Origin of the sequence: Arthrobacter echini (assembly GCF_004803505.1) — a bacterium.
GTDB classification, from domain to species: Bacteria; Actinomycetota; Actinomycetes; order Actinomycetales; family Micrococcaceae; genus Arthrobacter_D; species Arthrobacter_D echini.
The window spans coordinates 57672-170967 of the sequence record NZ_SSWH01000008.1; the positions used below are offsets into that span (position 1 = coordinate 57672).

At 67.6% G+C, this 113296-nt stretch carries 108 protein-coding genes, 1 tRNA gene and 2 pseudogenes (2 of these 111 only partly in view); 42 read left to right on the forward strand and 69 right to left on the reverse strand.

What is annotated here, in order from left to right:
* The 6 genes from E8P82_RS15035 to E8P82_RS10165 all read left to right on the forward strand — a co-directional run.
* Positions 1-189 carry the final stretch of a pyrimidine reductase family protein gene (locus tag E8P82_RS15035; protein ID WP_168796547.1) on the forward strand. It extends 555 nt beyond the left edge of the window, so 189 of the gene's 744 nt are visible here — the last part of the coding sequence; the start codon falls outside the window, past its left edge; it ends in the stop codon at positions 187-189.
* Between the two features lie 136 nt (positions 190-325).
* Entirely contained in the window at positions 326-1312 is a 987-nt protein-coding gene (locus E8P82_RS10145) for a J domain-containing protein (protein WP_136454609.1), read from the forward strand.
* Between the two features lie 9 nt (positions 1313-1321).
* A complete protein-coding gene (locus tag E8P82_RS10150) occupies positions 1322-1786 on the forward strand; it encodes a tRNA (cytidine(34)-2'-O)-methyltransferase (RefSeq protein ID WP_136454611.1) in 465 nt (154 codons plus the stop codon).
* Positions 1787-1806: 20 nt separating this feature from the next.
* Positions 1807-2625 (forward strand): class I SAM-dependent methyltransferase, encoded by an 819-nt coding sequence (locus tag E8P82_RS10155; protein ID WP_168796548.1) that lies wholly within the window; start codon positions 1807-1809, stop codon positions 2623-2625.
* Positions 2626-2806: 181 nt separating this feature from the next.
* Positions 2807-3424, forward strand: coding sequence for an ECF RNA polymerase sigma factor SigK (gene sigK, locus E8P82_RS10160; RefSeq protein ID WP_136454614.1), 618 nt, complete (start codon positions 2807-2809; stop codon positions 3422-3424).
* Between the two features lie 16 nt (positions 3425-3440).
* Positions 3441-4280, forward strand: coding sequence for an anti-sigma factor (locus E8P82_RS10165; RefSeq protein ID WP_168796549.1), 840 nt, complete (start codon positions 3441-3443; stop codon positions 4278-4280).
* A gap of 67 nt (positions 4281-4347) precedes the next feature.
* Here the strand turns inward: E8P82_RS10165 and E8P82_RS10170 are convergent, their stop codons facing one another.
* From E8P82_RS10170 to E8P82_RS10185, 4 genes are all read right to left on the reverse strand, one after another.
* A complete protein-coding gene (locus tag E8P82_RS10170) occupies positions 4348-5100 on the reverse strand; it encodes a PIG-L deacetylase family protein (RefSeq protein ID WP_136454617.1) in 753 nt (250 codons plus the stop codon).
* A gap of 3 nt (positions 5101-5103) precedes the next feature.
* Positions 5104-6048, reverse strand: a complete 945-nt coding sequence (locus E8P82_RS10175) for an electron transfer flavoprotein subunit alpha/FixB family protein (RefSeq protein ID WP_136454619.1) — start codon at positions 6046-6048, stop codon at positions 5104-5106.
* A 32-nt stretch (positions 6049-6080) separates the two neighbouring features.
* Positions 6081-6908 (reverse strand): electron transfer flavoprotein subunit beta/FixA family protein, encoded by an 828-nt coding sequence (locus E8P82_RS10180; protein WP_211096852.1) that lies wholly within the window; start codon positions 6906-6908, stop codon positions 6081-6083.
* Positions 6909-7078: 170 nt separating this feature from the next.
* The gene (locus E8P82_RS10185; protein WP_136454620.1) at positions 7079-8467 is read right to left on the reverse strand and encodes a S1C family serine protease; all 1389 of its coding nucleotides are present in this window, start codon (positions 8465-8467) and stop codon (positions 7079-7081) included.
* 279 nt (positions 8468-8746) lie between these two features.
* Between E8P82_RS10185 and E8P82_RS10190 the strand changes: the two genes are divergently transcribed.
* The 3 genes from E8P82_RS10190 (at position 8747) to E8P82_RS10200 (ending at position 13276) form a co-directional block, all read left to right on the forward strand.
* Complete coding sequence (locus E8P82_RS10190; RefSeq protein WP_136454622.1) at positions 8747-10879, forward strand: TPM domain-containing protein; 2133 nt, start codon at positions 8747-8749, stop codon at positions 10877-10879.
* A gap of 62 nt (positions 10880-10941) precedes the next feature.
* Entirely contained in the window at positions 10942-11739 is a 798-nt protein-coding gene (locus E8P82_RS10195) for a PspA/IM30 family protein (protein WP_136454624.1), read from the forward strand.
* Between the two features lie 145 nt (positions 11740-11884).
* A complete protein-coding gene (locus tag E8P82_RS10200; protein ID WP_136454625.1) occupies positions 11885-13276 on the forward strand; it encodes a cryptochrome/photolyase family protein in 1392 nt (463 codons plus the stop codon).
* A 112-nt stretch (positions 13277-13388) separates the two neighbouring features.
* On the opposite strand, the gene E8P82_RS10205 is transcribed toward E8P82_RS10200, so the two are convergent.
* The 3 genes from E8P82_RS10205 to E8P82_RS10215 form a co-directional block, all read right to left on the reverse strand.
* Positions 13389-13462 (reverse strand) — tRNA-Met (locus E8P82_RS10205).
* An 84-nt stretch (positions 13463-13546) separates the two neighbouring features.
* The gene (locus E8P82_RS10210) at positions 13547-16612 is read right to left on the reverse strand and encodes a UPF0182 family membrane protein (protein ID WP_211096853.1); all 3066 of its coding nucleotides are present in this window, start codon (positions 16610-16612) and stop codon (positions 13547-13549) included.
* Between the two features lie 245 nt (positions 16613-16857).
* Positions 16858-17952: a YlbL family protein gene (locus E8P82_RS10215; protein ID WP_246021228.1), complete on the reverse strand. Its 1095-nt coding sequence runs from the start codon at positions 17950-17952 to the stop codon at positions 16858-16860.
* 366 nt (positions 17953-18318) lie between these two features.
* Between E8P82_RS10215 and E8P82_RS10220 the strand changes: the two genes are divergently transcribed.
* Positions 18319-19770, forward strand: a complete 1452-nt coding sequence (locus E8P82_RS10220) for a zinc-dependent metalloprotease (RefSeq protein ID WP_136454772.1) — start codon at positions 18319-18321, stop codon at positions 19768-19770.
* A 73-nt stretch (positions 19771-19843) separates the two neighbouring features.
* On the opposite strand, the gene E8P82_RS10225 is transcribed toward E8P82_RS10220, so the two are convergent.
* From E8P82_RS10225 to nudC, 3 genes are read right to left on the reverse strand one after another with little or no spacing between them, the layout of a single operon-like run.
* Positions 19844-20485 (reverse strand): M48 metallopeptidase family protein, encoded by a 642-nt coding sequence (locus E8P82_RS10225; protein WP_246021230.1) that lies wholly within the window; start codon positions 20483-20485, stop codon positions 19844-19846.
* A complete protein-coding gene (locus tag E8P82_RS10230) occupies positions 20472-22577 on the reverse strand; it encodes an ATP-dependent DNA helicase UvrD2 (RefSeq protein WP_136454631.1) in 2106 nt (701 codons plus the stop codon). The genes E8P82_RS10225 and E8P82_RS10230 overlap by 14 nt, the downstream gene beginning before the upstream one ends.
* Complete coding sequence (gene nudC, locus E8P82_RS10235) at positions 22574-23530, reverse strand: NAD(+) diphosphatase (protein ID WP_136454633.1); 957 nt, start codon at positions 23528-23530, stop codon at positions 22574-22576. Before nudC ends, E8P82_RS10230 begins: the two co-directional genes overlap by 4 nt.
* Positions 23531-23679: 149 nt before the next feature.
* Between nudC and E8P82_RS10240 the strand changes: the two genes are divergently transcribed.
* A complete protein-coding gene (locus E8P82_RS10240) occupies positions 23680-24990 on the forward strand; it encodes a phosphotransferase (protein ID WP_136454634.1) in 1311 nt (436 codons plus the stop codon).
* A 40-nt stretch (positions 24991-25030) separates the two neighbouring features.
* Here the strand turns inward: E8P82_RS10240 and E8P82_RS10245 are convergent, their stop codons facing one another.
* From E8P82_RS10245 to E8P82_RS10255, 3 genes are read right to left on the reverse strand one after another with little or no spacing between them, the layout of a single operon-like run.
* On the reverse strand, positions 25031-28456 hold the full coding sequence (locus tag E8P82_RS10245) for an ATP-dependent helicase (RefSeq protein ID WP_136454636.1): 3426 nt from the start codon (positions 28454-28456) through the stop codon (positions 25031-25033).
* Entirely contained in the window at positions 28456-31803 is a 3348-nt protein-coding gene (locus E8P82_RS10250) for an ATP-dependent helicase (protein WP_136454637.1), read from the reverse strand. Before E8P82_RS10250 ends, E8P82_RS10245 begins: the two co-directional genes overlap by 1 nt.
* Before the next feature lie 29 nt (positions 31804-31832).
* On the reverse strand, positions 31833-32318 hold the full coding sequence (locus tag E8P82_RS10255) for an MGMT family protein (protein WP_136454639.1): 486 nt from the start codon (positions 32316-32318) through the stop codon (positions 31833-31835).
* A gap of 80 nt (positions 32319-32398) precedes the next feature.
* Between E8P82_RS10255 and E8P82_RS10260 the strand changes: the two genes are divergently transcribed.
* The 3 genes from E8P82_RS10260 (at position 32399) to E8P82_RS10270 (ending at position 35275) form a co-directional block, all read left to right on the forward strand.
* The gene (locus E8P82_RS10260) at positions 32399-33160 is read left to right on the forward strand and encodes a 3'-5' exonuclease (RefSeq protein WP_136454640.1); all 762 of its coding nucleotides are present in this window, start codon (positions 32399-32401) and stop codon (positions 33158-33160) included.
* Positions 33161-33413: 253 nt separating this feature from the next.
* Entirely contained in the window at positions 33414-34622 is a 1209-nt protein-coding gene (locus tag E8P82_RS10265; RefSeq protein WP_136454642.1) for a zinc-dependent alcohol dehydrogenase, read from the forward strand.
* 131 nt (positions 34623-34753) lie between these two features.
* Positions 34754-35275 carry a DUF1697 domain-containing protein gene (locus E8P82_RS10270; protein ID WP_136454644.1) on the forward strand — a complete coding sequence of 174 codons (522 nt, stop codon included), beginning with the start codon at positions 34754-34756 and terminating at the stop codon, positions 35273-35275.
* Between the two features lie 79 nt (positions 35276-35354).
* On the opposite strand, the gene E8P82_RS10275 is transcribed toward E8P82_RS10270, so the two are convergent.
* On the reverse strand, positions 35355-36695 hold the full coding sequence (locus tag E8P82_RS10275) for an alpha-hydroxy-acid oxidizing protein (protein ID WP_246021233.1): 1341 nt from the start codon (positions 36693-36695) through the stop codon (positions 35355-35357).
* A 152-nt stretch (positions 36696-36847) separates the two neighbouring features.
* Here E8P82_RS10275 and E8P82_RS10280 point away from each other — a divergent pair, with 152 nt between their 5' ends.
* Positions 36848-37075, forward strand: coding sequence for a FitA-like ribbon-helix-helix domain-containing protein (locus E8P82_RS10280; protein WP_136454646.1), 228 nt, complete (start codon positions 36848-36850; stop codon positions 37073-37075).
* A complete protein-coding gene (locus E8P82_RS10285; protein ID WP_136454648.1) occupies positions 37072-37497 on the forward strand; it encodes a type II toxin-antitoxin system VapC family toxin in 426 nt (141 codons plus the stop codon). Before E8P82_RS10280 ends, E8P82_RS10285 begins: the two co-directional genes overlap by 4 nt.
* Positions 37498-37545: 48 nt before the next feature.
* Here E8P82_RS10285 and hemL read toward each other — a convergent pair whose 3' ends face one another.
* The 8 genes from hemL to hemE form a co-directional block, all read right to left on the reverse strand.
* A complete protein-coding gene (gene hemL, locus E8P82_RS10290) occupies positions 37546-38883 on the reverse strand; it encodes a glutamate-1-semialdehyde 2,1-aminomutase (protein ID WP_136454649.1) in 1338 nt (445 codons plus the stop codon).
* 10 nt (positions 38884-38893) lie between these two features.
* Positions 38894-39880 (reverse strand): porphobilinogen synthase, encoded by a 987-nt coding sequence (gene hemB / locus E8P82_RS10295; protein WP_136454651.1) that lies wholly within the window; start codon positions 39878-39880, stop codon positions 38894-38896.
* Between the two features lie 18 nt (positions 39881-39898).
* Positions 39899-40798: a uroporphyrinogen-III synthase gene (locus E8P82_RS10300; RefSeq protein ID WP_136454653.1), complete on the reverse strand. Its 900-nt coding sequence runs from the start codon at positions 40796-40798 to the stop codon at positions 39899-39901.
* Between the two features lie 6 nt (positions 40799-40804).
* Positions 40805-41749 carry a hydroxymethylbilane synthase gene (gene hemC / locus E8P82_RS10305; RefSeq protein WP_211096854.1) on the reverse strand — a complete coding sequence of 315 codons (945 nt, stop codon included), beginning with the start codon at positions 41747-41749 and terminating at the stop codon, positions 40805-40807.
* On the reverse strand, positions 41749-42903 hold the full coding sequence (locus tag E8P82_RS10310) for a ferrochelatase (protein ID WP_136454775.1): 1155 nt from the start codon (positions 42901-42903) through the stop codon (positions 41749-41751). The genes hemC and E8P82_RS10310 overlap by 1 nt, the downstream gene beginning before the upstream one ends.
* A gap of 47 nt (positions 42904-42950) precedes the next feature.
* Positions 42951-43670, reverse strand: coding sequence for a hydrogen peroxide-dependent heme synthase (gene hemQ / locus E8P82_RS10315; RefSeq protein WP_136454656.1), 720 nt, complete (start codon positions 43668-43670; stop codon positions 42951-42953).
* 71 nt (positions 43671-43741) lie between these two features.
* A complete protein-coding gene (gene hemG, locus E8P82_RS10320; RefSeq protein ID WP_342773234.1) occupies positions 43742-45250 on the reverse strand; it encodes a protoporphyrinogen oxidase in 1509 nt (502 codons plus the stop codon).
* Complete coding sequence (gene hemE, locus E8P82_RS10325; protein WP_136454658.1) at positions 45247-46314, reverse strand: uroporphyrinogen decarboxylase; 1068 nt, start codon at positions 46312-46314, stop codon at positions 45247-45249. The genes hemG and hemE overlap by 4 nt, the downstream gene beginning before the upstream one ends.
* A gap of 193 nt (positions 46315-46507) precedes the next feature.
* On the opposite strand from hemE, the gene E8P82_RS10330 reads away from it, so the two are divergent.
* The gene (locus tag E8P82_RS10330) at positions 46508-47875 is read left to right on the forward strand and encodes a glutamyl-tRNA reductase (RefSeq protein WP_136454660.1); all 1368 of its coding nucleotides are present in this window, start codon (positions 46508-46510) and stop codon (positions 47873-47875) included.
* A gap of 101 nt (positions 47876-47976) precedes the next feature.
* Here the strand turns inward: E8P82_RS10330 and moeB are convergent, their stop codons facing one another.
* Complete coding sequence (gene moeB / locus E8P82_RS10335; RefSeq protein WP_136454661.1) at positions 47977-49233, reverse strand: molybdopterin-synthase adenylyltransferase MoeB; 1257 nt, start codon at positions 49231-49233, stop codon at positions 47977-47979.
* Between the two features lie 94 nt (positions 49234-49327).
* Between moeB and E8P82_RS10340 the strand changes: the two genes are divergently transcribed.
* On the forward strand, positions 49328-49945 hold the full coding sequence (locus tag E8P82_RS10340; RefSeq protein ID WP_246021235.1) for a TetR/AcrR family transcriptional regulator: 618 nt from the start codon (positions 49328-49330) through the stop codon (positions 49943-49945).
* Positions 49946-49992: 47 nt separating this feature from the next.
* Positions 49993-50217, forward strand: a complete 225-nt coding sequence (locus E8P82_RS10345; RefSeq protein ID WP_136454664.1) for a DUF3107 domain-containing protein — start codon at positions 49993-49995, stop codon at positions 50215-50217.
* 96 nt (positions 50218-50313) lie between these two features.
* Here E8P82_RS10345 and E8P82_RS10350 read toward each other — a convergent pair whose 3' ends face one another.
* Entirely contained in the window at positions 50314-51084 is a 771-nt protein-coding gene (locus tag E8P82_RS10350; RefSeq protein ID WP_136454666.1) for a ferritin-like fold-containing protein, read from the reverse strand.
* A 526-nt stretch (positions 51085-51610) separates the two neighbouring features.
* Between E8P82_RS10350 and E8P82_RS10355 the strand changes: the two genes are divergently transcribed.
* Entirely contained in the window at positions 51611-53359 is a 1749-nt protein-coding gene (locus E8P82_RS10355; protein ID WP_246021258.1) for a DEAD/DEAH box helicase, read from the forward strand.
* 6 nt (positions 53360-53365) lie between these two features.
* A complete protein-coding gene (locus E8P82_RS10360) occupies positions 53366-54235 on the forward strand; it encodes a DNA-methyltransferase (protein WP_136454670.1) in 870 nt (289 codons plus the stop codon).
* A 24-nt stretch (positions 54236-54259) separates the two neighbouring features.
* On the opposite strand, the gene E8P82_RS10365 is transcribed toward E8P82_RS10360, so the two are convergent.
* The gene (locus tag E8P82_RS10365; RefSeq protein ID WP_136454671.1) at positions 54260-55102 is read right to left on the reverse strand and encodes a PHP domain-containing protein; all 843 of its coding nucleotides are present in this window, start codon (positions 55100-55102) and stop codon (positions 54260-54262) included.
* Between the two features lie 101 nt (positions 55103-55203).
* On the opposite strand from E8P82_RS10365, the gene E8P82_RS10370 reads away from it, so the two are divergent.
* A complete protein-coding gene (locus E8P82_RS10370) occupies positions 55204-56784 on the forward strand; it encodes an aminopeptidase P family protein (RefSeq protein ID WP_136454673.1) in 1581 nt (526 codons plus the stop codon).
* Between the two features lie 101 nt (positions 56785-56885).
* Here E8P82_RS10370 and E8P82_RS15170 read toward each other — a convergent pair whose 3' ends face one another.
* A complete protein-coding gene (locus tag E8P82_RS15170; protein ID WP_211096855.1) occupies positions 56886-57755 on the reverse strand; it encodes a YflT domain-containing protein in 870 nt (289 codons plus the stop codon).
* Between the two features lie 130 nt (positions 57756-57885).
* Between E8P82_RS15170 and E8P82_RS10380 the strand changes: the two genes are divergently transcribed.
* From E8P82_RS10380 to E8P82_RS10390, 3 genes are read left to right on the forward strand one after another with little or no spacing between them, the layout of a single operon-like run.
* Positions 57886-59169 (forward strand): magnesium transporter MgtE N-terminal domain-containing protein, encoded by a 1284-nt coding sequence (locus tag E8P82_RS10380; RefSeq protein WP_136454675.1) that lies wholly within the window; start codon positions 57886-57888, stop codon positions 59167-59169.
* Positions 59170-59218: 49 nt separating this feature from the next.
* The gene (locus tag E8P82_RS10385; RefSeq protein ID WP_136454785.1) at positions 59219-59758 is read left to right on the forward strand and encodes a DUF1003 domain-containing protein; all 540 of its coding nucleotides are present in this window, start codon (positions 59219-59221) and stop codon (positions 59756-59758) included.
* Positions 59755-60885, forward strand: a complete 1131-nt coding sequence (locus tag E8P82_RS10390; protein ID WP_136454676.1) for an Mrp/NBP35 family ATP-binding protein — start codon at positions 59755-59757, stop codon at positions 60883-60885. The genes E8P82_RS10385 and E8P82_RS10390 overlap by 4 nt, the downstream gene beginning before the upstream one ends.
* 44 nt (positions 60886-60929) lie before the next feature.
* On the opposite strand, the gene E8P82_RS10395 is transcribed toward E8P82_RS10390, so the two are convergent.
* The 3 genes from E8P82_RS10395 to sigE form a co-directional block, all read right to left on the reverse strand.
* A complete protein-coding gene (locus E8P82_RS10395) occupies positions 60930-61346 on the reverse strand; it encodes a twin-arginine translocase TatA/TatE family subunit (RefSeq protein WP_136454677.1) in 417 nt (138 codons plus the stop codon).
* A gap of 79 nt (positions 61347-61425) precedes the next feature.
* Positions 61426-62379, reverse strand: a complete 954-nt coding sequence (locus E8P82_RS10400) for an anti-sigma factor family protein (protein ID WP_136454678.1) — start codon at positions 62377-62379, stop codon at positions 61426-61428.
* A 5-nt stretch (positions 62380-62384) separates the two neighbouring features.
* Positions 62385-63029 carry an RNA polymerase sigma factor SigE gene (gene sigE, locus E8P82_RS10405; RefSeq protein WP_136454680.1) on the reverse strand — a complete coding sequence of 215 codons (645 nt, stop codon included), beginning with the start codon at positions 63027-63029 and terminating at the stop codon, positions 62385-62387.
* 377 nt (positions 63030-63406) lie between these two features.
* Here sigE and E8P82_RS10410 point away from each other — a divergent pair, with 377 nt between their 5' ends.
* On the forward strand, positions 63407-64045 hold the full coding sequence (locus E8P82_RS10410; protein WP_136454682.1) for an O-methyltransferase: 639 nt from the start codon (positions 63407-63409) through the stop codon (positions 64043-64045).
* Positions 64046-64116: 71 nt separating this feature from the next.
* Here E8P82_RS10410 and E8P82_RS10415 read toward each other — a convergent pair whose 3' ends face one another.
* The 4 genes from E8P82_RS10415 to E8P82_RS10430 all read right to left on the reverse strand — a co-directional run bounded on the left by E8P82_RS10415 (position 64117) and on the right by E8P82_RS10430 (position 66416).
* The gene (locus tag E8P82_RS10415) at positions 64117-64284 is read right to left on the reverse strand and encodes a DUF3117 domain-containing protein (RefSeq protein ID WP_087076540.1); all 168 of its coding nucleotides are present in this window, start codon (positions 64282-64284) and stop codon (positions 64117-64119) included.
* A gap of 231 nt (positions 64285-64515) precedes the next feature.
* Positions 64516-65154, reverse strand: coding sequence for a DNA-3-methyladenine glycosylase I (locus E8P82_RS10420; RefSeq protein ID WP_136454683.1), 639 nt, complete (start codon positions 65152-65154; stop codon positions 64516-64518).
* A complete protein-coding gene (locus E8P82_RS10425; protein WP_136454685.1) occupies positions 65151-65537 on the reverse strand; it encodes a DivIVA domain-containing protein in 387 nt (128 codons plus the stop codon). Before E8P82_RS10425 ends, E8P82_RS10420 begins: the two co-directional genes overlap by 4 nt.
* A gap of 33 nt (positions 65538-65570) precedes the next feature.
* Positions 65571-66416, reverse strand: a complete 846-nt coding sequence (locus E8P82_RS10430) for an LOG family protein (protein ID WP_136454687.1) — start codon at positions 66414-66416, stop codon at positions 65571-65573.
* Between the two features lie 130 nt (positions 66417-66546).
* On the opposite strand from E8P82_RS10430, the gene E8P82_RS10435 reads away from it, so the two are divergent.
* From E8P82_RS10435 to E8P82_RS10450, 4 genes are all read left to right on the forward strand, one after another.
* On the forward strand, positions 66547-67323 hold the full coding sequence (locus tag E8P82_RS10435) for an amino acid ABC transporter ATP-binding protein (RefSeq protein ID WP_425456023.1): 777 nt from the start codon (positions 66547-66549) through the stop codon (positions 67321-67323).
* Positions 67324-67378: 55 nt separating this feature from the next.
* The gene (locus E8P82_RS10440; RefSeq protein ID WP_136454688.1) at positions 67379-68227 is read left to right on the forward strand and encodes a glutamate ABC transporter substrate-binding protein; all 849 of its coding nucleotides are present in this window, start codon (positions 67379-67381) and stop codon (positions 68225-68227) included.
* A gap of 94 nt (positions 68228-68321) precedes the next feature.
* Positions 68322-68999 (forward strand): amino acid ABC transporter permease, encoded by a 678-nt coding sequence (locus tag E8P82_RS10445; RefSeq protein WP_136454690.1) that lies wholly within the window; start codon positions 68322-68324, stop codon positions 68997-68999.
* Positions 68996-69865, forward strand: coding sequence for an amino acid ABC transporter permease (locus E8P82_RS10450; RefSeq protein WP_136454692.1), 870 nt, complete (start codon positions 68996-68998; stop codon positions 69863-69865). Before E8P82_RS10445 ends, E8P82_RS10450 begins: the two co-directional genes overlap by 4 nt.
* 61 nt (positions 69866-69926) lie before the next feature.
* Here the strand turns inward: E8P82_RS10450 and dapE are convergent, their stop codons facing one another.
* Positions 69927-71018 carry a succinyl-diaminopimelate desuccinylase gene (gene dapE / locus E8P82_RS10455; protein ID WP_136454693.1) on the reverse strand — a complete coding sequence of 364 codons (1092 nt, stop codon included), beginning with the start codon at positions 71016-71018 and terminating at the stop codon, positions 69927-69929.
* A 33-nt stretch (positions 71019-71051) separates the two neighbouring features.
* Between dapE and dapD the strand changes: the two genes are divergently transcribed.
* From dapD to galE, 3 genes are all read left to right on the forward strand, one after another.
* Positions 71052-72074, forward strand: coding sequence for a 2,3,4,5-tetrahydropyridine-2,6-dicarboxylate N-succinyltransferase (gene dapD / locus E8P82_RS10460; protein ID WP_136454695.1), 1023 nt, complete (start codon positions 71052-71054; stop codon positions 72072-72074).
* Between the two features lie 6 nt (positions 72075-72080).
* Positions 72081-72935, forward strand: a complete 855-nt coding sequence (locus tag E8P82_RS10465) for a hypothetical protein (RefSeq protein ID WP_246021236.1) — start codon at positions 72081-72083, stop codon at positions 72933-72935.
* 267 nt (positions 72936-73202) lie between these two features.
* On the forward strand, positions 73203-74219 hold the full coding sequence (galE, locus tag E8P82_RS10470; RefSeq protein ID WP_136454697.1) for a UDP-glucose 4-epimerase GalE: 1017 nt from the start codon (positions 73203-73205) through the stop codon (positions 74217-74219).
* 64 nt (positions 74220-74283) lie between these two features.
* Here the strand turns inward: galE and E8P82_RS10475 are convergent, their stop codons facing one another.
* Positions 74284-75123: an NmrA family NAD(P)-binding protein gene (locus tag E8P82_RS10475; protein ID WP_168796550.1), complete on the reverse strand. Its 840-nt coding sequence runs from the start codon at positions 75121-75123 to the stop codon at positions 74284-74286.
* Between the two features lie 17 nt (positions 75124-75140).
* Here E8P82_RS10475 and E8P82_RS10480 point away from each other — a divergent pair, with 17 nt between their 5' ends.
* Positions 75141-75626, forward strand: a complete 486-nt coding sequence (locus E8P82_RS10480; protein ID WP_168796551.1) for a MarR family winged helix-turn-helix transcriptional regulator — start codon at positions 75141-75143, stop codon at positions 75624-75626.
* Positions 75627-75878: 252 nt separating this feature from the next.
* Here the strand turns inward: E8P82_RS10480 and E8P82_RS15275 are convergent, their stop codons facing one another.
* The 3 genes from E8P82_RS15275 to E8P82_RS10490 all read right to left on the reverse strand — a co-directional run bounded on the left by E8P82_RS15275 (position 75879) and on the right by E8P82_RS10490 (position 76969).
* On the reverse strand, positions 75879-76136 hold the full coding sequence (locus tag E8P82_RS15275; protein ID WP_246021237.1) for a hypothetical protein: 258 nt from the start codon (positions 76134-76136) through the stop codon (positions 75879-75881).
* The gene (locus tag E8P82_RS15280) at positions 76111-76317 is read right to left on the reverse strand and encodes a hypothetical protein (RefSeq protein WP_246021238.1); all 207 of its coding nucleotides are present in this window, start codon (positions 76315-76317) and stop codon (positions 76111-76113) included. The genes E8P82_RS15275 and E8P82_RS15280 overlap by 26 nt, the downstream gene beginning before the upstream one ends.
* 142 nt (positions 76318-76459) lie before the next feature.
* The gene (locus tag E8P82_RS10490) at positions 76460-76969 is read right to left on the reverse strand and encodes a hypothetical protein (RefSeq protein WP_136454702.1); all 510 of its coding nucleotides are present in this window, start codon (positions 76967-76969) and stop codon (positions 76460-76462) included.
* Positions 76970-77133: 164 nt separating this feature from the next.
* On the opposite strand from E8P82_RS10490, the gene E8P82_RS10495 reads away from it, so the two are divergent.
* The gene (locus tag E8P82_RS10495) at positions 77134-77706 is read left to right on the forward strand and encodes a hypothetical protein (protein ID WP_136454704.1); all 573 of its coding nucleotides are present in this window, start codon (positions 77134-77136) and stop codon (positions 77704-77706) included.
* A 95-nt stretch (positions 77707-77801) separates the two neighbouring features.
* Positions 77802-78374: a hypothetical protein gene (locus E8P82_RS10500; protein WP_136454706.1), complete on the forward strand. Its 573-nt coding sequence runs from the start codon at positions 77802-77804 to the stop codon at positions 78372-78374.
* Between the two features lie 207 nt (positions 78375-78581).
* Here E8P82_RS10500 and E8P82_RS10505 read toward each other — a convergent pair whose 3' ends face one another.
* The 3 genes from E8P82_RS10505 to fdxA form a co-directional block, all read right to left on the reverse strand.
* Positions 78582-79865, reverse strand: coding sequence for a citrate synthase (locus tag E8P82_RS10505; protein ID WP_136454707.1), 1284 nt, complete (start codon positions 79863-79865; stop codon positions 78582-78584).
* 160 nt (positions 79866-80025) lie between these two features.
* Positions 80026-81180: a succinyldiaminopimelate transaminase gene (dapC, locus tag E8P82_RS10510; protein ID WP_281275792.1), complete on the reverse strand. Its 1155-nt coding sequence runs from the start codon at positions 81178-81180 to the stop codon at positions 80026-80028.
* The gene (gene fdxA, locus E8P82_RS10515; protein ID WP_136454709.1) at positions 81181-81507 is read right to left on the reverse strand and encodes a ferredoxin; all 327 of its coding nucleotides are present in this window, start codon (positions 81505-81507) and stop codon (positions 81181-81183) included. It abuts the gene before it with no gap.
* 135 nt (positions 81508-81642) lie between these two features.
* Here fdxA and E8P82_RS10520 point away from each other — a divergent pair, with 135 nt between their 5' ends.
* Positions 81643-81903 carry a hypothetical protein gene (locus tag E8P82_RS10520; protein WP_136454710.1) on the forward strand — a complete coding sequence of 87 codons (261 nt, stop codon included), beginning with the start codon at positions 81643-81645 and terminating at the stop codon, positions 81901-81903.
* An 87-nt stretch (positions 81904-81990) separates the two neighbouring features.
* Here E8P82_RS10520 and E8P82_RS10525 read toward each other — a convergent pair whose 3' ends face one another.
* From E8P82_RS10525 to E8P82_RS10560, 8 genes are all read right to left on the reverse strand, one after another.
* Positions 81991-82449, reverse strand: a complete 459-nt coding sequence (locus E8P82_RS10525; RefSeq protein ID WP_136454712.1) for a hypothetical protein — start codon at positions 82447-82449, stop codon at positions 81991-81993.
* 19 nt (positions 82450-82468) lie between these two features.
* Complete coding sequence (gene typA, locus E8P82_RS10530) at positions 82469-84385, reverse strand: translational GTPase TypA (RefSeq protein WP_136454713.1); 1917 nt, start codon at positions 84383-84385, stop codon at positions 82469-82471.
* A gap of 217 nt (positions 84386-84602) precedes the next feature.
* Positions 84603-86381: a BCCT family transporter gene (locus tag E8P82_RS10535; protein ID WP_136454715.1), complete on the reverse strand. Its 1779-nt coding sequence runs from the start codon at positions 86379-86381 to the stop codon at positions 84603-84605.
* A gap of 284 nt (positions 86382-86665) precedes the next feature.
* Positions 86666-88426, reverse strand: a complete 1761-nt coding sequence (locus tag E8P82_RS10540; RefSeq protein WP_136454716.1) for an ABC transporter ATP-binding protein — start codon at positions 88424-88426, stop codon at positions 86666-86668.
* Complete coding sequence (locus E8P82_RS10545) at positions 88423-89433, reverse strand: ABC transporter permease (RefSeq protein WP_136454718.1); 1011 nt, start codon at positions 89431-89433, stop codon at positions 88423-88425. Before E8P82_RS10545 ends, E8P82_RS10540 begins: the two co-directional genes overlap by 4 nt.
* Positions 89426-90352: an ABC transporter permease gene (locus E8P82_RS10550; protein WP_136454719.1), complete on the reverse strand. Its 927-nt coding sequence runs from the start codon at positions 90350-90352 to the stop codon at positions 89426-89428. Before E8P82_RS10550 ends, E8P82_RS10545 begins: the two co-directional genes overlap by 8 nt.
* 135 nt (positions 90353-90487) lie before the next feature.
* On the reverse strand, positions 90488-92131 hold the full coding sequence (locus E8P82_RS10555) for a peptide ABC transporter substrate-binding protein (RefSeq protein WP_136454720.1): 1644 nt from the start codon (positions 92129-92131) through the stop codon (positions 90488-90490).
* 342 nt (positions 92132-92473) lie between these two features.
* Entirely contained in the window at positions 92474-94333 is a 1860-nt protein-coding gene (locus E8P82_RS10560; protein ID WP_136454722.1) for an ABC transporter ATP-binding protein, read from the reverse strand.
* 89 nt (positions 94334-94422) lie between these two features.
* On the opposite strand from E8P82_RS10560, the gene E8P82_RS10565 reads away from it, so the two are divergent.
* On the forward strand, positions 94423-95049 hold the full coding sequence (locus E8P82_RS10565) for a PH domain-containing protein (RefSeq protein WP_136454723.1): 627 nt from the start codon (positions 94423-94425) through the stop codon (positions 95047-95049).
* 8 nt (positions 95050-95057) lie between these two features.
* On the opposite strand, the gene E8P82_RS10570 is transcribed toward E8P82_RS10565, so the two are convergent.
* The 3 genes from E8P82_RS10570 to E8P82_RS10580 form a co-directional block, all read right to left on the reverse strand.
* Positions 95058-96122 (reverse strand): ABC transporter permease, encoded by a 1065-nt coding sequence (locus tag E8P82_RS10570; protein ID WP_136454725.1) that lies wholly within the window; start codon positions 96120-96122, stop codon positions 95058-95060.
* Positions 96119-97660 (reverse strand): ABC transporter permease, encoded by a 1542-nt coding sequence (locus E8P82_RS10575; RefSeq protein ID WP_136454727.1) that lies wholly within the window; start codon positions 97658-97660, stop codon positions 96119-96121. The genes E8P82_RS10570 and E8P82_RS10575 overlap by 4 nt, the downstream gene beginning before the upstream one ends.
* Before the next feature lie 240 nt (positions 97661-97900).
* Complete coding sequence (locus E8P82_RS10580; RefSeq protein ID WP_136454728.1) at positions 97901-99706, reverse strand: ABC transporter family substrate-binding protein; 1806 nt, start codon at positions 99704-99706, stop codon at positions 97901-97903.
* A 337-nt stretch (positions 99707-100043) separates the two neighbouring features.
* Between E8P82_RS10580 and E8P82_RS10585 the strand changes: the two genes are divergently transcribed.
* The gene (locus E8P82_RS10585; RefSeq protein ID WP_136454730.1) at positions 100044-100358 is read left to right on the forward strand and encodes a hypothetical protein; all 315 of its coding nucleotides are present in this window, start codon (positions 100044-100046) and stop codon (positions 100356-100358) included.
* Between the two features lie 77 nt (positions 100359-100435).
* On the opposite strand, the gene E8P82_RS10590 is transcribed toward E8P82_RS10585, so the two are convergent.
* Both E8P82_RS10590 and E8P82_RS10595 read right to left on the reverse strand, forming a co-directional pair.
* A complete protein-coding gene (locus tag E8P82_RS10590; RefSeq protein ID WP_136454732.1) occupies positions 100436-101176 on the reverse strand; it encodes a cation efflux transmembrane domain-containing protein in 741 nt (246 codons plus the stop codon).
* Positions 101176-101517, reverse strand: coding sequence for an ArsR/SmtB family transcription factor (locus tag E8P82_RS10595; protein ID WP_246021243.1), 342 nt, complete (start codon positions 101515-101517; stop codon positions 101176-101178). The genes E8P82_RS10590 and E8P82_RS10595 overlap by 1 nt, the downstream gene beginning before the upstream one ends.
* 282 nt (positions 101518-101799) lie before the next feature.
* Between E8P82_RS10595 and E8P82_RS10600 the strand changes: the two genes are divergently transcribed.
* Positions 101800-102513 (forward strand): superoxide dismutase family protein, encoded by a 714-nt coding sequence (locus E8P82_RS10600; RefSeq protein ID WP_136454735.1) that lies wholly within the window; start codon positions 101800-101802, stop codon positions 102511-102513.
* Here E8P82_RS10600 and E8P82_RS10605 read toward each other — a convergent pair.
* The 15 genes and pseudogenes from E8P82_RS10605 to E8P82_RS10675 form a co-directional block, all read right to left on the reverse strand.
* Entirely contained in the window at positions 102510-103841 is a 1332-nt protein-coding gene (locus E8P82_RS10605; RefSeq protein ID WP_136454737.1) for a hypothetical protein, read from the reverse strand. The genes E8P82_RS10600 and E8P82_RS10605 overlap by 4 nt on opposite strands.
* A 79-nt stretch (positions 103842-103920) precedes the next feature.
* Entirely contained in the window at positions 103921-104322 is a 402-nt protein-coding gene (locus tag E8P82_RS10610; protein ID WP_136454738.1) for a type II toxin-antitoxin system VapC family toxin, read from the reverse strand.
* A gap of 3 nt (positions 104323-104325) precedes the next feature.
* Positions 104326-104604 carry a type II toxin-antitoxin system Phd/YefM family antitoxin gene (locus E8P82_RS10615; protein WP_136454740.1) on the reverse strand — a complete coding sequence of 93 codons (279 nt, stop codon included), beginning with the start codon at positions 104602-104604 and terminating at the stop codon, positions 104326-104328.
* Positions 104605-104644: 40 nt separating this feature from the next.
* Positions 104645-105190, reverse strand: coding sequence for an NUDIX hydrolase (locus tag E8P82_RS10620; protein WP_342773236.1), 546 nt, complete (start codon positions 105188-105190; stop codon positions 104645-104647).
* A 128-nt stretch (positions 105191-105318) separates the two neighbouring features.
* On the reverse strand, positions 105319-105675 hold the full coding sequence (locus tag E8P82_RS10625) for a GNAT family N-acetyltransferase (RefSeq protein WP_246021245.1): 357 nt from the start codon (positions 105673-105675) through the stop codon (positions 105319-105321).
* Between the two features lie 79 nt (positions 105676-105754).
* The gene (locus E8P82_RS10630; protein ID WP_136454743.1) at positions 105755-106165 is read right to left on the reverse strand and encodes a type II toxin-antitoxin system VapC family toxin; all 411 of its coding nucleotides are present in this window, start codon (positions 106163-106165) and stop codon (positions 105755-105757) included.
* Complete coding sequence (locus tag E8P82_RS10635; RefSeq protein WP_136454745.1) at positions 106162-106440, reverse strand: type II toxin-antitoxin system Phd/YefM family antitoxin; 279 nt, start codon at positions 106438-106440, stop codon at positions 106162-106164. The genes E8P82_RS10630 and E8P82_RS10635 overlap by 4 nt, the downstream gene beginning before the upstream one ends.
* Before the next feature lie 112 nt (positions 106441-106552).
* Positions 106553-107365: an aldo/keto reductase gene (locus tag E8P82_RS10640; RefSeq protein ID WP_136454746.1), complete on the reverse strand. Its 813-nt coding sequence runs from the start codon at positions 107363-107365 to the stop codon at positions 106553-106555.
* A 150-nt stretch (positions 107366-107515) separates the two neighbouring features.
* On the reverse strand, positions 107516-108406 hold the full coding sequence (locus E8P82_RS10645; RefSeq protein ID WP_136454748.1) for an alpha/beta fold hydrolase: 891 nt from the start codon (positions 108404-108406) through the stop codon (positions 107516-107518).
* Between the two features lie 105 nt (positions 108407-108511).
* Positions 108512-108831, reverse strand: a pseudogene (locus tag E8P82_RS10650) (HigA family addiction module antitoxin).
* Positions 108791-108928: a type II toxin-antitoxin system RelE/ParE family toxin gene (locus E8P82_RS15285; protein WP_342773237.1), complete on the reverse strand. Its 138-nt coding sequence runs from the start codon at positions 108926-108928 to the stop codon at positions 108791-108793. Before E8P82_RS15285 ends, E8P82_RS10650 begins: the two are co-directional and overlap by 41 nt.
* Positions 108929-109119: 191 nt before the next feature.
* Entirely contained in the window at positions 109120-109374 is a 255-nt protein-coding gene (locus E8P82_RS10660) for a Txe/YoeB family addiction module toxin (protein ID WP_136454749.1), read from the reverse strand.
* Positions 109375-109626 (reverse strand): type II toxin-antitoxin system Phd/YefM family antitoxin, encoded by a 252-nt coding sequence (locus E8P82_RS10665; RefSeq protein ID WP_136454751.1) that lies wholly within the window; start codon positions 109624-109626, stop codon positions 109375-109377. It abuts the gene before it with no gap.
* Between the two features lie 115 nt (positions 109627-109741).
* On the reverse strand, positions 109742-110131 hold the full coding sequence (locus E8P82_RS10670) for a HepT-like ribonuclease domain-containing protein (protein WP_211096856.1): 390 nt from the start codon (positions 110129-110131) through the stop codon (positions 109742-109744).
* Entirely contained in the window at positions 110128-110454 is a 327-nt protein-coding gene (locus E8P82_RS10675) for a nucleotidyltransferase family protein (RefSeq protein ID WP_136454752.1), read from the reverse strand. Before E8P82_RS10675 ends, E8P82_RS10670 begins: the two co-directional genes overlap by 4 nt.
* 448 nt (positions 110455-110902) lie before the next feature.
* Here E8P82_RS10675 and E8P82_RS10680 point away from each other — a divergent pair, with 448 nt between their 5' ends.
* Entirely contained in the window at positions 110903-112861 is a 1959-nt protein-coding gene (locus tag E8P82_RS10680; protein ID WP_136454754.1) for a hypothetical protein, read from the forward strand.
* 118 nt (positions 112862-112979) lie between these two features.
* Positions 112980-113296: pseudogene (locus tag E8P82_RS10685) on the forward strand (transposase); its annotated part runs 202 nt beyond the window's last position; the annotation flags it as partial.

A 113296-nucleotide genomic window follows, 5' to 3' on the forward strand; every position in this document is an offset into this window, starting at 1 on the left:
GTCCTGGGCGCCTTTCAACGCTCGGGAGCCGTGGACGAGCTGTGCCTGTCGCTCAGCCCCCTGCTGGCAGGCGGTGACGGACCACGGATCGCCATGGGCGACGGTCCGGGGCAGCCGATCCCGCTGAGGCTCGCGTCGCTGCTCACGGAGGACTCCGCGCTCTACACGCTGTACCGCGTCCGGCGCTGAACATCTTCAACTGAACTCGGCAGCAGATACCCCGCCGGGAGACGGCTGCACATGTTCACCCAGCTCTTCACCCAACGCACGACAGCCACCGCACGACAGCCAATACAGGACACCCGATGCAGGAAAGGCCCGATTGATGGCAGATGCACCCCGGAGGTCGTACTACGACATCCTCGGCGTGTCCCCCTCGGCAGATGCCCGGACGATCAAGAGCGCGTACCGCCGGGCCGCGCGTGCCGCTCATCCCGATCTCGGGGGCAACGCCACTGCCTTCCATGACGTGGCCGTGGCCTACGAGACCCTCGGCGACCCTCAGCTCCGCGAGCGCTACGACGCCGAAGCCGGTCGTCCCTCCGGTGCTCGCCCGTCGGGCGCCGACGCCACGACCAGCTCGTCAGGACCGCGCGCATCACGCCCACCTGGATCCGGTGCGCGGCGAACACCGGGTGCGAGGCGAACCGGGAGCGACGAGGAGGACGCCTCGAGTGCCCCTGCCAGCTATCTCCCGCCCTTCTCCCCGACGAATCCGCCCGAGGTGCCGCTGATCCTCGCCGGACGGCAACTGCATGGTTCGGTCCGCCAACCAGGGGTGCTCGCCCGCTTGTCGTCGGGTGCGCGCAGCCGGGCCGACGGTGAAGCGCGGACCACCGCACTGCTCGAGCGTGCGCTGCTGCCCGGCTATCCCGCGGCACGCCTGATCACCGGCGTCGAGTTCGACGACCGGGACAAGACCGCGGCCGGTCACCTTCTGCTGGCCGGATACCGGCTCGCGGTCATCGATTCCTTCACGGCGGCGCCGGGCAACTTCTCCTGGGACGGGCGGGTCCTGCGGCACCAGGGGCGCGCCGTCGACCTGCGGCTGCCCGAAACGGTTCGCGTCGTCCAGGACCTGTTCCCGGACCTCAACGTGGCCGGGTGGGTGGTGGTCCACGGAGCGCCGGACAACCCGTTCGCCCCCGTGATCGATGTCCCACCGGGCTTCGACCGCTCGCCCGCAGCGGTGCAGGTCGTCAATGCAGGAACGGCCGTTCGCACCATCCGCGCCTTCCTGGCAGCCGGCCCCAGTCCCAACGCGGTGCAGCTTCCCGTCCTCGCGCGTCTGTTGGCACTGACCGAAAGCTAGGATGATCCGGTGTTCCGTATCCTCTTCCACACTCCCGAGATCCCGGGCAACACCGGTGCAGCCATTCGCCTCGCGGCTGTCGCGGGCGCGGAGCTGCACCTCGTCGAACCGCTGGGCTTCAGCCTCGAGGACGCCAAGCTCAAGCGCGCAGGGCTCGACTACCACGATCTCACCGTCCTGCACGTCCACCGCACTCTCGAAGCCGCCTGGGCCGCTCTGGGTTCCGGGCGTGTCTTCGCCTTCACCGCCGAAGGCGACACGCCCTACACCGGCATCGCCTACGAGCCGACCGATGTCCTCCTGTTCGGCCGGGAATCGGTCGGACTGCCCGAGGACGTCAAATACGACCCGCGGATCACCGCACGCGTCCGCGTACCGATGCTGCCTTCACGCCGGTCCCTCAATCTCGCCAATACAGCATCGATCGTCCTCTACGAAGCCTGGCGTCAGCAGGGCTTCGCGGGCGCCCGATGACCGCCAGCCAAGGAGTACCCATGCCCGCTCGCCACGCCGCGACCCTGCCCGACAGCGAGGTCGAGGACTACGACCGCCTTGCCCCCGCGGTCTGGAACCCCGTCAGCAATGCCGTGGTGGCCGCCGCCGACATCCTCCTCGGAGAACGGGTGCTCGACATCCATGCGGGAACCGGGACCGGGACCGTCCCCGCCGCGCAGCTGGCCGGGCCGAACGGTCACGTGGATGCCGTGGAGCGGTCGTCGGCGATGCTGACCCTGGCGAAGGCGAAGACCGAGGCGCTCGGCCTCGGGAATGTCTCGTTCTTCCACTCCGATCCTGCCGTGTGGAGTTCGGACGAGGAGTACGACGCCGTCATCAGCTCCTACGGCGTCTTCCTCCTGGACGAGATGGATTCCGACATGGACCGCATCCTCACCCTGCTGCGGCCAGGTGGACGGGTCGCGCTCAGTGCCTGGGATTCCGGGGCCCTGCTGCCCTTCGGCGATCTGCTCCTCGAGACCATCAGGGAGACCGGCGGTCACCCGCCCGTGGAGACCTCCCGCACCGCGGTCTTCGTGGAGAACTGCAGCAGGCTCGCATCGGAGCAGCGGCTGCAGGACTGGCTTCACAGCCGCGGCCTGAAGGATGTGCGGGTGGATCCGCTCTCCCTGAGCGTGCCGCTCGAGCCCGACCACGCATGGTCCCTCGCCCTCGCCAGCGGCTACCGCGGGCTACTGCCCGAGGAACCGGACGCCCTTGCGCGCGTGCGCACGGCTCTGCTGACGAATCTCGGTGACCACTTCGTGCTCAATGCCGACTCCCTGATAGCTGTCGGATCCCTGGAATCCGAGGCGTAGCCGATCCTGCCCGCCCATCCACGCGCGCGGCGGTGTCGAATCCCTGGTGTCCGCGTGGTCAGCAGGGAGAGGCGGGAACAGGAGGATGCCCCAGCTTGAGCACGGTCCCGCGAGCGCGCTTCTGACCGGCCGGACAACATCTGTTCGATGCCGGGCGACCAGCGCTTTATGCTGGAACCCTATGGATACGCCACGAGCAGGCCGGAGTTCTCCGACCACCGCAGCTGAGGACGGCGCAGGCGGTGACAGGAGCGCAGCTCCCACCCTGACCGACCTCCTGATCCGGGTAGGGCAGCAGGATCGCACCGCGTTCGAGCTGTTCTACGCCCAGACCAGCAGGCGTGTCTACGGGCTCGCACGCCGTGTACTCATCGATCCCGACCTCAGCGAGGACGCGACGCAGGAGGTCTATCTTCAGGTCTGGAACACGGCGGAACGCTTCAACCCCTCACTGGGAAGCCCCATGACCTGGCTGATGACCCTGACACATCGACGGGCCGTGGACAAGGTCAGATCCGAGCAGAGCTCGACGGACCGGGAGGCACGGTACGGCGCAGCCACCCAGAGCATCGATCATGACGACGTGGTGGACACCGTCACCCAGCGCCTCGAGGCCCAGAGCGTGGTCGACTGTCTCGGTACCCTCACGGGTACCCAGCAGGAATCGGTGAGACTGGCCTACTACGGTGGTCTCACGTACCGTGAGGTGGCCGAAAAGCTCGGCGTGGCCGTGCCCACCATCAAGTCGAGGATCCGCGACGGGTTACTCCGGCTCAAGACGTGCCTGGGGGTCTCCTGACATGCAGGACAAGGATATGAACAGGCGGTTCGCGGACGATCTCGAGACCGACCTGGCGCGTGGTCATGTGCTCGAGTGGGCGGAACTCTATGCCCTCGATGCGATCAGCGCCGAGGAGCGCACGACCATCAGGGAGTTCCTGCGGACCAGTGATGCAACGCTGGTCTCCGAGTTCTCCCGGCGGGTACGGACCTGCCGTGAAACCGTAGTAGCGGCCTACGCGCCCACGCCGCTGGATCCGCCGGGCGATCTCCTCGACCGTATTCTCGCGCAGCTTCCCGCAGACGACGCCGGCTCCGGCAGTCCTCCGGACACGCCCGATGCTGCCGAGGCACCGGAGAACTCAGCAGCGCGGGTTCCCGCCGCGCGGGACGAACTGTCCGAGCGCCGAACCGCACGGACGACGCTGTCCACGCGCGCTGCACGGTGGGGCGTTGCCGCCGTGGCCGCGGCGGTGCTGGTGATCGGAGGGGTGACCATCGCACAGACCGTGCAGCAGACCTCCCTCGAGGAGCAGGTCCTCGAAGCGCAGGACGTCAGGACGGAGCAACTGCCCCTCGACGCAGGCGGAACCGCTGAAGTCGCCATCTCGGGAGCAGAGGATGCCGCACTCGTCTCGCTCAGTGGGGTCCCCGCGCCCGCGGAGGGTTTCGTCTACCAGATGTGGCGGATCCCCGCCGACGGTACGGCGCCGGTGTCGGTGGGCACGATGACGGGCGACGACGTCGCCGGCGGCACGGTGACCGAACTGCCCGGTATCAGCGGGCTCAGCGCCATCGCCATCACGGTCGAGCCCGAGGGTGGCTCCAGCACACCGACCATGCCGATCGTGGCGCAGATCCCGCTCGGAGCCTGACCACCGCCACTGAGCAGTAACGCTCGACGTCGATGATCGGCGTTCGACCCGGGCATCGGGGCGCGGACTAGAACCCGGCGATCGTCTCGTCGGTGTTGATCCCCACCACATGGAACACCTCGGCGCTGCGCCCCTCGCCCAGCCCGCCTCGTCGGGCGTTGTCCTGCAGGATCGCCCGGACGCGGGCCTGCATGCGCTCCACATCCGGATGCTGGCTCTCATGGGCCATGATTGCGGCGATCTTGAGCTCCTCGGCACCGGTCACATCGACGAAGCGATTCTCGAGGTGCGCGGGCGAGCCGTAGAACCACAGCCAGGGCACCTTGAAACTGGCGATCCCCGCGGCTTCGAGCTCGGGATAGGCGTAGGGATTCTCCACAGCCGGATAGACGGCCCTCGTTACCGCCTCGCCACTGGCCATGTGGTCTGGATGGCTCTTCTGGATCATGTCCCAACTGCGCTCCGGGTGCATGGAGAGCACGATGTCCGGTCGGACCTCCCTCATCCGCCGGACGATCTCGCGGATCACGGCGTCGGACGGCTGCAGGTATCCGTCCGGCTCCCCCAGGAAGGTCACATCGGTCACGCCCACGCGAGCGGCTGCGGTACGCTGCTCGGTCCTGCGCAGCTCCGCCAGGCCCGGCCTGTCCTCGTCGGAGAATCCCCCGGCGTCGCCGTCGGTCAGGATGCAGTAACTCACCGAAGCCCCGGCGGCGGTCCAGCCCGCAATCGTCGCCGAAGCGCCGAAATCGATGTCGTCCGGGTGCGCCGCGAACGCCAGTACCCGTGCGGGGATGGTCGCTGCCTCGTCGATCGACATGTCCTAGAGACCGCGCTTGCGGATCTCGTCCGTGGCCTGCGGCAGTACCGCGAAGAGGTCACCGACGATCCCGAAGTCGGCGATCTCGAAGATCGGCGAATCGGCGTCCTTGTTGATCGCCACGATCACCTTCGACGTCTGCATGCCGGCCCGCTGCTGAACAGCTCCCGAGATGCCGACGGAGACGTAGAGCTGCGGGGAAACGGTCTTGCCCGTCTGTCCCACCTGGGCGGAATGCTCGATCCAGCCCGCGTCCGTCGCGGCTCGCGATGCCCCCACCGCGCCTCCCAGTGCATCGGCCAACTCCTCCAGTGGACCGAAGTTGCCCTCCACCCCACGACCACCGGCGACGACGACCCTGGCTTCGGAGAGCTCCGGACGACCGCTGACCGGTTTGTCCACCCGGCCGGTGATGTGCGCCGCAGCGGGCTCGGCGTCCACCGGGATGCGAACCTCGCGCGGCGACACCGGAGCACCTGCTTCCACGGCCTCGAAGCTGTTCGGTTTGACGGTCAGGACCGCCACGTCCGTGGTGACGCGGCAGGTGACCGTGTAGGAGCCCGCGAAGTCGGCCTTCGTCGCCGTCAGCTCATCGTCCAGGGACACGACGTCCGTGATGACGCCTGCCTCGAGGCGGATCGCGGCGCGCGCGGCGATCTCCTTGGCCTCGTAGGAGTTGCCCAGCAGCACGACGTCGGCGCCCGCGGCGCGGACAGCGTCCGTCACGAACGCGGCCTTGCCTGCGACCAGAACCTGCGTGACGTCCCCCTCCGGTCGGTAACACTCCTGCACCCCGTAGGACCCGATGCCGTCGAGGTAGGTCTGTTCGGCGTCTCCGGCAAGAGCCACCGACACATCTCCGAGGGAGCCTGCCAGGGACAGGAGCTCGCGTTCACTCTTGGCGAGGCTCGCTCCGGCGTGGTCGAGGAAGATGAGGACTGCAGTCATGGTGGATTCTCCTGGCAGGAAAGGCGTACGGATCAGAGGAGCTTCTGGCCGGCGAGGAAGTCGACCAGACGGATGCCGGCGTCGCCCTCGTCGGTGATGACGACACCCTGACTACGCGGTGGTCGTGGCGCTGCCGCCTCGACCCGGGTCCACGAGCCGGCAAGACCGACCTCGTCGGCACCGACGCCGATGTCGGCGAGGGACAGTGTCTGGATCTGCTTCTTCTTCGCCGCCATGATGCCCTTGAAGTTCGGGTAGCGGGGATCGTTGATCTGGTCCGTCACGGAGACCAGCGCCGGCAGGGGCGCCTGGACGGTTTCGGCGAACGTGTCGTTGTCGCGGCGCGCCGTCAGCGTCCATTCCCCGCTCTCCGTGGTCGCCTCCAGTGCTGCCGCGAAGGTCACCTGGGGCAGGGAGAGCCGTTCGGCGAGCTGGGCTGGTACCAGTGAGGTCTCCCCGTCGGTGGAGGCCATGCCGGTCAGGACCAGGTCGAAGGGCCCCAGGTGCTCGAGAAGGGCCGCGAGCGCGCGGGAGGTGGCCGAGGCGTCGGAACCGGACAATGCCTCGTCGCTCAGATGGGCGCCGTCGTCGGCCCCGATCTGGAGTGACTTCTTCACTGCCGCGACCGCTGCCGGCGGACCCATGGTGATCGCGGTGATGCGGTGACCTGCTGCCGCTCCCCCGTGTGCCTCGACCAGCTGCAGAGCCGCTTCGAGCGCGTATTCGTCGAGCTCGGACAGGATGCTCTCGGCGCGCACCGTCGTCAGGTTCTCCCCGGCGATCTCGCGGTCGAACTGAGCATCGGGTACATGCTTCACCAGGACCGCTATGCGCAGTCCACCTGCTGTGGCCTCGTCCATTGCCGACCTTCCTCCATCGGGGATCTTCCCGATTCCTAGCTAACCACAGCGGGCCGACGCTTTCGCATGGTCCGGGTCGAACGCGAGAGGCGGTCCCCTCGTCGGGAACCGCCTCTCGCGTCCGGCGTCGATCCACCCCGGTTCGCCTGCCGTGGTTCGTCGTCGTGCTCCTAGCCCACCTGGGCCTGCCCCAGTGTGACGTCGACGGTGGTGGACTCGCCGTCGCGGAGGATCTCCACCGGTACCTGCTCCCCGACCGGGTGCATGCGCACCGCCGCCGTCAGGGACTCGGCATCGGTGACCGTCAGATCCCCGACCCCGGTGATGACGTCGCCCGCCTGCAGGGCGGCTTCCTCGGCGGGTGAACCCGGCTCCACCGATTCGACGAGCGCTCCGGACGAGAAGGGCGAACTCGTCGGCGAACCCTCCGCGGAGGCAGAGGTGATGCTGACCCCGAGGAAACCATGGGACGCCTCGCCGTCGGCGATGATCTCCTGAGCGATCCGGTCGGCGTAATTGATGGGGATGGAGAACCCCACGCCGATGTTCCCCGTGGGTTCACTCGAGCCGCCCGAGGCGATGGCGACGTTGACGCCGATGATCTGCCCGTCCTTGTCGACGAGCGCTCCCCCGGAGTTCCCCTGGTTGATGGCCGCATCGGTCTGGATCACATTGAGGTAGACCGAGCCCTGGGATTGAGGCGCAGGCACGCCCGGGTTGCCCGGAGGAAGGAAGTTGAAGCCGTCCTCGTTCTCCGACTCCGCGCTGTCGGGCTGCTGCTCCGGCACCGCGGAGGACGCGACGCTGATCGTCCTGTTCAGCGTGGACACGATGCCGTCGGTGACCGTGCCACTGAGACCGAGCGGCGAACCGATGGCGATCGCGATGTCCCCGACGTTCAATTCGTCGGAATCCGCGAGGGTGGCGGCGGTGAGCGAGGGCGCATCGATCTTGATCACCGCGAGGTCGCTGAGCGGGTCCGTTCCGACCACCGTTGCCGGATACAGTCTTCCGTCGTTCAACCTGACCTCGATGGTGGGCTCCGCGACCTGCCCACCGAGGGTCACCACGTGGGTGTTGGTGAGGATGTGGCCGTCCGTGTCGAGGATGATGCCCGATCCCGAGCCGCCGGCGCTGCCGCCGCTGACCGCGACCGTCACGACGCTCGGTGAGGCGGTGACAGCAGCGCCGGTGACCGTGTTGACGTCATCGAGGTCGTTCACGACGATCGATTCCGGGTCGGCCTGCGTGATGCCCGCGGAGGAGTCCGACTCCAGGGCACTGTAGCCCAGGGTCGCCACCCCGCCGCCGATCAGCCCGGCGACGAGTACCCCGGCTGCGAAGGTGGCAACACCCACCCGCCGTCGCTCCCGGGGTGCCTTCGCCCCGGCCTGCTGGGGCGACGGGCTCCCGCCGGAATCGCCGTAGAACGGCTGGTGGCCGGCATATGCGGGATGCGGGGCGCTCGACCCCACGGCGTCCCGCTCCGCTGCCCAGGCAGGCGGCCTGCTCGGTTGAGGGGGAAGTGGCCGATCGGAGGTGCCCGGCTGCTCGTTCATGGAAAGTCCTCTCGTTGCTGTTGACCACCATCATGGCAAGCTTCGCTGGACGTCGAGCGAGGCTTTGCTGAATGTTCGCTGGGCATCAGCTGGAGCCGGGCATGTCCGGTCCCGCTGGTAGCAGGGTCATCCTGCACCCAGTATGCGCTGTCGGGAGACTGCCGTGGTGGACGCTCTCCGGGCTCGCCCATAGACTCGGGAAACAACAGGGAGCCTCCGGCGTCCGCCGGTCCCGGTCCCGGGATCGTGAGGTCCGGGGGACGTGCTGAAGGGTCGGACATGCGATTGACGAGCAGGCGCCTACGCGTCTCTGCTGTGCTGGGTGCCCTCGTGGCGATCCCGCTGCTGGGGAGCACGACGGCGTTCGCCGAGGAGCCTGTCGACTTCGGACCCGGCGAGTACGTCCTCGACTCCGCCGATGTCCTCAGTGCGTCGGAGGAGGATGAACTCCAGGTCGCCATCGAGGAGCTGCGGTCCTCCGAGGGCTTCACGGTCCGCATCGCCTATGTCGACATCTTCGAGAATCCCTCCGACAGCGAAGCCTGGGCCGACACCTCGGCCCTGCTCAATGCCCAGAGCGCGAACGAGGGTCTTCTCGCCGTCGGACTGGATCAGCGCGGAGCATTCTATTCTGTGGGCAACAACTCCCCCATCGGCGGTCAGGGCCAGGCGATCTACGACCAGTACATCGGCCCTGAACTGGGTGCCGGCAACTTCGCAGACGCGGGCCTCGGCGCCGTGGAGGGGACCGAGGCTGCGCTGTCGGGCGAACCTGTCGGAAATGGGAATGCGGTCGTTCCCCGTGACACCGCGGTCGGCCCGGCCGATTCCACCGGAGGCAGCGGGCTGGGTGGCCTCGTGCTCGTCGGCGGCCTCGTCGCCGTCGTCGGTGCTGGTGGCTACCTGCTCCTGAAGCAGCGCGGCGGCACCAGTGCGCAGCGCAAGCGCGAGCAGTACGGGTACGGGCCCGAACCGGCGGCGGACGGCGAGGTCGTCGACCCGCTCGCGTCGCTCAGCATCGAGGAGTTGCGCACTCGCGCGGGCAGCCTGCTGATCGCGGCCGACGACGCCATCAAATCCAGTGAGCAGGAACTCGGTTTCGCCGAAGCGCAGTACGGCGCTGCCGCGATCGAAACGTTCGCCGAGGACATCGCCGCCGCGAAGCGCCACATGGGCGAGTCCTTCAAGCTGCAGCAGCAACTCGACGACCACATCCCCGACACCGAGGAACAGCAGCGTCAGTGGCTCGGCGAGATCATCCGCCGCTGCGAGGAGGTCAACGCGTCCCTCGAGGAGCACAAGGCGGATTTCGATGCCCTGCGCGAGCTCGAGCGGAACGCCCCTGATGCCCTGCGGAAGGCCCGGTCAGCGGCCGACGGCGCCCGGCAGCGACTCGCCGCCGCGCAGCAGGCCCTCAGCACGCTGCAGAGCCGCTATGCCGAGACCGCGACGAGCCAGGTGGCGGACAACATCGAGCAGGCGCGGGAGCGGCTGGCCTTCGTGGACAGCGCCGCCGGCGAGGCCCGGGAGCGCATGGACAGCGGAGACACCGGGCGGGCCGTCGTCGCCGTCCGCGCCGCCGAGGAAGCCGTCCATCAGACAGACGTCCTCCTCGACGCGATCGACAGGAGGTCCGGCGAACTCGCCGCAGCCGAATCCGAACTCGAGCGTGCGCTGCCGGACACCGAGCAGGATCTGGCGCAGGCGAAGGCCATGGAGCGCACCGGTCAGTACCGTGACCTCGCCGGCCCCGTCGCAGCCGTCGAATCGGCCGTGGCGACCGTCCGCGAGGAACGACACAGGAGCCGCAGCAATCCCCTGGCACTGCTGGAGCGCCTGGAGAACGCGCACGCCCAGCTGGACGCGGCGCTGGCCGGGGTTCGCGACCAGGCGGAGAACGCGCGCCGCGCGCAGGACTCCCTGCAGCACGCCATCATCGCGGCGCAGTCCGGCATCTCGGGTACCGCCGACTACATCCGGGCGAGACGCGGCGGCGTGGGGCGCGAGGCACGCACGCGGCTGGCAGAGGCCGAGCGGAACCTCGACTACGCCATGGACCTCCGGCGCTCCGACCCGGTGACCGCTCTGGCGCACGCACAGCAGGCCGCCGTGCTCGCCGATCAGGCCGCCCGACTCGCCGAACAGGATGTCGACGGCTTCGGCGGCGGAGGCTTCGGCGGCGGCTATGGACGCAGGGGCAACGACGGCATGGGCGGCGCACTGCTCGGTGGGATCCTGCTGGGCGGGATCCTGAACGGCGGCGGCTTCGGTGGCGGCGGTCAGGGCGACGGCGGAGGATTCGGCGGCGGCTTCGGCGGAGGTGGTGGCAGCTTCGGCGGCGGAGGATTCGGCGGCTTCGGCGGTGGAGGCGGTAGCTTCGGCGGTTTCGGCGGAGGCGGCGGCGACTTCTGACCCCCAGCAGGGACAGTTCAGCAGGACACACGGACCACGGACAGAAATCGGAAGGTAGATCAATGGCAAAGCAGTCAATCTTCGGGCGGATCGCCCAGCTCACCCGGGCGAACATCAACTCGTTGCTCGATCAGGCGGAGGATCCGCAGAAGATGCTGGACCAGATGGTCCGCGACTACACGAACAGCATCGCCGAGGCGGAAAGTGCCGTCGCGCAGACGATCGGCAATCTGCGCATGATGCAGGAGGACTACAACGAGGACCTGGAGAACTCCCGCAGCTGGGGCAACAAGGCTCTTGCTGCCTCGCGGAAGGCCGACGAGTACCGCGCCTCAGGCAACACCGCCGACGCGCAGAAGTTCGACAACCTCGCCAAGGTCGCCATCCAGCGCCAGATGTCCGCCGAGGGCGAAGCCAAGGGTGTGGAACCCACCATCGCGTCGCAGACGGAGATCGTGGACAAGCTCAAGGACGGCCTCAACCAGATGAGGGGCAAGCTCAATGAGCTGACGGTCAAGCGCGATCAGCTGATCGCCCGCTCACGCACCGCCCAGGCACAGCAGCAGGTGCACGACGCCGTGAAGAGTCTCGACTTCATGGACCCGACGAGCGAGGTGGGTCGCTTCGAGGAGAAGATCCGGCGCGAGGAAGCCAAGGTGCGCGGACAGCAGGAGCTGGCCTCCTCCAGCCTCGACGCCCAGTTCGAGAGCCTCGAGGATCTCGGCGAGCAGACGGAGATCGAGGCGCGACTGGCCGCCCTGAAGTCCGGTGCCGGTTCCCGGTCGGCGCTCGAGCAGGGCGATGGCGAGTCGGACGGCGCACCCTCGTCCGCCGGCGGCACCAGCGACAGAACTGTCTGATCCGTCCGAGCCGACGGATTCTCCGGAGGAGGCAGACCGCGGGACGCCCCGCGACGCAGTGAAGGGGAACCACGGCCGGCGGCCGTGGTTCCCCTTCGTTCGGCATCACCGGAGCCGTGTCGGAGGCCGCCGATAGATTGTGTCCATGGCTGTGACACTCGTGTGGTTCCGTGACGATCTGCGTATCTCCGACAATCCGGCCCTCGCGGCCGCAGCGGACAGCGGGGACGACGTCGTCGCCTGCTACGTGCTGGACGAGGAGACCGAGGGCATCCGTCCGCGGGGCGGCGCCTCGAGGTGGTGGCTGCACCACTCCCTCGCGGCCCTGACCGCAACCCTCGAGGACCTCGGCATTCCCCTCGTGCTCCGTCGGGGCGCGGCCGCTGAGGTCCTGCCCCGACTCGTCGACGAGTGCTCGGCCCACGCCGTCGTCTGGAACCGCCGCTACGGACTGGCGGAACGCACAGCGGATGCCGCAGTGAAGACGGCGTTCTCCGAGAACGGCATCTCCGCCACGAGCTATCAGGCCAATCTGCTGTACGAGCCGTGGGAGGTGACCTCGGGAACGAAGGAGCCCTACAAGGTGTTCACGCCCTTCTGGCGGGCGTGCCTGACTTTCCGTACGCCCCGTAGACCGCTTCCCGCCCCTGACACACTGCACGGACCACGGCTGGATTCCGAGGGGCTCGACGACTGGGCCCTGCCGCCCACCGAACCCGAGTGGATCCGCGGCCTGCAGGAGACCTGGACGCCGGGGGAAGCGGGCGCCCAGGAGCGCCTCGACGACTTCCTCGACAGCGGAGCCGAGGGCTACAACGAGAATCGGGAGCGACCGGGCATGCAGAGCACCAGCATGCTATCCCCGCACCTGCGCTTCGGCGAGATCAGCCCCTTCGAGGTCTGGCACGCCGCGCAGGACCACAAGGACACCTCGACGGCCCACGATATCCGGGCCTTCGGATCGGAACTGGGCTGGCGGGAGTTCAGCTGGCAGCTGCTGTACTTCAACCCCGATCTAGCCACCGTCAACCATCGCAGCGAATTCGACGCCTTCGCCTGGGAGGACCCGACGACGGCGGATCTCTCCGCGTGGCAGCACGGGACCACCGGCTATCCGCTGATCGACGCCGGGATGCGCCAGCTCCACGGGATCGGGTGGATGCACAACCGCGTGCGCATGGCCACGGCATCCTTCCTGATCAAGAACCTCATGATCGACTGGCGCGTGGGTGAGAAGTGGTTCTGGGAACGCCTCGTGGACGCCGACCCGGCGTCCAATGCGTTCAACTGGCAATGGGTGGCCGGATCGGGCGCCGATGCCAGCCCCTACTTCCGCATCTTCAACCCGGTGCTGCAGAGCAGGAAGTTCGACCCGGAGGGCAGGTACCTCCTGCGCTTCGTTCCTGAGCTCACGGAGGCGGACAATCTGCATGAACCGTGGAAGGGATCCGCTCCCGGCTACCCCGAGCCGATCGTCGATCTCAAGGAGAGTCGCGAACGCGCGCTGAGCGCGTACAAGGCCCTGCCGAAGAGCTGAGCCGTTCGAGGTCCTCGAGCACCGCAGCCTGGCAGGGCCCGGTGCTCGAGGATCTCCAGCGTCACACGAAGAAGTCCCGGTCAACCCTGGGGTCGACCGGGACTTCCATTCGTTGCGGGGACAGGATTTGAACCTGTGACCTCTGGGTTATGAGCCCAGCGAGCTACCGAACTGCTCCACCCCGCGGCGTGTTCCCAACGTTACCGGGCGGGGGGTCGAGAGGCAAATCGCACAGCCCCCTCGACCCCCCCCCGCCCGGCACTCATCCAGCTACTCGGTCCCTGCCGAGACGCGCTCTTCCGCGTCCAGCGCCCGCTGCAGTGCATCCTGCAGCCGGTCCTGGGCCTCGCCGTAGGCAGCGAAGTCATTGGCGGACAGGGCGGCATTGCCGTCCTGGATGGCCGCGTTCGCGTCATCCAGGGCCGCGCGCAGGTCGGCCGCGGGATCGTCCGTCGTCCCGCCGGGTGCACCGGCTTCGGAGGGAGCAGGCGCCGGCGTCGGTGTGGCCTCGGGCGCCGGTGTGTCACCGTCGGCTCCAGCCGGCGGTGCGGCGGGATCGTCCGGTGTCGCCCCGACGTTCTCCTCGTCGCCCGCGGTCGCTCCCGAGTCGCCACCGAACACCTGGTCCAGCGCCTCGTCGAGAGTCGGCGCGAAACCGACGTTGTCACCGAAGCTCACCAGGACCCGGCGGAGGACCGGGAAGGACGAGCTACCGGAAGACTGCACGTACACCGGTTGCACGTAGGCGATGCCGCCACCGATCGGCAGTGTCAGCAGATTGCCGTTGATCACCTCGGACGCTCCCTGGCGCAGGAGGTTCAGCTGCTGCGACACGGTGGTGTCCGAGTTGAAGAGGTTCTGCGCCTGGCCCGGGCCGACCACGGAGTCCTGCCCGGAGGTGTCCAGCAGCCTCAGTCGACCGTAGTTCTCGTTCTTGACCCCGTCCTCACCCGTTCCTGCATCGCCGTTGGCGGCCAGGAAGCCGTAGAGCACGTTCCTGGGCGTCTGTCCGGTGGGCACGTAGGGAATGTAGGGCGTGGTCAGCGAGAACGCGGCCTCCTCCTGCTCGTCCGCCTCGTCGATCGGCGGCATCTGCAGCGTCAGATAGAACGGCGGCTGACGCGGGGTCTGCGCCGTCGTCGCGCCATCGGTGCTCTCTCCCGGATCTGCCGGTACGCTCCAGGCCTCGCTGTTGTTGTAGAACTCGTTGGTCGCCGTGACGTGGTAGCGGGCGAGCAACTCGCGCTGCACCTTGAAGAGGTCCTCGGGGTAGCGCACATGGGCCAGCAGATCCGCGGACATCTCGCTGTAGGGCCTGAGCGATGACGGATACACGTTCTGCCACGAGAGCAGCACAGGGTCCTGGTCGTCCCAGGCGTAGAGATCGACCGAACCGTCGTAGGCGTCCACGGTGGCCTTGACCGCATTCCGGATGTAGTTGACCCGGTCCGCCGGCAGTGCCGTCGCGAGCCCCTCCTGGGTCCGGGAATCCTGTGTCGCCGATTCCAGTTCCTGCTCCGTGGAGTAGGGGAAGTTGGGGCTGGTGGTGTAACCGTCGATGATCCACTTCACGCGACCGTCCACGATGGCGGGGTAGCTGTTGCCGTCGAGGGTGAGGTAGGGGGCTACCTTCTGGACCCGCTCCACCGGGTCCCGATCGTAGAGGATCTGCGACTCGCCGTTGACCTGATCGGACAGGAGCAGGTCCGTGGACTGGAACTTCAGGGCGTAGACCAGCCGGTTGAAGGGGTTCCCGACATCCGGGCCGCCATCGCCGGAGAAGGTCGTCCTCGAATCCGTGTCGGAGTTCTCGTCCTGTGGCCGGTCGATCTCCGCCGCGTCCTGGCCCTCAGGAGCTCCCACCACGGAGTAGTCGGGCGAGGCCTCGCCGAAGTAGATCCTGGGCTCGTAGGTCGACTCGTCGCCGAGCACGCCGGTGGAGGGGATACCCGACTGCAGGAATCTCGGCCGCCCATCGGGCTGGACCGTCGTCCCGGCCGCCGCGACCACACCGTAGCCGTGCGTGTAGAACACGTGCTCGTTGACCCAGCCGTCGGGCACACCGCTCGTGTCGAGTTCGCGCACCGCGATGACGGTGTCCACGATGTCGTCGTCGATCTCGTAGCGATCGACATTCAGTGTCTCCGGGAACTGGTAGTACTGACGGAACTGCTGCAGCTGGCTGAAGGCATCGGAGACCAGATTGGGGTCGAGCAGGCGGATGTTCGCCGTGGTCTCCCCGTCGTCGTTCAGGGCGCCTGCGACGGGGGTCGACTCCGGGTCGTAGGCGGACTCCTCGACCTGGTCGAGGCCGTAGGCCTCCCGCGTGAGCTCGATGTTCCGGTCGATGAACTCGCGCTCGCGGGAGAGCTCGGACGGCACCACCTGGAAGCGCTGCACGACGGCCGGGTAGACGCCACCGGCGAGCAGAGCGGTGACGATCAGCATCGCGGTCCCGATCAGGGGCAGTCGCCAGCGCCCGATGAACGCCGAGACGATGAACAGGATGGCGACGATGACCGCTGCGGCGGCGAGGATCGCCTTCGTCGGGATGACGGCATTGACGTCGGTGTAGAGGGCTCCGGCCCACCTCTCCTGGTTCAGGAGGGTGCCGTAGCGGTCGAGCCAGTAGTTGATGCCCTGCAGGATGAGGAACAGCGCCACGACGACGGCGATCTGGATCCGCGCCGCCTTGGTGGTGAACAGGCCCTTCTCCTCGAGCCTGATGCCGCCGTAGAGGTAGTGGGTGAGGATCGTGGCAATGGCACTGATGATGACCACGCTGATCAGGAAACCGGTGATGAACCCGAGGAACGGCAGGGTGAACATGTAGAACGAGTAGTCGAGGCCGAACTGGGGATCCTGACGGCCGAACTGCTCCTGCCGGAGGAAGAGCAGCACTTCCTGCCACTGCGACGACGCCGCGGTTCCCGCGAATGCTCCCAGCACAGCCGGTATGCCGAGCATCAGGAGCCGGCGGATCGGCTCGAGCTGGGCCTGGTACCGGTTCAGATTGTCCTGGATGGCGCTGTCGGGAGCGTAGATGGGTCTGCTGCGGTAAGCGATGCGCAGGCTCAGGTACACCGCCCCGGCCATGATCAGGAAGGCTGCGAGGAACAGCGCTATCCGCGTGAGATTCTCGGTGACGAAGACCTCGAGGAAGCCCAGCTGGTTGTACCAGAGGACATCCGCGTACACCTGCGACAGATACACGAAAGCGATGACGATGATCGCCACGACGATGATCGTCGGTATGAGCGGATTGCGGCGCCGGTTGGCCGGCCTTCGTGGTGTGCTCGGGCTACTGCCGAACGGACGGTCTGGTCCGGTTGTCACATATACCTCATCGATAGGTGCTGCGGGTCACGATGACAGGACTGCTGTCCCGCGCTCCGTCCCGGGTACGGGGCGCAGTAGCGTGAAGTCACGCCCTTCGTGCTCTCATTCTGCCCTCTTCACGTCCGGGCCTCCCAATTCGGTTCCATGAGGTGCCACAACGGCGCTGATCGTCACCCAACCGTGTCCTGCCGCTTGTCGACCGGAGAGGTGCCGCACGGCGTCCGACGGCGCATCCTGGTCGGTCAGCAGGATGCCAGCTCTGCTGCGTCGCCGCCCTCCCCCAGTGTCCTCACGGCCTCGACCGCCTCGTCGAGTGTCGCGACGCTGACGACCGTCAGCCCCTCCGGGATGTTCCCGATGACCTCGTCACAGTTCTCGGTGGGAGCCAGGAAGAACTCCGCACCACCGGCGCGCGCTCCGATGAGCTTCTGCGCGATCCCACCGATCGGCCCCACCGAGCCGCCCGAATCGATCGTCCCTGTCCCGGCGAAGTGCCGGCCGCCGGTCAGATCGCCCTCGGTGAGGGTATCGATGATCCCGAGCGCGAACATGGTGCCCGCCGACGGCCCCCCGACGTCGTCCAGCTGGATCGTGACGTCGAAGGGGAAATCGAAGGTGGACGCCAGCAGGACCCCGAGCTGGTAGTCGCCCTCGTCGGACTCCTTCGGCACCACGGACACCTCACGCGGTGTGCCGTCGCGGACGACGGTAAGCTCGACCGCTGCTCCACCGCCATCGTTCAGCGCCTCCCGCAGCGTGTCGATCGCGTCGATCTCCCCGCCGTCGATCGACCGGAGCACGTCACCTTCCTGCAGGAGCCCCTCCGCGGCGGAGTCGGGGCCCAGACCCACGACCGAGAGCTCCTCCGTGTAGTCGATGTCCTCGTGGGACAGGGCCGCTGCGATCGCGGATTCCTGGGACGAGGTCATTGCCACGGCGTTCTGCTCCTGCAGCTCGCTGGAGGTCGTGCCCTCCGGATAGACGAGCTGCTCGGGAAGGACGTCCTCGTCCGGATCCGCCCAGGCCCGGATGGTGTCGAGGACGTTGACCTGTCCGTTGGGGCCGCCGCGGACGAAGACCGTCGTCAGATCGAGCTCGCCGTCGGGCGTGAACGTCTCCGCGCCGTCGATCTGGATGAGCGGATCTCCGTCCACCTCGCCGATGGTGTTGAAGGTCGGGCCGGGGGCCTCCAGAACGTAGGGAGAGGGCAGGAGGACGGCCGCGGCAGTGAGGACGAGGGCGAGTCCGCCGGAGACGGCCATGACCCGGAAGCGCGGGTCCCTGGGCTGCTCCGGCCCACGGGAGTCGGTGGTCTCGGCCTGGGCGAACTGCGTCACGGGTCTTCTCTCTGTCGTAAGGTCGGGGCGGAGCGCGAGCACCGGGCCGGCACACCCAGCCTAGACGCTCCGACCTCGTGGGTTGCTGGACGATTCCTGCATGCCGGCCCTGGACCGCTGATCCACACCTGCACGCGGACACGCGCGTCGGCCTGCACCGGTTGCTCTGCCCTCAGCGGTTTGCCCTCAGCGAACTGCCCGTGACCTGAAGCGCACTGCGGTGCCCGGCCCGGTAGCGTGGTGACGACAGCCGGCAGCGCGGGGCAGTCCCGCCCGACCGGACCCGCCAAGCTATCCCCAGGATCGGTGGTATCAGTGACCAACCCCCCGAACGACGACGACACGCCCCAGGATCCACTGTCCGAGATGCTGTCCAAGATGTTCGGCGGAGGCGCCGGCGGCTTCGATCCCCAGGAACTCGCCAAGGCAGCCGGGCTGCCATCGGATCCGGCGGCGATGGCCATGATGATGCAGCAGGTCCAGGCGATGTTCTCCTCGACCAGCGACGGGCCCGTGAACTGGCAGCTGGCCCATGAGCAGGCACGCCGGATCGCGTCCACCGACAATGACCCCTCCGTCTCCTCACTGCAGCGCAGGAGCGTGGACGAGGCACTGAAGCTCGCGGAGATGTGGCTCGATCCGGTCACCGATTTCCCCAGTACCGGTCAGCTCGGCCGGGCGTGGTCGCGCGCGGAGTGGGTCGAGGCAACCATGGCGACCTGGCGACGCCTGACCGAACCCGTCGCGACGAGCATCGCCAAGGCGCTCTCCGATGTGATCTCCGAGCAGCTCCCCGAGGAGATGAAGTCGATGCTCGGTGCCATGGGCGGACCGGCGTCGATGCTGCAGAACGTGGGCGGCGCGATGTTCGGGATGCAGCTCGGCCAGGCAGTCGGAGCCCTCTCCAAGGACGTCGTCGGATCCACCGACATCGGCGTTCCGCTCGCCGACGGCCGGATGGCCCTGCTGCCGGCGAACGTGGGCGCCTTCGGCGCGGGTCTTGACATCCCGGAGCAGGAGGTGCAGCTCTTCCTCGCAGTCCGGGAGGCCGCCCATGTGCGGCTCTTCACCCAGGTCCCCTGGCTCACCGGACACCTGCTCGGCAGTATCGAGCGCTACGCACGGGGCATCCACATCGACATCAGCAAGATCGAGGAAGCCGCCCGCGACATCGATCCGACCAACCCGGAGAGCATGCAGGGCGCGCTCTCCCAGGGCGTCTTCATGCCCGAGCGCACTGCGGAGCAGCAAGCTGCGCTCGTACGCCTGGAGACGACGCTGGCCCTCGTGGAGGGCTGGGTCGACGAGCTGACGGCCGCGGCCGCGGTGAATCTGCCCTCGGCCGAAGCGCTGCGCGAGATGGTCCGACGTCGTCGTGCAACAGGAGGACCGGCCGAGCATGCCTTCGCCTCACTCGTGGGACTGGAACTGCGTCCGCGCAGGCTCCGCGACGCCGCCGCCCTCTGGTCGCTGCTCACCACCGAACGCGGCGTGGAGGGCCGGGATGCCCTGTGGCAGCACCCGGATCTACTGCCGACGGCCGAGGATCTCGATGATCCTGCCGGTTTCTCCGAGCGACGCCGCCTGATCGAGTCCTCCGACGCCGATGTGGATGCTGCCCTCGAGCGGCTCCTCGCCGGTGACTTCGAGGGTCAGGAGCAGCCCACGACAGAGAATGACGGACCAGAGCGCGGAGACGACGCGGCACAGGATCCGACAGCCCAGTCCGGTCCGGGCAGCGACGATCCGGACAGTGATGGTCCGGGCAGCGACGATCCCGACGGCGGCTCGGGAGACGGGGAGATTCCCGGCCGGTAGCGCCGGGATGAATCCGATCGCCAGGTGGCAGGAGACACGCGAGCGGTGGTCCGTCGCGTGTCTTCCCTGAGGTCTACCGCCCGGGGTGCGGCCCCTGCCCGGAATCGAGCGTGCTGTCCCGGTCATCCGCGACGGACCGCTGGAAGGCGAAGGAGGCGCCGTCGAGGAAAGCCTTCGCTGTCTCCGTCCTCGGGTAGGCGGACAGCAGCGCCCAGAAGGCGGCACTGTGGGACGGCTCGATCAGATGTGCCAGCTCGTGCAGGATCACGTAGTCCACCACCCACTCGGGCATGCCCTGGAGCTTGTGGGAGAGTCGGATCGTCCCCCGGGAGGGAGTGGCAGACGCCCACCGCGAGTTCTGGTTGGTGACCCAGGTGATGGACGACGGGACAGCCCCGCCATCGAGGTACTCCCGCGAGAGGCGGCCGGCTCGTTCCAGCAGCTCGGGTACGGGCTCGTTCCCACGGATGGCTGCAGCGGCGTATTTCGCCTCCATCCGCTCCACCATCCGCTCGACCCACTGACGCTCCTCGCGGGCGGAGAAGTGCCCGGGGATCAGCACCCGGACGACGCCGTCCCGGATGTCCGCGCTGACCGTGCGCCTGCGTCGCGCCGACCGGTGGACCTGGACCGGCAGACGACCGAACCCGGCGTCGTCGGCTTCACGGGTCTCCTCCGCGCCGGTTTCCCCTGCACCCACGTCAGGCGTTGTCACTGATGATCTCGAGGACGGCGTCCCCGTACCTCTCGAGCTTCGCCGATCCGATACCGGCGATCTCGCCGAGCTCATCGAGCGTCTCCGGCCTGGCCTCGGCAATGGCCACGAGTGTGGCATCGGTGAAGACCACGAAGGCCGGGACGTCCTTCTCACGGGCCTCGGCGAGTCGCCAGGAGCGCAGTGCCTCGAACGTCTCCTCCTCGTATCCGACGGGACAGTCGTTGCATCGTCCGATCTTACGCTCCGATCCGGTGAGCAGCGGGCGCTTGCAGACCCGGCACGTCGGAGGTCCGGCAGACCTCCGCGCTGCCTTCGGGCGGGGCTGGCGGAAGGAGGCCTGGCCGGTCCCGGCCGGCCTGAGTGCATCGAGGAAACGCGACGGCTTGCGACTGGCACGGCCTCCCGGAGAACGGGCGGTGGACCAGGACATGGCCAGGTGCACCCGCGCGCGCGTGATCCCCACGTACAGCAGCCGCCGTTCCTCGTCGAGCGCTTCCTGGGTGTCGGCGAACGAGATGGGCATCAGGCCCTCGCTCAGTCCCACGAGGAACACCGCATCCCACTCGAGCCCCTTGGCGGAGTGCAGCGACGCGAGCGTCACGCCCTGCACGGTCGGTGCGTGCTGGGCGGCAGCGCGTTCCTCGAGTTCGGCCACGAAGAGCTGCAGGGTGAAGGCGTCGGTGCCCCGCGCTCTCGCCAGCTCGTCCGCCAAGCCGACCAGGGCGGCCAGGGACTCCCATTTCTCGCGGACGGCTCCGGAGTTCTGCGGGGCGACGGAGGTGTAGCCGAGCGAGGCGAGGACGTCCCTCACCTGCTGCGGGACGTCCTCGTCCCCCTGTGTCCTTGCCGCGGCCCGCAACTGCAGGAGGGCATCGCGCACCTCACGGCGTTGGAAGAACCGCTCTCCGCCGCGGAGCTGGTACCCGATGCCGGCACCGGCAAGTGCCTGTTCGTAGGCCTCCGACTGCCCGTTGGTGCGGTAGAGGACGGCGATCTCGCTCGCCCTGACGCCCTGGTCGAGCAGCACCCTGATGCGCCGGGCGCACTCGGTCGCCTCCGCCTCGTCGTCGGTGCATTCGGTGAAGACGGGTTCGGGACCAGCCGGTCGCTGGGCGATGAGCTCCAGAGGTGCCGACCAGGTCGCGTTCGCCGTCCGGTCGGCCTCTGCGCCTCGTGCCGCGAGCAGGGTGTTGGCAGCCCGCACCACCTGCGGCGTCGAGCGGTAATCGCGTACCAGTTTCACCACCTGGGCACCCTCGTACCGCTTGGTGAACTCGAACAGGTGCCGGGACGAGGCACCCGTGAAGGAGTAGATGGTCTGGGAAGCATCACCGACGACGCACAGCTCCCGCCGACCGCCCAGCCAGAGATCGAGCATCCGCTGCTGCAGGGGTGAGACGTCCTGGTACTCGTCCACGACGAAGTGCCGATACTGCTCCCGGACGGTCGCCGCGATCCTCTCGTCGTCCTCGAGGATCGCGACGGTACTGAGGAGGACGTCCTCGAAGTCGATCAGGTTGCGATCCAGCTTCAGGTCCTCGTACGCCGAGAAGATCCTGGAGACCGTGGTGAGGTCCATTCCGGCGGGCTCCGATCTCCCCGCTGCCGCAGCGGTGTAGGCATCCGGAGTGAGCATGGACACCTTGGCCCATTCGATCTCCGCTGCCACGTCCCTGATGGTCGCCCGGTCGGTGGACACTCGCAGGCGGCGTGCGGACTCGGCGATGAGCTGCGCCTTGTGGTCCACGAGCGCGGGCAGCGGCCCTCCCACGGCCTGGGGCCAGAAGTACTGCAGCTGACGCAACGCCGCTGCGTGGAAGGTCCGGGCCTGGACACCTCCGGCACCCAGATCACGCAGCCTCGTGCGCATCTCGGCAGCGGCCCGGGCCGTGAAGGTCACGGCCAGGACCTGCTGCGGCTTGTAGACCCCCGTGCGGACCCCGTAGGCGATGCGATGGGTGATGGCCCTCGTCTTGCCCGTCCCCGCTCCCGCCAGGACGCAGAGCGGACCGGTGAGCGTCGTGGCCACCGCCCGCTGCTCGTCGTCGAGCCCGTCGAGGATGCTGTCCTCGAGCAGTACGTCGGTCATCCCCCCTCCCCGGCGGGTTCCTCGTCCAGCGGCCCGCCGTACCAGCGCTCGATGAGGGCACGGGCGATGGAAACACCACCGGCGACGGCGATCGTCCCTGCCCGGAGCTCGGCGTACAGTTCCGCCCGGGTGAACCACCGCAGCGAACGGATCTCGAGCAGGTCCGGCGTGACGTCGCTCGACGCGGCATGCGCTGTGAAACCGAGCATGAGCGAGGCGGGGAAGGGCCAGGGCTGCGATCCGAGGTACTGGGGTGAATCCACGGTGATTCCGGCCTCCTCTCCCACCTCGCGGGTAACGGCTGCCTCTAGCGATTCGCCGGGCTCGACGAAGCCGGCGAGCGTCGAGTAACGGTTCTCCGGCCACGCCACGGCGGATCCGAGCAGCAGCCGGTCCTCGTCGTCGATCACGGAGACGATGATGGCGGCGTCCGTCCGGGGATAGTGCTGCGAACCGTCCCTGGGGCACTGCCGGACCCAGCCGGCGTCGCGCACCATCGTGGCGGTTCCGCACCGGGGGCAATGGGTGTGTGTCGCGTGCCAGTTGGCGATGGCGGCCGCCTCGACGAAGAGCCCGACGTCGCGGGCGTCGAGCGAGGCGGCGATGTCACGAAGACCCGCCCACTGCTCGAGGGGCGCCAGAGCCGGATCCTCCTCCTCGAGTACGGAGAGGACCACCTCGGCTCCGCCGTCGGCCGCTCCCTCGTTGACGCGCCCGAGATAGACCAGGACGCCGTGGGTACCGATCTCCGTGGCGGGGATCATTCTCAGTGCAGTGCCACTGACGGGTGCCCTGCCGCGTGCGACGGGCAGGACCTTGGTACCGGGTGCGGCCAGGAGTGTCTCGAGGAGATTCTCGGTGGTCCTCGTCATACCGAAGCGATCCGAGTCGGCGCGGGAGAGCTGCAGTGTTTCCAGTGGAGGCTGCAGACGGTTCCGGAGGATGTCTGTCATGGTTCTACGGTACGGTCTCACCACCCCGGAAATGCATTCTCCGCCGTGGTCGTGGAGGAGCAGTGCGGGGTCGGTGGCGGGGAGTACCTGCGATGACTCGCCGCGTCCCGAGTCGTACCACGGCCCTGGTACGCCCTACCGTGGAGGGTGTGAAACGCACACCGATGCAACTTGCTGCCATGGCCACCGCCGCCGTGCCGGGTCTGGCCCCGACGGGTGTGGCAGGCACTCCCGATGACGTGGCCGACTTCGACTCGGCGTTGCTGATGGACGATTCCGGCAAGCAGTGGCGGGTCCGCGCTCCCAGGCATGTCGAGGCCAGCATGCGGCTGGAGACCGAGTTGCAGGCACTGCGGGCCTTCACGCCGGCGGTGAAGGCCGAGCTGCCCTTCCTCATCCCCCATCTCGCCGGGAGCGTGCGCCAGGGTGAGCTCAGCACGTTCGTCTACTCGCATCTTCTCGGCAGTACCAGGACCCTCGAGGCAGTGACCGGTGGCGGTCCTGCCGTGGCCCAGGAGCTCGGCCGCGTCATCGCGGCGATCCATGACCTGCCGAAGGGGCTCGTCCAGCGCGCCGACCTGCCGAGCTACGAAGCCGACGAGTACCGCCAGCGCAGACTCAACGAGCTCGATCAGGCGGCGACCACCGGCAGGATCCCCGCGATCCTGCTGCGTCGCTGGGAACATGCGCTCGAGGATGTCGGCCTGTGGCGGTTCAGTCCCACCGTCGTCCACGGCGATCTGCACGAGGACCACCTGCTCTTCTCCGGCGCCGAGGTGTCGGCCGTCATCGGCTGGACGGAGCTGAGCCTCAGCGACCCGGCGCAGGACTTCGCCTGGCTCGCGGCGGCCGAGGACGCGGACTTCGTCCAGACCGTCCATGACGCATATGCGGCTGCCCGGACAGGGGCCGTGGATCCCCATCTTCTGCGGCGTTCGGCGCTCGCCGCGGAGTTCGCGCTCGCGCAGTGGCTGGTCCGCGGTGTTGCTCTCGAGGACGCGTCGATGATCGGGGAGGCCCAGGAGATGCTCGGGGCCCTCGCGGCAGATGTCGCCTCGCTCGAGCGCGAACAGCACGAGGCGGCCGAACGCGCTCGGAACGCGGAACAGGAACGGCTCGAATGGGGTGATGAACGGGGCGCCGACGACCACACGCCCGCGGCGCACCCGGGAGACCAGGAGCTGCACGGCGCGACCGCTGTCACGTCGCGGAATCCACCGGCCGTGGCCGAGGACGCCCACCGGGACGTCTCCGGAGCCGACGGCGACACGCAGGACCAGGGCGCGCGCGGCGGCCGGACAGCAGCCGGGTCCTCTCCGGCCCCTCAGGGCCCGGTGGCGGACCGACCTGCGTCACGGCCGCGCGGCAGGGTCGACGATTCCGCCGTCGGGGAACCGGAAGCGCGTGCCCGCGACGAGCTCGAGACGACGACGCTGCCCGTCGTGTCCTTCGGTCACTGATGTGGGGAGGGCCATCCGCCTGGAGGAGGGTCTGTCCCGTTCAGGCGCCGCCGGTCCGGCCGCCCGAAGCCGCTGCGATGATCCGCTCGAGTTCGGCAGTGTCGGCCAGATCGTGCGGGCGCACCACCAGATTGTCCCCGACATAGAAGAACGCTGCTCGCACGCTCTCCAGGGGAACCTCCTTCAGCCTCGACCACGCCAATCTGTAGACGGCCAGCTGAACGGCCTTCGCAGCACGCAGGTGCGGTGCCGGCGGATGCCCGGTCTTCCAGTCGATGAGGTCCCAGCCGCCGTCGGGGTCACGGAACACCGCGTCGATGCGCCCGCGCACCACCACACCGTTGATCTTCGTCTCGATCGGTGCCTCGATCGCTGCAGGTTGGCGCAGGGCCCATTCGGACCTCTCGAAGATCCCCGCCATCTCCTGCAGCCCGAGCGATTCGTCCACGTACGCGTCAGCACCACCGGGGTACTCACCGAGGTCGAGCATGCCGGCCGAGCCGTAGAACTCCTCGATCCACTCATGGAAGGCGGTGCCCCTGCGGGCCGCCGAGCCCGGCCTGCGGGGCAGCGGTCGTCGTAGCTGCCGCATCACGGCTTCCGGATCCTCACGCAGTTCCACGAGGGTCGAGGCCGAGATGTGGGCGGGCAGTGTGAGCGGCAACCGTTCGCCCTCCCGGCTCTGCCGCGCCAGGGCGAGCCTGACCTCACGACCCCATCGTCCGCCGTCGGTCTCGGAGGTCGTGTCTGGCGAAGGTGCTGCAGCCTGCTCGAGGACGGCCCGTGCCGCCTGCTCCATGGCCGTGCGGCGGGGACCCAGCGGGTCGATCGGCCAGCTGGCCCGCTCGGGTCTCGCGGTTGCCGGGTTGGTCCCACCGACCTCGTCGTCGATCCAATGCGGACAGGTGATGCCGGGCGTCCGGGCTTCGGCGAGGCCCACGAGCTCGTGGAGGAAGGACGACGGCGCGGCGGGTTTGGAACGCCCTCCTGCCCACGCGGACGAGGTGCAGACCAGAACGTGCTTGGCGCGCGTGAATGCCACGTACGCCAGCCGTCGTTCCTCCCGCTCCGCGTGGAATCTCGCGTCATCGGTGAACTCCGACTCACTGGTCAGCCACGCCCTCTGGTCCTGCTGTTCCCAGTCCCACTGCGGCAGTTCCGGCGCGTCTCCGCGCAGCGGCCACGGGATCGAGGAGTTCCCGCTGCTCCAGCGCGAATCCCGCTCGCTCGGGAAGGACCCTGCGTTGAGCCCGGGTACGAGGACGACATCCCACTCCAGGCCCTTCGACGCATGCACGGTGAGGAGCTGTACTGCGTCCCGGCTCGCCTCCAACTGTGTCACCGGCAGGCCGTCCTCCTCCTGGTCGGCCGCCTCCAGCCAGGCCAGGAACGCCGGCAGATCCACACGTTCGGCCGTGGAGACGAAGCCGGCCACGGCCTCCGTGAAGGCATCGAGATTTCGGCGCGCCTCGTTGATCCCCACCCCGGGCTTCGCCGCGACTTCGATGTCCAGCAGGATCGTGCGTTCCACTTCCGCGATCATGCTGCCGAGGTCGTCCCCCACGAAGCCGCGAAGGACGCGCAGTTCCTTCCGCAGGGCATCCAGGCGCTGCCGGGCGGTACCGCTGAGCGTTCTCCCGGACGAGGACACCCAGCCCGAGGGCGGGAGGTGATCGACCGCCTCGACCAGACTTCCGGCCTCGGCCGTATCGGGTGCGACGACGGCGTCGCGCAGCTCGTCGTCGATCTCCTCCCCCGCCGCCGTCGTGTGCCGGAACGCGGCTTCGCGCGAGTGCGCGAGCTGCCTGGACCAGTCACCGAGCGCCAACAGGTCAGCGGGGCCGATGCGCCACCGTGCCCCGGACAGGAGGCGGAGCATCGAGTCCGAGCGGTCGGGGTCGCCGAGCACCCGCAACGTGGCGAGCAGATCCACGATCTCGGGCGTGCGCAGCAGGCCCCCAAGGCCCACCACCTGCACCGGTACACCGGCACGCTCGAGTTCCCGCCGGATCGGCGCGAACTGCTTCCGCCCCCGGCACAGGACCGCCATGGTGGGTGGAAGAGCTACGCCGTTGTGGGTCTCGAAGGAACGTCGACGCTGCTGCAGCACCTGCTGCGTGATGGCCTCCGCCTCGCTGAGGGGTGCGACGCGCTCCTGTGGCGAGTCGCCCTCGGGCGCCTCGTCCAGCGGCACGCCACCCTGCACCGGGGCGTCGGTCAGGAAGCGCCCCAGGGTCACCTCTCCGAGCGGCGCCCCGGGTCGGGCGTCGAGTTCCGGTACCTGCTGGACGGTCGTGGTGCGCAGCCAGGGGGCGGGCCTGTTGAGCGGGCCTGCCACGGTGTTCGCCGCCTCGAGGATGGCCGTCGAATTCCGCCATGCCACGGACAGGTGCGTCACGGGCGCCGGAGCCCGATCATCGCCCGCAAGGGTCGGGAACGCGGTCCGGAAGGTTCCCAGTTGTCCCGCCGACGCTCCGCGGAAACCGTAGATCGACTGGTGCGGGTCGCCGACGGCGGTGACCGATCGACCGTCGGCGAACAGGCGCGAGAACAGCACCATCTGCGCGTGGGAGGTGTCTTGGAACTCGTCCAGCAGCACCACGCGGTACTTCTCACGCTCCAGCTGCCCTGCCTCCGGGATGTCCCGCGCGATCCTGGCCGCGAGCGAGACGAGATCGCCGAAGTCGAGCTGGCGACGTGCGAGCTTCGCGGCAGCATAGCTCTCGACGAGTTCCGTGACGGTGACCCGCGTGCGCAGCCGGTCCAGGAGCTCCTGCACCTTCTGGGTGGGAGCCTTCGAGGTCCCGTGCACGTAGGCCCGACCGGTGACGTACTCGATGTGGCGCCGGAGCTCGGCACGGACGGTCGCCGGGCTGACCAGGTGCTCGGCGCATTCCCCCGCCATGTCGAGCACCGCCTTCACGAGGGTACTCTTGGCCGCCGTGAAATGCGCCCATTCGCCGTCGTACGCCTCGACGACGGAGTGGGCGAGCTGCCAGGACTGCGCCGTTCCGAGCATGACGGAGTCGCGCTCGACGCCGATGCGCAGCCCGTAGTCCTGGACGATTCCGTTGGCGAACGAGTGGTAGGTGGAGATGGCCGGGTCGAGGCGGTCGACCACGTCCACGCCGGAGGGAGTGTCGTCCGTACCGAGCGCCGCATAGAGCTGCGCCAGTCGCAGGCGGACACGGGAGGCCAGTTCTCCGGCCGCCTTGCGAGTAAACGTGACGCCGAGGATCTGCTCGGGGCGCACCAGCCTGTTCGCGACGAGCCAGACCACCCTGTCCGCCATGGTGCGGGTCTTGCCCGATCCGGCTCCGGCGATCACCAGCAGCGGCTCCAGGGGCGCCTCGATGACCCGGGCCTGATCCTCGGTGGGATACTGCACCTCGGCGCCGGCATCGGCGTGCAGAAGCTCCGCGAGTTCCCGCGCCGAGTAGGTGCGGGTGGAGGTCGGGGCTGCCATTACTGGGTCACCTGCCTGCCCTCTTCGCACAGTGGGCAGATCTCGGGCAGCCGGCACCCACTGCCACCGAAACCTGATCTGCGCGGATCGTGGACGGTGTCGAACGTGGCGGCGGACATCATTGCCGCGGCGTCCTCGATCATGGTCCTCGCCCAGGTGTCCTCGGAGCCGACCGGGGGTTGTTCCTGGACGGCCACGTTCTTCGCCGTCGTCCCGAGGTGCACGAGTGAGGCACCCCCGGGCGACCCGGTACGCGCAGCGTCGTCGGCGGTGACGTCGTCGGCCGGGTCCTCGGCGAGGGCTCCGGATGCCACGGCGGTCTGATAGGCGGCCAGCTGCGGGTGATGCTCGATGTCGGCCGCGGTCGGTGCGCTCCTGCCCGTCTTCAGGTCGACGACGACGGCGCGGCCCTCGGCGTCGCGTTCGAGCCGGTCGATCTGGCCCCGCAGACGTGCCGTCCGCTCGACTCCCTCGACGAGCATCGTGAGATCGACGGAGAAGTCCACCTCCGTGGCCTGCAGCGTGCGCCCGGACTTCCGCATCAGCAGCACATAGGCAGCGAGTTTGCGGACCATGCCCTCGGCCCGCCGGAAATCGGCCTGTCCCTCCCAGGAGTCGCTGATGCCCAGCCGCGGCCAGCGCCGTTCGAGTTCGCGGGTGTACTCCTGACCCGTGGCATCGGGGAGATCCTGCGCGATCTGATGGACCAGGGTCCCGAGCGACCGGGCGAAGTCCGTGGTCCGCTCCCCGCCCGCTGCGGAGACGAACCAGCTCAGGGGCGAGGCGAGCACGGACTCCACCTTCGACGGCGAGACAGTGATGGCCTGATCCTCCGGTACCACCGGGGCATCGCTGCTCACCTCGGCCAGCCCCCACCACTGCGCCGGATGGGCTCCGGGCACGGGAGGCTCCGCGACGGCCATACGACCCAGGTGCTGCACGGCCTCCTCGGACAGGACGGTACTGGCCTGCGGATCCTGTGCCACCCGGCGCAGCTCCGCGACCAGCGCGCGGAGAGTGAGGGGACGCAGTACCTCGGTACGCGTCCTCGCCTCGACACCTGCCGGCAGCGGGTCCAGTACATCGAGGAACGGGGAGGCCTGCTCGTCCTGGGAGGACACGGCGCAGCACACCAGCTCCTGGCTGGCCCTGGACACCGCGAGCGAGAAGGTGCGCAGCTCGTCGAAGCGGATGTCCTGCAGCAGGGAGACGGGATCGCGGGTGCTCCGGAAGGATTCGCCGTGATCGAGCAGGGCCCGCAGCTCCCCGGAGCCGAGCAGCTCCCCTCGAAGCCGCAGATTCGGCCAGACGCCGTCCTGCACACCGGCCACGATCACCATGGGCCAGTGCCTGCCCGCTGCACTGGCCGGGGTGAGGACGGAGACCGACGCCTGCCGGCTCGCGCGCTGGGCCAGCGTGTCCATGGGGATGTCCTGGCTGAGGATGTAGTCGAGGAAGAGCTCGGGATCGGCCCCGGGTACCTGCTCCACGAAGCGCTCGGCCGTGGTGAACAGGGCCATCATGGCGTCCAGATCGCGGTCCGCGCGGGCGGAGAACGGCCCCTCGGACAGGGCCGCCGTCGACCACTGCTGCGCGAGCCCGGAGGCGGACCACAGCGCCCAGAGGACCGTCTCGGCATCGGCGGCCACGTCGTCGGCAGCGGCCCGTCCCGCCTCCAGCATGCGGTACAGGCGCCGGGCGGGCGCTCCCTCCGAGGAGAGCCCGGCGATCTCGTCCGGTGCGGAGAAGAGATCGGTGAGCAGTTCGTCGCTCGTACGGCCTCCGCCGCGCTGCAGTTCGATGCGCCGCAGCTGCTGGCGCAGTCGCCGCAGCTCCAGGCTGCCCGCGCCGCCGATCCTCGAGGTGAGCAGGGAGATGCACAGCTCGGTGTCGAGCTGTGCCCTGCCCACGGCCACGGCATAGAGGTCGAGCAGGGGACGCACCGCCGGCTCCTCCCGGATGGCCGTCTCGGAGGCCGGTACGTTCACGGCGATCCCCTGCGCCGTGAGATAGCGCTGCACGGCGGAGACCTGCGCTCCGTTCCGGACGATCACGGCGATGTCGTCGAAGCTGCGCCCGCCGAACAGGTGTGCCTCGAGCACCTGCTGGGTGATGAAGCGCTGCTCGTGGAACACGCTGTCGAGGACGTGCACGGAGAGGGCTCCTGGCTGCTTCGACGCGCCGTCCTGCAGCATGCCGTCCTGCACCGAGCCGCCGTGGATCACCTCGCTCCCCGCATGTCGCAGGTGTGCGTCGTCCGGCCCGCCGGGCAGCGCTCCCTGCACATCACGGTAGGCCGTGCTGACACCGGTGGTGGCGATGCGCGCGGCCACGTTGCTCCAGGCGCCGGCCGACTGACCCCTCAACGTCCGGGATCCGGGCAGCGTCAGCGTCGTCAGGCCCCCCCGACGCCGGAAAAGAGTGGACAGGCGCCCCGTGAGATCGGGGCGCGCCCCACGGAAGCCCTGGGCCACCGTGTCCGGGCAGGCGGTGATGACGACGTCGTTACCCGCGCCGATGAGTCCGAGCAGTGCGTGGATACCGGGGTTCGCCTCCTGATAGTCGTCCACCAGGACCAGCTGCAGGCGCGCGCGCTCCCGGTCGAGGAACTCACGATCGGTCTCCAGGATCTCGCGCGCGGCCGTGAGGATCCCTGCCGGGTCGAAGGCCTCGGGCATGCGCAGCTCGAGCACGTCGCGGTATTCGCGGTAGAGCTCGGCTGCGGCGGTCCAGTCCGGGCGATCGAAGCGCTCTCCCCAGGCCGCGAGGTCCTCGGCGGACACCGCGTACTCGCTCACGCGGTCGAACAGATCGCGGATCTCCTGGCGGAAACCCCGCGTGGGAAGGGCCAGTGCGAGACTCGCGGGCCACGACGGACCGGGCGCGCCGTCCTGCCCGTGTCCGGCGAGGAGTTCCTTGATGATCAGGTCCTGTTCCGCTCCCGAGAGCAGACGAGGTGCGCGCCTGATCGCGGGCATCCGCCCCTCGGCCCGGGCTCGGCGGATGAGGTCGAAGGCGTAGGAGGACCAGGTGCGGGCAGGGGCTGTGCTGATGCTGCGGTCGAGCTTCGCGGTGAGCTCGTCCCGGAGTCTCGTGGCGGCGGCGCGCGTGGGACCGAGCACGAGGAGTCCCTCGGGCTCCAGGGTCCCGGCGTCGATCCGGCGGACGGCCAGATCGGTGAGCAGCGTGGACTTCCCGCTGCCGGGAGCACCGAGGACGAGGACCTGCCCGGCGAGCTGCTGCAGCGAGTCGAGGACGGCGTCGTAGCCGCTCGCCGGCTTCTCTGCGGCTCCGTCTCGATCGGCGCCGGAAGGCGGTGCGGGAGCGTCATGGACGGTGCTGGTCATGGATCAAGCCCACCACACTCCACGGACAATCAGCGCACATCCGGCTCTCGTACCGATACCCGTGTCCGTGGCTCGTCGTTCGCGGACCGCCTGGAAGCACCGAGGCCCGCGATGACGGTCTGCTCCGCCGTCGTCGGCCACCAGCGGGCTCGGCCGAGATCCACGCGATAGTCCCCCGGACCGGCCGGATCCTCCGGCGCCCTCAGCGGCGTGGCCTCGTCGTCGTAGTGTGGTCTGGCGCGGTCGGCGAGGCCACTCGCGGGGTGACCGCCGGCGCGCAGCACGCGCCACCATGGCACGCTCCGGGTGCTGTGGGACAGTGCACGACCGACCTGCCGTGGACCGCCGCAGCCGAGGAGCTCGGCGATGTCGCCGTAGGTCAGCACGTGGCCCGGTGGAATCATCCCGGTCACGGCCAGAACGGCCTCGGCGTAGACGTCCGGGGCACCTCGTGGCGGATCCACGATCCGCCCATGCTCTGCGGCCTCCCCACCTGCCGTGTCCTGTGGATCCATGAGCCCAACACTAGGCCGGAGTGTTGCGACTGTCGGAGCGGAATCCTCGATTGGTCGGCAGCCACCGGTAACGTGAACTTATGACGAGCTGGCACGAGGAACCACGGGCTGCCTTCGACCTCGAGACGACGGGGCGCGATCCGTCGAGCGCGCGCATCGTCACCGCGACCATCATCCTCGTCGACGCCCACGGCGACATCCTCGAGCATCATGAGTGGCTGGCCGATCCCGGCGTCGAGATCCCGGACGGCGCCACCGCGATCCACGGAGTCACCACGGAGCACGCTCGGAGCCACGGTCTTCCCGCTTCAGATGTGGTGCAGGGCATCGCGGCGGTCCTCACCCGCCTGTTCGACGACGGCGTGCCCGTGCTGGCCTACAATGCGCGGTACGACTTCACGGTGCTCGCCCGGGAAGGCCTGCGCCACGACGTCGACACGCCCGTCCCCTTCCCGGTGATCGACCCGTACGTCATGGACAAGCAGGCCGATCGGTATCGTCGGGGCAAACGGACGCTCACGGCAGTGAGCGAGCACTACGGCGTCGGCTTCGAGAACGCCCACACCTCCGCGGCGGACGTTCTGGCGACCCTGCGTGTCGGCCGGATCCTCGCCGACCGGCACGAGTTCCTCCGGAAGCCCGCAGCGGAGCTCCACGCCTCGCTCGTCGTCTGGGCCGCCCACCAGGCGGCGAACTTCGAGGAGTACCTCCGGCGGACGGAGCCTGATGCCGTCGTCGAGCGCGCCTGGCCGGTGCTCGAACCCGGTGTGGAGGACAGGACCGCCGTGCCATTCAACGGCGGCCACTCACTCACTCCCTCCAAGGACATGGCGCGGCAGTAGTCGTGCCCGGCGGCCGGGTGATCTACTGCCAGACGCTCACCGGACATATCCCCGCATTCGTGCGGCTACCTGCCTTCGTCCCCGTCAGCGCATCACAGTGTGGCCTCGATCGGCTACGTCACACTGTCAATGATGTCAACGACAGCATGCATCAGTCCTGATTCTTGAGGGGCCTGCGGTGCCACTCCTAGCGTTGAGCAGAGTTGATGATCAGTCGTCCCGCTGGTCGCTCGAAGCTGAAGGAGCACACATCATGAAAGCCCTTGTCTGGCACGGTGAAGGTGATATCCGACTCGACAACGTCGATGATCCTTCGATCATCGATCCCACTGACGCCATCGTGCGCGTCACCCGGACCGCCATCTGCGGTACCGATCTGCATTTCATCCGCGGCACCATGGCGCCCATGAAGGAAGGGACGATCCTCGGCCACGAAGCTGTCGGCGAGATTACTGCCGTTGGCGATGCAGTCCGCCGCTTCGCCCCCGGAGACCGGGTGGTGGTGTCCTCGACCATGTCCTGTGGCGTCTGCTGGCAGTGCCGAGCCGGACACACAGCCCAGTGCGACAACGCGAACCCGAACGGCCCGCAGGCGGGAACGTGCTTCTTCGGTGGGCCCGGGTCAACGGGACCCGTCGATGGGCTCCAGGCCGAGTACGCGCGTATTCCATGGGCATCGAACACCCTGACCGCACTGCCGGACAACATCAGTGATGAGCAGGCCATTCTGCTCTCGGACATCTTCCCCACCGCATGGTTCGGGGCCCAACTGGCCGGTGTGCAGCGCGGGGACACCGTCGCGGTATACGGAGCGGGACCCGTCGGGCAGTTCGCGATCGTATCTGCCTTCCGGCAGGGAGCCTCGCGGGTGTTCGCAGTCGACGGCATCGACACCCGGCTCGTCCTGGCGCTCGACCAGAACGCCGAGGTCATCAACTTCAACCGTGAGGACCCGGTGCAGGCCATCATGGAGGCGACGCTAGGAATCGGCGTGGACGCCGTCATCGATGCCGTGGGCGTCGATGCGCAGCGCCCCAGATCCGGACCGGCAGCGGCGGACAGCGAGCAGCAGGCGGACGAGTTCGGGCAGGAAGTGGCGCAGGTGGCTCCCAAGACGAACATCCAGGGCGAGAACTGGGTGCCGGGCAACGCGCCGTCGCAGGTGTCACAGTGGAGTATCGAAACCGTCCGGAAGTATGGTCGCATCGGCATCATCGGGGTCTATAGCCCGGACCTGATGTCCTACCCGATCGGGCAGGCGATGAACAAGAACCTGACCATCCGGATGGGTAACTGCGACCACCGCTCGGTCACACCGCCGCTGCTCGACCTCGTCGCTTCGGGGGTATTCGACCCGACGAGGTTCATCACCCAGCACGAGCCGATCACCGACATCGTCGACGCCTACCTGAGCTTCGATCGGCGCGAGGAGGGCTGGCTCAAGACGGTGGTGGCCCCTTGAATCGAGCCGGCCCTCCTCGCTGGCCGCGATGCCGGGAGCGTGTAAGCCGCCGCCGATGACCTTGCCGCAGGGTCGAACAACACGACTGGACTCCCTGATGCCCTGTGAAGCCCAGCGGCTATGCCGTCGCCATGCCGAGGGACGTCGCACTGATCCGAGGGGTAGGAGGGCCGACCGCCCTGCGGATGCCGGCTTTGCGCTCAGCGCTAGAAGCCGTGGGCCTTGAAGGCGTCGTGACCCTGCAGGTGGCCGGGAACGTCGTCTTCGAGCGCGGTGCCCGTTCCTCATCAGCGTGTGCCGAGCTCGTCAGGCGCACCATCCGCGAGACATTCGGCCACGATCTGCCCGTCGTCGTCCGATCGCATGAACAGCTCGTCGACGGCGAGCGGCGCAACCCGTTCGTCGGCACCCAGGAGGGACGGTGGGTGATGACGGTGTTCCTCGACGGACCGCCGCACACCGGTCTCGTCCTGGCGGCGGACAGCAGCGCACCCGATCTGTTCGTCGTGGACGGGATGGAGGTGTTCATCCGCTACGCCGACGCCGCGGGGACATCGAAACTCCAGGCCGCCTGGTTCGAGAAGCGGCTCGGGGTCATCGGCACCGCCCGTAATGCCAACACGGTCGCAAAACTCGTGCAGCTCACCGCGTGATGCTGGAGCGACGCATTGGAGGTTGCACGAGAATTCGCGCCTGTGACAGCGGAGGGCCCCTGGATCGGAGGAACCTGCGTCAGCGGCTGCTCAGGCTCTCCACGGTGATCTCCCGGGCCGAGACATGTCCGGCCAGCCCGAGGGTGAGGTCGAATTCGGCGATGAGGTTGGCGACGGTGTCGCGCGCTCCCTGGGCCCCGTTCAACGCCAGCCCGTACAGGTAGGGACGACCGACGGTCACGGCGTCCGCACCCAGGGCGAGCGCCTTGAAGATGTCGGCGCCGGTGCGGATGCCGCTGTCGAACAGCAGGGTGGCCTTGCCCCCGACGACGCCCGCGATATCCGCGAGCGCGTCCAGGGACGCGATGCTGCCGCCCACCTGACGCCCGCCGTGGTTGGAGACCATGATTCCGTCGACGCCGATGTCCAGCGCCCGCCGGGCGTCGTCCGGGTGCAGCACACCCTTGAGGACCACGGGCAGGTCCGTGCGGTTCCGAAGCGTGATCAGGTCCTGCCACGTCAATGAGGGGCGGGAGTAGATGTCCAGGAACGTCTCGACGGCGGCGCGTGGAACGGGTGAGCGCAGATTGTCCAGGAACCGGCCGGGGAAGCGTCTGCTGATGTTCACCAGGGTCCTGATGGAGCCGAGGGTGACGTCGGCCGTGTCCTTGATGCCCGCGGCCCTTGCTGCTGCGAGTCGTTCCCGAACTATCTGCAGGAACGTGTGATCGGCGGTGTACTGGGCAATGCCCTGTCCCTGGCTGAACGGCAGTGAGCCCAGGTTGAGGTCCAGGGGCCGCCAGCCGAGCAGCTGGGTGTCGAGGGTGACGACGACGGCCTCGGCGCCGATGTTCTTCGCCCGCTCCAGCAGGCTGTCCACGAGCCTGTCGTCCTTGCTCCAGTACAGCTGGAACCAGCGCGGTGCTGATCCCATCGCAGCGGCGCACTCCTCCATCGGAACCCCTGCCTGGTTCGAGAGGATGTAGGGCACACCCAGATCCGCGGCAGCCCGGGCAATGGCCCTGTCGGCCTCGGGGTGGACCAGGTCGGAGGCGCCGAGGGGTGCCAGCAGGACCGGTGCGGGAATTCGCCGGCCGAAGAGCTCCACGCTGATATCGCGGCGGGAGACGTCGCGCAGGACCCGCGGAACAATCTTCCACCGCTCGAACGCCTCGCGGTTGGCCCGCATGGTGGAACCGTCCCCGGCACCTCCGGCCGTATAGGCCCATGCCTTCGCCGACATCCTGCGGCGTGCGCGCCGCTCGAGCGTTGCGAAGTCCGTGGGCACGATCGGTGTTCGCCCCAGGACTCCCGCGCGGTAGATCGCGTTCTGCCGTGCACGCCCGGGTCCTGGTTCCTGGTCCTTGTCCGTGGCGGGTTCGTTCGTCGGGCTCGCGTTCATCGCGTTCGCAGTCACCATGGATCAACTCTCCTATGGATCGAAGCCTGCGACCAGGATTGCGGGCTCGGACGAGACCGGCGCGGTGCGGTCCTTCGAAGGCCGCTCTGCTGTTGTCAGAGCGATCCGATCCAGCACTGATATCGTGGAATCGATATCGAAGGTGGTCACTCATGGAACAGATTCTGATCCGCAATCTTCCTGCGGGAACCAAGGCCGCGCTACGCGCGCGTGCCAAAGTGCGTCACCGCTCGGTGGAGGCTGAGGTGCGCGAGATGCTCACCAGGGCCCTGATGGACGAGCCCGTCACCCTCGTCGACCTTCTGGGAACCGACGACGGTGCCGACATCGACTTCGAACCAGACCGCCTCGGACTGACGGCCCGCTCGGCAGATCTGTGAAGTACGTCCTGGACACCAACGTCGTCTCTGCGCTGCGCGTCCGCCGCCGCAACCGGCCCGTCGAGGTGTGGGCGGCATCGGTTCCCCTCAGTGACCAGTTCGTTTCAGCGTTCACCATCGCGGAGATCGAGCGAGGGGTGATCGCCCAGGAGCGATCGGACGCCCCGCAGGGGAAGGTGCTGCGCCGCTGGTTCACGGAGAACTTCCTGCCCGCGTTCGCCGACCGAGTGCTGTCCTTCGACCTCGCGGCGGCCCGGGTTCTCGCAGGGTATCAGGTACCGGAGCATGCACCGTTCGACGACGCCCTCATCGCCGCCGTAGCCCAGTCCGCAGGAATGACCATCGCAACGCGGAACACCAGACACTTCGAGCCCCTCGGCGTCCTCTGCCTCAACCCATGGGACATGACGCCGAGCGCCTGAGTCAGGCGCCGAGCACCGTCGTCGTACGATCGTCGCTGACCTAGGCGCTCAGTCGAGCGGGACCGCCGTCGCGGCAGCGCGGGCAGCCGCCGGCAGGGCCGCGATGATGCGCTCCATCGCGGTGTCGTCGTGCGCCGCCGAGAGGAACCACGCCTCGTACACCGACGGGGGCAGATAGACACCGGAGTCGAGCATGGAGTGGAAGAACGGCCCGTACCGGAACGTCTCCTGGGCCTGGGCATCGGCGTAGTTCCACACCCCATGCGCAGAGGTCCCGAACGCGACGCTGAACAGATTCCCCGCACGCTGGATCGAGTGGTCCACGCCGGCCTCGGTGAGCGCGTCCGAGACGGCGTGGCTCAGCTCCAGGGAGCGGGCGTCGACGTGACGGTAGACGTCGTCCGTCGCCGCCGTCAGGGTGGCGACGCCGGCGGCCATCGCGATCGGGTTCCCGGACAGCGTGCCGGCCTGGTACACCGGCCCGATCGGCGCGAGGTGGTTCATGACGTCGGCCCGGCCACCGAGCGCCGCGGCCGGGATACCGCCGCCGATGACCTTGCCGAACGTCAGCAGGTCCGGGGTCCACGGGTGCTCGGCATCCTCGGCCCCGCCCGTGAGCTTCCAGTACCCGCCGGGGTGCGTGCGGAACCCGGTCATCACCTCGTCGACGATGAACAGTGCGCCGTGCTCGGCGCTGATCCGGCTCAGGAAGGCGTTGAAACCCGGCGCCGGTGTGACCACGCCCATGTTCGCAGGCGCTGCCTCGGTGATGATGGCCGCGATGTTCCCGCCGTGGGTGCGGAAGGCTTCCTCGACGGCCTCGACGTCGTTGTACGGGAGCACGAGGGTCTCCGCCGTCGTCGCCTCCGTGACACCGGCGGACCCGGGCAGCGCGAGCGTCGCGACGCCGGACCCGGCCGCCGCGAGGAGGCTGTCGACGTGCCCGTGGTAGCACCCGGCGAACTTCACGATCAGATTCCGCGAGGTGAACCCGCGGGCCAGGCGCACCGCGGTCATGGTCGCCTCGGTGCCGGTGGACACCATGCGCAGGAGCTCGACGGCGGGGACGCGCTCCTGCACGAGTTGCGCGAGCTCGGCCTCGGCGGGAGTGGAGGCACCGAACGTGAGCCCGTGGTCCACCGCCCGGTGGACGGCGGCGATGACCTCGGGATGCGAGTGGCCGAGCAGCGCCGGACCCCACGATCCGACGAGATCCACGTACTGCGTACCGTCGGCGTCGGTGACATAGGCGCCCTGCGCGTCGACGAGGAAACGCGGCGTCCCGCCGACCGATCCGAAGGCGCGGACCGGGGAGTTGACGCCGCCGGGCATCAGGGCGCGGGCACGCTCGTACAGGGTGTCCGACGTCGGGGAGGGCGTGGTCATGTGGGGTTCCTTAGCTGTGGTGGTCGTCGAGCCAGAGCGCGAGCTCCGAGGCCCAGTAGGTGAGGATCAGCTGCGCCCCGGCGCGCTTGATGCCGAGAACCGATTCCTCGATGGCGCGCCGCCGGTCGATCCAGCCGTTCGCCGCTGCAGCCTCGATCATGGCGTACTCGCCTGAGATCTGGTAGGCCGCGACGGGCACGGGTGACATGGCCGCGACATCGGCGAGGATGTCCAGATAGCTCATGGCGGGCTTGACCATCACGAGATCGGCGCCCTCCTCCAGGTCGAGTTCCACCTCGTGGAGTGCCTCCCGGCGGTTCGCCGCGTCCATCTGGTAGGTCCGGCGGTCACCGGTGAGCTGGGAGTCGACGGCTTCGCGGAAGGGCCCGTAGAAGGCGGAGGCGTACTTCGCGGCGTAGGCGAGCACCGTGGTGTCCTGGTGGCCCGCGTCGTCCAGGGCCTGCCGGATGACGCCGACCTGTCCGTCCATCATGCCCGAGGGCCCGAGGACGTGCGCTCCGGCGTTGGCCTGCTCCACCGCCATCTGCGCGTAGAGCGCCAGGGTGGTGTCGTTGTCCACGGCGCCGTCGGCGTCGAGCACCCCGCAGTGACCGTGATCGGTGAACTCGTCGAGGCAGACGTCGCTCATGACGACGAGCGAGTCCCCCACCTCGCTCCTGACGTCGGCGATCGCCCGGTTCAGGACGCCGTCGGGATCGATGCCCGCGCTGCCGGTGGCGTCGCGGTGCTCGGGGATGCCGAAGAGCATGATGCCGCCCACCCCGCGCTCCACCGCTTCCGCCGCAGCCCGCTTCAGCGAGTCGGTGGTGTGCTGGACGACGCCGGGCATGGACGAGATGGGCGAGGGCTCGGTGAGGCCCTCGCGGATGAACGCCGGCAGGATCAGCTCGGCAGGATGCACCCGGTGCTCGGCGACCATCCGCCGCATGGCCGGGGTGGACCGCAGCCTGCGCGGGCGGTGCTGGGGGAAACTCATGATCGATCTCCGTTCGGTCTACAGCGAATGATCTGTCGTGGCAGTGCGGCCGGTCGCGTGACGGACGGCACCGACGATGCCCTCCGGCGTGGGCATGGCCGCTGTGGCCGCCGGGTCCCAGCCCTCAGCGCGCAGGGCAGCTGCCGTGGTGCGGCCGATCGCGACCGCTGTGAACGAGGGCCGTACGCCACCGGACCCGATCACCCTGTCACCGAACTGCCGCACGGCGCTGGGCGCGGTGAAGACGACGACGGCCCGCACAGTACCGGTCACCAGGTCCAGGGCGTCGCTCATGCCGAGCAGCGGTGGCGGGACGCCGGCCTCCTCGACGCCGGGGACACGTCGCTCCGGCTCGGCGGGATAGGGCACGGTGCGGTAGGCCTCGACGCGCCGTACGGACCAGCCAAGACGTTCCAGTCCGGCGCGAAGAGTGTCGGGGGCGAGATCGGACTGCGGCAGGAGGACCCGGCCGGTGCCGTGGGGAGAACCGTGGGGAGAGCCGTGGGGAGAGCCGTGCGGGAAGATGTCCAGGATGCCGGCCGCGGATTCGTCCTCGGGGAGCAGCGACACCTCGACGCCGATACCTCCCAGCAGGTCGGCCGTCGCCGTTCCCACCGCCACCACCCGGGCACCCCCGGTCCGGACGGCGTCCGCGACCGAGGTTCCGGATCCCCGGGCGACCAGGTCGAGAGCCTGCACGGTGTTTCCGCTCGTCACCACGAGCCACGCGTACTCCCCCCGAGCCAGCGCTGCCAGTTCGCGCACCACGGCGTCGGTGTCGTCCGGCAGCTCGGTGTCCGTGAGCGGCAGCGCGGACACCCTGAAGCCCGCCTCCCCCAGCGCCGCGGTCAGCCGGACTGCGCGTGCGGGGTGCCTCAGGACGATGACCGGCGGGGTGGGCCCCTCTGCTGCTGCCATCGGCGCCTACGTGGTCAGCGGGGCGATGCCGGCCGCGCCCGCGGCGAGGAGTTCATCGGCGAGGTCGTGACCGAGCTGCGAGGCTGCATCGGCATCCCCGACGGGAGCAGTGCGGTTCAGCCGGAGGATCGACCGCCCGTCGAGACTGCAGACCACCGCCTCGAGCGCCAGCTCGTCACCCTGCACGCGGGCCAGCGCGCCGATCGGGGCACTGCATCCGGCTTCGAGGCGCCAGAGGACGGCGCGTTCCGCCGTGACGGCAAGCCGGGTGGAGCCGTGGTCGTAGGACGTCAGGGCCTCCCGCAATCCCGGCGCCGATTCGCTCTCGCGGCACTCCACCGCCAGGGCACCCTGACCGGGCGCCGGCAGCATGACGGCGGGATCGACGAGTTCGGTGATGGCTTTCTCGCGGCCCAACCGGCGCAGCCCGGCAGCGGCGAGGACCACGGCGTCGAGATCTCCAGGAGCACCGCTGACGAGACCGGCGACGCGACCGAGACGTGTATCCACATTCCCGCGGATGTCCACCACCTCGATCCCCGGCCGGGCGGCTCTGAGCTGCGCGGCCCGCCTCGGCGACCCGGTCCCCACCCTGGCGCCGTCGGGCAGTGTGGCGAGCGTGAGACCGTCGCGGGCACACAGGGCATCGCGGACGTCCTCCCGCTCCGGTACGGCGGCGAGCGTGAGGCCGGGGGCGGGCAGCGTCGGCAGGTCCTTGAGCGAGTGCACCGCGAGGTCGCACCGCTCCTGGAGCACCGCCTCACGCAGTGCCGCGACGAAGACACCCGTGCCGCCGATCTGCGAGAGCGAGCCCTTCAGGACATCGCCCTCGGTCCGGACCCGCACGAGCTCGTAGGACGACTCCGCGAGGTCGCCAACTCGCTCCGCCACCGATGTGGTCTGCGTCATCGCCAGGGCACTGCCCCGGGTCCCGATCCTGATGGGTGTCATCACTCGCCGGGGTTCGGCAGCGGAGTGCCCACGGTGGAGTCGACGGCCGCGATGGTCGGCTTCTCCCCGCGCCGGTTGGCGCAGCAGTTCGGCCGGCAGACGTCGTACCAGGGGCCCAGCGACGTCGTCGAGGGACGATCCGCGATGTTGTTCTCGAGCGTGCGCTCGAGGATCAGATCGATCAGGCCCTCGATGAACTTCCGATGCGTGCCGGGCGTGGGGACGCGGTCCATGACGATGCCGAGCTCGTCACACGTCTGCCTCGCCTCGGTGTCGAGATCCCAGACGACCTCCATGTGGTCGGTGACGAACCCGAGGGGCACCACGACGACGCCGCGCGTGCCGTTCTCGTAGCGGTCCCGCAGGGCGTCGCTGATGTCCGGCTCGAGCCAGGGGATGTGCGGGGCGCCGGAGCGCGACTGGTAGACGAGCGACCACTCGAGCCCTTCGGCTTCCGGGATCCGGTCGAGGACGGCCTGGGCCGTGGCGAGATGCTGCGCCACGTAGGCGCCCTCCTCGTACACCGGCCCGCCGTCGGCATCACGCGGCCCTGCCGCCTCGGCGTCGCCCATCGGGATGGAGTGGGTGGAGAACATGATGTGCACGGGAGCCTCGGGGGTACCTCGCTCGGCGAGACCGGCGCGGACCTTCGCGAGGCCCTCGGTGACGCCCTCGACGAAGGGCTCCACGAAGCCGGGGTGGTCGAAGTACTGGCGTACCTTGTCCACCTCGAGCCGCCCCTCCAGGCCCGTCGTCACCAGGGCCATGCCGAGATCCTCGCGGTACTGCCGGCAGCTCGAGTAGCAGGAGTAGGCGCTCGTGGTCACCGCGAGGACCTTGCGGTGACCGGCGTCGTACGCCTCCTGCAGGGTATCGGCGATGAACGGTTCCCAGTTGCGGTTGCCCCAGTACACCGGAAGATCGATGCCGCGGCGGCGCAGCTCGGCCTCCATCGCGCTCCGCAGCGCCCGGTTCTGGCCGTTGATCGGACTCACGCCGCCGAAGGCGCGGTAGTGGTGCGAGACCTCCTCGAGGCGCTCGTCCGGGATGCCGCGGCCACGCGTGACATTGCGCAGGAACGGGATGACGTCGTCCTGCCCCTCGGGTCCACCGAAGGAGGCGAGCACGACGGCGTCGTACGCCTTCGGGGCCATCCTCCCGTTCTCGTCGACGCCCTCGCGCGGGTCGAATACCTGAGTGGTCACTGGAGTACCTCTGCAATCTCGTCGTGGGTGATCCGCCGGCCGGTGAAGAACGGTACTTCCTCGCGCACGTGCCGGCGGGCTTCGGTCTCCCGGAGATGCCGCATGAGGTCCACGAGGTCCACGAGGTCTGGGGCCTCGAGCGCCAGGATCCATTCGTAGTCCCCCAGCGCGAAGGACGACACCGTGTTGGAGAGTACCTGGGGGTACTTGCGGCCCTTCATGCCGTGGTCCATGAGCATCTGACGGCGCTCCTCCATCGGCAGGATGTACCAGTCGTAGCTCCTGACGAACGGGTACACGCAGACCCACTCGGCCGGTGCCACGCCGCGGGAGAACGCCGGACTGTGGGACTTCGAGAACTCGGCGTCGCGGTGCACGCCCATGGCGGACCACTCGATCTCCGCTCCGGCGAAGGCTTCGGTGCGCCGCAACTTCCTGACGGCACCCTGCAGATCCTCGGGCTTCGGGCCGTGCAGCCAGACCATGACGTCGGCGCCGGCGCGCATCGCGGAGACGTCGTAGAACCCGCGCAGAACCACGCCGTCCTGGTCGAAGGATGCGATGGTCTCCTCGAGACCCCCTGAAGGGGCGGGACCGGCGCCGGTACTGCGCCTGAAGACGGTCCAGAGGGTGTAGAACAGCTCTCCGGGGGCGTCGTCGCCCTCGCCTGTCTGCTGCGGAGCGTGGTCGGATCTGCTGCCGGTCGACTCAGTCATGACTACAGTTTGCCCCTGTCCGGAGACGATTCGAAATCATTTTCTTCTACACACCGTAGAAGCGACGAACATCACACGCGAGCATGGGCAAGCGCGTCCGCGAGTTCCTCCGCACGTGCCCGGGCGTCCTCGATCACGGCCACGAGTCCGGTCCCCGCGAGCCACCCGCCGGTCACCGCGAGAGAGGTTGCCTGCCCGGTCACGGCCGACCTGATGCGCGCCACGCGCTCGCGGTGCCCCACCGCGGCGTGCGGCAGGGCGCCGGCCCAGCGCACCACGTCGTGGTCCAGGACGTCGGAGGCTTCGATAGGGACACCGAGCAGCGCTGAGGCGTCGGCGAGCGCGTGACGGAACAGGACGTCGTCGGGGCTTCCGATCCCCACGTCCTCGGGGTCATCACCCACGCGCCCGAAGGACAGGCGCAGCACATGCGATCCTGGACCCGCCTGATCGCGGAGCCAGGCCCACTTCGCGGTCGAGTGGGTCAGTGCCTTGGCCGCGATCCCCTCCACGCCGCGCGCCACGAGGACGCCGGTTCCCCGCGGCCGGGCGTCGAGTTCGGGGATGTCGACGATCAGTGTCACGAGGGCCACCCCCGGTACCGGATCGGGCCGCTCGCCCGACAGTGCGGGCAGAACCGGCGCCAGCAGTTCTACGGCGGCCCGGCCCTCGGTGGCGACGACGACGCCGTCGGCCGGGAGGCGCCGCGTCAGGCCGGAGTGCTCCGTGGTGACGAGCCAGCCGGTCGACGATCGGGCCAGTCCCGTGACCTGCTCCCTGGTGCGCAGGTCCGCACCATCCGTCCGAAGTTCCGCAACGAGGCGATCCCGCAGCTGAGCGATGCCGCCCTCGAGTCCCCCGACCGCGGCACCCGCCGGCGCAGCCGCACGCAGGGCGCCCGCCGCAGCACCCAGGGAGCCCAGCCGGGCCATGGTCGTCCGCAGACCCGGCGCCACGGAGTCGACGTCGAGATCGTCCGGGTCCGCGGAGAACACCCCGCCGGCCACCGGCGCGACGAGGCGCACGAGCACCTCCTCCCCCATCCGTGTGCGGACCAGCTCCCCGAGACTCACCGTCGGACGGGTCGCGAGGGAGCCCAGCGGCAGGACCCGGTCCAGGGCCGCCCGGAGCGATCCCGCGCGGGAGAGCAAGGCGCCGATGGCCGGATCCGACGGGTCAGCCGGGATCCCGAGGACGCCGGAACTGGGAAGGGGCCGCGCGGAGGCCCGGAGGTCCTTACCGGGTAGCTGCACCCATGCACCGCTCGCGTCGGGGGTCACGATGCGCTCGCCCAGGCCGAGCTCGGCAGCCAGCGCGGGAACGGTCGCCGAGCGGGTCGAAAAGGACTCGGCCCCGCTGTCGAGGTACAGCCCGCCGAGCATTCGCGCATCCACCGTGCCACCGAACCGATCCGAGTGCTCCAGCAGGGTCACCCGAATGCCTCGAGCCAGCAGGGTCCGGGCGGCCAGCAGGCCCGCCATGCCTCCGCCGATCACCACAGCCGCGCGCTGCTGCTCGCGCACGGTGCGTGCCTGTGGATCAGCCGCGGCGGCGGCGTCCCCATGGGTGTCCCTGGTCACTCCCAGGGCTCCAGCGAGTGGATGAGCTCGACGACGCGCGTCAGCACGTCGGGGTCCGTACCGGGCGGCACACCGTGCCCGAGGTTCACCACGTGCCCCGGTGCGGCGGCTCCGGCGGCGAGGACCTCGCGCACGTGCTGCTCGAGAACGGGCCACGGCGCGGGCAGCAGGGCCGGGTCGATATTGCCCTGCAGGGGGACGGTGCCGCCGAGTCGCCGGTTCGCCTCGTCCAGCGGCAGCCGGTAGTCGACGCCGATCACGTCCACGCCGACGTCGTGCATGGCCACGAGCAGTTCCGAGGTGCCGGTGCCGAAGTGGATCAGGGGCGCTCCGAGTCCCCGCACATGGTCCAGGGCCCTGCGCGATGCCGGCGCCACATGATCCCGGTAGTCGGCCAGTGAGAGCGAGCCCGCCCAGGAGTCGAAGAGCTGCGCCGCACTGGCACCGGCCTCGAGCTGGGCGCGCAGGAACATGCCGGACGCGTCCGCGGCCCACTCCGTCAGGGCCCGCCACGTGTCGGGATCCGCGTGCATCATGGTGCGCGGTCCGAGGTGGTCCCGGGAGGGCTTTCCCTCGACCATGTAGGCGGCCAGCGTGAACGGCGCACCGGCGAATCCGACGAGCGGGGTGGACCCGAGCTGCTCGACGGTCAGGCTCACCGCCTGTCGGATGGGCTCGAGGGCCTCGGGCGTCAGGCGCGGGAGGGCAGCAACGTCGGCAGCGGACCGGACCGGGGAGCCGAGGACGGGTCCGACGCCGGGCACGATATCCACGTCGACGCCGGCGAGCTTGAGTGGGATCACGATGTCGGAGAAGAAGATCCCCGCGTCGACGTCGTGCCGGCGGACGGGCTGGAGCGTGATCTCGGAAGCCATCTCCGGGATGAGGCACGACTGCAGCATGTCGGTGCCCTCGCGCAGTGCGCGGTACTCGGGCAGGGACCGTCCGGCCTGACGCATGAACCAGACGGGGCGCCGATGCGGGGCCTGGCCACGATAGGCGCGGATGAGCGGCGAGCCGGACGTGCGTCCGTCGACCAGCGGGTGGGTTGCTCCAAGGTCCATGCCCCCGATTCTGCCGAAGATCCCGACGGATCGTTAACCGGCCGTGGCGCCCCTGGGCACCGGCCGCACCGCCCGTGGCCAACATCACCCCACCATCCAGGAGGCTGGTTCCGCGGAACGACGCGGGAGTCTGCTGCGGGTAAGGACCACCTATCTCCTGAACAGGGGGCGTTCTCGGTATGCTCGAAGGGCCGTGGTACTTCTTTCACTTGTAGCGACACACTCGGATGTAGACCTGGAGACCGTTGCCCGACTCAGCGTCGGGGCGCCCCAGGTCCCTTCGGTGGTGCTCGCCGACGACAAGACGGTGTCGGGCGCCGTCGTACTGGCCACGTGCAACCGCTTCGAGATCTACGCCGAGGCCCCGTCGGAGGACGACGTCGAAGCTGCGCGCTCCGCGATCGTCTCGACGATCAGCGAGTACTCCGGTATCTCCGAGCAATCCGTCGCCGCGTCCTTCCGGACGCACACGGGACAGGACGTCGCCGAGCACCTCTTCGCCGTCGGCGCCGGTCTCGACTCCGCCGTCATCGGTGAACGGGAGATCGCCGGACAGGTCCGGCGTGCCCTCATCGAGGCGCAGGGTTCCGGTGCGGCCAGCGGCTCCCTGGTACGTCTGTTCCAGGCCGCGTCGAAGACCGCGAAGGACGTCGGCGCACAGACCGCCCTCGGTTCGCGCGGGCGCTCCATCGTCTCCGTGGCACTCGACCTCGGCGGTGACGTCTCCACGGATCCCGACTGGTCCCGTAAGTCGGTCGTTCTGTTCGGTACCGGAGCCTACGCCGGCGCTACGGTCGCTGCCCTCAAGGAACGGGGCTGCACCGACATCTCCGTGTTCTCCTCCTCGGGCAGGGCCGAGGCGTTCGTCGCATCGCGCGGGGGCACCGCCGTCACGGCCGAGGATCTGCCGGCTGCCATGCAGCGAGCCGACGTCGTCATCGGGTGCAGCGGCAGCGATGCCCGCATCGACGCCGCCGACATCGAGCGGGTCCGTCAGGGCAGCACGTCGTCGTTGGTCGTCATCGACCTGGCCCTCAGCCATGACTTCGACCCGGCGGTCGGACTGCTCGACTACGTCGAACTGATCACCCTCGAATCCGTCCGCGCCGCAGCTCCCGAGGAACAGGCCGATGCGCTGACCCAGGCGAACGATCTGGTACGCGACGCGGCCCGCTCCTTCGAGGAACAGCAGACCATACGCGCCATGAACGCCTCGATCGTGGCACTGCGCCAGCACACCCAGGCGGTCCTGGAATCGGAGATGGCGCGCGTGCGGGCCCAGCACGGGTGCACTGCCGCCGCGGACGAGGTGGAGTTCGCTCTGCGCCGCATGGTGCGCCAGCTCCTGCACGTCCCGACAGTGCGTGCGCGGGAACTCGCCGCCGAGGGACGTCAGCAGGACTATGAGGCGGCTCTCGAAGCCCTGTACGGGATCGATGTCCCGCACGCCGCTGCAGCTGGGCCTGCGTCGAACGAGCAGGCCACCTCGAAGCCGAAGCGCTCCGGGCCCGAGAGCGCGCAGTGCCCCGTGGACCACGAGCCGCCCGCGCGCGAGGCCTGACGCCGGTCCTGGCGATCAGCACTCGGGCCGGTAGGGCCGGCGCCGGCCCTACCGGTACACCGGTAGTTTCCCACCGACCGGTACCTTCGTCACTGACCGGGTCAGTACAACGGTTTCCAGGGTTCGATCCTGTGCACCCACTCCGTGATGCCACCCTTCACCGAATGGACGTCCCGGTGTCCCTGCTCCAGCAGGAACCGCACCACGTCCGCCGACCGTACTCCCGACTTGCAGTGCACGTACGTGGTGCGGGTGGCGTCGAGGGCACTCTCGCCCTCCACGATGTGGTTCCTGGGGACCAGCGACGCGCCGTCGATGCTCACGATCGCGTACTCCTCGGGGCTGCGCACGTCGATCAGGTCGAAATCGGCCCGGCCCGCGGCACGCGCCGCGAGGAGTCCTGCGAGCTCGTCGACCGTCACGAGCGGAACGGTGCTCGGCGGCGCCGTGCCGGCGGCCGGCAGTCCGCAGAACTGCCCGTAGTCCACGAGTTCGGTGATGCGCGGGGCGTCCGGATCCGGCCTGACCCGCAGTTCCCGCCAGCTCATCGCGAGAGCATCGAAGACCAGTACCCGTCCGAGCAGCGTGGTCCCCACCCCGGTGATGAGCTTGATGGCCTCGTTGACCATGACGGATCCGATCTGCGCACACAGGACGCCGAGCACACCGCCCTCGGCGCACGAGGGCACGGACCCCGGCGGCGGTGCCTCCGGGAAGAGATCCCGGTAGGTGGGGCCGTGGTCCTGCCAGAACACACTGACCTGGCCGTCGAAGCGCAGGATGGAACCCCACACATAGGGCTTGCCCAGGATCGCGGCAGCGTCATTGACGAGGTACCGGGTGGCGAAGTTGTCGGTGCCGTCGATGACGAGGTCGTAGCCGGAGAAGAGCTCGAGCGCGTTCGAGTTCTCCAGCCGCTCCTCGTGCAGCACCACCTCGACGAGGGGATTGATCTCCTGGATGCTCAGGCGCGCGGACTCGGCCTTGGAACGTCCGAGGTCGGAGACTCCGTGGATCACCTGACGCTGCAGGTTGGAGAGTTCGACGTCGTCGTCGTCCACGATGCCGAGCGTACCCACGCCGGCCGCCGCCAGGTACAGGAGCGTCGGTGAGCCCAGGCCGCCGGCTCCGATCACGAGCACACGAGCGCTCTTCAGACGCAACTGGGCATCCATGCCGAAGCCGGGAATGATCAGATGCCGCGAGTAGCGCTGGGTCTCCTCCTGCGACAGCGAGCCCGCAGGCTGCACCAGTGGGGGCAGACCGAAGGTCGGGGTCGGGGTCGGGGTCGGGGTCGGTGTCGGGGTCAGGGCCGGGTCGACGGCGGGGACCTGGGGCTCGGTCCGGAAAGCAGTCATACCCAAGGGTAGGGCGGATCCGCACGGCCCGGCCACCGGGCTACCGGCGGGTAAACTGGTGCTCACCCGACCGCAGAACCTGAGGATTCCCTACGTGAGTGCAGAACCGACCACCGGAAGGGCCGTCCGGCTCCCGCGGGACGAGCGCCGTCGCCAACTGCTCGCGGCAGCGCAGGAAGTCTTCGTGGGTCAGGGGTACCACGGCGCAGCGATGGACGACATCGCGGATGCGGCCATGGTCAGCAAGCCTGTGCTGTACCAGCACTTCCCGGGCAAGCGTGATCTCTATCTCGCGTTGCTGGACAGCCATCTCGCAGAGCTGACGCAGCTGCTGATCGGAGCCCTCCGCTCGACCGACGACAACGACCTGCGCGTGCACGCGACCATGCGCGTGTATTTCCAGTTCATCGCCCAGGACAGCCAGGCGCACAGACTGGTCTTCGAATCGGACATCAGCAACGAGCCCGATGTCAGCAGCCGTCTCGAGGCGTTCAACGCCCACTTCGCCGGCGCTATCGCCGAGGTGATCGCCGACGACACCCAGCTCCCGCTGGTCGAGGCGACCCTCCTGGGCAGGGGTCTGGCCGGAATGGCGCAGATCAGTGCCCGCTACTGGCTCGAGACCGACGGCGTCCTTGACATCGATGCGGCCGCGGAGCTGATCTACCGTTTAGCTTGGCGCGGAATCAGCCGCTTCCCCAAGGAGATCTAGAGTAGGTTCCAGAGAGCAACAGGCACACTACCCAGGAGGCATCCGCCGTGGAAATCAAGATCGGTATCCAGAACGTCAACCGCGAGATCAGCGTCGATTCCGCCGAGAGTGCCGATGCCATTGCCGAGCAGGTCGCCAAGGCGCTGAGCGATGGTGCCGAATTGCGTCTCACCGACTCCAAGGGCCGCCAGGTCATCGTTCCCGCAGCGGTGCTCGGGTATGTGGAGATCGGCGCCGAGGAGACCCGCCGCGTCGGCTTCGGGGCGCTCTGACCGCACACCGATGAGCACGATCGGAAGGACCCGTTGCACGCCTCGCGGCAGGCAACGGGTCCTTTTCCGTGCAGGCGTACCCCAGGAGGGAGGTTCCTAGGCCGTGAGGCCCAGGGCACTCATGCGCCGCGAGTGGTTGCGTGTGAGTTCGGAGAAGAATGCGCCGGTGGGACGGACATGCCCCTCATCCTCCCCGAAGAGGATGCCGGCGAGATTCTCCCGCTCGATACCGACGCGTTGTGCCTGGGTCAGGGCCTCCCCCACGAGCCGCCGACCCCAGAGAGCGCAGCGCGAAGCGAGCCGGGGATCTGCGGAGAGGGCTTCCTTCAGACGCCACTGGAGGTGGTCCGCGCCCTGACCCGAGTCGATGGCCTCGATCAGGTCGCGGGTCCTCGAGTCGAGGTTGTCCGCCAGCGAGCGGTAGAAGTCCCGCGAGAAGGCATCGACGACATAGGCCTTCATGAGCGATTCGTACCAGTCGCCCGGACGGGTGCGCTCGTGGAACGCATCGATGGAACTGCGGAACGGTGTCATCGCGTCCTCCACGGTGATACCGAGCTCGTTCAGGAAGCGTCCCACGAGTTCGAAGTGCTCGAACTCCTGCACGGCGAGCCTGCCGAGGCTCGCCCGGTCGGCGAGGCTCGGCGAGAAGCGCGCATCGGAGGACAACCGCTCGAAACCGGACAGCTCCGCGTAGGCGATGGCGCCGAGCAGATCGGCGACGAAGCGGACGTACTGCGGATTCCCGAAGGCCTCCGCGTCCCGATCCGTGGCAGTGCTCGTGCCCACGCCATGCTCTGTCGTCGAAGCTGCGGCGTGCGACTCGGAGGCGGGAGCGGCCGTGCTGTCGTAGGAGCCGTTGTTCATGCTGCTAAGAGTACGCAATCACCCCGGTGCGGCAAGCCGATCGTCTGCGCAATCCGACGCAGGCAGGCGCACCGGGGATCAGGTGGGCACAGCGCCCACCTGATCCCCGGTGCCGCCATCCGATACGCCCGCACGGGACCGGCGCGCCCGGCTCCCGTGAATGACGTCCAGCAGCGACAGGCGGGGTAGGATAAGGCACAGTAATGGATGCCCGGTCGTTATCACGTCGTCGATGACCCGCAGTACCTCCTCGATCCCGAGTTCCCTCGCCGGCGCAGGAAACCTCCGCGGCCGGCACGCAGTTGCAAGCCCGCGATCGGCTTCCACTGGACGCCTCACGCCCGTCGATACGCTCCGCTCCGGACAGCTCCTGCCCGGTGCGTCGAGCCTCGACGGCCGTACGGCCTGAAACGAACGGTAGAACGTGCACAACACAGAACACGACACGACCACAGATCCGACGGACACCACTGCAGACCCGGCCGCCGGTGCACATCATCTGGTGGCCGACAACTCGGCCGACGCCATCGACGTCGAGGAGACCCTCGTCTCGACCGATGAACCGCACGCGGCCGTCGCCCAGACGTTCGCGGACTTCAATGTCCGCCCCGACATCGTCGAGTCCCTCGCGGACGCCGGAATCACCCACCCCTTCCCCATCCAGGCCATGACCCTGTCGATCGCACTCGGCGGGCACGACATCATCGGGCAGGCCAAGACCGGCACGGGCAAGACGCTCGGCTTCGGCATTCCGGCGATCCAGCGGGTCGTCGGACCCGACGATGCGGGCTACGAGAAGCTGCCCGTCCCCGGCGCTCCGCAGGCCCTCGTCGTCGTACCCACGCGTGAGCTCGCCGTGCAGGTCGCGAACGACCTGACGACGGCGGCGAAGAAGCGCAACGCGCGTATCGTCACCATCTACGGTGGCCGGGCCTATGAACCCCAGATCGAGGCCATCAAGCAGGGCGTCGAGATCGTCGTCGGTACGCCGGGCCGCCTGATCGACCTGTACCGGCAGAAGCTGCTGGTACTGAAGAACGTGAAGACCGTGGTGCTGGACGAGGCCGACGAGATGCTGGACCTCGGCTTCCTGCCCGACGTCGAGACGCTGATCGCCGCCACCCCTCCGGTGCGCCAGACACTCCTGTTCTCGGCGACCATGCCCGGTCCGGTCATCGCGATGGCCCGCCGCTACATGACCCAGCCCACGCACATCCGCGCCGCGGACCCCGAGGACGAGGGCATCACCAAGAAGGACATCCGCCAGGTGATCTACCGGGCGCACAACCTCGACAAGCCGGAGGTCGTGGCGCGCATCCTGCAGGCTCGGGGCCGGGGCCGCACGATCATCTTCTGCAAGACCAAGCGCACGGCCGCGAAGCTGTCCGAGGAACTGATCGACCGAGGCTTCGCCGCCGGAGCCATCCACGGGGATCTGGGACAGGGCGCCCGCGAGCAGGCACTGCGCGCCTTCCGCGGGGACAAGATCGACGTCCTGGTCGCCACCGAGGTGGCTGCGCGCGGGATCGACGTCGAGGACATCACCCACGTCATCAACTACCAGTGCCCCGAGGACGAGAAGGCGTATCTGCACCGCGTGGGTCGGACCGGCCGGGCCGGGAAGAAGGGCACCGCAGTGACCTTCGTGGACTGGGACGATCTTCCCCGCTGGGGCCTGATCAACAAGGCACTCGGGCTCGACACTCCCGAGCCCGTCGAGACCTACTCCTCCTCGCCCCACCTCTTCACGGACCTCGACATCCCCGAGGGCACCAAGGGACGGCTGCCCCGCAAGGACCGCAAGCTCGCGGGCATCGATGCCGAAACCCTGGAGGATCTCGGCGAGACGGGCAAGCGCGGTTCGGGCAGCCGGGGTTCCGGTCAGGACCGCTCGTCCGGTCGCGGCTCCGGTGGTCGTTCTTCGGGCAGTGGCGGTTCGAGTGGGCGCCGCTCCGGAAACGGCGGCACCGGCAGTGACTCGGGCAGTCGCGGCGCCAGCGGTCGGGGTGGCGAGAGAACCCGCGGGTCCCGCGGACGCGGGCGCGGCGCCAATCGCCCCGACGCTGCGGATACCCCGGCAGGAGAAGCACTGCGCATGCGCGAGTCGCCGAACAACCCGGCTGCTGCGGCGGACGTGCCTGCGGCTGAAGCCCAGGGCAGCCGCCGACGGGGAGCCGACGGCGAGACGTCCTCCACCGATCGTCCCCGCCGGAGCCGGACACGCCGGCGCAACGGAGAGGTCGTTGCACGACCGTCCGGTGGCACGCAGGACTAGCCCTTCGTGACAGACCTTCCCGCGCCGTCGTCGTCCCCGGGCTGGAGCGCCGACGGCGCCAATCTCGTGGTGCACGCCGACAACGCGGCGTTCCTGGCGACGCTTCCGGACGAGTCGTTCACGCTCGTCTACGTCGACCCACCCTTCAACACGGGCCGGGTACAGCGCCGGCAGCAGATGAGGACGAACCGGGCCGAGGCCGGAGCCGGGGACCGGGTGGGCTTCAAGGGCCTGTCGTACTCGACCGTCAAGGGCACCCTCGCGAGCTACGACGACGCGTTCGAGGACTACTGGGACTTCCTCTTCCCGCGGCTCGTCGAGGCGTGGCGGCTCCTGTCCGACGACGGCACGCTCTACCTGCACCTCGATTACCGTGAGGTGCACTACGCCAAGGTGATGCTGGATGCCCTGTTCGGGCGGGAGAGCTTCCTCAACGAGATCATCTGGGCCTACGACTACGGTGCGCGTGCCAGACGGAAGTGGCCCACCAAGCACGACAACATCCTCGTCTACGTGAAGAATCCCGCAACCTACCATTTCGACAGTGCCGAAGTGGACCGGGAGCCCTACATGGCACCGGGACTCGTGACCGCCGAGAAGGCCGAACGCGGCAAGCTTCCCACCGATGTGTGGTGGCACACCATCGTGTCGCCGACGGGGAAGGAGAAGACCGGCTACCCCACCCAGAAGCCCGAGGGCCTGCTGCGGCGGATCGTCGCGGCGAGCAGTCGTGAGGGCGACTGGGTACTGGACTTCTTCGCCGGCTCGGGCACGCTCGGGGCGGTCTCCGGGAAGCTCGGGCGACGTTTCGTCTGCGTGGACAGCAATCCGCAGGCCGTCGCCGTGATGCGCGCGCGCCTGGCCCCCTGGCTCTGAGCTGTGGCGAGCCCGGGCGCCGGTTCAGCCGGCGGTCGTACCCGAGGCAAGGCTCCGGATGGCCTCGAAGGTCTCGGGCGACGTGAGATTCTCGCCGAGCAGATTCGGCTTCCCCTCCCCGTGGTAGTCACTCGATCCGGTCATGAGGAGCCCTCGCTCCCTGGCTATGCCGCGCAGGGCCGTTCTCGCCGCAGCAGGATTGTCGCGGTGGTCCACCTCGAGCCCCAGCAGGCCGGCATCGATCATCTCCTCGAGATCCGCCCCGCCCACCAGTGCTCCGCGGTTCGACGCCGAGGGGTGCGCGAACACCGGAACTCCCCCGGCGTCGCGGATGAGCTCGACGGCGCGGGCGGGGTGCGGAGCGTAGTGGCTGACCCAGTACGGCGACCGCGCGGTGAGGACACGCTCGAACGCTTCAGACCGGGTCCGCACGACACCGAGGGTGACCAGCGCATCGGCGATGTGCGGACGTCCCACGGTGGCACCCGCACTGACGTGCTGCTCCACGAGATCCCAGCTGATGGGGTAGTCCGCCGACATCAACTCCACCATGCGGCGGGCCCGGGTCAGTCGAGCGGTCCGGGACTGCTCGATCTCCGCGCGCAGTCCCGCGTGCAGCGGATCGTGCAGATAGGAGAGCATGTGCACGCTGATGCCGGTGTCCGTGCGGCAGGAGACCTCCATCCCCGGGACGAACATGATGCCGGTCCTCCGCGCCGCCGCACGCGCCCGGTCCCACCCGGCAGTGGAATCGTGATCGGTGAGGGCGACGGTGTCCAGCCCGGCAGCCGACGCCGATTCGACGAGGACCTCGGGGTCCTCCGTGCCGTCCGAGACATTGGAGTGCGTATGCAGATCGATCCTCACCGGTCCAATCTACGCGCCGGCAGCGGCGCGACCGTCCACCACCGTCCACCAGCGGCTACGCCGGACTTCCCGGCCCACGGCTGCGGTGAGACGATGGAGGGATGAGTACCGCCGACATCCAAGCCCCAGCCCAGAACCCCACCGACTCACCGGAGGGCCAGCCCCTGTCCGACCGCAACGAGAACCGTTCGCAACGTCCCGACTCCGACGCCTTCAAGGCGTTCATGGCCGGCGACTGGGCACCCGACGCCTCCGCACTCCCCGAGCGCTCTGCCGTCGCCGAGCACGCCGCCCGCCGCCGTCGTGCCGTCTCCGAGCGCTTCCCGGGCGAGCGCATCGTGGTCCCCGCCGGCCCGTTCAAGGTCCGGTCCAACGACACGGACTACCGGTACCGGCCCCACTCCGGCTTCGCGCACCTGACCGGTCTGGGGCTGGACCACGAGCCCGACGCCATGCTGGTCCTCGAACCCGTGGAGCACGGACAGGGCGACGACGGCGGGAACCACGCGGCCACGCTCTACTTCCGCGAACTCGCCGGCCGTGACAGCGCCGAGTTCTACGCCAACGCCCGCTACGGCGAGTTCTGGATCGGGTCGCGTCCGTCGATGGCACAGCTGAAGGCCCAGGTCGGTGTGGAGACCGCGGATCTCGGTGAGCTGGAGGTCGCCATCACGAAGGACGCCGGGGTCGCCGAGATCGGCGGCATCGGCATCCGTCTGCTCCGCGAGGTGGATCCTGCGGCGGATGCGCTCGTGGACACCTCGCGCATCAACACCGGCGTGGACCTCGAGAAGGCGGATGCGCTCGACGCCGTGCTCGCCGAGTTCCTCTCCGAACTGCGACTCGTCAAGGACGCCTGGGAGATCGAGCAGATGGAGGCGGCTGTGGCTGCGACCGTCAACGGCTTCCACGAGGTGGTCCGGACCCTGCCGCGTGCCATCTCCCATCCCCGCGGCGAGCGCGTGGTGGAGGGCGCGTTCTTCACGCGGGCCCGCGAGGAGGGCAATGACCTGGGCTACGACACCATCGCCGCAGCGGGGAACAACGCCACCACGCTGCACTGGATCCGCAACACGGGCCATGTCAGGGCCGGTGAACTCCTGCTGCTGGACGCCGGAGTCGAGGCCGAGAGCCTCTACACGGCCGACATCACGAGGACGCTCCCCGTCAACGGGACGTACACGGACACGCAGCGGAAGATCTATCAGGCCGTGCTCGACGCCGCGGATGCCGGTTTCGCCGCCGCCCAGCCGGGGCGGAAGTTCCGTGAGATCCACACTGCGGCCGTGACAGTGCTCGCCGAGAACCTCGACCGCTGGTCTCTGCTGCCGGTGTCCCTCGATGAGGCCCTGGCTCCCGACGGCCAGCACCATCGCCGCTGGATGCCGCACGGCACCAGCCACCACCTCGGGATGGACGTCCACGACTGCGCCCAGGCCAAGCGTGAGCTCTACCTGGACGGCGTCCTCACCGAGGGCATGGTCTTCACCATCGAGCCGGGGCTCTACTTCAAGGCCGAGGATCTTGCGGTCCCTGAGGAGTACCGCGGCATCGGTGTGCGCATCGAGGACGACATCCTCATGACCTCCGACGGCCCGGTCAACCTCAGCGCCGCGCTCCCGCGCAATCCGGACGACGTCGAGGACTGGATGGCCGGGATCTGGGGCAGCACCGGCGAGTAACAGGAACCGGCCAGCAGGAATCCCGACGCCGGGGCACACAGAAACGAGGAAGGGCAGGGACCCGATACCACAGGTCCCTGCCCTTCCTCGTCAGGGCTGGATCAGCTTCGCCCTGCTGCGGAGGATCCGTGCCCCTCGGTGCCCTCGTCGGCGCCGTGGCCGGGTGAGAGCCGCTCGCCCGGCTCCCCCGACCGACCCGCGGGATCGGCGGCAGGTCCGTCCTCGACGCGCACACCGTACTGGGGCCGGCCGTCCGGAAGGTCCGGGAACTGGCCCCGGCGTGGTCCCGAGGTGCCCGGACCGGCAGTGTCGTCAGCCGTGACGGGGTCCTGCTGGGGTTGCTGCTGGGGAGCGTGGGCGGGCTGGGGCGGCTGCGCGGAGTAGGGGTCGTTCCACTGCGCCGGGCGCTCAGGAGCCTGCTGCGCCTGCTGCCGGCCCTGCGTCGGGCCGGCAGGGGTGACGCCTGGATGCTGGATCTGACCCTGCATGGGGAGCTGCTGCAGGAGCGTGCGCGCCTCCCCGACGAGGGCGGGATCGACGAGGACGTCGTAGCTGGTCGCGATCACCTGGCTCGTCGACGTGAAATCCCGTTTGCCGCGTTGGAAGGCGTAGGTGATCACTCCGAAGAGGAGCCAGAAGATCGCCCCGAGGGCGATCGACGAGGTGATGGTGATACCCGACTCGCTGCCCGCGAACAGACTCAGGATGAGTCCGACGAAGAGGCCGAACCAGGCTCCGGTGGCGGCACTGCCGAGCGCGACACGCGGGTAGCTGAGCCGTCCGGTGACCCTCTCCACCGCCTTGAGGTCATTGCCGACGATCGCGACCTTCTGGACGGCGAACTTGTTGTCGGCAAGGTAGTCCACCGCCTTCTGGGCGTCGAGATAGCTCGTGTAGCGGCCGATGATCTCACCCGTGGGCAGAGTACGGCCCAGGTCACGGGGGGCAGTGGTTCCAAGTGGCGTCGACATGGTCCCATTCTCACCTACACGCCGGCGCCCTGTCAGCGGTATCGCCGCGGGTGAACGAGAGGGTTGACGCCCCGCTCACCCGTGATCGGCTGCTGCCGGCCGGTTTTGCGCTGCCCGATAACCTAGAACGGTGATGAACAACCCCACCCGCGTCTTCGTCGCGCGCCTTCTCGGCCTCGACGTGTTCGACCCGCTCGGCGACCGTCTGGGCCGGTTGCGCGACGCCGTCGTGCTCGATCGCGGTCCGGGTGAGTACCCGCAGGTGGTGGGTCTGGTGATCGAGGTCCCCGGGAAGAAGCGCGTCTTCGTGCCGATGACCCGCATCACGTCGATGGACGCATCCCAGATCATCTGCACGGGCCTGGTCAACCTCCGCCGGTTCGAACAGCGCGGCGCCGAGATGCTCGTGGTGGCGGAGCTGTTCGACCGCCGCCTCACGCTGCGCGACGGCAGCGGCAGCGCCGTGGTCGAGGACGGCGCCATGGAACGCAATCGCAGCGGGGACTGGCACGTCTCGCAACTGTACGTACGCCGCGGCGGATCGACCTCCCCCCTGCGCGGCCTGCGCCGGGGCGGCGAGCGCCTGATCATCGACTGGCTCGACGCCTTCCACGGTTCCACGAACGAGCCTCAGGGAGCCTCGCAGTTCGTGGCGCAGTACGAGGACCTCAAGGCGGCCGACTTCGCGGACGCGCTCCACGAGATGAACGACAAGCGTCGCGTCGAGGTGGCCGGCGAACTGCAGGACGATCGACTGGCCGATGTGCTGCAGGAGATGCCCGACGACGATCAGGTCCAGATCCTCTCCGCGCTGACGCGTGAACGTGCCGCCGACGTCCTCGAGGAGATGGACCCCGACGACGCGGCGGATCTGCTGAACGAACTGCCCGAGGCCGAGAAGGAGGAGCTGCTCCAGCTCATGGAACCCGAGGACGCGGAGGACGTGCGCCGCCTGCTCGAGTACGAGGAGGACACGGCCGGGTCGCTGATGACCACGGTGCCGGTCATCCTGCCTCCGGAGGCCACCGTCGCCGAAGCCCTCGCCCACGTGCGTCGCGAGGAACTGACGCCGGCCCTCGCCTCCGCGATCTTCGTCTGCCGCCCGCCGCTGGAGACCCCGACGGGCCGCTACCTCGGCGTGGTCCACATCCAGCAACTGCTGCGCTACCCGCCTCCCGAACCCCTCGGCAACATCATCGACACCGATCTGGAGGCGGTCGGCGACCAGGCGGCAGTGAGCGACGTCTCGCGGATCCTCGCGACCTACAACCTGAACTCGGTGCCGGTCGTCAGCACCGAGGGCCGGCTGGTCGGGGCAGTGACCGTCGACGACGTCCTGGACCATCTGCTGCCCGACGACTGGCGGGCACAGGACGACACATCGGAAGTCAAGAGAGGCGCACGCCGTGGTTGAGAGAATCAGATCCAGTTCCAGCGGGCTGGACACGCCCCGCGAGAGCCGCATGCGCCTTCTTCCACGCCTGCGCCCGAACCCGGACGCGTTCGGCAGCGCCACGGAGAACTTCGCGCGGTTCATGGGTACCCCGCAGTTCCTCTTCTACATGAGCGTGTTCTGCGCGGTCTGGCTGTTGTGGAACACCCTGGCGCCGGAGAGTCTGCGCTTCGACAGCGCTGCGATCGGCTTCACCCTCCTCACTCTCATGCTCTCGCTCCAGGCCTCCTACGCCGCTCCCCTGCTGCTCCTGGCGCAGAACCGGCAGGACGACCGCGACCGCGTCTCGCTCAAGGAGGACCGTCAGCGGGCGGAACGCAACCTCTCCGACACCGAGTACCTCACGCGCGAGATCGCCGAGCTGCGCATCGCGCTGCGCGACGTGGCCACACGTGACTACGTGCGCTCGGAACTGCGCTCGGTCCTCGACGAGGTCCTGGAGACAGCGGACGGACAGGACGTGCTGCTGCAGAAGCGCAAGCCCCGCAAGCCCTCCGATGCCACGACGTCCGTGCCCAGGGTCCAGCCCGCGGGGAGGCAGTCGCAGTGAGCAGCTCCCTCCCGACCGAGCAGGCGGTGCGTTCCGCCCTCGCCACGGTGATCGATCCCGAACTCCGCCGGCCCATCACGGAACTCGGCATGGTCGACTCCTTCTCGCTCGAGGGCACCACGATCCGGGTCCGGATCCTGCTGACGATCTCCGGCTGTCCCCGCCGTGAGACGATCACGCGTGATGCCGAAGCTGCCCTCTCCGCTCTCGACGGGGTGGAGGAGGTGGTGGTGGATCTCGGTGTCATGGACCAGGAGCAGCGCGATGCCCTGAAGGACCAGCTCAAGGGAGTCGGTGGAGAACGCGGGATCCCGTTCGCCGATCCTTCCTCGCTTACTCGCGTCTACGCGGTCGCAAGCGGCAAGGGTGGTGTCGGAAAATCGAGTGTCACGGTCAATCTGGCCGTGGCCATGGCCGCTCGTGGTCTGCGTGTGGGGATCGTGGATGCGGACATCTACGGCTTCTCGGTTCCCTCGCTCATGGGCATCAGCCAGCAGCCCACGCGGGTCGACGAGCTGATCCTGCCGCCGGTCGCGTACGGCGTGAAGGTGATCTCGATCGGCATGTTCGTCGAGGGGAACAAGCCTGTCTCCTGGCGCGGCCCCATGCTGCACCGCGCACTGGAACAGTTCCTCACCGATGTCTACTTCGGCGATCTGGACGCCCTGTTCCTGGACCTGCCACCGGGCACGGGCGACATCGCGATCTCCGTGGCCCAGCTCCTGCCCTCCTCCGAACTCCTGATCGTGACGACTCCGCAGAGCGCTGCCGCCAGTGTCGCGGAACGCGCCGGAGCGATGGCTGCCCAGACCGGGCAGCGCGTTGTCGGCGTGATCGAGAACATGTCCTGGCTCGAGCTGCCGGACGGCGAGCGGCTCGAGCTGTTCGGCGCCGGCGGTGGCAGTACCCTGGCGTCCGGGCTGTCGGCCACGCTGGGTGTCGAGGTTCCCCTGCTCGGGAGCATTCCGCTGGATGTCGCACTGCGGGAGGGCGGTGATGCCGGTGCACCGCTCGTGCTCGGCACCGGCGCCTCCGCAGCTCGCGAGGAACTGACGAGGATCGCCTCGGAACTGGCGGGAAGACCACGCGGTCTGGACGGAGTCCAGCTGCCGGTCAGCATCGCCTGAGCGAGGGCGTCCGGGGGGGGTGTTCTCCGACCGTGCCGGTCCGCCTAGGTGGCTTCGAGGTCGTAGGGTGCGCTCTGGCCCGGTTCGAGCCGGGGACGCAGCGGCACGGACGGTCCCGGGCGGGCGGAGGTGAGGCCCTCCGTCGCGGGAACCACGGCCGGTGCGGCTGCGGGCGCTCCCTTGCTGACCGGCTTGAACACGTCGTCCAGGTCGTCGAGGAGCGCTTCCTTGATGATGCGCCGCGGATCGTACTGACGCGGGTCCAGCTTGCGCCAGTCGACCTCGTCGAGTTCCGGGCCGATCTCCTCCCGTAGCTGCTCCCGGGCTCCGGTCGCCATCCGCTTGAGGCCCTTCACGAGCCGCGCCAGCTGCGCAGCGTACTCCGGAAGGCGCTCGGGGCCCAGTACCACGACGGCAATGAGGGCCAGGGCCACGAGTTCCAGTCCGTTGATTCCAAGCACGGCAGAAGCCTACCTTCCTGATCCGACCCGATCACATTCGACGGCAGTCACGGTATCGGACCCACCGACGGGATCGTGCTCATGGGTCCTGCGGATGGACCATGATCGACAGCCCGCGCATGATGCGGTCGATCGTGGATCCGTTCCGGGGTTGCGCCACGGTCGGCAACTGCGCGTACTCGGTTGTGACCAATTGCTGGAGCGTCCGTGGCATGTCCGCCGGTGGGAGCTCGGAGACCACGGTATAGGTGGCAGACGACGAACGAAGTACGACCGTCCACGGCTCGCCGGAGTGGACCCAGAGGTCCTGCTGCAGGCCTCCCACATGCTCGAAGCCGTCCTCGGCAACGGTCCTGCCGGTGACCGCGTTCGTCGGCGGTGTCCTCCGGCGGCCGTCGACCGCGCGCTGTTCGTAGACGGTGACGCGGTCACCGTCGTGCTCGAGCACGAGCTCGAGCGTGGGCAGCCCGTCGATCGTCAGACCTTCGGCGCTCCTGAGCGTGAGTCCGAGGGTCGTCAGGCCGGGACACGACCAGCCTTGGGTTCGAAGCACCTCCACCTGGTCCGCATCGAGAGCAGCCGGTGTGCCCCGGAACGTCTCTTCCCATCCGGCTCGCGGCGTCGTCGAACCCGCTTCCGCGCCGGCCGCGGGATCCGATCCGGAGCCGACGACATAGGCACCGGTCAGGACCGCGGCTGCCAGTACGGCCGAACCACCTGCCGCAGCTACGAGGCGGAGGCGGCGGGACGGCTTCGGCGAGGCGATGGTCGCGGCACGGTCCGGCTGGAGCCCCGGCCGGTCCGGCGCCGATCCTGTGCTGGGTCCGGGTCCGGTGGAGAGCAGTCGGCGCTGGAACTCGGGATCAGGGGATGGACTCCCGAGTCCCAGGAGCGTGCCCTTGTGTTCCCGCAACCCCCTCACGTCGTTCGAGCACGTGTCGCAGACCTGGAGGTGGTGCTCGACGACGGATCGCCGGCGATCGGACAACTCACCGTCCACGAGGTCCTGCAGCGATCGACGCGGGTGGAACACCGCCCCTACCCCAGACCGACGACCCGGGGCACGCCGAGCGTGGTGCCGCTGCCGGGGCGAGGGTCGCGGTGCGCGAGCTTGTCGCGGAGCATCGTGCGTCCGCGGTGGATCCGGGAACGCACGGTGCCGAGCTTCACGCCGAGCACACGAGCCACCTCGTCGTAGGCCAGTCCCTCGAGATCGCACAGGACGACTGCGGCTCGGAAGTCCGGTGGTAGCTCCTCGAGCGCCGCCTGCACGTCGACGTCCAGATTGTTGAATTCGAAGCTGCGCTCGGGCCCGGGGTGCCTGCTCGCCAGACGGCTCTCCGCCTCGTCCGACAGGCCGTCGAAGCGGATGCGGGTCCTGCGCCGGGCCTGATCGAGGAACAGGTTCGTGGTGATCCGGTGCAGCCAGCCGTCGAGCGTTCCCGGTCTGAATTTCGCCAGGGACCTGAAGACCCGCACGAAGACGTCCTGGGTGAGGTCCTCGGCGTCGAACCTGTTGCCGGTCAACCGGTAGGCCAGTCGGTAGACCTTCGGTGAGTAGGTGGTGACGACGTCCTCCCACGAGGGCGCCACCCAGGGGTTGCCGTGCTCGTCCAGGACGGGCAGGTCCTCTCCGTCGAGGATGTCCACCTCCGGCTGTGGTGTTCCAATGCTAGACATCATGTGCCCCTTCTCGCCTGAACTCCGGGAGCTGTCCTCACCGGGTCCGTCAGGGCCCGATCGGTGCTGGCAGTGATTCGGTACCGCTGTGCCGCCGGATGCCCGGTGCTGAAATACTTTCGCACCAAGCTGGGAACTGGCTGGCAGCGCCGAACGTACCGCCCGGACCGTCCCTCGTCGAACGCGATCCACAGGCCACCGCACGGGTCACCGCACAGGTCACTGCACAGAGACCGGGTACGGGTCGGGCGGGTGGCACCCTTCGCGGAGCTTCCCGGCACAGTAATGTTGAACTGGGCTCCAACTCCCCGCCGACCCCTGCTCTCCCGCGTCGCATCCGGCGCGCGTGGGAGCACGAAGCCGCACAACGAAGGAGAGTCATGGCTGCCGACAAGCACAACAGCTGGTCCTACACGGAGGGCCTTCCCGAGGAGGACGACACCCTCCTGAGGGCACGGGACCGCTCCCACGAACTCGGTGTCACTGCTGTGACGCCTGCAGTCGGTGCGGCGCTGACCGTGCTCGCCGCCGCGACCAAGGCCGTCACCGCCGTCGAGGTCGGGGCGGGCGCCGGAGTCTCCGGCGTATGCCTCCTGAGGGGACTCGGCCCGCAGGCGGTCCTGACCACCATCGACGCCGACGTCGATCATCTGCGGGCCGCACGTGAGGCGTACTCCGAGGCCGGCATCCCCTCGAACAGGACCCGGACGATCTCCGGACGCGCCTCGGACGTGCTTCCGCGCCTGACGGACGCGGCCTACGACCTCGTCTTCATCGACGCCGACAAGGGCGGCCTGCCGGCGTACGTCGACCAGGCGACACGACTGCTCAAGGCCGGGGGAATGCTCATCATCAACGATGCCCTCGACCAGGACCGCGTTCCCGAACCCGCCGTCCGCGAGCCCTCGACCAACACGCTGCGTCAGGTCGGGAAACTGGTCCGCGACGACGAGTCCCTGGTCTCGGCACTCCTGCCGACGGGCACAGGGCTCCTGTTGGCGGTCAAGCAGCGCAGCTAGTCGCGTGAGTGGCCCACCTCGATGAATCGACGATCGGGCCCGCGCATCTGCGGTCCCGATCGCGGCACGGGTCAGGTCGTGACGGTGAGAAGGCAGTCCTTGAGCTTACCGGCTTCCTCAGCGTTGAGTTCCACCACGAGGCGTCCGCCTCCGTCGATCGGAACGCGCATGATCAGAGAGCGCCCTTCCTTGGTGACTTCCATCGGTCCATCGCCGGTACGCGGTTTCATGGCAGCCATCGGGGAATCCCTTTCAACAGGGCGCACCCGCCAGCGGCGGACTGCGCGTCAGTAAACGGTGCTTCGTCCGGCTTCCCCCTGCGGGTCCGACGGAGCACATCATGCCCCTCATTATTCAGCACAAGTCGTGCACCTGCTAATTCAGGTGCGGCGCGCATCACACCGCGTGGAGCGCCCACGGGCTGTGGCCGACGGTGCCGGAACCGGTACGAGGCAGCCCGGCAGGGCAGCTCACCGATCGGCGGATCGCCCGCAGATCTCGCCGCCTGGTGGATCCGCGCTCCCGCCGTCCGCGGGCCGGCCCCGTACCCAGCAGTCGCGGAGGTGGTCGTTCACGAAGCCTGTTGCCTGCAGCATGGCATAGGCGGTGGTGGGACCGACGAACCGGAACCCGAGTCGTCGCAACTCGTGCGCCAGGGCGGAACTGCCCGTCGTGCTCGCCGGTACGTCCGCCAGGCTCACCGGCGCGGGGCCGGTCGGTGGTCGGTGCGCCTCGAGCACCGACCCGAGGCTCGTTCCCCCGGGCAGTGACAGCAGCGTCCGGGCATTGCTGATCGTCGCCTCGATCTTCCGGCGATTTCGGACGATCAGCGCATCGCCCATGAGCCGCTCCACGTCCCCGGCACCGAATCCTGCCACGGCGACCGGGTCGAACGCGGCGAACGCGCGGCGGAAGTCGCTGCGCTTGCGCAGGATCGTGATCCAGCTCAGTCCCGACTGGAACGCCTCGAGGCTCAACCGTTCGAACAGTGCCTGCTCCCCATGGACGGCTCGGCCCCACTCCTCGTCGTGGTAGCGCTCGTACTCGGCGCTCGAGACGGCCCAGCCGCACCGCAGGAGACCGTCCGAGCCGGGAACGGCCGGTGTCACCTGACCATGCCCTGTTCCGTGAGGTGCAATCGCAGGTGCTCGATCTCCGCGTCGCGTTCGGCGATCGCAGCAGCCAGCCTGTCCAGGACCTCGTCCACCTGGTCCATCCGATAGCCCCTCATGCCGAGGCCGAACCGGACGGCGTCGACATCCTGCGCCGAGACGGAACCCGGCAGAAGTACCGGTGGCAGGGGCGCCACGGGCGCCACCAGACCGAGATCCTCGCGGATGACAGCGCTCCAGCCACCGGTCCTGCGCCCGGTTCCGTCCGCCGTCCGGCGCCTCGGCTTCAGGCCACCGGGTCGGCGAAGTGATCGCCCGGAGGCGATGACCGCGGTTCCCACCACCAGCAGGGCTGCGAGGATCACCAGGAAGATAGTCACACGATCATGGTGCCAGAAGGCTCCGCTGTGCCGTCACCGTCCGCTGTGGTCAGGCGTGGTCGGGGGGCCCGCGGAGTCCGCCATGATCCGTACCGCGTCCTCCGCCGTGTCGACGAGCTGCAGCAGATCCAGGTCCGTCGCGGAGATGGTGCCCTCGGCCAGCAGGGTGCCCTCGATCCACGCCAGCAGGGGTTTCCAGTAGTCGATCCCGACGAGGACGATCGGGAAGGAGGTCACCTTGCGGGTCTGGACCAGGGTCATCGCCTCGAACAGTTCGTCGAGGGTACCGAACCCGCCGGGCAGCACCACGAAACCGCTGGCGTACTTGACGAACATCGTCTTGCGCGCGAAGAAGTACCTGAAGTTCACGCCGAGATCCACCCACTCGTTCATCCCGGCCTCGAAGGGCAGTTCGATCCCCAGCCCCACGGAGATCCCCCCGCCCTCACAGGCACCCTTGTTCGCCGCCTCCATGGTCCCCGGTCCGCCTCCGGTGATGACCGCGAACCCGGCTCCGACGAGGCGACGTCCGACCTCCTCCCCCATCGCGTAGTACGGGGACTGGCGGGGCGTCCGCGCCGATCCGAAGACGCTGATGGCGGGTCCGAGTTCCGCCAGCGCTCCGAAACCCTCCACGAACTCGCTCTGGATGCGCAGCACTCGCCACGGGTCGGTGTGGGTGAAACCGTTCGCACTGTCCGAGTCCAGCAGGATGTTGTCGGACTGAGGAGCGCCGGCCTGACTGCGGCGCAGGACCACCGAGCCCTTGCGCCGGATCGGCGGAGTCACTGTCGCGGTCGTGTCGTGATCTCCCGGTCCGGTGCCGGTCTGCTGGGAGGTGGCGCCGTCGTCGGCCGGTGATCGCTGGTAGGAGGACATTCCCTTAGGCTAACCAACCCCGCCCGGCTGTCCGTGCGCTCCACGGGATCCCTGGTTGCTCTTGAATCACGATTGCCTCCTTTGCCTGGGCCCATGGTGCTGTTCCGCAATAGTTCGCTAGATTTCTCCCATGACACCTCGAGCTCAGCCGACCGGATCCGCGACATCGGCGGGTCCCCTGGTCCGGCTGAAGAACGTCAACAAGCACTTCGGGGAGCTGCACGTGCTCCGTGACATCGATCTGGACGTCGCCCGCGGGGAGGTCGTGGTCGTCATCGGACCGTCCGGGTCCGGCAAGTCCACGCTCTGCCGGGCGATCAACCGCCTGGAGACCATCGACGACGGCGAGATCACGATCGACGGCGAGGTGCTGCCCGCGGAGGGGAAAGGCCTGGCCAAGCTGCGCGCCGACGTGGGCATGGTCTTCCAGTCCTTCAATCTCTTCGCCCACAAGTCCATCCTGGAGAACGTGACCCTCGGACCCATCAAGGTCAAGGGCATGAAGAGCGCCGCAGCCAAGGAGCTCGCCATGTCCCTGCTCGAGCGCGTGGGCGTCGACAACCAGGCCCAGAAGCTCCCCGCGCAGCTCTCCGGCGGCCAGCAGCAGCGCGTCGCCATCGCCAGGGCGCTGGCCATGCAGCCCAAGGTCATGCTGTTCGACGAACCCACCTCCGCCCTGGACCCCGAGATGATCAACGAGGTCCTCGATGCGATGGTCGTCCTGGCCAAGGAGGGGATGACGATGATCGTTGTCACGCACGAGATGGGCTTCGCGCGGAAGGCCGCCGACCGCGTGATCTTCATGGCCGACGGCGAGATCATGGAGCAGGCCACCCCCGAGGAGTTCTTCACCAATCCGCAGAGTGATCGGGCCAAGGACTTCCTCGGCAAGATCCTCGCGCACTGACGCACTACCCGCACACCTCACGGCCTCCGCGAAGGCCTCGACGCAAGGAGATCCAATGCGTAAGACCCGATACACAGCAGCAGCAATTGCCGCCGTGACCGCACTGACCCTGTCCGCCTGCGGCGGAGGCGACGACGACGCCGCCGGTTCCTCGGGAGCGAGCGGCGAGGCCGGTGGCGAGAGCGTGCGCATCGGCATCAAGTTCGACCAGCCGGGCCTGGGCTTCGACGAGGGCGGCTCCTACTCGGGATTCGACGTCGACGTCGCCAGGTACGTCGCGAACGAGCTCGGCTACACCGACGAGCAGATCGACTTCGTGGAATCCCCGTCGGCCAACCGCGAGAACATGCTGGCGAACGACCAGGTGGACATGATCTTCGCGACCTACTCCATCACCGACACGCGCAAGGAGACCGTCGACTTCGCCGGACCGTACTTCATCGCCGGGCAGGATCTGCTCGTCCCCACGGACAGCGACATCACCGGGCCCGAGGATCTCGAGGGCCGGAATCTGTGCTCCGTCACAGGCTCCACCTCCGCGGAGCAGATCAAGGAGCAGTATCCCGGCGTGCAGCTCGTGGAGCAGCCCGGATATGCGGAGTGCGTCACGGCGATGGGCGGCGGGCAGATCGACGCCGTGACCACCGACGACATCATCCTCGCGGGCCTTGCCGCGCAGGACGCCAACGCCGGCCAGTACAGGGTGGTCGGGAACACCTTCTCCGAGGAGAGGTACGGCGTCGGCCTGCCCCCGGGCAGCGACCGGTGCGAGGACATCAACGCCGCCATCACCCAGATGATCGAGTCGGGTGCGTGGGAAGAGGCGCTCGCCGCGAACACCGAGGGCGCGGACTACAGCTACAACGAGGATCTGAACCCGCCGGAGCCCGAGCCCTGCGCCTAGTCGACCGTCCGTTGGTGGGGTCCCCCGGTCAGGGGGCCCCACCAACGCCATGCTCTTCACACTGCCGACATCACACTGCCGAAAGGGGTGACCCGTGGAGAACTACCTGTCCCTCTTCGAGACGTACGACGTACCCGCCGCTTTCTGGGTCAACATCCAGCTGTCCTTCTGGGCTGCGCTCTGGGCGCTCGTCCTCGGCACCGTCCTGGCGCTCTTCCGCATCTCCCCGATCCGGAGTCTGCAGTGGTTCGGAGCGGCCTACGTCAACATCTTCCGCAACACCCCGCTGACGATCATCCTCGCCTTCGGCTTCCTCGGCCTGTTCTCCGTCATGCAGGTCAGCCTGGCGGGTGACCTGAACGTGAGCCTGTTCCGGATCGCGATCCTGGGGCTCTCGCTCTACCACGCGGCGTTCGTCTGCGAGGCCATCCGCAGCGGCGTCAACACCGTCCCCCTCGGTCAGGCGGAGGCGGCCCGCGCCATCGGTCTGGGCTTCCTCCCGGCCGCCCGGCTAATCATCCTTCCGCAGGCATTCCGGGGTGCCATCGCACCGCTGGGCAATGTCCTGATCGCGCTGATCAAGAACTCGACCGTCGCGGCCGCCGGCTCCGTGGCCACGGAATCGTCGTCCCTCATGAAGACGATGATCGAGTTCCGCTCCGATCTCGTGATCCCGATCTTCCTCACCTTCGCGCTCGGTTTCGTGATCCTGATCATCCCCATCGGGCTCCTGACCACCTGGGCCTCACGGAAACTGGCGGTGGCACGATGAGCGCCCAGCAGGTCCTGTTCGACGCGCCCGGGCCACGTACCCGCCGGACCATCCTGATCTTCAACATCCTCGGTGTGCTGATCGCGCTCGCCCTGCTCGCCTGGATCGTCTCCGCCCTGGCGGACAGGGGGCAGCTCGCTGCGAGCATGTGGACACCGTTCCTCCAGGCGCGGACCTGGGAGTTCTTCATCCTCCCCGGCCTGCTCAACACGCTCAAGGCCGCGGGCATCGCGATCGTCACCTCGGTAGCCTTCGGCCTGCTGTTCGGGGTCGGACGGCTCTCGCACCTCGCGCCGATCCGCTGGGTCGCCGGGACCGTGGTCGAGTTCCTGCGTGCTGTGCCGGTACTGCTCATGATGATCTTCTTCTGGCTGGCGCTCGGACGCTCGGGGGCGGTGGAGCCCCAGAACGCACCGCTGATCGCCGTCATCCTCGCGCTCACGCTCTACAACGGGTCGGTGATCGCCGAACTCGTCCGTTCCGGTGTCCACGGACTGCCGAAGGGCCAGCGGGAAGCGGGGATGGCCATCGGTCTGACCCGGAACCAGTCGCTGAGGAACATCGAGGTCCCGCAGGCCCTGATCGCCATGCTGCCGGCCCTCATCAGCCAGTTCGTGGTCATCCTGAAGGACTCCGCGCTCGGCTACATCATCACCTACCCCGAACTGCTGCAGTACACGAGGCGGCTCGGCGTCGGCGAGGGCAACGTGATTCCCTCCCTCCTCGTCGCGGCGGCGATCTTCATCCTGATCAACTTCGCCCTCTCCACGCTCGCCACCAGGATGTCCTCCCTGCTGAGCTTCAGGACCCGGACCCGGAAACGTGCAGCGGAGGACGTCGTCGTGATGGATGCCGCGTCGACCTGACCGCGGTTCTCGTCCGAGAGCCTGCTGGACCGACCGGAACCGCGCGGGGGCGGCGAAGGGATCAGGACAGCCAGGCCACCAGCGCGTCGAGGCAGGCTCGGATCGCGTCCGCGTGGACGTGCTCGTCGTCGGTGTGTGCCAGGAGGGCATCTCCCGGCCCGAAGTTCACGGCGGGCACTCCCAGGGCGCTGAAGCGGGCGACGTCGGTCCACCCGTACTTCGGCTTGGGCTCCGCGCCGACCGCGGCGACGAAGGCCGCGGCGGCGGGGTGCTGCAGGCCGGGGCGCGCACCCGGGGCGGCGTCGGTGCGCTCGACGTCGAATCCCTCGAGCAGGGCGCCCACGTACGCCTCGGCCTCATCGGGGCCCTTGTCCGGCGCGAAGCGGTAGTTGACCTCGATGACGGTGCTGTCGGGGATGACGTTGCCCGCGGTCCCGCCGGCGATCCTCACGGCGTTCAGGCTCTCGCGGTAGTCCAGGCCGTCCACCCTCACCGTGGCGGGCTCGTGGTCGCGGAGCCGGCCCAGGATCTCGGCGGCCCCGTGGATCGCGTTGACGCCCATCCAGGCACGGGCCGCGTGGGACGCCCGGCCGGTGACCCGCACGTCGAAGCGCGCGGTGCCGTTGCAGCCACCCTCCACCGTTCCGTTCGTGGGTTCCAGCAGGACGGCGAAATCCGCCTGCAGCCACTCGGGGTGGGATCGGGCCACCCGGCCCAGACCGCTGAGTGAGGCCTCGACCTCCTCGTGGTCGTAGAAGACGAAGGTGATGTCCCGCGTCGGATCCACCAGCGTTGCGGCGAGCGCGAGCTGCACTGCCACGCCGCCCTTCATGTCCGTGGCGCCCCTGCCGAACAGCACCTCGCCCTCCCAGCGCGAGGGGACGGTTCCCCTCGACCCGGCCCTGGTCGGCAGCGGCACGGTGTCGAGGTGCCCGGCCAGGATGACACGCTCGTCACGCCCGAGCATCGTCCGCGCCATCACGCAGTCGCCGTCGCGGAGCACCTCGAGATGCGCCAGCGGTACCAGGGCCTGCTCGACGACGTCGGCGATCGCGGTCTCGTTGCCGGAGACGCTCTCGATGTCGATCAGGCCGGCCGTCAGCCGGGCGACGTCGGCAGTCAGGTCGAGGGGCGGTGCCGGTGGCTGGCTCATGCTGCAACACTATCCCTCGGTAGACTGCTGCCCATGACTCCCCCCGCGCCCAGCTCGTCCCTGCCCGCCGACCGGCGCTCGGCCGGAGGTATCGGCCTCGCGACGGTGGCGGCGGACGGCACGGTCCTCGACACGTGGTTCCCTGCGCCCTGGCTCCGGGACGGCACTGGGGACACTGACGAAGCCGGGGACGCCGGGGACGCTGATGACACTGCTGATCCTGCCGACGGGCAGGAGCTCCGAGCCACACTGGAAGGGCTGGCGCGTTCAGGGGCCGACGAGGCGCGGAGGGTCACACAGCGCGTGATCGAGCTGACCATCGACCCGGATGCCGCTCCCATCAGTACCGAGGACGCCTATCTCCGGCTCCACCTGCTCTCCCACCGCCTCGTGCGGCCCAACACCATCGACCTCGACGGCATTTTCGGGCTGCTCCCCACCGTGGTGTGGACCAGTCACGGGCCCGCCGCCGTCCAGGGCTTCGAGGTGGTCCGTGCTGCCCTTCGCACCCGTGGCCCCGTGGCCGTTCACGGCGTGGACAAGTTCCCCCGCATGAGTGATTACGTGGTGCCGGAGGGCGTCCGGATCGCCGACGCCGACCGGGTGCGGCTTGGGGCGCACCTGGCCCCTGGCACCACGGTGATGCACGAGGGTTTCGTGAACTTCAATGCGGGGACACTCGGCCACTCCATGGTGGAGGGCCGTATCTCGGCGGGGGTCGTGGTGGGCGACGGTTCGGACATCGGTGGAGGTGCCTCGATCATGGGAACACTCTCGGGCGGAGGCACGGAGCGCATCACGATCGGTGAGCGCTGCCTGCTCGGGGCGGAGTCCGGCGTCGGGATCTCCCTCGGGGACGACTGCGTGGTGGAGGCGGGTCTGTACCTCACGGCGGGTACCAAGGTGGCGCTGCAGGACGGCTCGCTCGTCAAGGCCAGGGAGCTCTCGGACGAGGCGGGCATCCTGTTCCTGCGCAATTCGGTGACGGGCGCGGTGGAGGCCCGCCCCCGGACGGGGCACGGCATCGCCCTCAATCCGGCCCTCCACGCGAACTGACCTCTGGTGCCTGCTTCCGCCCGCACGGTCCGGCGTCGTCGCCTGACCGGAGCCGTCGTCGCCGTTCTGGCCGTCGTCGCCGGGCTGGTGGCTCTCGACCGGCTCGGTGAGGGTGACGTCCTGCTCCGGCAGCGCTGCACCGCGAGCGTGGGAGCGGAGAGCTTCGAACTCACACCGACGCAGACCCGTAACGCGGCGCTGATCGCAGGTGTCGCGGTCAGGCGTGGTCTGCCCGCACGGGCGGCGTCCATCGCGCTCGCGACCGCCATCCAGGAGTCACGCCTGGAGAACATCGACTACGGGGACGACGCCGGTCCGGACTCCCGCGGGCTGTTCCAGCAGCGTCCGTCGCAGGGCTGGGGCACCGAGGAGCAGATCATGTCGCCGCTGTATGCCACCGGCGCGTTCTACGATGCGCTGGTGCGGATACCGGACTACCAGGCTCTGCCCATCACCGAGGCGGCACAGCGTGTGCAGCGCTCCGCCTTCCCCGCGGCCTATGCTGATCACGAGCCCGAGGGCCGCGCCTTCGCCTCTGCGCTGACGGGCAACTCCCCCGCAGCCCTCGACTGCACGCTGCGCCGCCCGAGTCGCAGCGGCGACGCCGTGGCCGTCTCCGCATCGGCCGACGAGGTCTTCGGTCCGCTCGGCGGCGTTCCGGACGGCAACCGACTGGTCCTCGACGTCGACGGCACCCTGGGCTGGGCCGTCGCACAGTGGGCCGTGGCCAACGCCGACGCCCAGCAGATCATCTCGGTCAGCTACTCCGGCCTCGAATGGCTGCGGGCCGACGGCGGGTGGACCACGGCAGCGACGGAACCCGCGACACTCACCATCACCGTGGCCGACCTACCCGGCTGAGCACAGGACATCCTCCCCGGTGCCCTGCTCGGTTCCGGGGAGAACCGGCGGGCCGGCCGCACGGCGTCGACGGGCGGGGAAGGTGCTGAACACGGGGACTTCGGCCACTCGGATGGCGCGTCGCAGCACAACACGCCGTGCGGAGCGTCATCCGCCCGCCCGAAGCCCCCGGATCCGACACGCCGGACGGGTCACCACTCCGCAGCCGGGGACACTGCAGCCAAGGGCTCCCGATGGTCCCCTCCGGCGTCGTCCTAGGATGGACGCATGAAGATCCTCGTCACCGGCGGCAGCGGCTACATCGGTTCCCACACGGTCCTGGCCCTGCTCGAGAACGGGCACGACGTCGTCGTCGTCGACAATCTGCTGAACTCCACCGAGGTGTCCCTCGAGCGCGTGGCCTCCCTCGCCGGACGCGCACCCACGTTCCACCGGGTGGATCTGCTCGACGAGGAGAGCCTGCGGGAGATCTTCGCCGAGGAGGGCATCGAGGCGGTCATCCACTTCGCGGGGCTCAAGGCCGTCGGTGAATCGGTTGAGACGCCGCTGCGCTACTACCACAACAACGTGGGCGGCACCCTGAACCTGCTGCGGATCATGGACGACGCCGGTGTGCGCACCCTGGTCTTCAGCTCCTCCGCCACGGTGTACGGGATCTCCGACGAGGTGCCCCTGACCGAGAAGCTCCCCCGCGACGCGGTGAACCCCTACGGACGCACCAAGGAACAGATCGAGGACATCCTCGCGGATCTCGGCGCATCGGACCGACGCTGGAACATCGCGCTGCTGCGGTACTTCAATCCTGTGGGTGCCCATGCATCGGGCAGCATCGGCGAGGACCCTACGGGCATCCCGAACAATCTGCTGCCCTTCGTGGCGCAGGTGGCCGTCGGCCGGCGTGAGAAGGTGAGGATCTTCGGCAACGACTACCCGACACCCGACGGCACGGGCGTACGCGACTACATCCACGTCGTCGACCTCGCCCAGGGGCATGTGGCCGCGCTCGACTACCTCGTGGCACGGGGCGGAGTGCATACGTGGAATCTGGGCACCGGGACCGGGTCGTCGGTGCTCGAGGTCCTCGACGCGTTCTCGGCCGCGGTCGGCAGGGACATCCCGTACGAGTTCGCGCCGCGCCGGCCCGGGGATGTCGCCGTCAGCTACGCCGACCCGTCCTCCGCCCTCGCCGATCTCGGCTGGTCCGCGAACCGAACGCTGGCGCAGATGTGCGAGGACCACTGGCGCTGGCAGAAGAACAATCCCGAGGGCTACCGGACGCCCTAGCGGCACGGGCGACGACGCCGCGCCACACGGCTGTGCCGGGACAGGGACATCGGCGCCAGGGACATCACTCCCATACGTGCTTCTCACGGCGGACGAAATCGCCCAGAGTGGTCGGCGCATGACCGGTCACCCTGCGTACGTCCCCGGTGACATGTCCCGCCACACCCAGGCGTGCTGCGGCGTGGATGAGGGCCGTCATCGCCGCCATTGGAGGGTCGAAGCCGAGGGTGCGGCGCGCGTGCAGCAGATAGGCGCGGATGCTCGGTCGTCGGTAGGTGACGCGGGTGCCGAGGACGTCGGAGAAGACGGCGGCTACCTCCTCGTACGTCAGCGCTTCGTCACTGGTGGGCGTCCAGGTCCGCCCGATGTGACGCTGCGGCTCGAGCAGCGCACTCGCAGCGACAGCAGCGACATCGACCGCGTCCACGAATGCGGTTCTGCCATCGCCCGCAGGAACGACGATCTGCCGGCGGTCCCGGATGTCGGCGGCGAAGACCGTGGACAGATTCTGGTCGAAGTAGGACGGACGCAGGAAGGTCCAGTCCAGGCCCGAGCGGCGCAGCCAGCGTTCCATCGCCGCGTGGGGCAGCACGGGCACCCGCCCGGCCCCCTGCACGGACAGCAGCACCACGTGGCGTACTCCCGCCGTCCGGGCATATGCGAGCGCCGGCACCAGGTCGGAGCTGATCCGCGCGAGGTGCGGTGGACGGACCAGGAACATGGACCGGACGCCATCGAACGCCTGCTCCCATGTGGCGGCGTCCTTGAAGTCGAACATGACGCCGTCCGGATCCTCGTTGTGACGGGCCGCGGGCCGGACGTCCGCGCCCTCGGCTCGTAGCGCCTGAACCAGCGGGCGCCCCACGTTGCCCGTGGCCCCTGTGACGAGAAGTGGTGAGTTCATGTATGTACGATACATACATGTGCTCTGATCCGACCGACATCGCCGTGCTGGACGACGCCCTGCTCCGCCTGCGCCGACTCTGGAGTGCCTCCCGCAGCCCGTTCGTGGACGACGACGGCATCACCGCCGTCGACGTCTCCAGTCTCATCGTGGTCGAGGCGTGCGCTCGTGGCGTGGAAGCGGGGACGGAGGTGGTGGTCGGGGACGTTGCGGAGCTCGCCGACGTGACAGCTTCCACGGCGAGCCGCCTCGTCGATCGCGCTGCTCAGGCGGGGCTGCTGCTCCGGGTCGAGTCGTCGATCGACGCCCGTCGCACCGCCCTGCAACTCACGCCGGCCGGCGCGTCGCTCAGGGAACGGGCGGTGACGGCCCGTACTGCGTGGCTGGCGGACCAGCTCCAGGAGTGGGACCCGGCCGAGGTGAGAATCTTCGGTACGCTCCTGGCCCGCTTCGCGGACGGCCTTGCACCGTCCCGAGGACCGGGTGATCGCTTCTCACCCTGACCACTTTCCCTGATTTGCGAAGGGTCATCAGCATTCAAGCGGACATTTCAGTGCCTGCGCGATCGGTGCGGATGCTGAAGCCGGTGCCTGAGGGCGGCACGACGCCCGATGAGGCAGACAGTAGGGCGACTTCGGTGACGGAGTGGCCCGAGAACAACCCAGGCAGACGCCATCCGAATCCCTCGGATCCATCGAGCAGCCCATGCGCGAGAGCTGCCCCCTCGGCCGTGAATCCTGCGCGATTGCGGTTGCTCAGTCGGCTGGGCATTGGCATTCTGCTGCCTCCTCGTAGTCCGGGACCTCCCGGGCCTCGGCCTCCTGGGCGGTGGTAGCCTCGCCGTTGTTCTTGATGTCCGTGATCTGACTGCGGTCCAGGAAGATGCCGGTGCCCAGGAGCAGCACACTGACGGCGACGACGGCGACGTTCGCTGTGCTGTTCCTGTACATGTTCAGCATCCAGGCGAGCATGATCAAGCCCGAGGTCTCACCCATGGTCAGGGCCATGAACATGCGGCTCTCGCTCCAGCCGCACGTGAGACCACTCGTAAGTGCCCGTGAACATGGTGGCGTACATCACCACCATCGCCGTGAGGATCATCGCCCCGAACCAGAGATACATCCCTTTCGAGGTGGAGGATCGGTGCTCGTCCTGGTGCTGCTGATGGGCCTCTTCGTTTGCAGGGTGTGCCATGAAGGTACTCCTTCTCGCGCATCGGTTTGCTGTGCAGATCGACCGTGGCGGACTCCGCTCTGGTCCTCGTGCAGCTCGATCGTCATCAACTGAGGTGGGGCGTTGACCCATACCGGGGCCAGGCTGAAGCCGATCCCGCGGGTCACGGACGTCTCATGGACCTCCCCTCGTAGTGGTGGGCCGACATCAGGACCGCCTCGTCGGCCAGAACTTCGATACCGCGCTCCTCGAAGGCCGCGGTGAGCTCGTCAACGGCACCCACGGCGTGGTCGTGGATCATTGCGGTGTTGTCCCACCACATGCCGACCTGCAGGTCCGAGAACACCGTCACCTCGGCACCTTCCCGGCCCGAGCCCGATCCGGGCCATTCCGACAGCTCCGGTTCGTGGCTGTGCTCCCAGTGCGCGGCCACGACCGTATCCATCCGATCCACCAAATCCCTTCCGGTGGCCAGTAGGTTGACCTGACGGTCGAGCACGAAGGACGGGCTGACCGTAATCCGCTTCCGGGCGGTGGCGAAGAGGTGGTTGAACAACCGCAGGTCCGACTCCTGGGCCCGCGCCTGCCTGCCGGGCAGCACCTGGCAGACCAGCTTCCCCGGGAGCCTCGCGTCCGGGTTTCCCGCCGGAGCCCGGCTCGTGTGCAAAACCATCTCGCTGGTCTCGCAGTACCAGTCCGTAGCGAACAGGGCGTTCGGATGTACGAAAGAGGCTGCTTCTGACGGGTCAAGTCCGCCGAGAACCAGTAAGGGTGCTTGCCAGTTCCTCGATGGCACCACGATGCTTGGAAGATCATCGTCGTCAGAGGAGCACTGTGATGCAGCAGCACGAGCCACCGATGGACCCGAGTTCTTCCGAGGCCACTGGCCCGCAGCTGGACAGAGCACGCGCCCAGGGCGAGGCATACAGCCGTGCCTTGCAGTACATGGTCGAGGAGGTCGCGCACGACGGCGGGACGAAGCAGGCCGGTGAGTACACCGTCGGCTACGCCATCGAAGAAGCCGAAGGACTCTATAGCTTCAGCGACGGTCGCCTGACGTGGCAGAACCCCGCGGATGAGAACGTGCACGTGGAGATCACCGTGCAGGACGCCGCTGACGGCCGGTTCATACCGGCAGTGACGGTCACCGCGACACTGGTATCGCCCAGTGGGCAGGAAATGGGACCGTACGAGCATGAACTGGTGTGGCATCCGATGCTGTACCACTTCGCCCGGAACTGGACCGTGTCCGAGGACGGGGACTACACCTTGCGCGTCCACATCGAGCCGCCTGCTTTCATGCGACACGACGAGATCAACGGACGGCGTTTCACACAGCCCGTGGATTTAAGGTTCGACGGTGTGAAGATCGAGCGAGGAGCCGAACCTGTCACCCCGCCCCGGTCGTAGATCCCCGCTGCGCCACCGTCGTCACCGTCGTCTCGATCGCGCTGTCCCGGGTGCGGCGCAGAAAGCAGCGATGCAGAAAACAGAGGAGTAGTCGCATGGTAGCCAAGAAGGACGCTGCAGGACACAGGATCGTGACGGCAGCGGCGCTCATCGCCGTTGCATTCGGGATCGGTGGGTGTTCGAGTAATGACGACGACGAGATGCCGGCCCTCGTCGAGGAGAGCTCGTCCGGCGAGGGCGCGCTCGAGGAGGACTCGGGCTCGGTCGACTCCTACGACGACTACACGGGTGTCTACGATCGTGAGTTCTACGACGATGTGGAGTTCTACGTCGGTACGGAAGTCACCGTGAGCGCCATCGTGGACGAGGTCATCTCCCCGAACGTCTTCACCGTCATCGACAACGCGAACAGCGACGAGCAGACCGAGGACCCGGTGGACATCGACGAGGTCGTCATCGAACCTCTCCTCGTCGTTCACGAACAGGACATCCCCGGACTCGCACCAGGCACTCCCGTCGGAGTGGTCGGCACCGTGCGCGAGGAGTTCTACCTGGCCACGGTCGAGAACGAGCTAGGGGTCGATCTGGACGATCCTGCGTTCGAGCGCTGGGAAGAACAAGCCTACATCGAGGCCACCGAAGCAGGAGCCATGACCGCAGGAAGCTGACGCCGACCTCAAGCCTCCTCGGCGACGCTCCTGCGGCGCCCTCCTCTGCCATCCGCCGGCCGACACATCACAGCGTCTGGCAGCAAGCAGGCGGAGTGGAGCTACACATGGAGGGTTGTCGAGAGTGTTCACTGCCGGCGACGAAGCCGGCAGCCCCTCCGTGAGGAAGAGCGGCTGCCGTCGGACAGTACCGTGAAAGCCGGCTGATCAGCGTGCGGGGTAGTGCCGCTCCCCCTCGCCCGTGTACAGCTGGCGCGGGCGACCGATCTTCGTCTGCGGGTCCTGCATCATCTCGCGCCACTGGGCTATCCAGCCCGGCAGGCGTCCGATGGCGAACAGCACGGTGAACATCTTCTCCGGGAACCCCATCGCCTTGTAGATCAGGCCCGTGTAGAAGTCCACGTTCGGGTAGAGCTTGCGCTCGATGAAGTAGTCGTCGGCGAGCGCCTTCTCCTCGAGCCGCATGGCGATGTCGAGCAGCTCGTCGTTGCCGCCGAGCCTGCCGAGGATGTCGTGCGCGGTGGCCTTGACGATCTTCGCGCGCGGATCGTAGTTCTTGTAGACGCGGTGCCCGAAGCCCATGAGCTTCACGCCATCTTCCTTCTTCTTGACCTTCTCCATGAAGTCCTCGGGCTTCACACCCTGGGACTTGATGTCGCGGAGCATGTTCAGGACGGCCTCGTTGGCACCACCGTGGAGGGGACCGAAGAGGGCGTTGATACCCGCAGAGACGGAGGCGAACATGTTCGCGTTCGAGCTTCCGACCAGGCGCACGGTCGACGTCGAGCAGTTCTGCTCGTGGTCCGCGTGCAGGATCAGGAGCAGATCCAGGGCCTTGACCATCATCGGATCCAGGTCGTACGGCTCGGCGGGCAGTCCGAAGGAGAGGCGGAGGAAGTTCTCCACCAGATTCATGGAGTTGTCCGGGTACAGCATGGGCTGGCCGATGGACTTCTTGTGGGCGTAGGCCGCGATGACGGGCAGCTTCGCCATGAGCCGGAACGTTGAGAGCTCCACCTGCTCGTCATCGAAGGGGTCCAGCGAGTCCTGGTAGAACGTGGACAGCGCGGAGACGGCCGAGGACAGGACGGGCATGGGGTGGGCGTCGCGCGGGAAGCCACCGAAGAAGCCCTTGAGCTCCTCGTGGAGCAGGGTGTGCCGGCGGATCCGCTGATCGAACGCCGTCATCTCCTCGGGTGTGGGCAGATTGCCGTAGATCAGGAGGTAGGAGACCTCGAGGAAGCTCGAGTTCTGTGCCAGCTGCTCGATCGGGTAGCCCCGGTAGCGCAGGATCCCGGCGTCGCCGTCGATGAAGGTGATCGCGGACGAGGTGGCCGCAGTGTTCATGAAGCCCGGGTCGAAGGTCACCTGACCCGTCTGCTTCAGCAGCTTCGACACGTCGTACCCGTTGTTGCCCTCGACCGCGGGCACCAGCGGCAGCTCGAGCTCGCCACCGTCGTAGTGCAGGGATGCAGCGTTCTGCTCGGTCATTGATTCTCCTTCTGGAGCCGGCACGAGGTCAGCACATCGTCGCTCTGCCGGAGGACTCGTGTCACTCCGGGACAAACGTCAGCCAACACGCTACCGCCAGCCCGCCGTCGATCACTAATTCCGCACTGTCCATACAGTGTGACGCCGGGCACGGGTCCATTCACCCAGGGGCGGCTGCCAGGCGCGCCACGGCTGCCGCGACCCGCTCGTCGCTCCCGGTCAGCGCGATGCGGACGAAGCCCTCCCCCGCCTCGCCGTAGAAGGTACCGGGACCGGCAAGGATCCCGAGCTCCGCCAGCGCACGGATGGTCTCCCAGGTCGGCGTCCCGGTGCGCGCCCAGAGATACAGGCCGCCGTCCGAGCCGTGGATGGTGAAACCCGCCTCCTCCAGTGCGGGGACCAGGAGCGTACGACGCCGGCGGTACCGGTCCTTCTGCTCCTCGACGTGAGCATCGTCCCCGAGTGCCACGCGCATGGCCTCCTGCACCGGGTACGGGACGATCATGCCCGCATGTTTGCGGGAATTGACCAGAGAAGCGACGATCGCCGGATCCCCCGCCGTGAAAGCCGCCCGGTACCCGGCGAGATTGGACTGCTTGCTCAGGGAGTAGACCGCCAGCAGGAGGTGGTGCGAGCCGCCGCACACCGCCGGGTCGAGGACACTCGGAACGGCGCTGCCGCCCTCCGACGGGTCCCACTGCCCCCAGCCGAGCTCTGCGTAGCACTCGTCCGAGGCGACGACGGCGCCGAGCGAGCGCGCCTCGTCCACGACGGTTCTCAGCTGTTCCACATCGAGCACCTCGCCCGTGGGATTCCCCGGCGAGTTGATCCACACCAGGCGCACCCGGTCACGGATCCCGGGCGGGAGCTCGGCCACGGAATCGGCTGCCACTGCCGTTGCTCCGGCGAGGTGGGCGCCGATGTCGTACGTGGGGTAGGCGGTGGCAGGGCGCACGACGACGTCGCCCTCACCGAGACCGAGCAGCAGCGGCAGCCAGGCGACGAGCTCCTTGGAGCCCACCGTCGGCAGGATGTCCTGCGGATCCAGGCCGGGAACATTGCGGCGCCGGGCGAACCACCCGGCGATCGCCTCACGCAGCGCGGCGGTTCCGTGCGTCGTGGGGTAGCCGTGGGCATCGGCCGCAGCTCCCAGGGCCGCCCGGATCAGCGTCGGGGTGGGGTCGACGGGCGTACCGATGGACAGGTCGACGACGCCGTCGGGGTGCCGGGCCGCGATCTCCTGGAACGGGGCCATGGAGTCCCACGGATATCCCGGCAGCTGCAGACCGAACGGGACCCGTTCCCCGGGGCCCACCTAGACGGGCTGGTTCTGCGGCGGCAGGACCGCGATGATCGGATGGTCGAAGCCGGCGTTCCCGATCTTCGCCGCTCCGCCGGGTGAGCCGAGCTCGTCGAAGAACTCGACATTGGCCTTGTAGTACTCGGCCCACTGCTCGGGGGTGTCGTCCTCGTAGTAGATGGCCTCGACGGGGCACACGGGCTCGCAGGCACCGCAGTCCACACACTCGTCCGGGTGGATGTAGAGCGAGCGCTCACCCTCGTAGATGCAGTCGACCGGGCATTCCTCGATACAGGCCTTGTCCTTGACATCGACGCATGGCTGCGCGATTACGTAGGTCACTTCCCACGCCTTTCCTTGTGACTGGGTCTGCTGATGCACTTCTCGGTGCTGTCTCCAGCTTAACTCACCCGGCGAGGCCGGCTCCCGCCGGGTGAGTGTCCGGCGCCGTCGTCCCGTGCGACATACCCTTGACAGGTGCAGACTCCAGCCGATCTCCTCGCCACCCTCCCGCTCGGGACGCGGGTGGTCGTCAGGCGCCGGACCGGCGAGGGTTTCGCGGACTCGCTGGGCGACCTCGTCGCGCTCGATGCCTCCTCGTGCACCGTGCGCACCCGCAGCAGGGGCGACGACGTGGTCATGCTCGGCGACATCACCGCGGCCAGAACGGTCCCACCGGCCCCGCCGCGGCGTTCTCCGCGCCGGCCGCCGACCGGGGATGGTCGGGTGCGCGGCTGAAGCGCTCTCGACGCGCACCCGCCGACAACGCACTCGACTGGGTGGATCCGCGTCCGTGGACCGTACGGGCCCGGCGACGGCGGTGCCTCAGCGTCGGACTGAACGTCGACTGCGCGGGCCTCGACCGCGTGGGCGGAGGACGACGGCGCCGATGGCCACCGCTGCAAGTGTCACGACCAGCACGCCGAACAGCCAGAGATTCCCGGCCAGGGCCGGGCCCGGCGCCGCCTCGGAGGAGCCGGTCAGGATCAGTGTCTTCGACGATGTCGAGAGCGCTGCCACCACACCGTAGGCAACGGCTCCGGCCACGGCGGTCATGATGATGTTCCGCGCCCAGAGCCCGCAGAGGAGGAACAGGCTCCCGGCCAGCACCAGCGCTCCGACGGCGCCGAGGGGAATGATGACACCGCCGACACTGAACAGCTGACCGTGGAGCAGTGTCCCGAGGACCCCCGCCGCGACGCCGGCGGCAACCGCACCGAGCAGCTCCCGCAACGACGAACGCCGGCCCTTCCCCCCAGGGGAAGCACCGACGTCGTCGTACATCCGGTCTACCGATGCGCTACTACGCGCGGGCGCGGGAACGCGAGGCACGCATGCGCTCGTTCGCATCGAGGATGACCTTGCGGATCCTGATGGACTCCGGGGTCACCTCCACGCACTCGTCCTCCCGGGCGAACTCGAGGGACTCCTCGAGCGTCAGATTCCGTGGCGGTGTCAGGTTCTCGAAGGAGTCCGACGACGCCGCACGCATGTTGGTGAGCTTCTTCTCCTTCGTGATGTTCACCTCCATGTCGTCGGCACGGGAGTTCTCGCCGACGATCATGCCCTGGTAGACCTCGGAGGTCGGCTGCACGAAGAACGAGCCGCGCTCCTGCAGGTTGATCATGGCGAAAGGCGTGACGACGCCGGCCCGGTCGGCGATCATCGAGCCGTTCGTGCGGTACTCGATATCGCCGGCCCACGGTTCGTAGCCCTCGGAGATCGAGGCGGCGATACCGGACCCGCGGGTGTCGGTGAGGAAGCGCGTGCGGAAGCCGATCAGACCGCGGGCCGGGACGATGAACTCCATCCGGACCCAGCCCGTGCCGTGATTGGCCATGTTCGTCATGCGGCCCTTGCGGGCTGCCAGGAGCTGCGTGACCCCGCCCAGGTACTCCTCGGGCACGTCGATGGTCATGTGTTCCATGGGCTCGTGGACCTTGCCGTCGATGGTGCGGGTGACCACCTGCGGCTTGCCGACCGTGAGCTCGAAGCCCTCACGCCGCATCTGCTCGACGAGGATCGCCAGCGCGAGCTCACCACGTCCCTGGACCTCCCATGCGTCAGGCCGGGCGGTGGGCAGGACGCGGAGCGAGACGTTGCCGACGAGTTCCTTGTCGAGACGGTCCTTGACCTGGCGTGCAGTGACCTTGGAACCCTTGACCCGGCCGGCGAGCGGCGAGGTGTTGATGCCGACGGTGACGGAGATCGCCGGGTCGTCGACGGTGATCAGTGGCAACGGCTGGGGATTGTCGACGTCGGTGAGGGTCTCCCCGATGGTGATGCCCTCGATGCCGGCCACGGCCACGATCTCACCCGGTCCGGCGGAATCGGTCGGGACGCGATCGAGTGCCTTGGTGGCGAGGAGCTCGGTGATCTTCACCGTCTTCAGCTCACCGTTCTGGCGTGCCCAGGCGACCTGCTGGCCCTTGCGCAGCGTGCCGTTGAAGATGCGCAGCAGCGCGAGGCGACCGAGGAAGGGCGAGGCGTCGAGGTTGGTGACGTGTGCCTGCAGCACGCCGTCGGGGTTGTAGCGGGGTGCTGGAATGTGCTCGATGATGGTCCGGAACAGCGGTTCCAGATCGTCGTTCGCGGGTACCGATCCGTCGGCGGGCTGCTCGAGCGAGGCGGCACCGGCACGCGCTGCGGCGTAGACGACGGGTACGTTGAGGATCGAATCGAGATCGAGATCCGGTACCTCGTCGGCGAGATCCGACGCGAGACCCAGGAGCAGGTCCATCGACTCGCTCACGACCTCCTCGATGCGGGAGTCGGGGCGATCCGTCTTGTTGACCAGCAGCACGACCGGAAGCTTCGCGGCGAGCGCCTTGCGCAGCACGAAGCGCGTCTGGGGCAGCGGCCCTTCGGACGCATCGACCAGAAGCACGACGCCGTCGACCATGGACAGGCCGCGCTCCACCTCGCCGCCGAAGTCCGCGTGGCCCGGGGTGTCGATGACGTTGATGGTGATGGTCTCACCGTTGGCCGATGGGCCGTCGTAGAACACCGTGGTGTTCTTGGCGAGAATGGTGATGCCCTTCTCGCGCTCCAGATCGCCGGAGTCCATGACCCGCTCGGCCACGTCGCCGTGGGCGGCGAAGGAGTTGGTCTGCTTCAGCATGGCATCGACCAGGGTGGTTTTTCCGTGGTCAACGTGAGCCACGATGGCTACGTTGCGGAGATCGCTGCGGACAGCGGTGTTGCCTGTGGTTTCAGACATGCGTGAGGACTCAATTCCGTATCTACTGCGGGGAAAGTGGTGGCGGCTGCAGTGCGCGCCTTCCAATATTCTAGGCGCTGGGCAAAATCAGACCTAATGGAGCTTGTCAATCAGGAGCAGCGCCGATCAGGATCCGGGTGGACCGTGGACGCAGGACGGCGGCCCTCCAGCCGGAGGACCGCCGTCTCGTCGCGCCCATCGGACCCGCCGGTGTGCGCTAGCTGTGCGGGTAGTTCCGCGGCGTCCGGGTGGGTCCGGCGCCACCGGCGTTGCCGTTCTGTCTGGTCTCGGGCGAGTAGTCCGCCAGGTGCTCCTGCACCTGCCGCTGCACCTGCCCTGACATCGATTCGCTGACCTGATCGCTGACGCGCGCGGCCATTGCCGCCGTCGCGACCCGTTCCAGGGCCACCTGCTTCGCTCGGTGCTCGCGGTGGAAAGCCTTGGCGGTGGCGATCGTCATCAGGAGCATCACGATACTGAAGGGCAGGGCCGTGAGGATCGCGGCGGTCTGGATGGAACTCAGGCCGGTGTCGCCCACGAGGAGCAGGGCGGTGGCCACAAGAGCCGCAAGGATTGCCCAGAACACGCGGACCCAATGCCTCGGGTTCGGATCCCCGCCGGTGGAGATCATGCTCATGACCAGGGCGCCGGAATCAGCCGAGGTGACGAAGAAGATGGCGATCAGGATGATCGCGCCGATCAGCAGCGCCGGTCCGCCCGGTAGCTCGGTGAGCAGCCCGAAGAGTGCGTTCTCGGTGTCCACCGACCCGTCGTCGGCCACCAGGCCACCCTGGCCGAAGATCTCACGGTAGATGGCGGACCCTCCGAGGACGGCGAACCAGAGGAAGCCCAGCGTGGTGGGGACCAGCAGCACACCTGCGACGAACTCGCGCACCGTGCGGCCCTTGGAGATCCGGGCGATGAAGATGCCGACGAACGGGGCCCAGGACATCCACCAGCCCCAGTAGAAGGTGCTCCAGGCAGCCTGCCAGGCTTCGCCCTCGGTGCCGGAGAACGCCAGTGTGTTGAAGGTCAGCCCCACCACGTTCTGGAGGTAGTTGCCGATCGACTGGACGAACTCGCGCAGGAGGAAGAGGGTGGGACCCGCGAAGAGCACCACGAGGAGCAGGACTCCGGCGAGGACGAGGTTGATGTTGGAGAGCCACTTCATGCCCTTGCCCACACCGGAGACCACCGAGAGGATGGTCAGCGCCGTGATCCCCAGGATCAGGCTGACCTGCGTGGCCTCGGTTGCCGCGAGAATGCCGGCGCTGTCGAGACCGGAGGAGATCTGGAGGACACCGAGGCCCAGTGAGGTCGCGACCCCGAAGAGCGTCCCTACGAGAGCGACGACGTCGATGGCATGACCCCAGGCGCCCCTGACCCGGTCACCGAGCAGCGGCTCGAGGGTCCAGCGGATGGAGATGGGCCGGCCCCGGCGGTGCACGGCGTAGGCGATGGACAGACCCACGACGACATAGATGCTCCAGGCGTGCAGACCCCAGTGGAGGAAGGTCTGGGTGATGGCCTGCTGGCCGAGCTGGATGTCCGTTCCCGTGACGCCGGGCCGGGGGCTGGCGAAGTGGTTGAGCGGCTCGGCCACCCCCCAGAAGACCAGCCCGATGCCCATACCTGCCGCGAACAGGAGGGCGAACCAGGACATGGTGGAGAATTCGGGCTTGTCCTCGTCCTTGCCGAGCCGGATGTCGCCGTAGCGGCTGAAGCCCACCCACAGGGAGAAGATCACGAAGAAGGCCACGAGCGCTACGTAGTACCAGCCGAACGCACCGATCACGTTCTCCTGGACGCCTGCGAACAGGGTCGCTGCGGAGTCCGGGGCGATGAGCGCATAGGCGACGAACACCACGATCAGGACGGCGGCCGGGATGAAGACGGGAAGGGCGAGCCGAGCGCTTCCTCGAGGCGGCCGGCGTCCGTCGCCCGGCGGCTGCCGGGCAGGGCTTGCGGCCGCGCCGCTCTCGGTCCTGGTGCTCACAATTGTTCTCCTTCTGGGTGCCGACTGGGTCCGACACGACGTTGGATCCGTGGTGTCGAACGCGAGGTCAGCTCTCAAGGGTACAGAAGCGCCCGTGTCAAGGACGAAAATTCGGCCCGACGGCGACCGTTCGGACAGCCAGGAGGACTACCATCCGGCATGTTCGTCTCGCGTGCATCGCAGTCGGCTCTAGGAGATCACCTCCCGGAGTTCGCGGGGAAGACGCCGGAGGCATTGACAGGCCAATCGTTACACTTCCCGCTCACACCACCGCCCGCGGTGGCTCAGGCGGCCTCGGGTGGCAGGACCAGACCCGCTCCGGGGATCGCGGCCAGCAGAGCCTGCGTATAGGCGGTCTGAGGATTGTCGAACACACTGTCCGTGGTTCCCTGCTCCACGAGCCGCCCTTTCTCCATGACCGCCACGTGATCGGCGATCTGACGGACGACCGCGAGGTCGTGCGTGATGAAGAGATAGCTCAGCCCGAGCTCGGACTGCAGGTCCGCGAGCAGATTCAGGATCTGCGCCTGCACGAGGACGTCGAGAGCGGAGACGGCCTCGTCGCAGATGACCACTTCGGGATCCAGTGCCAGCGCCCGGGCGATAGCGACGCGCTGCCGCTGACCTCCCGAGAGCTCGTTCGGGAACCGCTGCATCATGGACGACGGCAGCGCCACCTGGTCGAGCAGCTCACGTACCTTCTTCTCCCGGCTCTTCCCGTTGCCGATGCTGTGCACGCGCAGGGGTTCCTCGATGGTCCGGTAGATGTTGTACATCGGATCGAGGGAGCCGTAGGGGTCCTGGAAGATGGGCTGCACACGGCGCCGGAAGTCGAAGAGCTCCTTCCGCCCGAGGGTGGTGAGGTCCACGCCGTCGAATTCGATGCTGCCGGAGGTGACCGGCTCGAGACCCAGCACCATTCTCGCGACCGTCGATTTGCCAGACCCGGACTCACCGACGACCGCCGTCGTGGTTCCGCGCGTGACCGAGAAGGACACGTCGTCCACCGCGGTGAAATCGGTGGACCTGCCCCAGCTGCCACGCAATTTGAAGACCTTGGTGAGTTCCGCGACCTTGATCACGGTGTCATGCTGCGGCGATCTCGGCTCGCTGGGAGCCAGTTCGTCCCCCGCCACCTCGCCCGTCTTCTTCGCCGAGGCGATGCGACGCGAGGCGATGGAGGGCGCCGACGCCACGAGCTTCTGCGTGTACGGGTGGCGCGGGTTGGTCAGCAGCTCCAGCGCCGGACCTGCTTCGACGACCTGCCCCTGGTACATCACGATCACCTTGTGCGCCCGTTCGGCGGCGAGCCCGAGATCGTGCGTGATGAGCAGGACGGCGGTGCCGAGCTCCTCCGTCATCGTGTCGAGATGGTCGAGGATCTGGCGCTGGACCGTCACGTCCAGGGCCGACGTCGGCTCGTCGGCGATGAGCAGGCGCGGCCTGCACGACAGCCCGATCGCGATGAGGGCGCGCTGACGCATGCCGCCGGAGAACTCGTGCGGGTACTGGTTGGCCCTGGACTCGGCGTCGGGCAGACCCGCTTCCGCGAGCACCTTCGCCACGTCCTGGGACCCGCTGGGCAGGCCGTTGGCGCGCAGGGTCTCCCGGACCTGGAACCCGATCTTCCACACGGGATTGAGATTGGACATCGGATCCTGTGGCACCATGCCGATGGACGCGCCGCGGAGCTCGACGATCCGCTTCTCCGAGGCGTGCGTGATGTCCTCGCCGTCGAAGATGATGCTGCCGCTGGAGACGCGCCCGTTGCCGGGCAGCAGACCGATCGCGGCGAGCGCCGTCGTCGACTTGCCCGACCCCGACTCCCCCACGATCGCTACGGTTTCCCCGGGCATCACGGTCAGGTGGGCGTCGCGCACCGCCTGCACGTCGCCGTTGTTCGTGGCGAACGTGATGGCCAGGTCCCGCAGTTCGAGCAGTGGAGCGGGTGCGCCCGAGGACGCCCGGTCTGCTGCCCTGCCGTGGTCCGCTGCGGCGCCGGGGTTGATGCCGGCGCCGGTGCCGGGGTTGATGCTGTGGCTCATCGTTTACGCGCCTTCGGATCGAGAGCGTCACGCAGGGCATCGCCCAGCATGATGAAGCTCAGAACGGTGATCGACAGAGCGAGCCCCGGCCAGAAGATGGCCATCGGGTTGCTGCGGAGCGAGGGTTTGGCGGCGAAGATGTCGTTGCCCCAGGACATGACGTCCGGCGGCAGCCCGATCCCCAGGAAGGACAGCGTGGACTCCGCGACGATGAAGGTACCCAGCGAGATGGTCGCGATGACGATCACCGGAGCGAGCGCGTTGGGGATGGCGTGCTTGACGAGCGCTCCGAACGTGGAGACACCCAGGGAGCGTGCTGCCGTGATGAAGTCCGCGTTCCGCACCTCGATGACGGCGGCGCGGGTGATGCGCGCTATCTGGGGCCAGCCGAAGGCCACGAGGATGACGACGAGCGTCCACACATTGCGGTTCTGCTGGAACGCGGGCAACTGCACGACGACGATCGCGCCGAGGATCAGCGGGAGCGCGAAGAAGATGTCGCCGAGACGGGCGAGGATGGCATCGACCCAGCCGCCGAAGAATCCGGCCAGCGCGCCGATGAGTCCACCGATGATCACCACGCCCAGGGTTGCGAACAGGCCCACCGTCAGCGAGGACTGCGTCCCGTAGACCACGCGGGAGAGGATGTCGCAGCCCTGCACCGTGAAACCGAGGGGATGTCCCGGGGCCGGGCCGCCGTCGGAGTTCTCCAGCAGGCAGTTCTCGTTCGGTGGCTCATCGGTGAAGACACCAGGGAAGAGCGCCACGAAGATGACCGCGAGGATCAGCACCGCACTGATGATGAACAGCGGCTGCCGACGCAGGTTGCGCCAGGCCTCAGCCCACAGACTGCTGGGCGCCGCGTCGGTCACCGCACTGTCCGTGGCCCTGACCGGTGTCTCGTCCACGTCCGCCACGAAGTGCTCGATCGGGTAGGCGGAGGTCTTGGTACGTGTCACGGGCGCGGGTGCGTCGGTGGGCACGGAGGAGGATGTTGGTTCAGGCATATCGAATCCTTGGGTCCAACCACGCGTAGAGGAGATCCACCAGCAGGTTGGCGAGGCAGAAGATGAGGATCAGGAAAGTGACGATCGAGACGACCATCGGCCCGTCGCCGTTCAGCACGGCTCGATACAGGGTGTTGCCGACCCCGTTCACGTTGAAGATACCCTCCGTGACGATGGCGCCACCCATGAGGGCGCCGAGATCGGCGCCGAGGAAGGTCACCACGGGAATCAGCGAGTTGCGCAGCACATGCACGACGACCACGCGCTTGCGGCTCAGGCCCTTCGCCGTCGCCGTCCGTACGTAGTCCGCATTGACGTTCTCGATGATGCTCGTACGGGTCAGGCGCAGGACGTACGCGAAGGACACCAGGCCGAGCACCACCGCCGGCAGGAGGAGTTCGCTGATCGTCGCGTCGCCGCTGACCGTCGGATTGGCCCACTCCAGCTTCACCCCGATCAGGAACTGCATCAGGAAGCCGAGCACGAAGATGGGCACGGCGATCACGATGAGCGACAGCACGAGAACCGAGGAGTCGAAGATCCTGCCCTTGCGCAGGCCCGCGATCAGGCCGAAGACGATGCCGAAGACGGCCTCGAGGATGAGCGCCATGACCGCGAGCTTCGCGGTGGTCGGGAAGACCTCGGCGATGATGGTCGCGATGGGACGGCCGGAGAAGTTGGTGCCGAGATCGAAGGTGAGTACACCCTTGAGGTAGAGCAGGTACTGGATCCAGAACGGCTGATCGAGGTTGTACTGCTCACGCAGACCGGCGATGACGGCGGGAGTACACCCGCGCTCACCGCAGATCGCCGCTGTGGCATCGCCGGGAAGACTGAAGACGAGGAAGTAGACGAGCAGCGTGGCGCCGAGGAACACGGGGATCAGCTGCAGGAAGCGTCGGACGATGTACCAGGTCATCGCTGCGCTCCGCCCGGAGGGACGTACGTCCTGACAGGACGCGGGTGGTGATCGATCATGGGGAAGGTCTGACCTTTGCTTCGGGGCGCGAAAAGGGGGCCCGCCCGGTGCGGGCGGGCCCCTGGACGCATCGGGCTAGTTGCCGGTGATGGCGTAGTAGAGCGGAACACCGTTCCAGCCGAACTCGACGCCGTCCACGTTGTTGCTCCAGCCGCCCTGGGCGACCTGGTACCACAGCGGGATGGCGGGCAGATCGTCCAGGATCATCTCCTGGGCCTCATTCATGATCTCGTTGCCCTCCTCGACAGAGGTGGCAGCAAGACCCTCGGTGAGCTTCTGGTCGAACTCGGGGTTGCTGTAGCGGGCATCGTTGGAGCCTGCGCCCGTGGCGTAGATCGGTCCGAGGAAGTTGTACAGCGAGGGATAGTCGGCCTGCCAGCCCGAGCGCAGCGCCCCGGAGAGCGTCCCGTCGGTGGCCTCGGTGCGGGCCTCCTTGAAGGTTGCGTAGGGCTTGCCCGAGACCTCGATGTCGAGGTTGTTCTTGATGCTGTTCACCACGGCCTCGACCCACGTCTTGTGGTCGCCCTTGTCGGCGTTGTAGCCGATGGTCAGGGGCTCGGACTCGTCGTACGGCTCGATCTCCTCGGCCTGCTCCCACAGACTCCTTGCTTCCTCGGGATTGAACTCGAGGTTCTCGCTGCCCGGCAGATCGGGGTTGTAGCCGTCGAGGACGGGAGCGGTGAACTCCTCCGCGGGCGTGCGTCCGTTGCTGAAGATCACCTCGGTGATCTCGGGACGGTCGATGGCCATGGAGAGGGCCTGGCGCCGCAGCTTGCCGGCCTCGCCGTCCCAGTTGGGGAGGTAGTACGGAATCGCGATGGTCTGGTTGCCCGCGTAGGGCGATTCGACCCAGCGCTCACCCAGATCGTTCTTGAAGTTCTTGATGTCGGAGGTGGGGATGATCTTGAGGACATCGAGATTGTCGGAGATCAGATCCTGGTAGGCGGTCGTGTCGTTCTGGTAGATCTTGAACGTGATGCCGCCGTTCTGGGCTTCCTTAGGTCCCTCGTAGTCCTCGTTCGGCACGAGTTCTATCTGCTGGTTGTGCTGCCACGCACCCTCGGAGGCGAACATGTACGGCCCGTTGCCGATCGGGTTCTCACCGAACGCGGCAGGATCGTCGAAGGCCACCGCGGGCAGCGGAGCAAACGCGCTGTAGCCCAGCCGCAGGGGCCAGTCCGACTCGGGCTGGGAGAGGGCGACCGTGAATGTCAGGTCATCGACCACCTCGAGGCCACTCATGGTCTCCACCTCGGAGCCCTCGGCGCTGGCCTCGTCGTAGCCCTCGATGCTCTCGAAGAAGTAGCTGGAGAGCTGGGCGTTCTTCGCAGCGGCGCCGTAGTTCCACGCATCCACGAATGAGTTCGCCGTCACAGGATCACCGTTGGTGAAGGTCTGGCCCTCCTTCAGCGTGATCGTGTAGTTCTGCGCATCCTCGGTCTCGATGGACTCGGCCACCTCGTTCTGCGAGACGCCGTCGGCGTCGTAGCTCACCAGACCGGCGAAGATGAGATCCAGGATCGCTCCGCCGCCCACCTCGTTGGTGCTGGTGGGGATCAGCGGGTTCTGGGGCTCCGAGCCGTCCACCACGATGACCGCTTCGGTGTCGCCACCTCCACCACCGTCCGCGCTGGAATCAGAGTCCGAGCCGCATGCACTCAGTGCGAGGACGGCGATGGCCGCGACGCTGAGCATTGTGGAACTGCGCGTGTAACGCATTCCGCCTCCTAGGTATTGGGTTCTCCCGGCATCGATGAGACCGGTCGGGTAGCTCTGCTGATGGCGAGAGCCAACTCACAGGGCAAGATCATATGCCCGTTTCGTTGCCGTGCTGAACCTCCTGTGGAAGGAAGCTCACGGCCGGCGTTCAGAAAGCCGCCGGAGCACACCTCGCGCTCGCGTCCTCCCGCGGACCGACGCCGGTGATCACAGTTCGGTAACGCCTCGCCGATCATATCCAGTCCGCCATCGTGTCATCGCGAGCGCCTCGAGCAAGGGGGAGTTGTGTTGCGAAGATTGCAACCCGAGACGCGAACTCGCCGCGTCCGGGCCGACCGTCGCCTAGTCGCCCGACTCCAGCAGCTTCGCCCGCAGTTCCCGCCGCTCCCGCTGCTTCTCCGGATCCGGCAGCGGCACGGCAGCGAGGAGACGCTGCGTGTAGGGGTCCGCCGGACGGCGCAGGATCTGGTCCCGCAGCCCCTGTTCGACGATCCGCCCGCGCTGCATGACGCAGATGTAGTCGGCCAGTACGTCGACGACGGCGAGATCGTGCGTGACGAACAGGCACGCGAATCCCAGTTCGCGCTGCAGATTCTGGAACAGTTCCAGCACCTTGGCCTGCACCGAGACGTCCAGTGCCGACGTCGGCTCGTCGGCGACCATCAGCTTGGGCCTGAGGGACAGTGCCCGCGCGATCCCCACGCGCTGCTTCTGGCCGCCCGAGAGCTCATGGGGGTACCTGTTGCGGTAGGCGCGGGGCAGTTCCACCTGGTCCAGGAGCGTCTCGATGCGCTTCTGCAGATCGGCGCCCCTCGCCTCCTTCGCCAGGTACATGGGCTCACCGATGCTCTCACCGATGGGCAGTCGCGGATTCAGGGACGAGGACGGGTCCTGGAAGACCATGCCGACGTCACGGCGGACCTTTCCCAGTTCCTTCGAGGTCGGCCGGAGCCCGGAGATGTCGGTCCCCACGACCTTCAGCGATCCGGCGGCGACCGGCAGCAGGCCGACCGCGGCACGTCCGATGGTCGTCTTGCCCGAACCGGACTCCCCCACCAGTCCGATCACCTGACCGGGATACACCGTCAGGTTCGCGCCCTCCACGGCGCGGAACGCCGGTACACGGCCCTGCTTCGGGTACTCGATGGCGACGTCGACCAGCTCGAGGACCGCGGCTGTCGTGGGCTGCGCCGGCGCCCCCCGCGTTGCCGCCGGCTGCTCCGGCGTCGCATCGCCGGCGGCTGCCACCGCGTGCGCACCGTTGCGGGCCGCAGCGCCGTCGGGTGCGAGGCCGTCGTGCGGCTGCCCGTCCGCGTGCGTCGCTGCTTCGAGCGCTGCGGTGATGTCGCCGTCGTCGGCCCCGGAGCCCTGCCCGAGGTGCGGCACGGCTGCGAGCAGTGCTTTCGTGTACTCGTGCTGCGGGTCGTTGAAGACCTGGTCCGCGGTGCCGGTCTCCACGATGCGGCCCTGCCGCATGACGGCGATGCGATCGGCCAGATCGGCGACGACGCCCATGTCGTGGGTGATCAGCACGATGGCGCTGTTGAGCTTGCTGCGCAGATTGCGCATGAGATCGAGGATCTCGGCCTGGACCGTGACGTCGAGCGCGGTGGTCGGTTCATCGGCGATCAGTAGCCTCGGATCGCACGAGAGCGACTGCGCGATCATGGCGCGCTGGCGCTGGCCGCCCGAGAGCTGGTGCGGGTAGGAACGGAAGGCCTTCTCCGGATCCGGCAGCTCGACCAGCTCGAGCAGGCGGATGGTGCGCTGCCGCGCCTCGTCGGGTGAGACCGCATTGTGCAGGCGGATGGTCTCGACGATCTGGAATCCGACCGTATAGACCGGATTCAGGGCGGTCATGGGTTCCTGGAAGATCACCGCGACATCGTTGCCGCGGATCTGCCGGAGCTGAGCCGGTGACATGGTCAGGACGGATTTGCCGTTGAGCAGCACCTCGCCCGTGACCCGCGCGTTCTCCGGGAGCAGCCCGAGCAGGGACATGGAACTGGCGCTCTTGCCCGAGCCCGACTCCCCCACGATCGCGAGGACCTCACCGGCGTTGACCTCGTAGTTGAGATCGATCGCCGCGGGAACCCATTCCTTGTCGACGCCGAACTCGACACCGAGATGGCGTACTTCGAGGACGGGCCCCTCGGACGCGGGCCGGTTGGCCCCGGAACCGCCGATGACCTGAGTGCTCATGAGGAGATCTCCTTGATGGCGGGGGCGCCGCTGTGCAGCGGGGCCTCCTGGATTGCCGCGGACGGTCGCAGTGCTGGGACGATGGAGCCATGACGAGCTCCCGGAACATGGCAGCGACCACTGTTTTCAGGCCACGCACCAGTACGTGGTTCACGGCTCTCGCCGTCCTCGTCACCGCCGGGAGCCTGGTCTCCGTGATGGCCACCGAGGGCCTCGCGGGACTGACGACGGGCTGGCCGTTGCTGGGCATCGCCTTCGTGGGCTGGTGGCTGTTCTGGTACCCGGCGGTGGTCTTCGCCGAGGACGGTGTCACCCTGCGGAATCCGCTCGCCACGATCAGCGTCCCCTGGGCTGCCCTGATCGACGTCGACACCAAGTACGCCCTGAAGCTGGTGACCCCGCGAGGCGCGTACACCGCGTGGGCCGCGCCGGCTCCCGGGGTCTGGGGAACGCACGCCGGCAAGCCGGAGCACGTGACCAATCTGCCCTCCACGAGTTACGGGCCCGACAGGTCCATCAGGCCGGGGGACCTGAAGAACACGGACTCCGGCCACGCAGCCTACCTGGTGCGCTCCCGCTGGCAGGAACTGGTGGAGAGCGGTGCGATCGACATCGACCGGCCGGCGCTTCCGGCGCGTTCCTGGCACTGGAAGCTCGTGCTGGTGGCGGTCCTGTTCGCGGCCGCCACCGTGTGGACGCTCGCGTCCGGCTCCTAACCGGGCGCTCACGCCGCTGCCGACTTCGCCGAGTCCTTGACGCGACCGGCCCGGAACTTCTTCTGGCGTGGGTCGAAGGCATCACGCAGACCGTCACCGATGAAGTTGATGGACAGGCAGATCAGCACGATGAACAGCCCCGGGAACCAGAACAGCCAGGGGCGCGTCTGGAACGCTTCCTGATTCTGGCTGATGATGAGGCCGAGCGAGACGTCGGGGGCCTTCACGCCGAAGCCGATGTAGCTCAGCGCAGTCTCCAGCAGGATCGCCGAGGACATCAGCAGCGTGGTGTTGACGATGATCACCCCGACCGCGTTGGGCAGGATGTGCTTGAAGATGATGCGGGTGTTGGAGGCGCCGGCGATCTTCGCGGCGTCGACGAACTCACGCTCCCGCAGCGTCAGGAACTCACCGCGGACCAGCCGGGCGAGCCCCGTCCACAGCACGAGACCGAGGAAGAGCCCGAGCAGCCAGATCTGGCCGCCGGAACCGACGAACCGTGTCACAGCCTTGCCCAACGTTGCCGCCGCGAGGACGACGGGGATGATGATGATGATGTCGGTGAAGCGCATGAGTACCGCTTCCGGCCAGCCACGGAAGTACCCGGAGCACGCGCCGACCACCACGCCGACCAGGCCCGCGAGAGCGCCGATCAGGAACATGATGATGATGGAGTTCTGCGTACCGCGCATGGTCATGGCGAAGTAGTCGCGGCCGATCGAGTCCTGACCGAACGGGTGCTCTCCCCAGCTGAAGGGCCCCGTGATGGTCGGGACGCCCCCGTTGAGGAGGGGTACGAACTCGGTGTGGTTGTACTTCCACCAGCCCGGGATGCCCGCGAATCCCTCCGAGGTGAAGGCGAGCAGGAAGATGGCGGCGAACACCACGAGGCTGATGATCGCCGCGGTGTTGTCGAAGAACTTCCGGCGGACGATCTGCCCCTGCGAGAGGCCTTTCCGCTCCGGCTCCGGCTCGTCCTCGGACGAGATCTCCAGCTCCGGGTCCGGGTGCACCGGACCGGTCGCGGTCGACCGTGCGCGGATGGGGAAATCCGAGGGACTCTGCGTCGTCATGCTTTTACCCTTACGCGAGGATCGAGGAACGAGTACACGATGTCGGCCACCAGGTTGAAGACCAGGGCCAGGATGCCGGCGATGAGGAAGAAGCCCATGATCGGGTCGGGGTCCACCCGGCGCAGTGCCTGCACGAAGAGCTGTCCCATCCCGGCGAACGCGAAGACCTGCTCCGTGATGATCGCGCCTCCGATGAGTGCTCCGATGTCGAAGGCCACCAGGGTGGCCAGCGGGATCAGCGCGTTGCGGAAGGCGTGGCGCATGACCACGGTGCGCTCGCTCAAACCCTTCGCACGCGCCGTACGGATGTAGTCCTGGTTCATGATCTCCAGCATCGAGGCCCTCGAGTACCGGCTGTAGCTCGCCAGGGACGCGAGCAGTAGCGCCAGCGTTGGCAGCAACAGATGGGTGAACGTGTCGAGGCCGTTGATCCAGAGCGACTCGTCGAGTCCGGGTGTCTCGGCGCCGACCGTGGCGATGGGTCTGCCACCGACGCGCGAATTGCTGACGTAGGCCGGCCAGGTGACCATGAACCGGTCGACGATGATGACGAACGCCATCAGCAGACCTGTCAGTGCCGCCGCGCGCATGCTCTGCCCGCGGTCGTAGCCGCCCATGAGATATCCCACGAGGACGCCTACGAGCACCATGACCGCCGCGAAGACGATGATCATCCAGATGGTCGCCGAGCTGAAGAGGGGGTTGACCACGTAGTACGCCACGAGGCTCAGCGCCACGATGATGAACGACGCGTACAACGCCTTGCGATTCCTCAGGCCGGCGGTGAGCAGCACGACGCCGAGGGCGATACCGATGCCCGTGATCACGATGACGATCGGCCCGAGTCCCGGGTTCGAGAACCAGTCGAGGAGATCGAGGACGATGAGCAGCCCCGCTGCGACGACGGCCCCCAGCAGGAAGGCGATGCCCTTCCGCTTCCACGAGCTGCTTGCGAACAGGGACCAGATCAGCCCGCTGGCGATCGCGACCACCAGGATCGTCAGGGGCGGTATCTCGGGATCACGGAGGAAGTTGTTGAAACCGATGGCGCCGAACTCCTTGAGGAGGACGGCGAGCCAGAAGATCGGCAGCGAGAAGAACAGGAAGGACATGAACGTGACGCCGTAGTCGAGACCGCTGTACTGGCGCAGCGCGGTGATGATGCCGAGCGAGACTCCGATGATGATCGCGAGGATGGTCGCCGTCGTGACGAGCGTGATGGTGTTCCCCATGGCCCGGGCAAGCGCCGTCGTGACCGCCTCGCCCTGGATGCTCGTGCCCAGATCACACGTGGCAGCGAACGGGACGAGGCACTTGGCCGCTCCTGCCAGCCACCCGAAGTACCGCAGGGGCGCAGGGGTGTTGAGATCGAGCAGCTCTATGCGGGCCTGGATCAGCTGGTCCCGGTTGGGGGCGCTACTGCCGCGCAGATCCTCGAGGGGATCGCCGGAGAGTGCGGTGAGCTGGTAGACGACGAACGATGCACCGAACAGGATGAGTACGGCCGTCACCAGACGCCGGACGATATAGGTCACCATGGGTTTCGAGCCTCAATGTTGGATACGGGCGTGGATCCCCGCGCTATCGCTGAAGTGTAGTTCAGGGTTCGTCGCGGGTGGTGGCGTCAGCTCGACGAGTCGCCTCGAGTTGCGGACGGTGCGTCCGGCCTCGGTCGGGCGCCGGCAGCTACTGATCGCGCGAAAGGCGCCGGAGCGGGCGAGTGGCCCGTCCCGGCGCCTTTCACGAACTGACGTTGCTGGGTGCTTCGTCGACCGGAATTACGAGGCGACGGACCAGTCCCAGAAGTTCCACCAGATGCCCATCTGGTTCGGCATGTATTCGACACCCGAGACGTTGTCGCTGTACGCATCGACGCCGGGTACCTGGAACAGCGGCAGTCCGTACTTGGAGTCCCAGATCAGCTGGTCGATCTGGACCTGGAGTGCGTCCTGCTCGGCCGGGTCCGTGGTGACGATCAGCTCGTCCATCAGCTCGTCGGCCTCGGGGCTCGAGAACCCGTTGAAGTTGGAGCCGTTGCCGGTCTTGAAGATCTGCGGGACGCCCGAGACACCGACGCCGGAGTTGATCCACCCGAAGATGGTCGCATCGTAGGTGCCGTTGCCCAGCGCCGCGCCCCAGTCCGAGGCGCCGAGGCCGCCGTCGACCACGTTGAAGCCGGCCTCGGCGGCCGACTCCGCGATCAGGGTGTACGCGTTGAGCCGGTTCGGGTTGTCCCGGTTGTACATGATGCGCACCTCGGGCGTTGCTCCGTCGAGCAGCTCCCTCGCACCCTCGATATCGACCTCGTCGTAGGCGTCCGACCCGTTGGTGCTGGCGGCCTCCTCGTAGGCCTCCTGATCCGTCAGGAACAGCTGGGAGTCGAGGGGCTCGGCATCCGGGTTGATCTTCTTGATGATCGTGTCCACCAACTGCTGGCGGGGAACGGTCTTCATGAAGGCTTCGCGGACGTTCTCGTCCTCGAACACCCCATCGAAGTTGAGATCGATGTGGTCGTAGGAGAGCTGGTTGCCCTGCTCGATGGTCACACCACTATCACTGAGCGCTTCGAGCTGCTCCACGGTATCGGCGGAGGCCTGCGGGGCGATGATGTCCACCTCACCGTTCTGCAGTGCCTGGACCTGCGCCGGAGCCTCACCGATGTAGCGCACGGTGATCTCGTCGACATTCGGTATCGGACCCCAGTCGTAGTCCTCGTTGCGCACCAGCGTCATCGACTGGTCCGGGGTGATGCTCGAGGCGATGAACGGGCCGTTCGAGAGGTAGAGGCTCTCATCCTCCGGCAGGGACTTGGTGTCGAAGCCCGTGTTCCAGAAGTCGGCCATGGCCTGGATCTCCGGACGCTCCTCCGGATTCTCCGGATCCCCCGCCGGCGCTGTCTGGATGAGCTCGATCAGCGCATCCTCGTCCGCCAGGCCCGCCTTCTCCGCGATCACATGGGCCGGGGTGGCAATACCGGCCTCACCGGTCATGTCTCCGAACGCGACCATGTAGTCGGCGTAGGGCTCCGAGTAGTTCAGGGTGATGGAGCGCCCGTCCTCTCCGATCTCGGGGAGGTCGGTGAGCGCAAGTCCGCTCGAGTCACCGGCGTAGTCGAAGTACGTGGTGCCGGAGACGGTCTCTCCCTCGTCGTCGGTCTCGGCGTCGTCGAAGTAGCCGGAGTGGATGGCCCAGGTCAGCAGCAGGTCACCGGCGTCCACGGCGTTGCCGTCGGACCAGGTCACGTCCTCGTTGACGGTGTACCGCACGCTCAGGGGGTCCTCGGAGAGGACCTCCATGGTGCCGAAGTCCTCGTTCTGGACCACCTCGAGATCGTTGTTGACGTACACGAAGCCGGCATGGGTCGCGTAGGCGATCTTGCCGTTGATGTCCACGTTGCCCTCGGACGTGTTCGAGTTGAACGAGCTGAACGCATTCACCTCGACGACGCGGATCGCTCCCCCCGATGCCTCGCCGTCGCTGCCGTCGTCATTCGAATCGGTACCCGTATCGGCAGCGCAGGCACTCAGTGCCAGTGCTGCTGCGGCAGCGACTCCCACCGCTTTGGAAGTACGTGTGAAACGCATTCCGCCTCCTCTTTCTCAGTGTGGTTCCACCCTCACGCGGGGTTGCATGACAGCTGACGCGCACCCTCGTGGGTAACGCCACTCACATGAGCACGAGCCTAGGTGCAGTTCCTGAGCAAAACCAACGATCGGCGGTCGGTTCGTCCGTTGTTATCGACCTGTAATAAATGGAGGGACGCAGCCGGCAGCGCAGATTGTTTTCCGCAAGCAGTGTGAGCCCTTGATCGAGGACCCGACCCGGTGCTTTGCTTGGGATCGATCCGGCGCGCCTTTCCCGGGTCACCCGTGGGTCGCACGGGTCCTCGGGTACACAGAGCAGGACGGGACGAAAAATCGCATGGCCTGGCTCTTCGTCGACAAGCATGCAGCCGTCTGGGACGACGACGCGAACGTCCAGGCTGCGATCGGAGCGCTCAAGGCGCGTCTCGACGAGCATCCGGAAGTACACCTGTCCATCCAGAGCAGGGGCCTGAAGGGGCCGGTCTTCGTGATCACGAAGCAGACGGTGCTCAGTTCGCCCGAACTGAACAATCGGTTCAACGCCGATCTGTTCGCGGAACTGACCACGCCCACTGCGCGCAGCAGCCCCACCATCCACTGGTTCTCGGACGGGCGCGGCTTCGTCTCGGAGACTAACAGCCGCCTCTGGTGACTTCGGCGCTGCGCCGTCGTGCCCGACGGCGATGCGCGAAGGAGCCGGACGACGTTCCAGTCAACGCAAGACGTCGGTCAGTGGTTGCAGCAGGCGCAGGATTGGTCCGTGGCGCAGCAGGAATCGCCCGCAACCTCCGTACTCCCTGCCTCCTCGACGGACGCGGGAGTGTCCATGCTGCCCGGCGCCGGCGAACAGCAGGTATCACCTCGCCAGGCCTCCCTGCCCTCCCTCACCGCGACAGCGGCGATGACCAGCGCAGCTACGGGATCTGCCCAGGACCACCCGAGAACACTGTTGAGCACGAGCCCACCGAGCAGCACGGCGGAGAGGTAGGTGCACAGCAGGGTCTGCTTGGAGTCCGCTACGGCGGAGCGCGAACCGAGCTCACGACCGGCTCTGCGCTGCGCCCAGGACAGGAACGGCATGACGACCAGGCTGACGGCAGCCAGGACGATTCCCACCAGGGAGTGCTGGGGTTCTGCAGCCCCGAGGAGCGCGCGTCCGGCGTCGATGGTCACGAACGCGGCGAGGCCGAAGAAGGAGAAGGCGATCAGGCGCAGGGCCGTGCGTTCGCGCGCCTCAGGATCGCGTCCGGCGAACTGCCATGCCACCGCTGCTGCGGAGAGGACTTCGACGATCGAATCGAGACCGAAGCCGATGAGGGCGCTGGAGGAGGCGATGGTGCCGGCGCTGAGCGCGACGACGGCCTCGATGACGTTGTAGGTGATGGTCGCTGCCACGAAGAGGCGGATCCGCCGGGTGAGGACCGACCGACGCTCTACCGTCGGCGTCGTCCGGGCAAGGGTCGAGGTCATCAGCAGCAGGCCCTTCCGGCAGTATGGACATCGGCGGGGCAGTCACAGGCGGGGCCCACAACGGCGACGACGTCGAGCAGCGCCGTCAGGGCCTCTCCGAGTTTCCGGTCGGCGAGCTCGTAGCGGACCCGGCGTCCCTCGGGTACGGCCACCACGAGGCCGCAGCCCCGCAGGCAGCCCAGGTGGTTCGAGAGGCTCTGGCGACTCACCCCGATCAACTCCGCCAGCTCACTCGGGTACGACGGCGCGTCCCGCAGCGCCAGCAGCACCCGCGACCGAGTGGGGTCCGACAAGGCGTACCCGAAGCGGGCGAGAACCGCCGACGACACGAGAGTTTCCACCGTTGGATAATACATCCATTGCTGTACACCGGCGAAGTGGCTGAGCGATCGGCGTCGGGAATCGCCCACGGACACACTCATGCCACCGTGCTGCCCCACGACACCAACCGCACCGGATCAGCCGACGTCCGCAACTGGTTCCCGGGACAGGAAGTAGCTCCCCATCGGCGTCTCCAGCCGCCTAGAGTGAGTATCCCGGCGCGTACGCGTCCCCGCCCGGAGACATCCTCCCCAGTGCGCTCGCGCTGTTTCGGGTGATCCGGTTGCCATGGAAGGACAGCAATGAACACCTCGAGCAGTCGCATCACCCCGATGACCACGAAGCGCCGGCGGATCGGCGCGACATTCTCCGTGCTGGCACTCGGCCTTGCCCTCGGCATGTCGGCGTGCAGCACCGACGACACCGCTGAGGCACCCGTGACGGAGAACGCCGGAGCGCCGGTCACCGATGCTGCAGCTCAGGCGACTGCCGACGATGCCGCTGTCCTGGCACGGGCGGCACTCGCCGACGTCGACGGCCAGCCACGCGGTGAGGTGGCGTTCACCGAGGCAGACGGCTCCCTGGTGGTGTCCGTCTCGGCCGAGGGGATGGATCCCGGCTTCTACGGTCTCCATGTCCACGAGATCGGCGAGTGCGTGGCCGACAGCGCCGCGCCGGACGATCCCAGCGACACCGGCGCGTTCGAGTCCGCCGGCAGCCACATCCCCGGGGACGGTGCGGACCACCCGGAACACGCGGGCGATCTTCCCCCGCTGCTCGTGGGACAGGACGGCACGGCAACCATGACGGTGAGCACGGATCGGCTCGACGAGGCACTGCTGCTGGATGCCGACGGCGCGGCAGTCATGATCCACTCGAAACCCGACAACTTCGCCAACATCCCGGAGCGGTACGCGCCCGACGGTCCCGACGACGACACCACCGGCGCAGGCGATGCAGGTGATCGTCTCGCCTGCGGTGTCGTGGAAGGCTCCGTCCCGCCTACTGCCGGCTAGGAGATTCCCTCGGCGACGCTCTCCCCGCGGTCGGACGTGATGTCCACGCCGGAGGGCGCCGCACCGGGTGAGGTGTAGTGCACGCCGTCGGACCTGTCCCCGCTGGCGTGGATTCCGCCGGCCACGTGCCACGTCCCGACGCTGTCCTCCAGCTCGACCGAGACGACGTCGTCGCCCATGGTGGAGATGGCACCCCCCACGCGTACCTCGTCAACCGCACCACCGGGCTTGACGCTCAGCGCGACGGCCTTGAGCGTCATCTGCACGCCCTTGACCAGGCTCGTCCCCTCGCCGCCCTGGGTCGTCAGGTCCTTCCTGATGGTCAGCCGCGGGAGTGGGCGTGAGAGTTGCACGCCGATCGACCCGTCCGCGTAGGTCTCGATGGACTCGAAGACCGCCTCCTCGAGGGAGCCGTCGTACAGATTGAAGCCGCGCGCGCCCTTGCCGTGGGTCTCGATGGGCGCGTTGATCTCCAGCTTCCCGATGTCGCTGAAGTTGACGAAGCCGATGCCGCTGGGCCCGTGGGAGGTGACCGGCTGCTCGGCGGTCCATATCTGCACATCACCCCAGTTGTCGAGCACCATGTCGTTCTGGCCGAGTGTCGTTACGGGTCCATGATTCGTCACCTGGTCCACGATGGCACCGCTGATCACGAAGACACCACCGCTGATCAGATCCGCGGCGCCGTCGGCGATACCGCCGTCGGTGTAGACCTCGCCGGTGGTCAGCTTCGTCATCCTCAGTGTGCCACCGGAGGCTTTGCCGTCGTCCGTCCCGTGCCCGCCGACGAAGACGCCGCTGCCGCGTACCGGGCTCTCCTTCGAGCCCACGACGACGTTCGTGATCTCGGCCGTGAGTTCGACGTCGGCGTCGGGCTGGCGGTTCCAGACCGTCAGACCGCCCTGCATGGCCTCGACCCCGAAGCCTCGTGGGCGATCAGTCCGACCACGGACGTCCGCTGCGGTCACCGTCAGCGCATCGATGACGACATGGCCGGAGCGGACGGCCTGCGTCGCGACGATCGCGACCTGCCCCACCGTGGTGACATTGCGCAGGGTGAGCGTGCCCCAGTCGGACCGGGTGACGTCGGCATAGACGGCGATCTCGTGCTCGGGCACGGCGATCTCGATGTCCTCGAGCATGTTGTCCTGCGTCAACAGGACGCCCTTGGACCCGAACTCGAGGCGGCCGCCGTGCAGCCGGGCGCCCGCAGGGAGCACGACGCGCGGAATGCCGGAGATGGTGCCGGAGACCTCGATGTCCTGTGCGCCGTCCGCGAGCGCGTCCTGCAGCTCCTCCGCCGTGCTGACTGTGTGTGACTGGGCCATGGTGGAAACCTTCCGCTGGTGTGGCTTGTACCTGCCCAGTCTTCCATCCAGCGATCGTCCGAGACAGCACTGCTTCCTGTCATGGCGCCGTCACGGGGTCGGTGGTCGCCAGTCCCAGGAGCTCTGCGACCGTCGTCATCGTGGAGTCGTGAGTGGCGACCACGACCGGAACTCCGACGAGCAACGCCGTCGCCAGATGAAGCGCATCGAGGGTCCTCACATGCCGCTCGATGGATTCGGCGACGGCGTGCGTTTCCCGGGTGATCTCCAGCAGGCCGACGCGATCGAGTAGCGGTGCCCCATCCGTCAGCGACCGGCCGTCCCGGCGCAGCACCCGGATCACCTCGGTTCGCAGGAGACGCGATGACACGAAGGTCGTCTGAGGAGTCTCCATCCATACCTGCAGCCGCCCTCGCTCGGGCACGTCCAGGACAGTACGGAGTGCCACCGAAGAATCGAGGTAGACGATCGTCGCCGTCACGCCTCAGACGTCCCCGCGCATCTCGTCGAGGAGTGCATCGACCTGGGAGTCGATGTAGGCGGGGCCACCCGGGCGGTTCGGCCACGGCGTCGGCGTCGTTGCGGGAGGAACATAGCGCCCCTCGCGTTCGAGCCGGACCAGCCCGGAGTCCTGGTCCCGAATGGTGCTGACCCGCCACCGCGGCTTCCCGCGCTCGGTCACGACGACGTCCTCGGAGTCCGCGACCTGACCGAGAACCGCAGCAGTGTTCTGGTTGAGCTCGCGCTTGGTGACGGTCCTCATGAAACATGATTGTACTACCCATGTCAGATAAGTCGGGATTTCACACTGCTTGAGCCGGTGCCTCGTCGTCGTTCCCGAGCACCAGCTGCCCGAGTCGAGCGCCGAAACCGGCGCAGAGGACGTGCGCGTGCTCCATTGGCGACCACCAGCAGGTCCACCGCTGAGGTGCGCCTCCGTCGGATGGATGGTCCTCGCCTGCACTCCAGCGATCGAGGGCCAGCTCGTCGATCAGTTCGAGCTGGAAGAAGTGACGCTCATGTACCTCGTTCTTGGACGGCCGCACGTCGTACCGTTCGACGCCGAGATCTCGCACGACTCGCGTCCGACGACCCGTCTCCTCGAGGACCTCACGCACAACTGCTTCGGCGGGCGACTCGCCCGGCTCCAACGTTCCGGCCGGGACCTGAACACCTGCGATCTCCAGGGCGACGTCGTCGTGCGTGAACACCAGGAGGCGGCCGTGATCGACAACGTAACCGACGACCTTCTGCACCAGGCGCCGTTCGGGGCGCATCCGCTGTGATTGCTCGCTTGCCATGCGCAACCTGCCTTCCGTGTCCTTCGATGGAACCACGCCGTTCGTCATCGGTCCTGGGTACCACCGACGAGAGGCTTCACCATGATCAGGCACGGGTTGCCCTCACCCCACAGCTCCGTCTCCTCGAGGGCAAGGAAGCCCCACTTCTCGTAGAAGGGCCGGGTCCGCGCATATCCTTAATCCGGATGAGATGGTCCCAAGGTCTTCACCTCCAGAAGCTTCACCCCGCGACTGACAGCATCCGCCTCGATCGCAGCGAGCATTGCACTGCCCACGCCCGAGCCGTGTACGGCTCGGGCAACGACGATGAGGTGGATCTCGACGACGTGCGAAAAGTGTCGGTCGACCAGTGTCACACCGACCACCCGGCCCGCAGCATCGCGGACGGTCCACGTCTCCTTCGACCGCGCGGCCTCGATGTACTCCGCGTTACACTCCGGCTGTCCGAACCACTCCGGCACGGTTCCGAGCAGCCGCGCGACGTCCTCCGGAACCTGATGGTCCCGCGTGGAACTCCATGCCGAGTGACTCATGCGATCTCACTCATGCGGCGTCCCACTGGTTGATCAGTGGGTGACATCAGAGACCTCCTCCTGGTACCGGTCAATTCGTTCAGCGCGTGTTCGTCGCTCCGGGGGCAATGACATCAAAACTTGCAGACCGCGCGGCCTCTCCGAACCTGTGGTCATAGGTGAGGATCGCCGATACATCGAGCCGCATCGCCGCCTCAAGATGCAGAGCGTCAAGGGTGCCCAGATACGGCATTGGCAGGAAGCCGGCGCTGCGGTAGACGGCCCTGTCGAGCGCTGCAAGCCCGACGCCGTCGAGAAGACGAGTCACGTCGGACTGAGCGAGTCCCTCCCGTACAGCAACGCGGCGCAGCTCGGTTTCGAGCAGATCGATGGAGACGAGGTCAGCGCGCGTCTGGTCCAGCCAATCCAGGAGTGCCGGGCTCTCAGGCTGGTCGATCAACAGTGCAGCCAGAGCGGAGGTGTCGACGTAGATGACCGGACGGCTGGTCACCGGTCGCCGCGCAGGTCGTCGAGGATCTCGGCGAGACTGTGCTCCGAGGTCTTGCGTTCAATAGCCAGAGCCCTCCAGCCACCCTCGCGGCGGGCGGGCCGAGCGACAGGCAGCGTGGCAGCGGGCGCATCGAGTGGCACGATCCGCCCTACAGGCACGCCGCTGTTGGTCAGGACGAAGGAGTGGCCCTCGCTGACCGCGCGGAGCACTCGGCCAGACTCGTTGCGGAGCTCGCGCTGTGACAAGCTTTCGACCTGCGGTTCAGTAGTGCTCACTCCCCTCTTGTAGCGCCCGTGCTACGCACTGGCGGAAGCGCCGGCCCCTGACGGCCCTCGGGCGCACCACCCCCAACGGCGGGGTTGGCGGTGATCCCGAAGGGAACGGGTATCACAGCATTTCGAGGGGTTTTGCGTGTGCCGGCGGCGGGAAAGCGCGATCGAGGCGCTCGAGATCGGTGTCGTTGAGGTGAAGGTCGCGGGCGGCGGCGTTCTCGAGCACATGCTCGGCGGTCGAAGCCTTCGGGATGGCGAGTACGCTGCTGGTGCGCATCGTCCACGCCAGAGCGACCTGCGCGGGCGTCGCGCCAAGCTCGCGTGCGATCGCCGTCAGATCCGGGTTGCCGAGCAGTCGTCCCTGCTCCACGGGTGAATAGGCCATCACGGGCATCTTCTTCGAAGCACACCATGGCATCAGGTCGAACTCCGGACCGCGACGTGTCAGGTTGTACAGCACCTGATCGGTCTGGCACCCCTCAGGCAAACTCTGGAGCTCGTCGGTGTCGAGGTTACTCACACCCCACGCACGGATCGAGCCCTCGTCGATGAGGGCCTCGAACGCTGCGACGGTCTCCTCGAAGGGGAACCTCCCCCGCCAATGCAGGAGATACAGATCAAGGCAGTCAGTACCCAGACGGTCCAGGCTTGCATGACAGGCCTCGATCGTCCCTGCTGCGGAGGCGTTCGAGGGTAGGACCTTGCTCACCAGGAAAACCTCATCGCGCCTACCCCTGATGGCTTCTTCGACAAGGTCCTCACTGCGCCCATCACCGTACATCTCGGCGGTATCGATCACGGTCAGGCCCAGATCAATACCTGTACGCAGCGCCCTGATCTCAGCATTCCGGCTGGCAGGAGAGTCACCCAAGTTCCACGTTCCCTGCCCCAGAACAGGAACTACAGTGCCGTCCGGGAAAGTAATCACACGCCAACGCTACAACCAGGGCCATCAGCTAGCGAGGTGTGATGGAAGCCAACCTATGGGTCAGGTCAAAGTGCCACCGATCGGTGGGTATGCCAGCCCTTCAATGGTGAGCCCATCGTAAGCGGGGGTCGATGGGCCTCGTCAGAGCCTCTAGGGCTTTGCTGTGAAGAAGTCACGGACCTCCGACACGATCTCGTCCGGGTTTTCCTCGGCCAGATAGTGTCCGCAGTTGACCACGCGTCCGGAGATACTGACGGCGATGTTCCGCCAGAGCTCAAGCGGGTCGAAGTGCTTCTCGATCACTCCGTGCTCAGCCCACAAAATTCGCAGTGGCACGCGGATGAGGTTCCCGGCAGCGCGGTCTCCACGATCATGCTCAAGATCGATCGAGGCACTTGCACGATAATCCTCACATGCACCGAGTGCTCGCGCTGCACCTGTGAGGCCGGCGACGTACGCGTCAAGCGCCTCAGCCGGAAACGGCGCCAACCCGGCGTGGCGACCTCCCAGAACCCCCTCGACATAGGCACGCGGGCTGTTACCGATCAGTGTCTCCGGCAGCGGTGCCGGCTGAATGAGCGCGAACCAGTGCCAATAGGCGGAGGCGAACTTTCGGTCGGTGGCCTCATACATGTCCAGCGTCGGCGCAATGTCCAGAAGCATTGCCCGATGCACGCGGTCGGGCGCATCCGCAGCCAATCGCGCCGCAACCCGTGCGCCTCTGTCGTGTCCCACTACCGAGAACTCGCGGCGCCCCAGATAGTCCATCAACGCCAGCGCATCGCGGGCCATTTCGCGCTTGCTGTAGCTGTGATGCTCCGCGTCCGGGACCGGACGCCCGGATTCGCCATAGCCACGCAAGTCAGGAGCAACGACGAAGAAGTCTTCGGCAAGTGCCGGGGCCACTCGGTGCCACATGACATGCGACTGCGGATGCCCGTGCAGCAGCAACAGCGCAGGCTTGCCCTCATCCGGACTGGTGCGCCCCCGCAAGCGCACCCCGTTGACGTCGACATCGAGGTCGGCGAAGCCGTCAAACATTCCGTTGCTCCTTGCGCTGTCTCACCACGATGTCAGGATCTCGGACCAAGCCCAGGAATCGTTCGCTGGCCTCGCCGCAATGGACGAGCACATGTGCTCCGACGTTTACGCCACCTTCAGTGGCTTGATCGCGGCAACCTTTTCACGCAGCACTCGGCGCTCGAGCCGCAGTTCGTAGTTGGACTGCAGATTCATCCAGAACTCCTCGGACGTTCCGAAGTACCGGGCGAGGCGGATCGCTGTATCGACCGTGATGCACCGCTTGCCATCCACGATCTCGTTGATGCGCCGCGGCGCACACCGATCGAGACTGCCAGCGTATTCTGTGTAATCCCGAAGCCCTCGATGAAGTCCTCCATGAGGATCTCCCCAGGGTGGATCGGCTCAATCAGGTCGTTCTCGGTGGTAGTCGGCGAGCTCGACATCTTCCGCACCTCCATCTCTCCAGACGAAGCAGAAACGCCACTGGGCGTTCACCCAGATGCTGTGCTGACCACGACGGTCGCCGACGAGTCGCTCCAGCCGATTTCCCCGGGGACACGCAGGTCCTCGACATCCTTCGCCGCATGGATCAACTCAAGCTCCCACAGAATCGCCCGTTGCCCTGTTCGGTCGACACGCTGACGTACTGCTCCAGCCAGATGCGTTCGGTGCCCATTCAAAGCTCTTCTGAAGTACCGAAGTACCTGGTACTTCAGAAGGTTGCGCTGCGGTCAGTAGTGGTAGCGCGCCTGAAGGATGACTAGATCGTCGCCGTCGAGAAGGTAGACCAGCCGATGCTCATCGGTAATGCGTCTCGACCACGAACCCTGTGCGCCGTACTTGAGCTGCTCGGGCTTCCCGATGCCGGCGAATGGCTCACGGAGGCAGGCGTCGATGAGCACGTTGATCCGCTTGAGGGTCCGGCGGTCGGCCGTCTGCCAATGCTTGTAGTCCTCCCAGGCTGACGGGTCCCAGACCAGACGCACTCAGTCCTCCCGGTCGAGATCGTGCACCTCGGTCTGACCCGCACGGGCGCGCTCGTAGGCATCGAGGAGCCGACGGGCATTGGCGGGTGAGCGGAACAGGTACGCCGTCTCCTGCCAGGCGGCGTACTCGTCGGCAGGCATGAGAACGGCGTTGCCATGGCGGGAGACGATCTCCACAGCCTCACGGTCCTCGTTGATGCGTTCGATGAGCGGGAACAGCGTCTTGCGCGCCTCGCTGGCACTCATGGACATGTCGATGACCTTTCACCCAGACAAGTGGTACACGATTATGGTACCGCTCAACGCGATTGGCCCGGCAGCAATACTGCCGGCTCGACGTCGGCATCGTCCTCCGTACGAACAGCCATCACAGTGCACGCAGCCGGACACGACGCCGTTGGTCGGAGTAGATCAGTCGGCGGCGAGGTGGCCGCGCAATACTTCGGCGAGAGGCGAGAGACGAGAGGCGGGAGATGGGTCCGACGTCGCGGACGATGTCGACATCGACGCCGAAGTACTCATGAACGACGATGTTGCGGAAACCTCGGATTTGCGGCCAGACGATCTCCGGGTGCGCACAAGTGATCTCTGCGGGGAGATGGTTCACGGCTTCACCGATGATCTGCAGGTTGCGCTCGATCGCGTCCTCTGCCATCTCCAGCAGACCCGCATCGCCGTCAAGAGCAGCGACATAGCGCCGGCATCGCTCGATGGCCTCGAGAACATCAGCGATGCGCTGGGCTGGGTCGCTACTCACAATGCCAGCGCATCCTCGAGCGCCGAAGCCGAGACCGGCCGCTTGAGCAGTTGTACAGGGAACACGTCGATGTCATCGCGGCCGAATAGGGATCGAGTGTCTTCCAATAGCCCGGAGGCCCGCATCAAAAGGTTGCCATCTGCAGGATCCATGTCGACGAGGATGTCGATGTCGTACCCCGGGGATGCGGTGCCCCGGGCGGCTGACCCGAACAGCTTCGGGTTGGTGGCGGCGTACCGATCAAGGAGTACTTGGAATTCTTCACGGGGCGCGGCGATGAGCTCGCGAAGCGCGAGCGTCTCGGTCGTCATGATCTCGATCATGGCTTCAGAATACCGGCCCCTTCCTTCCCGGGCTCTTACGATCGAGCCGGCCTGCTCCACCCGTTTCGCCCCGCTCCCGACTCGCTCAACGGACTGGTAGCTCACACATTGAAGCGGAACTCCACCACGTTCCGTAGCCGCCTAACCTGTACCGAAGTTCGGATATTTCAGCCTGCTGCGTCGACGGTCGATCTGCCGCGTGGGTAGGTGATGCCTGGCCGGTGGCATCGCGTGCCTCTGCTGAGCAAGATGCCCCGTCCCCAAAGCCAATCCCAGGTAGGTTCGCGAAAACGTCCTCCGACCGGCTCGACATCACAAAGGGCGACGCTAACTTGGTACTCGGCTCTGCGCCACCAAAGTAGCCCATTGGTCAATTCGCTTAGAATCGAGCGGGGGCTCCTCGACTCGCCCCATAGACCGACGACGCTGAACGTTCGCAAGGATCCACATGGACACAGAAGCTGCACCTGCCCCGCCCCCGCATCGGCTCCGCTATTACGGGCCCGGAGACTACGCGACTTATTGGCAAATCGAGCAAGCAGCTGAAGTAATTAGGGGCTTCGACCCAGCTTCCCCCTTTGAGGATGTCAACAGCATCCTGGAACTGCACAACGCACGGCTATTCGTAGAGGCAGGTTTTTTTCCTTCTGATGTCGCTGAAGACGACCGACAGGCCCTCATCACAGTCGCCGCACTCACTCGACGGACAGTCGCACGATGGTTCAACACCCTCAAGGACGAAAATCTCACCGAGATGTTGACGAAAGTTGACTGGCAGTATCACGAGCACCTTCTCGATCTCTTGGCTGGCCTCGGAGTCTTCGGACGCTGCTCGGCTGCTGCAATGCTGACTGCGCTCGAACACGCAAGGGTTGGCCTCGGCGACATGCTCACGAGCAAGCGGCTGGTGGAGAACTATGACACGACCCTGCGCGAACGGCTCCTAGCCGAGCCGGGTCGAGCCGAACTTGTGGTCAGGTACTACCTTGAGGACGACAAGAAGGTGGTCACCTTTCTTCCCGCGAGTTTCAGTGCAACGGACTCGCGGGCCCTTATGGAGGCCTACATTGACAGCTCGGAGCCGAACCCGAACTATCTTCACCTAATCGCACACGCTGCGATCGACAGCTGTGCCGGAATAGATGCCAAGCTGGTTCTTAAGGCGAGGCGTCGGTACGACGCGATTATCAAGGATTTCTTCCATACGACCCCCGGCATCAAGACTGGTTGCGCCGTTGCCATATCACCAACTCAGATTGAGCCCGTGACTGCAACGTTGAACGACATGGTCATCGAATACACCTTCGGGGAGGCCTGGCTGGAAAGCACGTTAGACTTCCCGTCCATTCTGAACAACTTCCAGTTCCTGCTCGAGTTCGCACCCCAGGACGGGCTCCTAACTCTCCCCGCATTCGACAGCGAACGCCGCGGCCTTGAACTCGCCATGGGTCTGAACGGCGCCGCCCACTACCGCACCGGGCATGCATATGACGGCAAGGATCGAGCGACACTACTCCAAACGGTAATGTACCAGCGGTACCTGGCGACAAAGGGTATCGACCTCGAGGCGGTGATCCGCTGGTACTTCGATGAGCACCTTCCTGCAGAGTATGGCGTCGAAGGTTTCGTGTTCATCGCCTCAAGCCCGACAGCCAATTATCTGGAGCGGTCCCGGAACCTGTTCGCTGAGATGGAATCCGTGGCAACGCAGTTCAAACTGTTCATCGAGGACGGCGAAATCGACCATGACTTAGCGGCTGTAGGAGCGGATCAGGTCCGATACCGAACCATTCCCAGTGCGTTGGAAGCTAAGTACGCCTATGCGACAGACCATGTTGAGATTCGAACTATCCTGCACACGTTGTTCTCTGATCAGTCGCACCTGGCTTACATCAACGAGGACTTAAGAGGCGACAACCTCGTCGAACTGCTTCAGCGAAACAAGGTGTCGTATGAATCGCTCCACGAATATCAACGCCCTCTCATCGACAAACTGATCGAACTCGGAGCAGCCGAGAATACCGGCAGGCACGTTCGACTCAAGGACCCCGGACTGTTCCACGTCCTAAAGTCACTCAATGACTACCAAGCCGTTGCCTACCACCATCTAAGCGGGGGGTCCCGAACACATGTTGACACGATGCTCGATGCTGGGTGGCTGGTAACACGTTCGTCGCTGTTCACTGACGCCGAAGTGGCCTACTTCAACTACAACCTCAACTCAACCGAATTCAGCAACGGGCCGAAGTTGCGTAATAAATATCAACACGGCACCCAGCCGAAGGACGGCGGCGAAATCCAGCATCAACAGACCTATTACATCGCGCTGCGACTAATGATTGCGATAGTTATAAAGATCAACGACGAGTTCTGGCTTCTTGATGTGGAGAAGAAGGGGCAGGCCTGAGTTTACCGGCTCATCCGATTTGAAGGTGTAGGCATGGTTGGCGTGTTGGTCCTGAGATAAGCGTCGAGGTCTCCCGAGAATGGCGGTTCCTACGCCAACCACTTCGGAAGACCTCGACGTGTACGACGCTACCTTTGCTCGCCCTGACCTGACCACGTTTTGCCGGCTTGATGAGCTTGGGCTCATCGTCACTGGGCAGCGGGTTGAACCTGATCGTGCGGTGCTGGCCTGCCGTGTTCTGGAACCGGATCGATGGTGCCGGCGCTGCGGCTGTGAAGGGGTTCCCCGAGACACAGTGACGCGCCGGTTGGCGCACGAACCGCTGAGATGGCGGCCGACCACGCTGCTGATCACGATACGTCGCTACCGGTGCGGCAGTTGCGGGCACGTGTGGCGTCAGGACACGAGGAAGGCCGCCGCACCGAGGGCCAAGCT

Excerpts from the sequence above, each read along its gene's own strand:
- E8P82_RS10145 (WP_136454609.1), top strand. The coding sequence starts at position 326 with ATGGCAGATGCACCCCGGAGGTCGTACTACGACATCCTCGGCGTGTCC.
- E8P82_RS10155 (WP_168796548.1), top strand. The coding sequence starts at position 1,807 with ATGCCCGCTCGCCACGCCGCGACCCTGCCCGACAGCGAGGTCGAGGAC.
- sigK (WP_136454614.1), top strand. The coding sequence starts at position 2,807 with ATGGATACGCCACGAGCAGGCCGGAGTTCTCCGACCACCGCAGCTGAG.
- E8P82_RS10165 (WP_168796549.1), top strand. The coding sequence starts at position 3,441 with ATGAACAGGCGGTTCGCGGACGATCTCGAGACCGACCTGGCGCGTGGT.
- E8P82_RS10170 (WP_136454617.1), bottom strand. The coding sequence starts at position 5,100 with ATGTCGATCGACGAGGCAGCGACCATCCCCGCACGGGTACTGGCGTTC.
- E8P82_RS10175 (WP_136454619.1), bottom strand. The coding sequence starts at position 6,048 with ATGACTGCAGTCCTCATCTTCCTCGACCACGCCGGAGCGAGCCTCGCC.
- E8P82_RS10180 (WP_211096852.1), bottom strand. The coding sequence starts at position 6,908 with ATGGACGAGGCCACAGCAGGTGGACTGCGCATAGCGGTCCTGGTGAAG.
- E8P82_RS10185 (WP_136454620.1), bottom strand. The coding sequence starts at position 8,467 with ATGAACGAGCAGCCGGGCACCTCCGATCGGCCACTTCCCCCTCAACCG.
- E8P82_RS10190 (WP_136454622.1), top strand. The coding sequence starts at position 8,747 with ATGCGATTGACGAGCAGGCGCCTACGCGTCTCTGCTGTGCTGGGTGCC.
- E8P82_RS10195 (WP_136454624.1), top strand. The coding sequence starts at position 10,942 with ATGGCAAAGCAGTCAATCTTCGGGCGGATCGCCCAGCTCACCCGGGCG.
- E8P82_RS10200 (WP_136454625.1), top strand. The coding sequence starts at position 11,885 with ATGGCTGTGACACTCGTGTGGTTCCGTGACGATCTGCGTATCTCCGAC.
- E8P82_RS10220 (WP_136454772.1), top strand. The coding sequence starts at position 18,319 with ATGCTGTCCAAGATGTTCGGCGGAGGCGCCGGCGGCTTCGATCCCCAG.
- E8P82_RS10230 (WP_136454631.1), bottom strand. The coding sequence starts at position 22,577 with ATGACCGACGTACTGCTCGAGGACAGCATCCTCGACGGGCTCGACGAC.
- nudC (WP_136454633.1), bottom strand. The coding sequence starts at position 23,530 with ATGACAGACATCCTCCGGAACCGTCTGCAGCCTCCACTGGAAACACTG.
- E8P82_RS10245 (WP_136454636.1), bottom strand. The coding sequence starts at position 28,456 with ATGGCAGCCCCGACCTCCACCCGCACCTACTCGGCGCGGGAACTCGCG.
- E8P82_RS10250 (WP_136454637.1), bottom strand. The coding sequence starts at position 31,803 with ATGACCAGCACCGTCCATGACGCTCCCGCACCGCCTTCCGGCGCCGAT.
- E8P82_RS10255 (WP_136454639.1), bottom strand. The coding sequence starts at position 32,318 with ATGGATCCACAGGACACGGCAGGTGGGGAGGCCGCAGAGCATGGGCGG.
- E8P82_RS10260 (WP_136454640.1), top strand. The coding sequence starts at position 32,399 with ATGACGAGCTGGCACGAGGAACCACGGGCTGCCTTCGACCTCGAGACG.
- E8P82_RS10265 (WP_136454642.1), top strand. The coding sequence starts at position 33,414 with ATGAAAGCCCTTGTCTGGCACGGTGAAGGTGATATCCGACTCGACAAC.
- E8P82_RS10270 (WP_136454644.1), top strand. The coding sequence starts at position 34,754 with ATGCCGAGGGACGTCGCACTGATCCGAGGGGTAGGAGGGCCGACCGCC.
- E8P82_RS10275 (WP_246021233.1), bottom strand. The coding sequence starts at position 36,695 with ATGGTGACTGCGAACGCGATGAACGCGAGCCCGACGAACGAACCCGCC.
- E8P82_RS10280 (WP_136454646.1), top strand. The coding sequence starts at position 36,848 with ATGGAACAGATTCTGATCCGCAATCTTCCTGCGGGAACCAAGGCCGCG.
- hemL (WP_136454649.1), bottom strand. The coding sequence starts at position 38,883 with ATGACCACGCCCTCCCCGACGTCGGACACCCTGTACGAGCGTGCCCGC.
- hemB (WP_136454651.1), bottom strand. The coding sequence starts at position 39,880 with ATGAGTTTCCCCCAGCACCGCCCGCGCAGGCTGCGGTCCACCCCGGCC.
- E8P82_RS10300 (WP_136454653.1), bottom strand. The coding sequence starts at position 40,798 with ATGGCAGCAGCAGAGGGGCCCACCCCGCCGGTCATCGTCCTGAGGCAC.
- hemC (WP_211096854.1), bottom strand. The coding sequence starts at position 41,749 with ATGACACCCATCAGGATCGGGACCCGGGGCAGTGCCCTGGCGATGACG.
- E8P82_RS10310 (WP_136454775.1), bottom strand. The coding sequence starts at position 42,903 with ATGGCCCCGAAGGCGTACGACGCCGTCGTGCTCGCCTCCTTCGGTGGA.
- hemQ (WP_136454656.1), bottom strand. The coding sequence starts at position 43,670 with ATGACTGAGTCGACCGGCAGCAGATCCGACCACGCTCCGCAGCAGACA.
- hemE (WP_136454658.1), bottom strand. The coding sequence starts at position 46,314 with ATGGACCTTGGAGCAACCCACCCGCTGGTCGACGGACGCACGTCCGGC.
- moeB (WP_136454661.1), bottom strand. The coding sequence starts at position 49,233 with ATGACTGCTTTCCGGACCGAGCCCCAGGTCCCCGCCGTCGACCCGGCC.
- E8P82_RS10350 (WP_136454666.1), bottom strand. The coding sequence starts at position 51,084 with ATGAACAACGGCTCCTACGACAGCACGGCCGCTCCCGCCTCCGAGTCG.
- E8P82_RS10370 (WP_136454673.1), top strand. The coding sequence starts at position 55,204 with ATGAGTACCGCCGACATCCAAGCCCCAGCCCAGAACCCCACCGACTCA.
- E8P82_RS15170 (WP_211096855.1), bottom strand. The coding sequence starts at position 57,755 with ATGTCGACGCCACTTGGAACCACTGCCCCCCGTGACCTGGGCCGTACT.
- E8P82_RS10385 (WP_136454785.1), top strand. The coding sequence starts at position 59,219 with ATGCGCCTTCTTCCACGCCTGCGCCCGAACCCGGACGCGTTCGGCAGC.
- sigE (WP_136454680.1), bottom strand. The coding sequence starts at position 63,029 with ATGATGTCTAGCATTGGAACACCACAGCCGGAGGTGGACATCCTCGAC.
- E8P82_RS10410 (WP_136454682.1), top strand. The coding sequence starts at position 63,407 with ATGGCTGCCGACAAGCACAACAGCTGGTCCTACACGGAGGGCCTTCCC.
- E8P82_RS10415 (WP_087076540.1), bottom strand. The coding sequence starts at position 64,284 with ATGGCTGCCATGAAACCGCGTACCGGCGATGGACCGATGGAAGTCACC.
- E8P82_RS10430 (WP_136454687.1), bottom strand. The coding sequence starts at position 66,416 with ATGTCCTCCTACCAGCGATCACCGGCCGACGACGGCGCCACCTCCCAG.
- E8P82_RS10435 (WP_425456023.1), top strand. The coding sequence starts at position 66,547 with ATGACACCTCGAGCTCAGCCGACCGGATCCGCGACATCGGCGGGTCCC.
- E8P82_RS10440 (WP_136454688.1), top strand. The coding sequence starts at position 67,379 with ATGCGTAAGACCCGATACACAGCAGCAGCAATTGCCGCCGTGACCGCA.
- E8P82_RS10450 (WP_136454692.1), top strand. The coding sequence starts at position 68,996 with ATGAGCGCCCAGCAGGTCCTGTTCGACGCGCCCGGGCCACGTACCCGC.
- dapE (WP_136454693.1), bottom strand. The coding sequence starts at position 71,018 with ATGAGCCAGCCACCGGCACCGCCCCTCGACCTGACTGCCGACGTCGCC.
- dapD (WP_136454695.1), top strand. The coding sequence starts at position 71,052 with ATGACTCCCCCCGCGCCCAGCTCGTCCCTGCCCGCCGACCGGCGCTCG.
- galE (WP_136454697.1), top strand. The coding sequence starts at position 73,203 with ATGAAGATCCTCGTCACCGGCGGCAGCGGCTACATCGGTTCCCACACG.
- E8P82_RS10475 (WP_168796550.1), bottom strand. The coding sequence starts at position 75,123 with ATGAACTCACCACTTCTCGTCACAGGGGCCACGGGCAACGTGGGGCGC.
- E8P82_RS10480 (WP_168796551.1), top strand. The coding sequence starts at position 75,141 with ATGTGCTCTGATCCGACCGACATCGCCGTGCTGGACGACGCCCTGCTC.
- E8P82_RS15275 (WP_246021237.1), bottom strand. The coding sequence starts at position 76,136 with ATGTTCATGGCCCTGACCATGGGTGAGACCTCGGGCTTGATCATGCTC.
- E8P82_RS15280 (WP_246021238.1), bottom strand. The coding sequence starts at position 76,317 with ATGGCACACCCTGCAAACGAAGAGGCCCATCAGCAGCACCAGGACGAG.
- E8P82_RS10490 (WP_136454702.1), bottom strand. The coding sequence starts at position 76,969 with ATGGTTTTGCACACGAGCCGGGCTCCGGCGGGAAACCCGGACGCGAGG.
- E8P82_RS10495 (WP_136454704.1), top strand. The coding sequence starts at position 77,134 with ATGCAGCAGCACGAGCCACCGATGGACCCGAGTTCTTCCGAGGCCACT.
- E8P82_RS10500 (WP_136454706.1), top strand. The coding sequence starts at position 77,802 with ATGGTAGCCAAGAAGGACGCTGCAGGACACAGGATCGTGACGGCAGCG.
- E8P82_RS10505 (WP_136454707.1), bottom strand. The coding sequence starts at position 79,865 with ATGACCGAGCAGAACGCTGCATCCCTGCACTACGACGGTGGCGAGCTC.
- E8P82_RS10525 (WP_136454712.1), bottom strand. The coding sequence starts at position 82,449 with ATGTACGACGACGTCGGTGCTTCCCCTGGGGGGAAGGGCCGGCGTTCG.
- typA (WP_136454713.1), bottom strand. The coding sequence starts at position 84,385 with ATGTCTGAAACCACAGGCAACACCGCTGTCCGCAGCGATCTCCGCAAC.
- E8P82_RS10540 (WP_136454716.1), bottom strand. The coding sequence starts at position 88,426 with ATGAGCCACAGCATCAACCCCGGCACCGGCGCCGGCATCAACCCCGGC.
- E8P82_RS10545 (WP_136454718.1), bottom strand. The coding sequence starts at position 89,433 with ATGCCTGAACCAACATCCTCCTCCGTGCCCACCGACGCACCCGCGCCC.
- E8P82_RS10550 (WP_136454719.1), bottom strand. The coding sequence starts at position 90,352 with ATGACCTGGTACATCGTCCGACGCTTCCTGCAGCTGATCCCCGTGTTC.
- E8P82_RS10555 (WP_136454720.1), bottom strand. The coding sequence starts at position 92,131 with ATGCGTTACACGCGCAGTTCCACAATGCTCAGCGTCGCGGCCATCGCC.
- E8P82_RS10560 (WP_136454722.1), bottom strand. The coding sequence starts at position 94,333 with ATGAGCACTCAGGTCATCGGCGGTTCCGGGGCCAACCGGCCCGCGTCC.
- E8P82_RS10565 (WP_136454723.1), top strand. The coding sequence starts at position 94,423 with ATGACGAGCTCCCGGAACATGGCAGCGACCACTGTTTTCAGGCCACGC.
- E8P82_RS10570 (WP_136454725.1), bottom strand. The coding sequence starts at position 96,122 with ATGACGACGCAGAGTCCCTCGGATTTCCCCATCCGCGCACGGTCGACC.
- E8P82_RS10575 (WP_136454727.1), bottom strand. The coding sequence starts at position 97,660 with ATGGTGACCTATATCGTCCGGCGTCTGGTGACGGCCGTACTCATCCTG.
- E8P82_RS10580 (WP_136454728.1), bottom strand. The coding sequence starts at position 99,706 with ATGCGTTTCACACGTACTTCCAAAGCGGTGGGAGTCGCTGCCGCAGCA.
- E8P82_RS10585 (WP_136454730.1), top strand. The coding sequence starts at position 100,044 with ATGGCCTGGCTCTTCGTCGACAAGCATGCAGCCGTCTGGGACGACGAC.
- E8P82_RS10590 (WP_136454732.1), bottom strand. The coding sequence starts at position 101,176 with ATGACCTCGACCCTTGCCCGGACGACGCCGACGGTAGAGCGTCGGTCG.
- E8P82_RS10600 (WP_136454735.1), top strand. The coding sequence starts at position 101,800 with ATGAACACCTCGAGCAGTCGCATCACCCCGATGACCACGAAGCGCCGG.
- E8P82_RS10605 (WP_136454737.1), bottom strand. The coding sequence starts at position 103,841 with ATGGCCCAGTCACACACAGTCAGCACGGCGGAGGAGCTGCAGGACGCG.
- E8P82_RS10615 (WP_136454740.1), bottom strand. The coding sequence starts at position 104,604 with ATGAGGACCGTCACCAAGCGCGAGCTCAACCAGAACACTGCTGCGGTT.
- E8P82_RS10620 (WP_342773236.1), bottom strand. The coding sequence starts at position 105,190 with ATGACGAACGGCGTGGTTCCATCGAAGGACACGGAAGGCAGGTTGCGC.
- E8P82_RS10625 (WP_246021245.1), bottom strand. The coding sequence starts at position 105,675 with ATGAGTCACTCGGCATGGAGTTCCACGCGGGACCATCAGGTTCCGGAG.
- E8P82_RS10645 (WP_136454748.1), bottom strand. The coding sequence starts at position 108,406 with ATGTTTGACGGCTTCGCCGACCTCGATGTCGACGTCAACGGGGTGCGC.
- E8P82_RS10665 (WP_136454751.1), bottom strand. The coding sequence starts at position 109,626 with ATGTCCATGAGTGCCAGCGAGGCGCGCAAGACGCTGTTCCCGCTCATC.
- E8P82_RS10675 (WP_136454752.1), bottom strand. The coding sequence starts at position 110,454 with ATGATCGAGATCATGACGACCGAGACGCTCGCGCTTCGCGAGCTCATC.
- E8P82_RS10680 (WP_136454754.1), top strand. The coding sequence starts at position 110,903 with ATGGACACAGAAGCTGCACCTGCCCCGCCCCCGCATCGGCTCCGCTAT.